We start from the raw sequence: 114,100 nt of genomic DNA on the forward strand, positions 1-114,100 counted from the left end.
TCCCCGGGCGGCTGCGCGGCACGATCAAGGCCGCCGAGCAGATCCTGGAGCGCACCAAGGCCGACTGCGTCGTCGGCTTCGGCGGCTACGTGGCGCTGCCCGGCTACCTGGCCGCCAAGCGGCTCGGGGTGCCGATCGTGGTCCACGAGGCCAACGCACGGCCCGGCCTCGCCAACAAGATCGGTTCGCGGTACGCGGCCTCGGTGGCCGTCGCCACCCCGGACAGCAAGCTGCGCAACTCCCGCTACATCGGCATCCCGCTGCGCTACTCGATCGCGACGCTCGACCGGGCCCGGGTCCGCCCCGAGGCGCGGGCCGCGTTCGGGCTCGACCCGGGGCTGCCGACGCTGCTCGTCTCCGGCGGCTCGCAGGGCGCCCGCCGTCTGAACGAGGTGATCCAGCAGATCGCGCCGGTGCTCCAGCGCTCCGGAATCCAGATCCTGCACGCGGTCGGCCCGAAGAACGAACTGCCGCGTGTCGACAACATGCCCGGGATGCCCCCGTACGTCCCGGTACCGTACGTGGACCGGATGGATCTCGCGTACGCCGCGGCCGACATGATGCTCTGCCGCGCGGGCGCGATGACCGTCGCCGAACTCTCCGCCGTCGGGCTGCCCGCCGCCTACGTACCGCTGCCGATCGGCAACGGCGAACAGCGGCTGAACGCCCAGCCGGTGGTCAAGGCCGGTGGCGGACTCCTCGTCGACGACGCCGAACTCACTCCCGAGTGGGTGCAGAGCAACGTCCTTCCGGTGCTCGCCGACCCGCACCGGCTGTACGAGATGTCGCGCTCCGCCGCCGAGTTCGGGCGGCGCGACGCCGACCAACTCCTCGTGCAGATGGTGTACGAGGCCATCGCAGGACGCTGATCAACTGACGGAAGGCAGGGACCGTGGCCGGACAGGCGACCGCTCAGCGCGGTGGCGGAAAGACCGACAGGTCGGCGAAATCCGCGAAGTCCGGCCGGCCCGGCCCCCGCCCCCGGTCGGGCCGCCGCCTCCGGCTGCCCCGCGGGCGCGGCCTGATCGTCCTCGGCTTCGCCGCCGTCCTGCTCGGAGCCGGCGTCATCTGGGTGCTGTACGGCTCGACCTGGCTCCGCGTCGAACACGTGAAGACCACCGGGACCCGGATTCTGACGCCCGGTGAGGTCGAGGCGGCCGCCGCGGTACCGATCGGATCGCCCCTGATTTCCGTCGACACAGGCGGGATTGAGGCCCGATTGCGCCAGAAGCTGCCGCGCATCGACTCCGTCGAGGTCATTCGCTCATGGCCGCACGGGATCGGTCTCCAAGTGACCGAACGCGAGCCGGCCCTGGTCATGAAGAACGGTGCGAAGTTCGACGAAGTGGACGCCAAGGGTGTGCGTTTCGCCACCATCCCGCAGCCGTTGAAGGGCGTTCCGCTGCTCGAATTGGTCCCCTCGCAGTCGCCGAGTCAGCGCCGCTTCGGCACCGACCGGCTGGTCCTCGAAGCGGTCCGCATCACGGGTGAACTCCCGTCGGCCGTCGCCAAGGAGACCCGTTCCGTCCGGATTTCCTCGTACGACTCCGTCACGCTGGAGCTGACCGGGGGGCGGAGCGTGCTGTGGGGCAGCGATGAGGACGGTGAGCTGAAGGGACGTACCCTCAGTGCACTGATGAAAGCCCGGCCGAAGTCGACCCGCTTCGATGTGAGCGCCCCCACCGCCCCTGCGGTATCGGGTAGTTGACGGACATATGCGCTGGCCAGCACCCTGGTTGGTCAGCGACACGGGTGATCACATAGGGTGAAAAGAAAAACGGGAGGTTCGGCGTGTTCGTTGAACGTGCGCCACTTGTCGACTTAGTGTCCTGTTCGGAAGAGTCCAGCGAACAGACACACTGGTAACCCTAAACTTCAACGTTAGGGTTCGGGTCGGCGATACGGACCGTCCCAATCGGCATTCGTCGTCACCTTGCGCCACCCGCGAAGTGACGACCCGTAACTCGAGGCGAGAGGCCTTCGACGTGGCAGCACCGCAGAACTACCTCGCAGTCATCAAGGTCATCGGTGTCGGCGGCGGTGGTGTCAATGCCATCAACCGAATGATCGAGGTCGGTCTCAAGGGCGTCGAGTTCATCGCGATCAACACGGACGCGCAAGCACTGTTGATGAGCGACGCCGACGTCAAGCTCGACGTCGGCCGTGAACTCACCCGCGGCCTCGGGGCCGGAGCCAACCCGGCAGTCGGACGCAAGGCGGCAGAGGACCACCGTGAGGAGATCGAGGAGGTCCTCAAGGGGGCCGACATGGTCTTCGTCACCGCCGGCGAGGGCGGCGGCACCGGCACCGGCGGCGCCCCCGTCGTCGCCAACATCGCGCGCTCGCTCGGCGCCCTGACGATCGGTGTGGTCACCCGCCCGTTCACCTTCGAGGGCCGGCGCCGGGCGAACCAGGCGGAGGACGGCATCGCCGAGCTCCGCGAAGAGGTCGACACCCTCATCGTCATTCCCAACGACCGGCTGCTGTCCATCTCGGACCGCCAGGTCTCGGTCCTGGACGCCTTCAAGTCGGCCGACCAGGTCCTGCTCTCCGGTGTCCAGGGCATCACGGACCTGATCACCACGCCGGGGCTCATCAACCTTGACTTCGCCGACGTCAAGTCGGTCATGTCCGAGGCCGGTTCGGCGCTCATGGGCATCGGCTCGGCACGCGGCGACGACCGCGCGGTGGCCGCCGCCGAGATGGCGATCTCCTCGCCGCTGCTCGAAGCCTCCATCGACGGCGCCCGCGGGGTGCTGCTCTCCATCTCCGGCGGCTCGGACCTCGGCCTCTTCGAGATCAACGAGGCGGCCCAGCTGGTCAGCGAGGCCGCCCACCCCGAGGCCAACATCATCTTCGGCGCGGTCATCGACGACGCCCTCGGCGACGAGGTGCGCGTCACGGTCATCGCGGCCGGCTTCGACGGCGGACAGCCGCCGGCCCGGCGGGACAACGTGCTGGGCAGCACCTCCAACAAGCGCGAGGAGCCCACTCCTTCGCGCCCCGCCGAGGTGTCCCGGCCGCTCGGCGGACTCGGCACGGTCAGCACCCGCGAGGAGCCCCCGGTGGCGCCCGCCCCGGTCGAGCCGGCCCCGGTCAACGAGGCCCCGGCCCCCTCGGCCATCCCCACGGCCCGTCCGTACCCGGACAGCCAGGCCGAGGAGCTGGACGTCCCGGACTTCCTCAAGTGACTGAAGTGACGTTTCGAAGCGATCTCTTGAAGTGATACGAGAGCAGGGCACTGTGAGCGGCGCGCACTTCGCCTTCACCGACCGGTGGGGCGGGGTGAGCGCCGTTCCGTACGAGGAGCTCAACCTCGGCGGCGCGGTCGGCGACGACCCCGCCGCCGTCCGGGCCAACCGTGAGCGCGCCGCCGCCTCGCTCGGGCTCGACCCGGGCCGGGTGGTCTGGATGAACCAGGTGCACGGCCGCGAGGTCGCCGTCGTCGACGGCCCCTTCGCCCCGGACGACACGACCGCCGTGGACGCGGTGGTGACGGGCCGTCGGGGCACGGCGCTCGCCGTGCTCACCGCGGACTGCACCCCGGTCCTGCTCGCCGATCCGGTGGCGGGGGTCGCGGGCGCGGCCCACGCGGGGCGGCCCGGAATGGTCGCGGGCGTGGTGCCCGCCGCCGTCGAGGCGATGGTCTCGCTCGGCGCCGACCCGGCCAGGATCGTCGCGCGCACCGGCCCGGCCGTCTGCGGACGCTGCTACGAGGTGCCCGAGCGGATGCGGGCCGAGGTCGCCGAGGCCGAGCCCGCCGCCTGGTCCGAGACCAGCTGGGGCACGCCCGCCGTGGACGTCACCGCGGGAGTGCACGCGCAACTGACCGCCCTGGGCGTCACCGACCTCCAGGCCTCGCCGGTCTGCACGCTCGAATCCCTGGACCACTTCTCGTACCGTCGCGACCGCACCACGGGGCGGCTCGCCGGATATGTCTGGCTGGACTGAGGACTCATGACGGATCGCAAGACCGAACTCGCCGAGAACCTGGCCCGGGTGGAGGAACGTATCGCTTCCGCCTGCGCCGCGGCCGGGCGCCGACGGGACGAGGTGACCCTCATCGTGGTCACCAAGACCTACCCGGCGAGCGATGTGCGCCTGCTGCACGAGCTGGGCGTACGCCATGTCGCGGAGAACCGCGACCAGGACGCGGCCCCCAAGGCGGCGGCCTGCGCGGACCTCGATCTCACCTGGCACTTCGTGGGTCAGTTGCAGACGAACAAGGTTCGTTCTGTTGCGGGTTATGCCGATATGGTGCAGTCGGTCGACCGGTCCAAGCTGATCGGCTCGCTCTCCGCCGCGGCGGTCCGGGCCGAGCGCGAGCTGGGCTGTCTCATCCAGGTCGCGCTGGACGCGGAGTCCGGTGCGCGGGGCGAGCGCGGAGGCGTGGCCCCGGACGGAATCGAGGAGTTGGCGGCCCTGGTCGCCGAGGCGCCCGGGCTCCGGCTCGACGGTCTGATGACGGTGGCGCCGCTGGCCGGTGAGTACGCCGGACGGCAACGGGCCGCGTTCGAGCGGCTGGTGGAATTCTCATCCCGCCTGCGCGCGGACCATCCGGCTGCGAACATGGTGTCAGCAGGGATGAGTGCGGACCTCGAAGAGGCCGTTGCGGCCGGAGCGACACATGTACGCGTCGGAACGGCGGTACTCGGAGTCCGACCCCGGCTCGGGTAACGTCGCGAAGCAAGTCGGACCACAGCAGAAAATATGGTCATTCCCACTCTTCGGTGGGCAGACCGCGTGGATCGTGGGCCCTTGGTGACGCTGCCAGTTGGCGACAGGAGCGATCCACCACAGAGCGGAGGAATCTGAGCATGGCCGGCGCGATGCGCAAGATGGCGGTCTACCTCGGCCTCGTGGAGGACGATGGGTACGACGGCCGGGGGTTCGACCCCGACGACGATTTCGAACCCGAGCCCGAACCGGAGCGCGACCGTCGGCGGCATCAGCCTCCGCACCAGTCCACACTCCAGGACGAACGGGACGAACCGGTACGAGTAACTCAGCCTCCAGCGCCGAGAGAACCGGTTCAGCTATCGGTAGAAAGCGGACGTCCGGCGCGAATTGCACCCGTGGCATCCATCACACCTGAACGTCCGAGCCTGGAGAAGAACGCACCGGTGATCATGCCCAAGGTCGTGTCCGAGCGGGAGCCGTACCGCATCACCACGCTGCACCCGCGGACCTACAACGAGGCCCGTACCATCGGGGAACACTTCCGCGAGGGCACTCCGGTGATCATGAATCTCACCGAGATGGACGACACCGACGCGAAGCGACTTGTCGACTTTGCCGCCGGACTCGTCTTCGGCCTGCACGGCAGCATTGAACGGGTGACGCAGAAGGTGTTCCTGCTGTCTCCTGCTAACGTCGATGTCACGGCGGAGGACAAGGCCCGCATCGCAGAGGGCGGTTTCTTCAACCAGAGCTGAGAACACGACACCGGGAACGAACCGGCCAGGACAAGGCCGGAGCTTTGAGGCAAGGGGAGAGGGAAGCGCGAGATGGGCGTCGCACTACAGGTGGTCTACATCGCGCTGATGTGCTTCCTCATCGTGCTGATCTTCCGGCTCGTCATGGACTACGTCTTCCAGTTCGCCCGTTCATGGCAACCCGGCAAGGCGATGGTGGTCATTCTTGAGGCCACCTACACTGTCACCGATCCACCGCTCAAGCTTCTGCGGCGGTTCATTCCGCCGCTGCGTCTCGGGGGCGTGGCACTCGACCTGTCCTTCTTCGTTCTGATGATCATCGTCTACATCCTGATCAGCATCGTGGTCAGGTTGTGAACGATACGGTCCTGCCGACTGCCGACGACTACGTAGAGGTGAAGAAGAGATGCCGCTGACCCCCGAGGACGTGCGGAACAAGCAGTTCACGACCGTCCGCCTCCGAGAAGGCTATGACGAGGACGAGGTCGATGCCTTCCTCGACGAGGTCGAGTCCGAGTTGACGCGACTGCTCCGTGAGAACGAGGACCTGCGCGCCAAGCTGGCTGCCGCCACCCGCGCCGCCGCGCAGAACCAGCAGCAGCAGGGCATGCGCAAGCCGGAGCCGCAGGACGGCCGAGGCCCGGGCGCGCCCGTACCCGCCGCCATATCCGGTCCGCCGCAGGTCCAGCAGCAGCAGCCGCAGATGGGTCCGCCCCAGCTGCCCAGCGGTGCGCCGCAGCTGCCCGCGGGACCTGGCGGCCACGGCCCGCAGGGCCAGCACGGCCAGGGCCAGATGGGTCAGGGCCAGATGGGCCAGGGCCCCATGGGCCAGGGTCCGATGGGCCAGAACCAGCTGGGTCAGGGCCCCATGGGTCAGAACCAGCTCGGCCAGGGCCCCATGGGCCAGCCGATGGGCGGCCCCATGGGCGGCCACGGTCCGCAGATGGGACAGCCGGCCCAGGCTCCCGGTGGCGACAGCGCCGCCCGGGTGCTCTCCCTCGCGCAGCAGACCGCCGACCAGGCGATCGCGGAGGCCCGTTCCGAGGCCAACAAGATCGTCGGTGAGGCCCGGTCCCGCGCCGAGGGCCTCGAGCGCGACGCCCGTGCCAAGGCCGACGCCCTGGAGCGGGACGCGCAGGAGAAGCACCGCGTCGCGATGGGCTCCCTGGAGTCCGCCCGCGCCACGCTGGAGCGCAAGGTCGAGGACCTGCGCGGCTTCGAGCGCGAGTACCGTACGCGCCTGAAGTCCTACCTGGAGTCCCAGCTGCGTCAGCTGGAGACCCAGGCCGACGACTCGCTCGCGCCGCCGCGCACCCCGGCGACCGCGTCGCTGCCGCCGGCCCCGCAGATGAGCGGGTCCATGGCGTCGGCCGGTGCCGGTGCGATGGGGCACCCCATGGGTGGCCAGCAGTCCATGGGCGGTCAGCAGTCCATGCCCAGCGCGCCGTCCTACGGTGGCCAGCAGCAGATGTCGCCGGCGATGACCCAGCCGATGGCGCCGGTGCGGCCGCAGGGCCCGTCGCCGATGCAGCAGGCTCCGTCGCCGATGCGGGGCTTCCTGATCGACGAGGACGACAACTGACGGGTCTGCGCGCGTGATCCGCGCGTAGCCGTCGGCAGACTGCGAGGGCCGGGCCCCTGGATTTCCAGGGGCCCGGCCCTTTTGCGCGCTCCGGCCCCGCGCCCTCGGCCCGGCGGGTCCGGTCCGCTGCGGCCGGTTGCCCCTGGCGGGGCGGGTCTTCTCCGGCGGCTGCGCCGGCCCGGAGTCCGGCCCGGGGCCGGAGGCCGCCTTTTTGCGTGCGGGTGCGTGCGCGGCTGGTCGCGCAGTTCCCCGCGCCCCTGGAAACCCGCCTTCTTCCGCGGACCGTGGTCGCTTCTCGCGCAGTTCCCCGCGCCCCTGGCTGCGCGGTGCCGGCCAGTGCAGGACACCTCAGGGGGAACGCCCCCCGGGGGGTACGGCTCGGCGGCCCGCCCCCGCGTGGGGGTGGGCCGCCGGTAGGGGGCTGCTACGCCTTGCGGAGGCGGAACGTCAGGGAGAGGCCCTCGTCGGTGAAGGGCTCGCCGTACCCCGAGGGCGCCTCGCCGGACGCGTAGTCCGTCGCCAGGACCTCGTCCGCGATCAGGTCCGCGTGGGCCGTCAGCGCCGAGGCGACCTCCGGATCCGTGGCGACCCAGCGCACCGCGATCCGGTCCGCCACGTCGAGCCCGCTGTTCTTGCGCGCCTCCTGGATCAGCCGGATCGCGTCCCGGGCCAGGCCCGCGAGACGCAGCTCCGGGGTGATCTCCAGGTCGAGGGCGACCGTGGCGCCGGAGTCCGAGGCCACCGACCAGCCCTCGCGCGGGGTCTCGGTGATGATGACCTCGTCCGGGGCCAGCGAGACCTGCTCGCCGTTGACCTCGACGGACGCCGTGCCCGTGTCGCGCAGCGAGGCGGACAGGGCCGCCGCGTCGGCCGCGGCCACGGCCTTCGCCACGTCCTGCACGCCCTTGCCGAACCGCTTGCCGAGCGCGCGGAAGTTGGCCTTCGCCGTGGTGTCGACCAGCGAGCCGCCCACCTCGGCGAGGGAGGCCAGGGACGTCACGTTCAGCTCTTCGGTGATCTGCGCGTGCAGCTCCGGGGAGAGCGTCTCGAAGCCCGTCACCGCGACCAGGGCCCGCGACAGCGGCTGGCGCGTCTTGACGCCCGACTCCGCGCGGGTGGCCCGGCCGAGCTCGACCAGGCGGCGTACCAGCGCCATCTGGGTGGAGAGGGCCGGGTCGATCGCCGCCGGGTCGGCCTTCGGCCACGACGACAGGTGGACGGACTCCGGGGCGTCCGGGGTCACCGGCACCACCATGTCCAGCCAGACGCGCTCGGTGATGAACGGCGTCAGCGGGGCCATCAGGCGGGTGACGGTCTCCACGACGTCGTGCAGCGTGCGCAGCGCCGCCTTGTCGCCCTGCCAGAAGCGGCGGCGGGAGCGGCGCACGTACCAGTTGGAGAGGTCGTCGACGAAGGAGGACAGGAGCTTGCCCGCCTTCTGGGTGTCGTAGGACTCCAGGGCCGAAGTGACGCCCTCGACCAGGGAGCTGAGCTCGCTCAGCAGCCACCGGTCCAGGACCGTGCGGTCGGCCGGGGCCGGGTCCGCCGCGCTGGGTGCCCAATTGGAGGTGCGGGCGTACAGGGCCTGGAAGGCGACCGTGTTCCAGTAGGTCAGCAGGGTCTTGCGCACGACCTCCTGGATGGTGCCGTGGCCCACCCGGCGGGCCGCCCACGGCGAGCCGCCGGCCGCCATGAACCAGCGCACCGCGTCGGCGCCGTGCTGGTCCATCAGCGGGATCGGGTCCAGGGTGTTGCCCAGGTGCTTGGACATCTTGCGGCCGTCCTCGGCGAGGATGTGGCCGAGGCACACCACGTTCTCGTACGACGACTTGTCGAAGACCAGGGTGCCGACCGCCATCAGCGTGTAGAACCAGCCGCGGGTCTGGTCGATGGCCTCGGAGATGAACTGCGCCGGGTAGCGGGACTCGAACAGTTCCTTGTTCCGGTGCGGGTAGCCGTACTGCGCGAACGGCATCGAGCCCGAGTCGTACCAGGCGTCGATGACCTCCGGCACGCGGACGGCCTCCAGGGAGCAGCCCTCGGCGGTGCAGGTGAACGTCACGTCGTCGATGTACGGGCGGTGCGGGTCGAGCGCGGACTGGTCCGTGCCGGTCAGCCCGGTCAGCTCGGCGCGGGACCCGACACAGGTGAGGTGGCCCTCCTCGCAGCGCCAGATGGGCAGCGGGGTGCCCCAGTAGCGGTTGCGGGACAGCGCCCAGTCGATGTTGTTCTTCAGCCAGTCGCCGAAGCGGCCCTCCTTGACCGACTCGGGGAACCAGTTGGTCTTCTCGTTCTCCCGCAGCAGCGCGTCCTTGACGGCGGTGGTGCGGATGTACCAGGACGGCTGTGCGTAGTAGAGCAGCGCGGTGTGGCAGCGCCAGCAGTGCGGGTAGCTGTGCTCGTACGGGACGTGGCGGAAGAGGAGGCCGCGCTCCTTGAGGTCCTCCGTGAGCCTCTCGTCGGCCTTCTTGAAGAAGACGCCGCCGACCAGCGGCACGTCCTCCTCGAAGGTGCCGTCGGGGCGGACCGGGTTCACCACCGGAAGGCCGTACGCCTTGCAGACCAGGAGGTCGTCGGCGCCGAAGGCGGGGGACTGGTGGACCAGACCCGTACCGTCCTCGGTCGTGACGTACTCCGCGTTCACGACATAGTGCGCGGGCTCCGGGAACTCGACCAGCTCGAAGGGGCGCTGGTAGGTCCAGCGCTCCATCTCGGCGCCGGTGAAGCTCTGGCCGGTGGTCTCCCAGCCCTCGCCGAGCGCCTTCTCCAGGAGGGGCTGGGCGACGACGAGCTTCTCCTCGCCGTTCGTGGCCACGACGTAGGTGACCTCGGGGTGGGCCGCGACCGCCGTGTTGGACACCAGCGTCCACGGGGTCGTCGTCCACACCAGGAGGGCCGCCTCGCCCGCGAGCGGGCCGCCGGTGAGCGGGAAGCGGACGAAGACCGAGGGGTCCACGACCGTCTCGTAGCCCTGCGCCAGCTCGTGGTCCGAGAGGCCGGTGCCGCAGCGCGGGCACCAGGGGGCGACGCGGTGGTCCTGGGTGAGCAGGCCCTTGTTGAAGATCTCCTTCAGGGACCACCACACGGACTCGACGTACTGCGGGTCCATGGTGCGGTAGGCGTCGTCCAGGTCGACCCAGTAGCCCATCCGGGTCGTGAGGTCGGCGAAGGCGTCGGTGTGGCGGGTCACGGACTCGCGGCACTTGGCGTTGAACTCGGCGATGCCGTACGCCTCGATGTCCTTCTTGCCGTTGAAGCCGAGCTCCTTCTCGACCGCCAGCTCGACGGGCAGGCCGTGGCAGTCCCAGCCGGCCTTGCGGGCCACGTGGTAGCCCTGCATCGTGCGGAAGCGGGGGAAGACGTCCTTGAAGACGCGGGCCTCGATGTGGTGGGCGCCCGGCATGCCGTTGGCGGTGGGCGGGCCCTCGTAGAAGACCCACTCGGGGCGGCCCTCGGACTGTTCGAGGCTCTTGGCGAAGACCTTGGACTGCTCCCAGAAGTCGAGCACGGCGTGCTCAAGGGCAGGCAGGTCGACCTGGGCGGGCACCTGGCGGTACTGCGACATCCGTTCATCCTCCGGCGGATCGTCGTGCGGTTCCGTCGGAGGGACGAGAGCCTGCCCTCGTGGGGCGCTCCCGCGGTACCACCCTCCTTGGCGGTGTGCGGAACACCGCCCCCTCATTGGGGTCGCGAAGCCGGTTCTACCGGACCCCGTCGAACCCGGGGTCTTTCTTCCGGCGGCTCGGGGGTGATCTTCACCGCGCGCTCACCTCCGGGCTCACACCGTCCCCGGATCGCTCTTGGCTGCGTACGCCGCTACTCGTCCCGTCCACGCCTCTCGCTGCGGCCAGTGTACGGGGCCCGGCGCAGGGCGGCCGACCGGATTTCGGCGGACCGGGCCGGGGCTGCGTCCGTGACCCGAATGGGCATACGGCCTCCGGCGGAGTCCGGCTCCGCCCGTCCGGCGGATTACCGGGCCGGGAGCTGGGCACAACCGATGCAGGTTCGTCTTGCCGCCGGTCCGGGGCGGGGCGAACCGGCGGCGTGCCCCGTTGCCGCGGGCCTGGGGTCGATTTATCGTCCCAGCACGATTCGCGAGCAAGATCACAATATGTGAAGGGGCCGCGGCCATGGTGGCGAAGAAGACCGCCGTAGAGACCACAACGGCGTCCAAGAGAGCCAGTGCCACAAGTGCTGCCGCAGGTGCCACCACGGGCTCGGCGGCCAAGGACACGAACGGCGGGAAGAGCACCGCCGCCAAGAAGACGGCGGCCAGGAAGACCACGTCGGGCAAGACCACGTCGGGCAAGACCGCTTCGAACAAGGCAGCCCAGGCCAAGACCGCTTCGAGCAGGGCGACCGCGGCCAGGACCGCTTCCGGCGAGGCCGCTCCATCCGGGAAGACGACCGCCGGGAAGAGGACCGCGGGGAAGGCGACCGCGGGCAGGTCGGCCGCGGCCAAGGAGGCGGAGCCCGCCAAGAAGACGGCGCCGAAGAAGACCACCGCCAAGAAGACCGCGGCCGGCAAGGCAACCGGGACGGCGCGGGCCGCGTCCGACAAGGCGACCGACAAGACGGCGCCGGTGAAGTCGGCCGGGGCGGGCGCCAAGAAGGCCGCGACCGCGGCCCAGGGGGCGGCTTCGGCCGCGGAACAGACGGGAGCCAACAAGGTGGTTGCGAAGAAGACTGCGGGAGGGGCAACGGCGGCCAGGACCGCCGCGGCGTCGGCGGTGCCGGCGGCCCGTGCGGTCGCCACGACCGCCCCGGGGGAGCTTCCGGTCCGGCCGGGCGAGGACCCGTGGACCCCGGAGGAGGTCTCCGAGGCCCGCAACGAGCTGTCCAGCGAGGTGCTGCGGCTGCGCAGCGAGATCGAGGCCTCGGAGGCGGCGCTGGCCGGGCTGATGCGCGACTCCGGGGACGGCGCGGGCGACGACGACGCCGACACCGGCACCAAGAACATCACCCGCGAGCACGAGATGGCGCTGGCCGCCAACGCCCGCGAGACCCTCGAACAGACCGAGCACGCCCTGGAGCGGCTCGACGCGGGGACGTACGGCTACTGCGAGGTCTGCGGGAACCCGATCGGCAAGGCCCGGATGCAGGCGTTCCCGCGCGCCACGCTCTGCGTGGAGGACAAGCAGAAGCAGGAACGGCGGGGCTGACTCCGCACAGGTGTGCCGTACCCTCGTGCTCAGTCAGCACCTAGTCGGTTGAGGGACTCACGTGGCAGAGGCGGAGCGCATCATCGGTACGCCGGATGTGGAAGGGGCCGACGAGCAGGCGGCCCCTGCCGAGCAGCCGAAGGGCAAGCGGAAGATCGCCGTGCTGTTCGCGGTGGCGGTCTTCGCCTTCCTTCTCGACCTCGGCAGCAAGATGCTCGTGGTGGCCAGGCTGGAGCACCACGAGCCGATCAAGGTCATCGGTGATCTGCTCGAACTGAACGCGATCCGCAACGCGGGCGCCGCCTTCGGCATCGGCGAGGCGTTCACGGTGATCTTCACGATCATCGCGGCCACCGTGATCGTGGTGATCGCCCGGCTCGCGCGCAAGCTCTACAGCCTGCCGTGGGCGATCGCGCTCGGCCTGCTGCTCGGTGGCGCGCTCGGCAACCTCACCGACCGGATCTTCCGGTCGCCCGGGATCTTCGAGGGCGCCGTCGTCGACTTCATCGCGCCCAAGGGCTTCGCGGTCTTCAACCTCGCCGACTCGGCCATCGTGTGCGGCGGCATCCTGATCGTGATCCTGTCGTTCCGCGGGCTCGACCCGGACGGCACCGTCCACAACGACTGAGCGCCCGGGTCCGCCCGTCGGACGCTGCGGCGGGGGATGTCGGTGGGGCAAGGCATACTCGACGGGTGAGCACGATTCCCGAGATCCGCACCCTGCCCGTTCCCGACGGCCTCGAAGGCGAGCGCGTCGACGCCGCCATCTCCCGCATGTTCGGGTTTTCCCGTACCAAGGCGGCCGAGCTGGCCGCGGCGGGGAAGGTCCAGGTCGACGGCGCCGTGGTCGGCAAGTCCGAGCGGGTGCACGGCGGGGCCTGGCTCGAGGTCGAGATGCCGCAGGCGCCCGCCCCCGTGCAGATCGTCGCCGAGCCCGTCGAGGGCATGGAGATCGTCCACGACGACGACGACATTGTCGTGATCATGAAGCCGGTGGGCGTCGCCGCCCACCCGAGCCCGGGCTGGACCGGCACCACGGTCATCGGCGGCCTCGCCGCGGCCGGTTACCGCATCTCCACCTCCGGCGCCGCCGAGCGCCAGGGCATCGTGCACCGCCTCGACGTGGGCACCTCCGGCCTGATGGTCGTCGCCAAGTCCGAGCGGGCGTACACCTCGCTCAAGGCGCAGTTCCGCGAGCGGGTCGTCGACAAGCGCTACCACGCGCTGGTCCAGGGCCACCCGGACCCGATGAGCGGCACCATCGACGCCCCGATCGGCCGCCACCCCAACCACGACTACAAGTGGGCCGTGACCGCCGAGGGCAAGCCGTCGGTCACGCACTACGACCTGATCGAGGCCTTCCGCGCCGCCTCCCTGCTCGACATCAAGCTGGAGACGGGCCGCACGCACCAGATCCGCGTCCACATGTCGGCCCACCGCCACCCCTGCGTCGGCGACCTCACCTACGGCGCCGACCCGACCATCGCCAAGCGCCTCAAGCTGACGCGCCAGTGGCTGCACGCGGTGCGCCTCGGCTTCGAGCACCCCTCGGACGGCCAGTGGGTCGAGTTCGCGAGCGAGTACCCGGCGGACCTCCAGTTCGCGCTCGACACCATCCGGGCCGAGAGCGAGTGACGGGCTTCGAGGTCCGCGTCGCCGAGGACGCGGCCGACCGCGAGGCCTGCTTCGCCGTGCGCAGGCAGGTCTTCGTGGCCGAGCAGGAGGTCCCCGAGGAGCTGGAGTACGACGCGTACGACGCGGTCGCCCTGCACGTCCTCGCGCTGGGCGCCGAAGGCCCGCTCGGCACCGGGCGGCTCCTGCACGGCCCCGAGGCGCTGGAGAAGACCGGCGGCGCGGACATCGGCTCGCTCGGCCGGCTCGCGGTGACCTCCGCCGCGCGCGGCCTCGGCGTCGGCGCGGCCCTGGTGCGCGCTATCGAGGAGGCCGCCCGCGAGCGCGGCCTCACCGCGGTCGACCTGCACGCGCAGACCCACGCCCTGGGCTTCTACGAGCGGCTCGGGTACGAGGCGTACGGTCCGGAGTTCCTGGACGCCGGGATCGCGCACCGGGCCATGCGGCGGGTCCTGGTCTAGCGGTTCCGAGCGCACCGTATGCCCCCGATGGGCGGTTCGGGCCGGTTGCGTGGCACGCTGTAGGTCTTGATCGTCAAGGCCGTTCAGGCCCGCACCGCCCGGGAGGGCATCCGTGGATCAGCTGGCCCTGCTGCTCGTGCTCCTGCTCGGCGCGGTGGTGACGGTCCCCCTCGGGGAGCGCCTCGGCCTGCCCGCTCCGGTGCTCATGACGCTCGGCGGGATCGCCATGGCGCTGCTTCCGTTCGTGCCGAACGTGGACATCGACCCGGAGTTCATCCTCCCGCTCGTGCTGCCGCCGCTGCTCTACGCCTCCGTGCAGCGCACCTCCTGGCGGCAGTTCACGGCCAACGTCCGGCCCATCTTCCTGCTCGCCGTGGCGCTCGTCTTCGTGACCACGGCGGCCGTCGCCGCCGTCGCCAACTCCATCGTGCCCGGCCTGCCGATCGCCGCCGCCGTCGCGCTCGGCGCGCTGGTCGCCCCGCCCGACCCGGTCGCGGCGACCGCGGTGGCGGGCTCGCTCGGCCTGCCCCGCCGCCTGGTGTCGATCCTGGAGGGCGAGGGCCTGTTCAACGACGTGACCGCGATCGTGCTCTACCACGTGGCGATCACGGCGACCGTGACCGGGAGCTTCTCCTGGGCGTCGGCCGCCGGTGAGCTGGTGCTGTCCGCCGTGGTCGCGGTCGCCGTGGGGCTCGCGCTCGGCTGGGCCGCCAACAAGCTGATGAGTCTGCTGGACGACCCCACCCTCCAGATCGGCCTCACCCTCCTGGTCCCGTTCGTCGGCTACGTGCTGGCCGAGGAGTTCGGCGGCTCCGGTGTCCTGGCCGTGCTGACGGTCGCGCTGTTCCTCGCCGAGCACACGATGGACGCCGACGACGTGCAGGGCCGCCTCGCCGGTGCCACCTTCTGGCAGATCGTCGACACCCTGGTCACCGGCGTCGCGTTCGGCCTCATCGGGCTCGAACTCCACAACGTGTTCGGCACCGCGACCGGCCGCGAACTGCACATGTTCGGCTGGGCCGCGGCCGTGGTGGGCGTCGTCGTGGGCGTACGCCTGCTGTGGCTGCTCCCGGCGACCTGGCTCGCCAAGCGGCTGCACACCCTGCGCGACTACGACGAGGAGATCCCCACCTCCTGGCGGGAGACCATCGTCATGTGGTGGGCCGGGATGCGCGGGGTCGCCTCGGTGGCCCTGGCGCTCGCCATTCCGCTGAAGACCGACGACGGCGCGCCCTTCCCCGGACGTGACGAGATCGTCTTCATCGCCTTCGCCGTGATCATGACGACGCTGGTCTTCCAGGGGCTGACCCTGCCCTGGCTGGTCAAGCGGCTGGGCGTCCGGGCCGACACGGACGCCGAGCGGCAGCTGGAGCGGGACCTGGCGGTGCGGGCCGCGAAGGCCGCGAAACGGCGCCTGAAGGAGATCGAGGACGTCGAGGAGCTGCCCGAGGACGTCATGGAGCAGCTGCACCGCCGGGCCTACGACGTGGGCGCGCGGATCAGCCCCGACATGGTCGACGAGGAGCGCCGCGAGGCGTACGCGAAGCGGGTCGAGCGGATCCGGGCGGTGCAGCGCATCCAGCGCGAGATGATGTCGGCCGCCCGGCACGAGGTGCTCTCCGCGCGCAGCGAGCCCGGCGCCGACCCGGAGATCGTGGACCGGGTGCTGCGGCAGCTGGACGTCCGCAGCCTGCGCTGACCCGGCCCGGGACCCGCCCGCCCCTCAGGGCCGCTCGTCCTCGATCGCCCGGCGGGCCGCGGGCCGGGCCTCGCCCGTGGTGATCCTCGGCAGGGCGTAGGGGTGCTCGGCGTACAGCCACGCCACCAGCTGCTCGCGGACGGTGACCCGGACCGTCCAGATGTCGTCGGCGTCCTTGGCGGTGACGACCGCGCGGACCTGGATCGTGGACGGCGTGGTGTCCGTCACCGCGAGCGAGAAGTCCCGCCCGTCCCAGGCCGGGCACTCCTTGAGGATCAGGGCGAGCCGCTCGCGCATCAGGGGCAGCGGCGCCGAGTGGTCGAGGTGGAAGAAGACCGTGCCGGTCATCTGGGCGCCGCCGCGCGACCAGTTCTGGAACGGCTTGCTGGTGAAGTACGACACCGGCATGGTCAGGCGCCGCTCGTCCCAGGTGCGCACCGCGAGGAAGGTCAGCGTGATCTCCTCGACGACGCCCCACTCCCCGTCGACCACCACCGTGTCGCCGATCCGCACCATGTCCCCGAAGGCGATCTGGAGCCCCGCGAAGAGGTTGCCGAGGGTGGACTGCGCCGCGACACCGGCGACGATGCCCAGGATGCCCGCCGAGGCCAGCAGCGAGGTGCCCGCCGTGCGCATCGCGGGGAAGGTGAGCAGCATCGAGGCGACGGCCACCACGGCGACGATCGCGCTGACCACCCGCTGGATGAGGGTGACCTGCGTACGGACCCGGCGGACCCGGGCCGGGTCGCGGGTCGAGGTCGCGTACCGGCTGAACGAGGACTCCACGACCGCCGTCGCGATCCGCACCACCAGCCAGGCGCTCGCGCCGATGAGGACCAGCGTCAGGATCTGGCCAAGGCCGGCCTTGTGCTCCTGGACCGGGCCCCACTTGATCGCGGCGTAGGAGCCGCGCAGGATCGCGGTGAGCAGGACCAGGCGCAGCGGTATGCGGCAGCGGCGCAGCAGTCCCCACAGCGGTGTCTCGTGGTGCCGCGCGTCGACCCGGCGCAGCAGCCGGTCGGCCAGCCAGCCCACCACCAGTGTGAGGACGACCGAGCCGCCGATGACGATCAGCGGACGCAGCACGTTCTCCATGCCTTCGACCGTAACTGGCACGATGGCCCCATGAACATCATGCTTTTCCATTCGGTCTACGGTCCGCGTCCCGCCGTACAGGAGGCGGCCGGGCGACTGCGGGCCGCGGGCCACGAGGTGCACGTGCCCGACCTGTACGAGGGCCGCACCGTCGAGACCGTCGAGGAGGGCAGGGACGTCAAGGACGAGATCGGCAAGGACGAGCTCCTGAAGCGGGCCATTCTCGCGGCCGCCCCGTACTCGGAGCGCGGGCTCGTCTACGCCGGGTTCTCGCTCGGCGCGTCCATCGCGCAGACCCTGGCGCTCGGCGACGACAAGGCGCGCGGGCTGCTGCTGTTCCACGGCACCTCGGACATGGCCGAGAACACGGTCGTGGACGAGCTGCCCGTGCAGCTCCACGTCGCCGACCCGGACCCGTTCGAGTCCGGCGACTGGCTCAACTCCTGGTACCTGCAGATGCGGCGGGCCGGCGCGGACGTGGAGATCTACCGCTACCCGGGCGCCGGCCACCTCTACACCGACCCGGGGCTGCCGGACTACGACGAGGCGGCGGCCGAGCAGACCTGGCGCACGGCGCTCGGCTTCCTCGACGACCTCGCGGCCGAGGCGTAGGAACGCCGAACGGGCAGTCCGCGACAGCGAGTGCGGACTGCCCGTTCGTCAGGGGCGGGGATCAGCCCTTGAGCGCCTTGTCGATCGCGGCCGTGAAGGAGGCCGGGTCGGAGGGCGCGTTGTCCGAGCCCTCCGCGGTGATCTTCTTGCCGTCCATCTTCAGCGTCGGCGTGCCCTGGACGCCGCTGCTGTCGAACTTGTCCGACATGGTCAGCGCCCACTTGTCGTAGGTGCCGTCCTTGACCGCCTTGGCGAAGGCCGCGTTCCCCTTGAGCGCCGGGACGGTGTCCGCGATCTCGATCAGGTAGTCGCGGCTCTTGAACTTGTCGGTGGTCTCCTCGGGGTGGTACTTCGCCGAGTAGAGCGCCGACTTGTACTCCAGGAACGCCTCGGGGCTGACGTTCAGCGCCGCGCCGAGCGCGCTCAGCGCGGTCTTGGAGCCGGTGCCCGGGCTGCCCTTGTCGATGAACGTGGCGCCGATGAACTGGATCTTGTACTTGCCCGCGTCGACGTCCTTCTTGATCGTCGGGCCGACGGCCTGCTCGAACTGCGAGCAGATCGGGCAGCGCGGGTCCTCGTACATTTCGAGGGTCTTCTTCGCGTCGGGCTTGCCGATGACGACGGTGGTGCCGTCGCTGCCCGAGTTGGCGGGCTTCACCAGGGCCTTGTCCTTGGCGGCGTCCCACGCGCTGGGCTTCATGGCCTGCATGATCGCGTAGCTGGCACCGCCCGCGACGGCGAGGACGCCGACGACGGACACGGCCACGATGATCTGCCGACGCGTCTTGGCCTTCTTGGCCTCGCGCTCGCGCTCCGCTCGCAGCCGCTCGCGGGCGGCAGCCTTGTTGGCCTGGCTGTTGCGGGAACTCATGATCTTTTTCTCCGGATGGCAGGTGAGGAAAGTGACGGGGAACCGCTGGGCTCGGGGCTCGGCCTCAGACGAGGACGAGCGACCGGCTCGGCGGCCCCCTGCGTGCCACGGAGTGCACCAGGAGCCGGGTGCGCGAGGGAACGGACCCGTGGCGCACCGCGGGTGCGAGCGGGCGCGGTGTGCCACGGGCGGCGCGCACCACGGCGGCCGCCACGAGCAGCGGCCGGAAGGCGAAGGCGGCGACCGCCCGCAGCAGCCGGGCCAGCGCCGCCTCGCCGCGGCGCAGCCACAGGGCGGCGAGCAGGCCGACGGTCAGGTGGGCCGCGAGCAGCAGCCAGGGCACGGCCGGGCCCGGGTGGGTCAGCAGGGCGGCCGCGTTCGCCGGAGCGTGCACCGCGCCCAGCGTGCCGCCGCCGCACAGCACGTCGAAGCCGACCGCGCGCAGGGCGCCCGCCACGGGGCCGCCGGCCGGGCCGTAACAGACGTGCTGGCCGGTGGTGAACAGGGTGTCGGCGGCCAGCTCCAGCGGGACCACGGCCCCCGCGATCGCCCAGTAGCCGCGCTCGCGGCCGGCCAGCGCGTACGCGATGGCGAACACCGCTCCGGCCGCGGCGGCCACCAGCGAGAGCGGCAGCGGGACCTGGGAGAGCAGCACGTGGGACGCGGTCGAGAGCGTCACGACGAGCGCCGTGAAAAGCGCCGCGCGTGCCGCTCTGAGCTGCGTCCCTGATATGTCCATCGCGGGTGAGTGTGCCATGTCCGGCCGTAGGTCGTGCCTAAGAGTTCGGTGAGACTGCGGGCCCCGGGCCGATCATGGCCGGGGACCGCCCCCTAGAGACCCGGTATCCGGCCGTTGCGGAAGAGGTCGACGAAGATCTGGTGGTCGGCCCGCGCCCGCGCCCCGTAGGAGTGCGCGAAGTCCACGAGCAGGTCCGCGAAGCCGTCCTCGTCGGCGGCGATGGCCGCGTCGATGGCGCGCTCGGTGGAGAACGGCACGAGCTCCGAGTGACCGCTCTCGTCGTCCGCCGCCGCGTGCATCGTGGCCGTGGCCCTGCCGAGGTCGGCGACGACCGCCGCGATCTCGTCGGGGTCGTCGATGTCCGACCAGTCCAGGTCCACCGCGTACGGCGAGACCTCGGCGACCAGCTGGCCGGCGCCGTCCAGCTCGGTCCAGCCCAGCCACGGGTCGGCGGCGGCCTGGAGCGCGCGCTGCGAGATGACCGTGCGGTGCCCCTCGTGCTCGAAGTAGCCGCGCACCGCCGGGTCCGTGATGTGCCGGGAGACCGCCGGGGTCTGCGCCTGCTTGATGTAGATCACCACATCGTTCTCCAGGGCGTCGCTGTGCCCTTCGAGCAGGATGTTGTACGAGGGCAGGCCGGCCGAGCCGATCCCGATGCCGCGGCGCCCCACGACGTCCTTCACGCGGTAGGAGTCCGGGCGCACCAGGCTCTCCTCGGGCAGCGTCTCCAGGTAGCCGTCGAAGGCCGCGAGCACCTTGTAGCGCGTCGCCGCGTCCAGCTCGATCGATCCGTCGCCCTCGGTGAACCGGCGCTCGTACTCCCGGATCTCGGTCATCGAGTCGAGCAGCGCGAACCGGGTGCGGGCGCGGGCGTCGCGCAGGGCGCCGAGCAGCGGGCCCTCGGCCGTGTCCAGGGTGAAGGGCGGCACCTCGTCCTCCTTGGCGCCGGACGACAGGGCGTGGATGCGCTCGCGGTAGGCGGCCGCGTACGTGCGCACCAGGGAGGTGATCTGCTCGTCGCTGAACGCCTTGGTGTAGCCGATCAGCGCCAGCGAGGCGGCGAGCCGCTTCAGGTCCCAGGTGAAGGGGCCCACGTACGCCTCGTCGAAGTCGTTGACGTTGAAGATCAGGCGGCCGTTGGCGTCCATGTAGGTGCCGAAGTTCTCGGCGTGCAGGTCGCCGTGGATCCAGACCCGGCCGGTGCGCTCGTCCAGGTAGGGGCCGCCGTGCCGCTCCTTCTCCAGGTCGGAGTAGAACAGGCAGGCCGTGCCCCGGTAGAAGGCGAAGGCCGAGGCCGCCATCTTGCGGAACTTGACCCGGAACGCGGCCGGGTCGGCGGCCAGGAGCTCGCCGAACGCGGTCTCGAAAACGGCGAGTATCTCTTCGCCGCGCGTCTCAGCGCTGAGCTGCGGGACCGACATCGCTGGGTGCCTCCTGGTGCGTACTGCCTGCGTCACGTTCGGACGGGGTGTGCCCCTTCCAACGCGCGACCGTACCCCGGAGTGCCCGTCGGCCGCCCGGTCGGCGCCCCTCGTGGAGGTGCTCCGCGCCGCGGTTCCCCCTCGGCTGTCAGTGGGGCGACGTAGACTCCGAGGCTGTCCCCTCGCTCCGCGAACCCCCCTGCCGTTGGAGGCTCCAACCGTGACTGGCACGTCCAAGACACCGTTCACGCACCTTCACGTCCACACCCAGTACTCGCTGCTGGACGGTGCCGCGCGGCTCAAGGACATGTTCGAAGCCTGCAACGAGATGGGCATGACGCACATCGCCATGTCCGACCACGGCAACCTCCACGGTGCCTACGACTTCTTCCATTCGGCGAAGAAGGCGGGCGTCACGCCGATCATCGGCATCGAGGCGTACGTGGCCCCCGAGTCGCGGCGCAACAAGCGCAAGATCCAGTGGGGCCAGCCGCACCAGAAGCGGGACGACGTGTCCGGTTCGGGTGGTTACACGCACAAGACGATCTGGGCGCACAACAAGACGGGCCTGCACAACCTCTTCCGCCTCTCCTCGGACGCGTACGCGGAGGGCTGGCTGCAGAAGTGGCCCCGGATGGACAAGGAGACGATCTCGCAGTGGTCGGAGGGGCTCATCGCCTCCACCGGCTGCCCCTCCGGCGAGGTCCAGACCCGGCTGCGGCTCGGTCAGTTCGACGAGGCGGTGCAGGCGGCCTCCGACTACAAGGACATCTTCGGCGAGGGCAAGTACTTCCTGGAGCTGATGGACCACGGCATCGAGATCGAGCGCCGGGTCCGCGACGGGCTCCTGGAGATCGGCAAGAAGCTCGGCATCCCGCCGCTGGTCACCAACGACTCGCACTACACGTACGCGCACGAGGCGACCGCGCACGACGCCCTGCTCTGCATCCAGACCGGCAAGAACCTCTCGGACCCGGACCGCTTCCGCTTCGACGGCACGGGCTACTACCTCAAGTCGACCGACGAGATGTACGCGATCGACTCCTCGGACGCCTGGCAGGAGGGCTGCCGCAACACCCTCCTGGTGGCCGAACAGATCGACACGACCGGCATGTTCGAGGCCAAGAACCTCATGCCGAAGTTCGAGATCCCCGAGGGCTACACCGAGGTCACCTGGTTCCAGGAGGAGGTCCGGGCGGGCATGGAGCGCCGCTACCCGGGAGGTGTCCCCGAGGACCGCCAGAAGCAGGCGGAGTACGAGATGGACATCATCATCCAGATGGGCTTCCCGGGGTACTTCCTGGTCGTGGCCGACTTCATCATGTGGGCCAAGAACAACGGCATCGCGGTCGGCCCCGGCCGAGGATCGGCGGCCGGTTCGATCGTCGCGTACGCCATGGGCATCACCGACCTCGACCCGATCACGCACGGCCTGATCTTCGAGCGGTTCCTCAACCCCGAGCGCGTCTCCATGCCCGATGTCGACATCGACTTCGACGAGCGCAGGCGCGTCGAGGTGATCCGGTACGTGACGGAGAAGTACGGCTCCGACAAGGTCGCCATGATCGGCACCTACGGAAAGATCAAGGCGAAGAACGCCATCAAGGACTCCGCGCGCGTCCTCGGCTACCCGTACGCGATGGGCGACCGGCTCACCAAGGCGATGCCCGCCGACGTCCTCGGCAAGGGCATCGACCTCTCCGGCATCACCGACCCCAAGCACCCGCGCTACAGCGAGGCGGGCGAGATCCGGGGGATGTACGAGAACGAGCCGGACGTGAAGAAGGTCATCGACACCGCCAAGGGCGTCGAGGGCCTGGTCCGCCAGATGGGTGTGCACGCGGCCGGCGTGATCATGTCCAGCGAGCCGATCGTCGACCACGCGCCGATCTGGGTGCGGCACACCGACGGCGTGACCATCACGCAGTGGGACTACCCGCAGTGCGAGTCGCTCGGCCTGCTGAAGATGGACTTCCTGGGCCTGCGCAACCTGACCATCATGGACGACGCCGTCAAGATGGTGAAGGCCAACAAGGGCATCGACCTGGAGATGCTCTCCCTCCCGCTGGACGACCCCAAGACCTTCGAACTGCTCTGCCGCGGCGACACCCTCGGCGTCTTCCAGTTCGACGGCGGCCCCATGCGCTCGCTGCTGCGCCAGATGCAGCCCGACAACTTCGAGGACATTTCCGCCGTCTCGGCCCTGTACCGGCCGGGCCCGATGGGCATGAACTCGCACACGAACTACGCCGAGCGCAAGAACGGCCGCCAGGAGATCACCCCGATCCACCCGGAGCTGGAGGAGCCTCTCAAGGAGACCCTCGGCCTCACCTACGGCCTCATCGTGTACCAGGAGCAGGTGCAGAAGGCCGCCCAGATCGTCGCCGGGTACTCGCTCGGCGAGGCCGACATCCTGCGCCGCGTGATGGGCAAGAAGAAGCCCGAGGAACTGGCCAAGAACTTCGTGCTCTTCCAGGCCGGTGCCCGCAAGAACGGCTACTCGGACGCCGCCATCCAGGCGCTGTGGGACGTCCTGGTCCCGTTCGCCGGATACGCCTTCAACAAGGCGCACTCCTCGGCGTACGGCCTGGTCACCTACTGGACCGCCTATCTGAAGGCGAACTACCCGGCCGAGTACATGGCGGCGCTGCTCACCTCGGTGAAGGACGACAAGGACAAGTCGGCCATCTACCTCAACGAGTGCCGCCGCATGGGCATCAAGGTGCTGCCGCCGAACGTCAACGAGTCGGTGCACAACTTCGCCGCCCAGGGTGACGACGTGATCCTGTTCGGCCTGGAGGCCGTCCGCAACGTCGGCACCAACGTGGTGGACTCGATCATCCGCTCGCGCAAGGCGAAGGGGAAGTTCTCCTCCTTCCCCGACTACCTGGACAAGGTCGAGGCCGCCGCCTGCAACAAGCGCACCACGGAGTCGCTCATCAAGGCGGGCGCCTTCGACACCATGGGGCACACCCGCAAGGGCCTGACCGCCCAGTTCGAGCCCATGATCGACAACGTGGTGCAGGTCAAGCGCAAGGAGGCCGAGGGGCAGTTCGACCTCTTCGGCGGCATGGACGAGGACAGCAGCGAGCCGGGCTTCGGCCTCGACGTCGAGTTCGGCGACGTGGAGTGGGAGAAGTCCTACCTGCTGGCCCAGGAGCGCGAGATGCTCGGCCTGTACGTCTCCGACCACCCGCTCTTCGGCCTGGAGCACGTCCTGTCCGACAAGGCGGACGCGGGCATCGGCCAGCTCACCGGCGGGGACTACGCGGACGGTTCGATCGTCACCATCGGCGGCATCATCTCGGGCCTCCAGCGCAAGATGACCAAGCAGGGCAACGCCTGGGCGATCGCCACGGTCGAGGACCTGGCGGGCTCCATCGAGTGCATGTTCTTCCCGGCGACGTACCAGCTGGTGTCGACCCAACTCGTCGAGGACGCCGTGGTGTTCGTCAAGGGACGCCTCGACAAGCGGGAGGACATCCCGCGTCTGGTCGCGATGGAGCTGATGGTCCCCGACCTGTCGTCGGCGGGCACCAACGCGCCGGTCGTCCTGACGATCCCCACCGTGAAGGTCACCCCGCCGATGGTCTCCAGACTCGGCGAGATCCTGGGGCACCACAGGGGCAACACCGAGGTGCGGATCAGGCTCCAGGGGCCGCGCAAGACCACCGTGCTGCGGCTCGACCGGCACCGGGTCCAGCCGGATCCGGCCCTTTTCGGTGACCTGAAGGTGCTGCTCGGCCCGTCCTGCCTGGCCGGCTGAGCGGGCAGGCACGTTTTTGGCCGGGATTCCCCGGCACGAGGAAGGGGTGCACCCACCGGGTGCGCCCCTTCCTCGCGCGATGACGGCTAGTTGTGACCGAAGCGGCGCTGGTGCTTACGGGCAACATCCGCCGGGCTGCCCTGGGCCTGTGCCTGCGGCATCGCCTGGGACTCGTAGGCAGAGGACTTCGCCTGCTCCTGGCCGCGCTCGGCGGCGCTGGAGCGGTCCTGCTGACCGCCCGACTTGCGGTTCTTGTTCTTGGCCATGGTGCTGCCTCCTGTGGGGGAACTCGGGGCCAGGGCCGCTGTCAGACTCACACAGAAGAACAAAGGCCGCATTTCGGATCATTACCGTGCGTGACGGCGCCGTGACGCCCCAATCCGCCACGCCGATGATCGAGTTCCGGTGCTCAACCCTTGCGCGGTCGGGCAGACTCGAAGGAACCCCGAAGTTCATTCGGTGATCTCCCGCACCCCGCTTCTGATTTCTTTTTCTTCGGCTTTTCCGTTCCCGAAAGAGGGTGGAACGCATGGACCGCTGCGTCGTCCTGGTGGATGCCGGCTACCTGCTCGGTGCCGCCGCGAGTCTGCTCGCCGGAGAACCGGCCCGTTCCCGCATCACCGTCGACCACGCCGCCCTGATCCAGGGGCTCCGCGAGCGCGCCGAGGCGGACACCCAGCAGCCGCTGCTGCGCATCTACTGGTTCGACGGCGCCCCCGACCGCGTGCCGCAGCCCGAGCACCGCCGGCTGCGCGTGATGCCCAGGGTGACGGTCCGGCTCGGCGCGCTGACCCGCAGCGACGGCCGCTGGGCGCAGAAGGGCGTGGACGCCGCGATGCACGCCGAGCTGACCGAACTGGCCCGCAACCGCGCCTGCTCGGACGTGGTCCTGGTGACCGGCGACGGCGATCTGCTGCCCGGCCTGATGTCCGCCAAGGAGCACGGCGTCGCCGTGCACCTGTGGGCCGTGCAGGCCGCCGACGGCGACTACAACCAGTCCGAGGACCTGGTCGCCGAGGCCGACGAGCGCCGGGTGCTCGACCGCGCCTGGATCACCCAGGCCGTCCGGGCCAGGGACCTCACCGGGATCTGCGCCCCGGCCCCCGCGCCCCGCCCCGAGATCGCCGCCATCCTCTCCGCGCCACTGCCCGAGTCGGCCCTCGCGGCCTCCGCCGAGCGGGCCGCCGAGGCCCAGGCGGCGGCCGTGCGCAACGGCACGGCGCCGGCCGAGGCCCGCAGCGAGAACGGCGCTTCGGTGCCCGCCCCGAGCGGCGTCAAGGGCGTACCGACACCGAAGGACCTCGCCTCCCTGCGCGGGCCCGGCACCGCCCCCGCCACGCCCCCGCCCGCCTCGGCGACCCTGCGCTGGTCCTCCGACAAGGGCTGGGTGGAGCGGCCCGGCTCGGCGCTCGGCGAGTCCCCCGAGACGGCCTCCCTGCCGACGCTGGCCCAGCTCACCAGCGCCGAGCAGCGCTGGGCCGACCGCGAGGAGGACATCACCACCGTCGGCGGCGACCCCTACGAAGTGGGCCAGGTCTTCGCGCGGCGCTGGATGGAACGCCTCCCCGAGCCCTCGCACGTACAGAAGCTGTCCACCATGTACCCGCGCATCCCGCACCGCATCGACGGTGAACTCCTGCGCTACGCCGCCCGGTTCGGGCTCCTCGCGCACAAGGACGACCAGATCGACGAGCACGACCGGTACGCGATCCGGGCCGGCTTCTGGCGCGAGATCGACGTCCGGGCGGCCGCCGAGCGCCAGCCGGCCGGGGAGTAGCACCCCCGCCGGGGGCGGCCCGGCACCGCCCCCGGGGTCGGAAGGGTCCTTCGACCCCTTAGGCTCGTTCCCCGTGAGTACCGGCACAGCAGCGGCGCGGGCCGGCACCGTTTGCACGGTGCGGGGCCTGGTCAAGACGTACCCCGCGACGCGGGGCAGGCGCGGTGCGCCCGGTACGCCCGAGGTCCGGGCCACCGACAACATCAGCCTCGACGTGAACCGCGGCGAGATCTTCGGGCTGCTCGGCCCCAACGGCGCCGGCAAGTCCACCCTCGTGCGCCAGCTGACCGGGCTCATGCGGCCCGACTCCGGCTCCGTCGACGTGCTCGGGCACGACCTGGTGCGCCACCCCGAGCGTGCCGCCCGCCTCATCGCTTACCTCGGCCAGGAGTCCACCGCGCTCGACGAGCTGACCGTGGCGCTGGCCGCCGAGACCACCGGCCGGCTGCGCGGACTCACCCTGCGCGGCGCCCGCGCCGAACGCGACGCCGTCCTCGCCGAGCTGGGCCTCGACGAGATCGCCGGGCGGCCCCTCAAGAAGCTCTCCGGCGGCCAGCGGCGCCTGGCCTGCTTCGCCGCCACCCTCGTCGGCGAGCGCCCCGTCCTGGTCCTGGACGAGCCCACCACCGGCATGGACCCGGTGGCCCGCCGGGCCGTGTGGGCCGCCGTCGACCGGCGCCGGGCCGAGCGCGGCGCGACCGTGCTCCTCGTCACCCACAACGTCATCGAGGCCGAGACCGTGCTCGACCGGGTCGCCGTGATCGAACGCGGCCGGGTCATCGCCTGCGACACCCCGGCGGGGCTCAAGGCCCGGGTCGCCGACGAGGTGCGGGTCGAGCTCGTCTGGCGCGACCGCGCCCCCGTCGAGGTCCCCGAGGTCGCCGCGCTGCGCGCCGCGGCCCAGGAGTCGGGACGGCGCTGGACCCTGCGGCTCAGCCCCGAGCGGGCCCGCGCCGCCGTCGCCACCGTCACCGGCGGCCCCGCCTTCGCCGCCCTCGACGACTTCACCCTGGCCACGCCGAGCCTCGAAGACGTCTACCTCGCCCTCGGCGGCCGCACGGAAGGGCTGGTGAAGGCGTGAGCGCCATTCCTCTGGAGAGCAGCGTGGAGGCCGTGGGCGGCCGCGCCCCGGCGAGCGGGACCGCCGAACGGCCCGAGCCCGCCCACGCCGCGCCCCTCGCCCCCCGCGCCCGGCTGCTGCCCGCGCTCGCCGCCGTCTACCGCGCCCAGCTCTCGCGGGCCCGGGTGGCCCGCATCCCGCTGCTCTTCGTCGCGACCTTCCAGTCCGTCGGCATCATGATCCTGATGCGGGGCGTGGTGGACGGGGGGAGCGAGGCGCGGGCCGTGGTCGCCGGATCCAGCGTGCTCGTCGTCGCCTTCGTCGCGCTCAACCTGCTCGCCCAGTACTTCGGCCAGCTGCGAGCGGGCGGCGGACTCGACCACTACGCGACGCTGCCCGTGCCGCCCGCCTCGGTGGTGCTCGGCACGGCCGCCGCGTACGCCTCCTTCACCGTGCCCGGCACCGCCGTCACCGCGCTGTTCGGCTGCGTCCTGTTCGGGCTCCCGATGGCGCACCTGTGGATCCTCGCGGCGGTCGTCCCGCTCGCCGGAGCCGCGCTCTCCGGGCTCGGCGCGGCGCTCGGGCTGCTCGCCCCGCGCCAGGAACTCGCCACGCTCTTCGGTCAGTTGGGGATGTCGGCGGCGCTGCTGCTCGGCGTGCTCCCGGCCGGCCGGCTGCCCGGCCCCATCGCGTACGCACGTGATCTGCTGCCCTCCACCTACGGCGTGGAGGCCTTCGCGCGGGCCTTCGACGCGCACCCCGACTGGGGCGTCGTGGGGCTCGATCTGGGGGTGTGCGCGGCCGTCGGCGTCGTCTCGCTGGCCGTGGCGGCGTGGGCCTACCGTCGGGCGGCGATCCGGTGAGGCAGCGCACAGACACGCCTGGCACGATGTCAGGGTGACCGCACCTCTGACACCGCCCCATCAGCAGCCCCCGGGCGACGACCCGCTGCAGACGCACTCCGGGGGCTCCCACCCCGGGCCCGTCGAGGAGGCGCCCGCCATGAAGAAGGACCTGCGGGACGCGGTGCTCGTCGCCCTCGTGGTGACCCTGGCCGGGGTGGCGCTCGGACTGCTGTGGCTGTGGCTGGCGCCGAGGGTGCCGCTCGTCGCCGACGACAAGGCCGTCTTCCTCAAGGACACCGAGGGGGAGGAGGCGATCGGTGGTGACGGAACGTTCATCTTGATCGCGCTCGGACTCGGCGTGGTCAGCGCCGCCGCGGTCTTCCTCTTCCGCAAGCAGGGCGGCATCGCCCTGGTCGTCGGCCTCGCGGTCGGCGCGCTGCTCGGCTCGGTCCTGGCCTGGCGGCTGGGCATCTGGCTCGGCCCGAACCAGGACGTGGTGGCCGCGGCGAAGGCGGCCGGCAAGGGCGTCACCTTCGACGCGCCTTTGAAGCTCGACGCGAAGGGCGCGCTGCTGGCCTGGCCGATCGCCGCCATGGCCGTCCACCTGGGCCTCACGGCGCTGTTCGGCCCCCGCGACCCGGATCCGGTGTGGCACATGCCGCCGCTGGACCCGGGACCGGGAGAGCCGGACTCGGCCGACCGCTGACCGACGATCAGGCCGGGTGCCTCCCGTGGTTGGCCCGGCCCTTCCTGACGCGCCACTTCCGCTTGCGGGTCCGCTTCGACATGGGCGTACCTCCCGCCCTCGGGTTCTAGTCGAGGACGAGAGGTACGTCGAGACCCTAAACGCGCCCGATGGGGGCGAGCAGGGCCCCGGTGAGGGCCGCCAGGTCGGCGGGGGACAGCTCGACCTCCAGGCCGCGGCGCCCCGCCGAGACGCAGATCGTGGCGTGCGCGGACGCCGAGTCGTCCAGGACCGTGCGCAGCTTCTTGCGCTGGCCCAGCGGGGAGATGCCGCCGCGCACATAGCCGGTGGTGCGCTCCGCCGCGGCCGGGTCGGCCATTGCCGCGCGCTTGCCGCCGACGGCCGAGGCCAGCGCCTTGAGGTCGAGCGAGCCGGCCACCGGCACCACGGCCACCGTCAGCTCGCCGTCGACGTCGGCGACCAGCGTCTTGAACACGCGGTCCGGGCTCACCCCGAGGGCCTCGGCCGCCTCCTCCCCGTACGAGGCCGAGGCCGGGTCGTGCTCGTAGGCGTGCACGGTGAACGCGGTGCCCGCCGCGGTCAGGGCCACCGTGGCCGGGGTGCCCCCGTTCTGCTGCTTCTTCTTGGCCAACTCGGCTCTCCGCTCGGTCAGTTGGGGCTGGTCGGGGCGCGCGTCAGGTCCACCGCGGGGAGCGAGGGCAGATGGCGGATGACCGCGGTCTCGGCGCGCAGCAGCTGGAGCTCCTCGCGCAGCCGGGTCGCCGTGTCGGGCGCCTGGAGCAGGCGCTGCTTGGCCGGGACGTCCAGGACGGCGGCCGCGGCGACCAGGTAGGAGACCACCGACGGCTCGTCCGGGAGGTCGGCGGTGCCGGCCAGGGAGCGCTCCCTGGCCCCCGCGAGCCGCTTCTGGTACGAGCGGAAGGCCCGCAGCACACCCTCGGCGAGCGCGCCCGCCTCCTCCCCGGGCTCCTCGGGGATCTCCTCGTACTCGGCCGTCAGATACGGCCCGCTCGCGTCGACCGACAGGATGCGGATCCGGGTGGTGCCGGTGGCCAGCACCTCGAAGCTGCCGTCCGGGCGTTCCCGGATGGTGGCCGCGTCCGCGATGCAGCCGACCCGGTGGAAGGCCTGGACCGGGTCCGGGCCGAAGCCGGCCGCCGGGCCCTTCTCGGGCTGCGCGGTCTGGTCGGGCAGCCCGGGGGCGGTCGGGGCGACCTCCCGGCCGTCCCGGATCGCCACGACGGCGAAACGGCGCGGCTCGTCACCGGCCTCGCCGCCGGTTCCGGTGGGGCCGGAGGCGTCGGTGCCGGTCTTCAGCAGATCGCGCATCATGGCGCGAGAACGCTCCTCGAAGATGTTCAGCGGCAGGACGAGGCCGGGGAACAGGACCGAGTTGAGCGGGAAGAGTGGGAGGCGTGCGGTGGTCACAACGCTCAAGCGTAATGGCCGCCGGACCGGGCGCGTCCGGCCTTCTGGCGGTCCCGCCCCCACGGCATGCCCGCGGCGACCTCGGTTCGTACGAACTCGCGCAGTTCGAGGAACTGCCCCAGCGGGTCGGCGGCGAGATGCAGCCACGGAAAAGACGTGGCACACGGCCCGATACGCCGGAATTCCTCCAGTGCCTCCGGCCAGCGCCGGCGGACCACCAGGACGTAGGCGAGCAGGTTGCGGACCTCGGCCGGCCAGGGGTCGCCCGGCTCGTAGGCGGCGGACAGCTCGATGCCGAGGTCGGCCGCCGCGTCGATCCGCTCGTACGGGATGGTGTGGCCGCCTCCGCCCACCAGGTAGGCGAAGGCCGCGCGGGCCGGGAGCGCGCGGATCAGGGAGCCCGGCAGGGAGTCCTCGGCGGCCCGCTCGGCGAAGTCGAAGCACTCGCGGTGCGAGCCGTACCACTGGGCGGAGAGGTACTGGAGCGCCGCCACATGGCAGCCGTAGTGGTGCGAGGAACGGCGTATGGCCTCGCCCCACAGTTCCTCGAAGACGGTGTGGGACGCATGGGTGCCCCGGGCGTGGTCGAGCGCGATCCGCCACGGCACCGGGTCCGACGGGTCGCCCTCGGCCGCCGAGTGGATCAGCGGCGCCACCTCGCGCAGCCGCTCGGCCCGGGCCGGCGAGCCCCAGGCCCGGACGATCGCGAGCTCCGCCTTGACCAGCAGCGCGTCCGGGTCGCGGGGCGCGTGCGCCAGCCAGTTGGCGAGCCAGTCCGGTCTGCAGACCGCGAAGGCCGCGAGCCGCACCGTGTAGCGGTCGCGGTTCTCCCACTCGGCCAGCTCGCGGGTGGTGGCGAGGAGTTTCGCCGCCGCCTCGTACTCGCCGAGCGCGGCCGAGACCAGCGCGGGAGCCAGCCGGGCGTCGGGGGCATCCAGCAGCACTTCCCGGCCATCGGGCAGACCCGTGGCGAGAAGGGGCGTGTGCCTGGCCCGCCGTGCGGTGCGGATCAGCGCGGATACGAAAGTCATGGTGTGGACCATTGAAATCCGCAGGTGGGGGCGGCGCCAGGGGGGCCGCTGTGAAGCTTCTGTATCGGTGGTGAGGGTTGTACGGCGCGAGGTCAAGGCCCGGCAAATTCGGCCAGTGACGGCCTCGCGCGGAGCCCGTGAAGACCTCGCGCGGAGGCCGCGAAAACCCTGCGGACCGCCCCCGGTACCGCACGGGTTCACCCCCTCCGCAGCAGCCGCGAGGCGCCCGCCGCCACGGTGGTCGCGAGGATCCAGCCCAGCATGATCAGCAGGGCCGCCGCCCACTGCCAGGCGCCGGTCAGTTTCCAGTAGCCGTCCTGGCCCAGGTTGACCACCGGGATGAGCAGGTCGAGCGCGTAGAGCGCGGCATTCCACTCGGGGTGCTCGTCGGCCTTGATCGGCCGGGGGTCGTAGTGCGAGAAGGCGAGGGTGCCCGCCGCCCACAGGACCGCCATCCACAGCGCGGCCCGGCCCGGCCGGTAGCCGTACGCCACCGTGAGGTCCTGCAACACGCCCCACGCCTTCGCCGCCAGCGGCAGCGTCTCGCGGCGCCTGCGCTGCTTGGCGAGCAGCACCTCGCGCGCGTCCGCGTCCTCGCCGCTGGCCCGCAGCACGGCTGCGAGCCGCTCATAGGGCTCGGGCGCGTACTCGGGGGTCGCCGCCGTCACCCAGTCCAGCCGCTCGGCCAGGGTGAAGGTGCCGATCGGAATGAGGGTCTCGTAGGCGAAGCCGTTCATCGTGAGGTGGCCAGGACCCGGCCAGCTGTCCGCCATGTCGACCAGGTTGCCGACCCGGGCCCCGGAGAGCACCACCTTGCCGCGCTCCGAACGCTGCCCGGTGAAGCGCAGCTCCGGCGTCTGGATCCGGCGCAGCGACAGCTCCTGGGAGTCGTTCATGACGATCCGGGACTGCGCGAGGTCCACCGCGTCCCCGAACCGCCCGTCGTCCAGGCGGAGACCGCCCCGGCATTCGAACGGCTGGATCAGGGTGCCCCGCACGGGCGTGTTGGTGTAGTTCGTCCCGTACGGCGGGGTGGTGCCCGACTGGATGCCGCTCGGGTAGACGGCCGCCGACGTCAGGTACAGGGTGCGTTCGACGATCAGCTGCGGTGCGTTCAGCGCCCGCTGGCCGTCCGGGTTGATCAGCCTGCTGCCGCGCAGGCTCAGCGTCACGCCGACCTTCGCGGCGCGCAGGCTCAGCTCCCCGTACGACTCGATCAGATCGGCCTGGAGGTCCTGCGCGACCGAGAGCCCGTCGGCCGCGATGGAGCGGCCGTTGCGGTCGCCGTGCACGACGGCCTGGCTCAGGAGCAGATCGGTGCCGATGTGCGCGTCGGTCAGCCGGATGCCGCCCGCGACCCGGCAGCGCGGCAGGTGCAGATCGCCCTCGGTGGTCAGCCGGGCCGCCTCGACGCGCGGAATCGCGCAGCTCACCATGCGTACCGTGGTGAAGTGGGCCTCGGGCAGCAGGAGTTCGTTCTCGAACCGGCAGTTGTTCAGCTCGACGTACGGCGTGACGGTGCCGCCGGACAGGTTGAGCGTGCCGGTGATCTGCACCCCGGTGAGCTTCAACGCCGCGACCCGGCCGGGCAGCGCGGGCGGCCCGCTGAGCAGAAGCAGCGCCACCACGCGCGCCCGGACACTGCGCTCGGGCCCCCAGGGGCGCGCGGCGAACGGATCGTCGCGTACCGGATTGCGGGTGCGCAGATCGTAGGTACTGCCGTTGCGGAAGGCCTGCCACATGCCCAGCTCCGCCGGACTGAGCCAGTCCGGTGCCTCCCCGAGATCGGGCGCTTCGGTCAATGCCGTCCCCCTCGCCGTCCACCCTGACAGGAGGAACGCTAGTGGCCACGAGTGACAGCGGGTGACGCCCGGGTTGCGTATCAGCCACTGATACAGGCGTCCAGTGCTCCGGAGCCGTCTGAGAGAATTGGATACGTGATCTCCCGAATCGATCTGCGCGGCAACACCCTTCCCGAGGGTGGCGCCCTGCGCGACCTGCTGCCCCGTGCCGAGTTCGACGTGGAAGCCGCCCTGGAGAAGGTGCGGCCCATCTGCGAGGACGTGCATCATCGCGGCACGGCGGCGCTCATCGAGTACGCGGAGAGGTTCGACGGCGTGAAGCTGGAGCGGGTGCGGGTGCCCGCCGAGGCGCTCAAGGACGCGCTGGCGCGGCTCGACCCGCAGGTCAGGGCCGCTCTGGAGGAGTCCGTCCGACGGGCCAGGATCGTCCACCGCAGCCAGCGCCGCGACGCCCACACCACCCAGGTCGTGCCCGGCGGCTCCGTCACCGAGAAGTGGGTGCCGGTCGAGCGCGTCGGGCTGTACGCGCCCGGCGGCCGCTCGGTCTACCCCTCGTCCGTGATCATGAACGTGGTCCCGGCGCAGGAGGCGGGCGTCGGCTCCATCGCGCTCGCGTCGCCCCCGCAGAAGGAGTTCGGCGGGCTGCCGCACCCCACGATCCTGGCGGCCTGCGCGCTGCTCGGCATCGACGAGGTGTACGCGGTCGGCGGCGCCCAGGCCGTCGCGATGTTCGCCTACGGCACCTCGGGCCCCGACGGATGTGCGCCCGCGAACATGGTGACCGGCCCCGGCAACATCTGGGTGGCCGCCGCCAAGCGCTACTTCACCGGCCGCATCGGCATCGACACCGAGGCGGGCCCGACCGAGATCGCCGTCCTCGCCGACGACACCGCCGACCCGGTGCACGTGGCCGCCGACCTGATCAGCCAGGCCGAGCACGACCCGCTCGCCGCGGCCGTCCTGGTCACCGACTCCCCGGCGCTCGCCGAAGGGGTCGAGAAGGAGCTGGAGCCGCAGGTCGCCGCCACCAAGCACGTCGAGGACCGGATCAAGCCGGCGCTGGCCGGGCGCCAGTCCGCGATCGTCCTGGTCGACTCGCTCGACGACGGGCTCAAGGTCGTCGACGCGTACGGCGCCGAGCACCTGGAGATCCAGACCGCCGACGCCGCGGCCGTCGCCGACCGGGTCCGCAACGCGGGCGCGATCTTCGTCGGCCCCTGGGCCCCGGTCTCGCTCGGCGACTACTGCGCCGGCTCCAACCACGTGCTGCCGACCGGCGGCTGCGCCTGCCACTCCTCGGGCCTGTCCGTCCAGTCCTTCCTGCGCGGCATCCACATCGTCGACTACACGCGCGACGCGCTCGCCGAGGTCGCCCACCACGTGGTGACGCTCGCCGAGGCCGAGGACCTGCCCGCGCACGGGGCCGCCCTGAAGGCGCGTTTTGGCGGAGCCGAACCCAACGGGCACAGCGGATGGAAGGTGCCGCAGCAGTGACGAACATCGGCATCGACGACCTCCCCGTCCGGGACGAGCTGCGCGGCAAGTCCCCTTACGGCGCGCCCCAGTTGGACACCCCCGTCCAGCTGAACACCAACGAGAACCCCTACCCGCTGCCCGAGCCGCTCGTCGAGCGGATCGCCGAGCGGGTCCGCGAGGCGGCCAGGAACCTCAACCGCTACCCCGACCGCGACGCGGTGGAGCTGCGCACCGAGCTGGCCGGGTACCTCACCCGCACCGGCAAGCACCCGGTCGCGGTCGAGAACGTGTGGGCCGCCAACGGCTCCAACGAGGTCATCCAGCAACTGCTCCAGACCTTCGGCGGCCCCGGCCGCACGGCGATCGGCTTCGAGCCCTCGTACTCGATGCACGCGCTGATCGCCCGCGGCACCGGCACCGGCTGGATCTCGGGCCCGCGCAACGAGGACTTCACCATCGACCTCGCGGCGGCCGAGCGGGCCATCGCCGAGCACGCGCCGGACGTCGTCTTCATCACCTCGCCCAACAACCCCACGGGCACCGCGGTCGCCGCCGAGACGGTCCTCGCGCTGTACGAGGCGGCCCAGGCGGCCAAGCCGTCGATCGTGATCGTGGACGAGGCGTACGTGGAGTTCAGCCACCGCGACTCGCTGCTCCCGCTGATCGAGGGGCGCCCGAACCTGGTCGTCTCGCGGACCATGTCGAAGGCCTTCGGCGCGGCCGGGCTGCGCCTGGGCTACCTCGCGGCCCACCCCGCGGTGGTGGACGCGGTGCAGCTCGTGCGCCTGCCGTACCACCTGTCCGCCGTCACCCAGGCGACCGCGCTGGCCGCCCTGGAGCACACCGACACCCTGCTCGGCTACGTCGAGCAGCTCAAGCGGGAGCGGGACCGGCTGGTCGCGGAGCTGCGCGCGATCGGCTTCGAGGTGACCGAATCGGACGCCAACTTCGTCCAGTTCGGCCGCTTCGACGACAGTCACGCCGCCTGGCAGCGGATCCTCGACCGGGGCGTCCTGGTCCGGGACAACGGGGTACCGGGGTGGCTGCGGGTCACCGCCGGCACTCCGGCCGAGAACGACGCGTTCCTCGACGCGGTCCGTCAACTCAACAAGGAGCAGAGCGCATGAGCCGCGTTGGCAGAGTGGAACGCACCACCAAGGAGACGTCCGTCCTCGTCGAGATCGACCTCGACGGCAGCGGAAAGGTCGACGTGTCGACCGGGGTCGGCTTCTACGACCACATGCTCGACCAGCTCGGCCGGCACGGCCTGTTCGACCTCACGGTCAAGACCGACGGCGATCTGCACATCGACAGCCACCACACCATCGAGGACACCGCGCTCGCGCTCGGCGCCGCCTTCAAGCAGGCGCTCGGCGACAAGGTCGGCATCTACCGCTTCGGCAACTGCACCGTCCCGCTCGACGAGTCGCTCGCCCAGGTGACCGTCGACCTGTCGGGCCGCCCCTACCTCGTGCACACCGAGCCCGAGAACATGGCGCCGATGATCGGCGAGTACGACACGACGATGACCCGGCACATCTTCGAGTCCTTCGTCGCGCAGGCACAGGTCGCCCTGCACATTCACGTACCGTACGGGCGCAACGCGCACCACATCGTGGAGTGCCAGTTCAAGGCGCTCGCCCGCGCGCTGCGCTACGCCAGCGAGCGGGACCCGCGCGCTGCCGGAATCCTTCCTTCCACCAAGGGTGCCCTGTAAGCATGAACGGTCTCAACACCATCCTGATCGTGGTCGGCCTCTTCCTGATCGGCGGAGTCATCTCCTTCGTCAAGCAGGGGATGCCGAAGAGCCTGATCGTGCTCCTGTCCATCGGCGCCGCCATGTGCCTGGCCGCCGGCATCCTGCGACTGGACGTCTGGTCATGAGCGCATCCGCCAAGAAGGTCGTCGTCTTCGACTACGGGTTCGGCAACGTCCGCTCCGCCGAGCGGGCCCTGGCCCACGTCGGCGCCGACGTGGAGATCACCCGCGACTACGACCGGGCCATGAACGCCGACGGGCTGCTCGTGCCCGGCGTCGGCGCCTTCTCCGCCTGCATGAAGGGCCTGCGCGAGGCCCGCGGCGACTGGATCGTGGGCCGCCGCCTGTCGGGCGGGCGCCCCGTGATGGGCATCTGCGTCGGCATGCAGATCCTCTTCGAGCGCGGCATCGAGCACGGCGTGGAGAGCGAGGGCCTCGACGAGTGGCCCGGCGTGGTCGAGCCGCTGAACGCGCCGATCGTGCCCCACATGGGCTGGAACACGGTGAAGGCCCCCGAGGACAGCGAGCTGTTCGCGGGCCTGGACGCCGAGGCCCGCTTCTACTTCGTGCACTCCTACGCCGTGCGCGACTGGAGCCTGGAAGTCACCAACCCCAAGATCCGTGCGCCCAGGGTCACTTGGGCCACCCACGGCGAGCCGTTCGTCGCCGCGGTGGAGAACGGTGCGCTGTGGGCCACCCAGTTCCACCCCGAGAAGTCCGGCGACGCCGGAGCCCAGCTGCTGACCAACTGGATCGGAACCCTGTGATGGCTGCCAAGCTCGAACTCCTCCCCGCCGTCGACGTCCGCGACGGCCAGGCCGTGCGCCTGGTGCACGGCGAGTCCGGCTCCGAGACCTCCTACGGCTCGCCCCTGGAGGCGGCCCTCGCCTGGCAGCGCTCCGGCGCCGAGTGGCTGCACCTGGTCGACCTCGACGCCGCGTTCGGCACCGGCGACAACCGCGTGCTGATCGCCGAGGTCGCGGGCGCCATGGACATCAAGGTGGAGCTGTCCGGCGGCATCCGCGACGACGCCTCGCTGGCCGCCGCGCTCGCCACCGGCTGCACCCGCGTCAATCTCGGCACCGCCGCCCTGGAGACCCCCGAGTGGGTCGCCAAGGTCATCGCCGAGTTCGGCGACCGGATCGCGGTCGGCCTCGACGTGCGCGGCACCACGCTGCGCGGCCGCGGCTGGACCCGCGACGGCGGCGACCTCTACGAGACCCTGGCGCGCCTGGACGCCGAGGGCTGCGCGCGCTACGTCGTCACCGACATCGCCAAGGACGGCACGCTCCAGGGCCCGAACCTGGAGCTCCTGAAGAACGTCTGCGCCGCGACGGACAAGCCGGTCGTCGCCTCGGGCGGCGTCTCCTCGCTCGACGACCTGCGGGCCATCTCCGAACTGGTCCCGGTCGGCGTCGAGGGTGCGATCGTCGGCAAGGCCCTCTACGCGAAGGCCTTCACGCTGGAAGAGGCACTCAAGGCGGTCTCGGCATGAGCGACGAGATCCGCAAGATCTCCTCCGACGCCCCCTGGGAGGAGCGCTTCGGCTACTCCCGCGCCGTGGAGCTCCCCAACGGCCTCGTCCTGGTGGCCGGTTGCACGTCCGTGGCGGGCGGCCGCATCGACGAGGGCGGCCCGTACGAGCAGGCGGTCGCCGCGTTCGGCGTCGCCGTCAAGGCGCTGGAGTCCCTGGGCCTGGGCCGTGAGGACGTGGTCCGCACCCGTATGTACATCACCCACGCCCGGGACGTGGACGAGGTGGGCCGCGCCCACAAGGAGCTGTTCGACGACGTGCGCCCGGCGGCCTCGATGCTGATCGTGTCCGGCTTCGTCGACCCGAGCCTGGTCGTCGAGGTCGAGGTCGAGGCGTACCGGAGGACTTCGGCATCATGACGCTTGCGGTACGAGTGATCCCCTGCCTGGACGTGGACAACGGCCGGGTCGTCAAGGGCGTCAACTTCCAGAACCTGCGCGACGCGGGCGACCCGGTCGAGATGGCCAAGCTGTACGACGCCGAGGGCGCGGACGAGCTGACGTTCCTCGACATCACGGCGTCCTCGGGCAACCGGGAGACCACCTACGACGTGGTGCGCCGCACCGCCGAGCAGGTCTTCATCCCGCTGACCGTGGGCGGCGGCGTGCGCAGCGCGGACGACGTCGACAAGCTGCTGCGGGCGGGCGCGGACAAGGTGGGCGTGAACACGGCCGCCATCGCCCGCCCCGACCTGATCCGCGAGATCGCGGAGCGCTTCGGCCGCCAGGTGCTCGTCCTCTCGGTCGACGCGCGCCGCACCGAGTCCGGCTCCTTCGAGGTCACCACCCACGGCGGCCGCACGGGCACGGGCATCGACGCGGTCGAATGGGCGCACCGGGCGGCCGAGTTGGGGGCGGGGGAGATCCTGCTCAACTCGATGGACGCGGACGGCACGAAGGACGGCTACGACACGGAGATGATCGCGGCGGTCCGCCGCCACGTCACCGTCCCGGTGATCGCCTCGGGCGGCGCGGGCCGTCTCGACCACTTCCCGCCGGCGATCGAGGCGGGCGCGGACGCGGTCCTGGCCGCCTCGGTCTTCCACTTCGGTGACCTGCGCATCGCGGAGGTCAAGGACACGTTGAGGGCGGCGGGCCACCCGGTCCGCTGAACCCCGCTCCGTCAGGGGCCCGGCACGCGTCGCGCGTACGGGCCCCTTCTCCGTGCCGGATGCGCAGCGGAAGTTGCGCAACTTTTATTGCGCAATTTTTCTTTCCCATCTACGCTCGGTGCCATGGCACCCCAGGGCAACCGCCGGATCACCGACGTCGACACGCTCAAGGCGTTCGGGCACCCCCTGCGCATGAAGCTCTACCGCGCGCTCTACATCGCCCGTACGGCCACCGCGTCCCAGCTGGCCGACCAGGTCGACGAGGCGGTCTCGCTCGTCAGCTACCACCTGCGCAAGCTCGCCGACCACGGCCTCATCGAGGAGGCCGAGGCGCAGGGCAAGGACGGGCGCGAGCGGTGGTGGCGGCCCGCGTCGGACGGGATCACCTACGGCCGGGCGGACTTCCAGGACGCGCCCGAGCGGGTGGCCGTGCACAACGCGGTGACCCGGCTCCTCCTGGACCAGCGCGCCGAACTGCACCGCACCTACCTGGACACCCAGTCCGCCTGGAGCGCCGCGTGGAACGAGGCCGCTTTCAGCGGCGAGTACATGGCCTCGCTCACGGCGGCCGAACTCAAGGAGCTGGAGCAGGAGTTGGGCGCCGTTCTCGGCCGTTTCAAGGAGCGCGGCGAGGCCGCCGAGGCGGCCGGTGACACCGAGGGCCGCGAACACGTGGCGGTCCACCTCAGTGGCTTCCCCTTCCGCGTCTGAGAGGCCCGCCGTGTCCACCACGCTCATACCCGCCGCCCCCGCCCGCCCCGCCCACCGGGACGGCAACGTGCTGCGGTGGCTCGCCGCGTACACCTTCTCGCTCGTCGGCGACAGCGTGTACTACATGGCGCTGGCCTGGGCCGCGGCCCGGTCCGGGAGCCCCGGGCAGGCCGGGCTCGTGCTCGCGGTCGGAGCCGTGCCGCGGGCGCTCCTGATGCTCGGCGGGGGAGTGGTCGCCGACCGGTTCGGGCCGCGCCGGGTCGTCATCGGCAGCGACGCCGCCCGCAGCCTGATCATCCTGGGCATTGCCGCGACCCTGCTCCTGACGGGGCCCGCACTGTGGCTCCTGATCGTGCTGGCGCTGGTCTTCGGGGCCGTGGACGCGGTGCTGCTGCCCGCGATCGGCGCGCTGCCGCCCAGGATCACCGGCCCCGGCGAACTCGCCCGGGTGCAGGGGCTCAAGGGCCTCGCCGCGCGGATCGCCAACATCACCGGGGCGCCGCTCGGCGGGCTCGCCGTGGCGCTCGGGGGGACCGCGGCCACCTTCGCCGTGGCGGGCGCGCTGTTCGCCGTCTCGACCGTCCTGCTGGTGCGCGTCCGCATCGCCCGGCTCCCCGCAGACGACGGGACGGCGAAGGAGCCCCCGCTGCGGGAGCTCACCGACGGGCTCCGCCACATCCGCCGCCACGCGCTGCTCGCCCCGCTGATGCTGGTCATAGCCGTCGGCGAGCTGGGTTTCGCCGCCCCGCTCAACATCGGGCTCACCCTGCTCGCGCGCGAGCGCGGCTGGGGCGCGGCCGGCATGGGATGGATCGTCGCGGCGTTCGGGGCGGGCGCGGGAGCCGCCTCCCTGCTCCTGTCGGTACGCGGCCGGATCCCCCGCGCCGGGCTCGTCCTGCCGGTGTCGCTGCTCGGCGGCGCGACGGCCATCGCGGGGCTCGCGTACGCGCCCTCGGTGGCCCCGGCCGCCGTCGCCGGGGTCTTCATCGGGCTGCTCGCCGGGCTGAGCGGGGCCCTGTGCGGGGCGCTGATCCAGGTCGCGACGGAGCCCGCCTACCTCGGCCGGGTCACCGCGGTCGCCTCGCTGTTCACGATGGGCGTCGCGCCGCTCGGCTATCCGCTCGCGGGCGCCGCCATCGGCGCCTGGGGCACCACGCCGGTGTTCCTGGGCAGCGCGGGGGTGTGCGCGGCGGGGGCGGTCGCCGGACTGCTGTCCGGCCACCTCCGCCGCGCCGAACTTCCCTAGCGGACGGCCGCTAGATCCCGAGCTTCGCCTCCAGCGCCCGCGCCGACGCGTCCTTGTCGCCCTCGATGTCGACCTGGGCCGCGTCCTGGCGGCCGTACGCGAACAGGGTGAGCTCGCCCGGTTCGCCGGTGACCGTCACGACCGGGGTGCCCTTGTGGGCCACCGCCGTCTGGCCGTCCGGGCGGCGCAGCACGATGCCCACCGGGGACTTGCGGCCCATCATCCGGGCCGCCTTCTCCAGCCGGGACCACAGGGCGTCCGCGAACACCGGATCGAGCTCGCGCGGCGTCCAGTCCGGCTGGGCCCGGCGGACGTCCTCGGCGTGCACGTAGAACTCCACCGCGTTGGCGCCCTCGTCGACCTGCTTGAGGTTGTACGGGGAGTACTTCGGCGGGCCGGTGCGGATCAGCTGGATCAGTTCCTCGTACGGCTTCGCGGCGAATTCCGCCTGGACCCGGTCGAGGCGGTTCTTCAGGGCCGGGATCACGATCCCGCCCGCCGCGTCGAGGCGCCGCTCGCGCACCACGACATGGGCCGCGAGTTCGCGGGCCGTCCAGCCCTCGCAGAGGGTCGGTGCCTCGGGGCCCGCCGCCTCCAACAGGTCGGCGAGCAGAAGCCGTTCACGCTTGGCATGGGTCGACATGTCCGCCAGCGTACGGCCGCCCGGGTCGTCCGGACAGTGGACGCACCGCCCGGGAGTCCTCGCGGTCACGGCAGAATGGGGGCATGACCAGCAATCTCGACCCCGCCATCGCCGCCCGCCTCAAGCGCGGCGCGGATGGTCTGGTCCCGGCCATCGCCCAGCAGTACGACACCGGCGAGGTGCTCATGCTCGGGTGGATGGACGACGAGGCCCTGCACCGCACCCTGACCACCGGACGCTGCACGTACTGGTCGCGCAGCCGTCAGGAGTACTGGGTCAAGGGGGACACCTCCGGGCACGTGCAGCACGTGAAGTCGGTCGCCCTGGACTGTGACGCGGACACGGTCCTGGTCAAGGTCGACCAGGTCGGCGCCGCCTGCCACACCGGCGAGCGCACCTGCTTCGACGCCGACGTACTCGACCTCGGGAAGTAGCCGTCATGGACCTGGACACCTTCCGCAAGCTCGCCGTCGACCGCCGGGTCATCCCGGTCCACCGCCGCCTGCTCGCGGACGGCGACACCCCGGTGGGCCTCTACCGCAAGCTCGCCGCCGAGCGGCCCGGCACCTTTCTGCTCGAATCGGCCGAGAACGGCAGGTCCTGGTCGCGGTACTCCTTCGTCGGCGTGCGCTCCGCCGCGACCCTCACCGTCCGCGACGGCGAGGCCCACTGGCTCGGCACGCCGCCGGTCGGTGTCCCCACTTCGGGTGATCCTCTGGCGGCCCTGAAGGCCACCGTCGAGGCCCTGCACACGCCGCGCGACCTGGTCGCCCACATGCCGCCCTTCACCGGCGGCATGGTCGGCTACCTCGGCTACGACATCGTGCGCCGCCTGGAGCGGATCGGCGAGCACGGGGGCGACGACCTGAAGCTGCCCGAGCTGACCATGCTGCTCACCTCCGACCTCGCGGTCCTCGACCACTGGGACGGCTCGGTCCTGCTGATCGCCAACGCGATCAACCACAACGACCTCGACACCGGCGTCGACGAGGCGTACCAGGACGCCGTGGCCCGGCTCGACGCGATGCAGGCCGACCTCGCGAAGCCCGTCGAGTACGCGCCGGTCGCGCTGCCCGAGTCGGAACTGCCCGCGTACACGGCGCTGTGGGGCGGGGCGGCCTACCAGGACGCCGTCGAGGACGTCAAAGAGCGCATCCGGGCCGGCGAGGCCTTCCAGGTGGTGCCCTCGCAGCGCTTCGAAACCCCGTGCCACGCCAGCGCGTTGGACGTCTACCGGGTGCTGCGCGCGACCAACCCGTCGCCGTACATGTACCTGTTCCGCTTCGACGGCTTCGACGTCGTCGGCTCCAGCCCCGAGGCGCTCGTCAAGGTCGAGGACGGGCGGGCGATGCTCCACCCGATCGCCGGGACCCGGCCGCGCGGCGCCACCCCGCAGCGCGACCAGGCGCTTGCCGACGAGCTGCTCGGCGACCCCAAGGAGCGCGCCGAGCACCTCATGCTCGTCGACCTCGGCCGCAACGACCTGGGCCGGGTGTGCGAACCCGGTTCGGTGGAGGTCGTGGACTTCATGTCGATCGAGCGGTACTCGCACGTGATGCACATCGTGTCGACCGTGACCGGCCGGGTCGCCGAGGGACGCACCGCCTTCGACGTCCTGACGGCCTGTTTCCCGGCCGGCACGCTCTCCGGCGCCCCCAAGCCCCGTGCGATGCAGATCATCGAGGAGCTCGAACCCAGCCGCCGCGGGCTCTACGGGGGCTGTGTCGGCTACCTCGACTTCGCCGGGGACTCCGACACCGCCATCGCGATCCGCACCGCGCTGCTGCGGGACGGCACGGCGTACGTGCAGGCCGGAGCCGGCGTGGTCGCCGACTCCGACCCGGCGGCCGAGGACGCCGAGTGCCGCAACAAGGCGGCCGCCGTCCTGCGCGCCGTCAACACCGCCAACCGGCTCAGCCGGTGAACGCGGCGGTCCCGTTCGGGGTGCCGAGCCCCGACGGGCCGTCGTAGCCGCTGCTTCCCTGGCACAGGTAGGCCGGGGAGCAGCTGCCGTTGGAGCCGCTCGTCACGTCGTTGAGCGAACCGGTGTGGGCGTACGGGAACGAGGCCGGCGTGGAGCCCGAGGACGGGGCGCCCGCCAGCGCGTACACCGCGGCGATCAGGGGCGAGGAGGCGCTGGTGCCGCCGAACACCTCCCAGCCGGTGTCCTGGCCGTAGGTGTCGTAGACCGCGACCCCGGTCTGCGGGTCGGCGACCGCAGAGACGTCGGCGACGGTCCGCTTCGCGCAGCCGGTGTCCTTCTGCCAGCTCGGTTTGGCGTCGTAGCCGGAGCAGCCGGAGCCGGCGCCGCTCCACACGCTGTCGGTCCAACCGCGGCTGTTGGAGGCGGTGTTGAGCGAGGTGCCGCCGACGGCGGTGACGTAGCGGGAGGCCGCCGGGTACTCCACGCCGTACCCGCCGTCACCGGAGCTCACGGTGATGGCGACGCCCGGGTGGTTGAAGTACGTGGTGTCGTAGGAGGAGTCGGAGGACGACTCGCCGCCGCCGTAGCTGTTGGAGACGTACTTCGCGCCGAGGGACACCGCGGTGTTCACGGCGGTGCCGAGGTTGGTCATGGACGACGTGGAGGCCTCGACCAGCAGGATCTTGCAGTTGGGGCAGGCCGCGCTGACCATGTCGAGGTCGAGGGATATCTCCTCGGCCCAGCCGGCGTTGGCGCGCGGCAGCTTGGAGGTGCCGCTCTGGCCGACCTTCCGGAAGCAGCCGTTGGCCGTGGTGCAGGCCGCGAGCCCGTACTGGGCGCGGTAGGTCGCGAGGTCGGACTCGGCGTTGGGATCGTCGTAGGCGTCGACGATGGCCACGGTCCGGCCCGAACCGGCCGTAGCCGACGGCAGTTTGTAGGCGGCCTGGAGCGAGGCGGGGCCGTAGCCGGAGGGCGCGGCGGCGGTCAGCGCGCGCTCGGCGTCGGCGGACGCGACCTTGCCGCCGGTCACCTTGAGCGCCTTGCACGCCATGTCGTCCACGCGCGTGGGGGCCGCGCAGGAGCGGGCGGTGGTGACGTGCGCCGGGGACGACGGGGTGGCCGCCTGGGCGAGGGGAGCCGCCAGGGCGAGCGCCGTCGCGGCCAGGATCGCGGTCGGGGCGGTGGGGGAGAGGGATCTGCGCAACGTACTGCCTCCGTGTGGTGGGTGAACCAGGAGTCGTGGGGGGTGCGCGGTGCGGGCCGTACCGCGTGGTGTGCGGCACGGACCGGCGGTGAACCTAGGGGTGATGCGGGCATGCCAACAAGACACCGGCCGGAATCTCTATCGCCGCTTTGCCTTCGAGACCCGTTGGGGGAGGGTTCACGGGCGGTTCGGGGACAGGCGATGGCCGTTCGATTGCCCGCTCTTGGTTCCCCGTGGGCCGCCGCCGTGGCAAGGACGCGGGCCCCGGGTGAGGCTCCGGGCCGCGCGCAGGCGATAGTGGAGTACGTGAGTGCCGCATCCGTACCCCAGCCCCGTGCCGAAGCAGCCGCGCCGTCCGCCCGCGGCGGCGGCCGCCGCAGCCTGGCCGCCGCAGTGCTCGCCGGCGCCGTCGGCGCCGCCGTCGTCCTGATGGCCTCCGGGCAGACCTGGGCGCGCGGCAACGCGGCCGTCGGCGGCGGCGCGCTGCCGCTGAAGGCCTCCGGCGGCGACATCACCGGCGTCCCCTCCGCCCTCGCGATCGTCGGCCTGGCCGCCCTGGTGGCCGTCTTCGCCGTGCGCGGCGCGGGCCGCGTCCTGGTCGCCGTGCTGCTCACGCTCAGCGGTGCCGGGGCCGCCGTGACCGCCTGGCTCGGCGTCGGCGACAGCGCGGCCCTGGACGAGAAGGCGGCCAAGGCCAGCGGCGACGCCGCCGCCACGGTCGGCGCCCTCACCCACACCGGCTGGCCCTACGTCGCCGTCGCGGGCGGCGTGCTGCTCCTGCTCGCCGGGCTCCTCGCGCTCCGCTTCGGCGCGGCGTGGCCCGCGATGGGCGGCCGCTACGAGCGCGACGGCACCCCCCGCCCGCGCAAGGCGCGCACCGCGCCCGACCCGGAGCGCCCCGAGGAACTCTGGAAGGCGCTGGACCGCGGCGAGGACCCGACGCGCGAGAGCTGACCCCCGCACTCGGGCATCGCCCGCGGTGCGGGACAATGGCAACGAGCGTCGGGTTCGGCGACAGCGCCAGAGCCACGACAGCGCCGACCACCAGCGCCGACCACGACGACGACAACACGGAAACACCTACGAGGAGCAACCCCCATGGCGAAGAGCGGCCACGGCCACACCCCGGCAGCCTGGACCGGTGTCATCATTGCCTTCATCGGATTCTGCGTGACCTGCGTCTTCATAGTGGCCGCCAACCCGGTGGGCTTCTGGGCCGGCATCGCGCTCCTCGGCATCGCCGCCGTCGTCGGCGGCGTCATGAAGATGGCCGGCCTCGGCACCCCCAAGGACACGCCCGAGATCGCCCGCATGCGCGAGGACGCCGCCGCCAAGGTGCGCGCCCGTCTCGAGGCCCAGGCCGGCTGAGTCCGACCGCCACCGCGCGAGGCGCAGCCCCGAGGGGCTGCGCCTTTCCATGTGAACGGGGACAATCACCCAGTGGACGCAGCCCAGCCGAACCCCGCCCAGGCCCGCCCGGCGGACACCCCGGCCCGCAGGCTCCTCGTGCCGCTGGGCACGCTCGGCGCGGTGGCCTCGGCCTTCGCGTACGTGGGCCTGGTCGACCCGAACCAGCCGGGCCACTACCCCATCTGCCCGCTCTTCCGGCTCACCGGCGTGTACTGCCCGGGCTGCGGCGGGCTGCGCAGCGCGCACGACTTCATCACCGGGCACTTCGCGGCGGCCGTGCACTCCAACGCGCTGGCCGTCATCGGCTACCTGCTCTTCGCCGTCGGCTGGGTCCTGTGGGCCGTCCGCTCGGCCCGGGGGCTGCCCCTGCGCTTCGCGCCGAGCGACCGCCAGTGGTGGCTGATCGGATCGGTCGTGGTGGTGTTCTCGGTGGTCCGGAACCTGCCGTTCGGCTCCGCGCTCGCGCCCTGACGCAGTCGGCGAATCCGCAGGTGACGTCCCAATTGCTGGGACGCCGGTCAACCGGATGCGACCCGTTCGCCCCGGTGCGGATACCATCGTCATGGCTGATCGTGACCGCTCGTGCGCGTCACCCTCGTCCTGACCGACATCACCGTCCCGGAAGGGGGCCGCTCGCGTGAGTGTGCTCGACGAGATCATCGAAGGCGTCCGCGCCGACCTCGCAGAGCGGCAGGCGCGTGTCAGCCTCGACGAGCTCAAGGAGCGCGCCGCCAAGGCGCCCGCGGCCCGTGACGGCGTCGCGGCCCTGCGTGGCGACGGCGTGAAGGTCATCTGCGAGGTCAAGCGCTCCAGCCCCTCCAAGGGCGCGCTCGCCGCCATCGCGGACCCGGCAGCGCTCGCCGCCGACTACGAGGCGGGCGGCGCGTCCGTCATCTCCGTCCTGACCGAGCAGCGCCGCTTCGGCGGCTCCCTCGCCGACCTGGAGGCCGTCCGCGCCAAGGTCGACATCCCGGTCCTGCGCAAGGACTTCATCGTAACGGCCTACCAGCTGTGGGAGGCCCGCGCGCACGGCGCCGACCTCGCGCTGCTCATCGTGGCCGCCCTGGACCAGCCGGCCCTGGTGTCGCTGATCGAGCGCGCCGAGTCGATCGGGCTGACCCCGCTGGTCGAGGTGCACGACGAGGACGAGGTCGAGCGGGCCGTCGACGCGGGCGCCAGGATCATCGGCGTCAACGCGCGCAATCTGAAGGACCTCAAGGTCGACCGGACCACCTTCGAGCGGGTCGCCCCGGAGATCCCGAACCACATCGTCAAGATCGCCGAGTCCGGTGTCCGCGGCCCGCACGACCTCATCGCGTACGCCAACGCGGGCGCCGACGCCGTGCTGGTCGGCGAGTCCCTGGTCACCGGCAAGGACCCGCGCGCGGCCGTCGCCGACCTGGTCGCCGCGGGCGCCCACCCGGCCCTGCGCCACGGGCGGAGCTGACCCGTGTCCCTCGCCGTCCGCCTCGCACCCGGTTGCCGCCCCCGCGGCTGCCGCGCTCCGGCGCGCCGGGTGCACGGACGGCGCGTGCGGTACGTGATCGGCTCGGAGCCGGGCCAGGTCAACGGCATGCGATGGCGACGCGGCTGAGCTGAGCGCCCCCTCAGGGGCGCGGGGAAGTGCGCGACCGGCCGATACGCGGGCGGACGCACGACCACGCGCACCCGCCGCGGCGTTCCGCCCACCCGTGCCCATCAGCCGACCCAGGACCCGGGGCCGCGACGCCCCGCGAGGTATCCGCATGTCCCACGAGAACGAGTTCTTCGTACCCGACCCACAGGGTCAAGTCCCCAGCCCCCAGGGCTACTTCGGCGCGTATGGCGGCAAGTTCATCCCCGAGGCGCTGGTCGCCGCGGTCGACGAGGTGGCCGTCGAGTACGACAAGGCCAAGCACGACCCCGCCTTCGCGGCCGAGCTCAACGACCTCATGGTCAACTACACCGGCCGCCCCAGCGCGCTGACCGAGGTGCCCCGGTTCGCCGAGCACGCGGGCGGCGCCCGGGTCTTCCTCAAGCGCGAGGACCTGAACCACACCGGCTCGCACAAGATCAACAACGTGCTCGGCCAGGCGCTGCTCACCAAGCGCATGGGCAAGACCCGGGTCATCGCGGAGACGGGAGCGGGCCAGCACGGCGTCGCCACCGCCACCGCCTGCGCCCTGTTCGGTCTCGAGTGCACCATCTACATGGGCGAGATCGACACCCAGCGCCAGGCGCTCAACGTCGCCCGGATGCGCATGCTGGGCGCCGAGGTCGTGCCGGTCGCCTCCGGCAGCCGCACCCTCAAGGACGCCATCAACGAGGCGTTCCGCGACTGGGTCGCCAACGTCGACCGCACCCACTACCTGTTCGGCACGGTCGCGGGACCGCACCCCTTCCCCGCGATGGTGCGCGACTTCCACCGCGTGATCGGCGTCGAGGCCCGTCGCCAGCTCCTGGAGCGCGCCGGACGCCTGCCCGACGCGGCGGTGGCCTGCGTGGGCGGCGGCTCCAACGCGATCGGCCTGTTCCACGCCTTCATCCCGGACGCCTCCGTACGCCTCATCGGCTGCGAGCCGGCCGGCCACGGCGTGGAGACCGGCGAGCACGCGGCCACCCTGACCGCGGGCGAGCCCGGCATCCTGCACGGCTCGCGGTCCTACGTCCTCCAGGACGAGGAGGGCCAGATCACCGAGCCCTACTCGATCTCGGCGGGCCTGGACTACCCGGGCATCGGCCCCGAGCACTCCTACCTCAAGGACATCGGCCGCGGCGAGTACCGCGCGGTCACCGACGACGCGGCGATGCAGGCCCTGCGGCTGCTCTCGCGCACCGAGGGCATCATCCCGGCGATCGAGTCGGCGCACGCGCTCGCGGGCGCGCTCGACGTGGGCAAGGAGCTCGGCAAGGACGGTCTGATCGTGATCAACCTGTCCGGCCGCGGCGACAAGGACATGGACACCGCCGCGCGCTACTTCGGCCTGTACGGCACCGACGCCGAGGTGGCCGCCGACGCCGCGGGCCTCGCCGAGATCGAGGGAGACGCGAAGTGAGCGGGAACGTAAGGCTGCTCGACGACACCCTCGCCCGGGCGAAGGCGGAGAACCGGGCCGCGCTCATCGCCTATCTGCCGGCCGGCTTCCCGACCGTCGACGGCGGCATCGAGGCGGTCAAGGCGGTCTTCGACGGCGGCGCCGACGTGGTCGAGGTCGGCCTCCCGCACAGCGACCCGGTCCTGGACGGCCCCGTCATCCAGACCGCCGACGACATCGCCCTCAAGGGCGGTGTGAAGATCGCCGACGTGCTGCGCACGGTCCGCGAGGCCCACGCCGCCACCGGCAAGCCGGTCCTGGTCATGACGTACTGGAACCCGGTCGACCGCTACGGCGTCGAGCGCTTCACCGCCGAGCTCGCCGAGGCGGGCGGCGCGGGCTGCATCCTGCCCGACCTGCCGGTCGAGGAGGCGGGCCTGTGGCGCGAGCACGCCGAGAAGCACGGCCTCGGCACGGTCTTCGTGGTCGCCCCGAGCAGTCGGGACGAGCGCCTCGCCACCATCACGGCGGCCGGTTCCGGCTTCGTGTACGCGGCCTCCCTGATGGGCGTCACGGGCACCCGCGCGTCGGTCGGCGCCTCGGCCGAGGACCTGGTGCGCCGCACCCGGGCCACCACCGAACTCCCGGTCTGCGTGGGCCTCGGCGTCTCGAACGCGGTCCAGGCCAAGGAGGTCGCGTCCTTCGCGGACGGCGTGATCGTGGGCTCGGCCTTCGTCAAGCTCATGCTGGACGCGCCCGACCACGCGGCGGGCCTCACCGCCGTACGGGAACTGGCGGCCGAGCTCGCCGAGGGCGTTCGCCGGGTGTCGTAGCGCGCTCGTCGCACACCTCATCCTTACGGGTGGAAGTGGGACCGGGGAGGCACGGGCGTGCCTCCCCGGTTCGTTGCTGCGGGTGTGAGTGACAACCGTGAAGCGAAGCGGGCCGCGCGAGACCGGCTCATCAAAGAACGCGAGCAGCAGAAGGCGGGCGAGCGCCGCCGACGGCAGCTGATCGTGGCCGGGGCCGTGGTCTGCGTGCTCGGCCTGGCCGCCGTGATCGGTGTGATCGCCGCCAACACGGGCGGCGGCGACGGCGCCAAGAGCGCGAGCACCAGCGGCCCGGTGGTGGCGCCCACCGGCGCCGACGACAAGGACAACCTGGCCATCCCGGTCGGCGCCGCCGACGCCCCCTCCACGCTCACGGTGTGGGAGGACTTCCGCTGCCCGGCCTGCGCGGCGTTCGAGAACGGCTTCAGGTCCACCATTCACGAGCTGGAGAACAGCGGCCAGATCCGCGTCCAGTACCACCTGGCCACCCTCATCGACGACAAGACCCGCGGCAGGGGCTCGCTCCACGCGGCCAACGCGGCGGGCTGCGCCCAGGACGCGGGGAAGTTCTCCGCGTACCACGACGTCCTCTACACCAACCAGCCCGACGAGACGGACGACGCGTACGCCGACAACAACAAGCTGCTCGATCTGGCCAAGAAGGTCCCGGGCCTGGACACGCCGGCCTTCCGCTCCTGCGTCGAGAACGGCACGCACAGCAGCTGGGTCGTGAAGTCCAACGAGGCGTTCCAGGCGGGCAAGTTCAACGGCACGCCGACCGTGCAGCTCAACGGCGAATCGATCTTCCCGACCAAGGGCAGCGAGCAGATCAGCCCGGCCAACCTGAAGAAGTGGGTGGCCGCGGCCAACAAGGGCAAGCCGGCCGGGAAGGCGACCCCGGCCTCCTGAGCCGCCGGGGCTCTCGTTACTCATAAGTTGCCGGGCGGGTTGCCGCCGCGCCCGCCCGGCACGGTAGCGTCGACCCTGCCATGGAACTTGCCTACATCCCCAGCCCGTCGACCGGCGTGATCCACCTCGGACCGATCCCGCTGCGCGGCTACGCCTTCTGCATCATCATCGGTGTCTTCGTCGCCGTCTGGTACGGCAACAAGCGGTGGATCGCCCGCGGCGGCCGCTCGGGCACCGTCGCCGACATCGCCGTCTGGGCGGTGCCCTTCGGACTCGTGGGCGGCCGGCTCTACCACGTCATCACCGACTACCAGCTGTACTTCAGCGACGGTGAGGACTGGGTCGGCGCCTTCAAGATCTGGGAGGGCGGCCTCGGCATCTGGGGCGCGGTCGCGCTCGGCGCGGTCGGCGCCTGGATCGGCTGCCGCCGCCGCGGCATCCCGCTGCCCGCCTGGGCCGACGCGCTGGCCCCCGGCCTCGCCTTCGCCCAGGCGATCGGCCGCTGGGGCAACTGGTTCAACCAGGAGCTGTACGGCCGCCCCACCGACGTGCCCTGGGCCCTGAAGATCAGCGAGGGCCCGAACCGGATCGCGGGCACCTACCACCCGACCTTCCTGTACGAGTCGCTGTGGTGCGTCGGCGTCGGCTTCCTGGTCATCTGGGCCGACCGCCGCTTCAAGCTGGGCCACGGCCGGGCGTTCGCGGTGTACGTCGCCGCGTACTGCGCGGGCCGGTTCTGGATCGAGGCCATGCGGGTCGACGAGGCCCACCACTTCCTGGGCGTGCGCCTCAACGACTGGACGGCCGGCGTCATCTTCGTGCTCGCGATCGCGTACATCGTGATCTCGACGAAGCTGCGGCCCGGCCGCGAGGAGATCGTCGAGCCCGGCGCCCAGGACGACGCGCCGTCCTCCGCGCAGGCCGGCGAGGTCTCCCTGGAGAAGAAGCCCGGCGAGGACGCCGAGCCCACCGATGAGCCGACCGACGAGCCGAGGGCGGAGTCGGTGTCCTCGGAGCCGGAGCCGAAGAAGGCCTGAGCGGAGGGGCCGCGCACTGAGCCCCTCCGGTGTCCGAGGAGCGGGCCCGGGGTACTGGGCGGCACCACCCGTTCCGGCCCGCCCCTGACATCGGCCCGCCCCCGCCCGGAGGGCCTACGCGTCGATCTCCGTGCGGTACGGCATCGAGGTCGCGGCCCCCGGTCGCTGCACCGACAGCGCGGCCGCGGTGGACGCCCAGGTGAGTGCGTCGGTCATCGTGCGGCCCTCGGCCAGCGCCACGGCGAGCGCGCCCACGAAGGTGTCACCGGCGCCGGTGGTGTCCACGGCGGTGACCGGCGGGGCGAGCACCGCCACCGGCTCCCGCTGCGACCTGGCCGCGTACAGACAGCCCCGGGCGCCCAGCGTGATCACGACCTCGGGGACGTGGGCGAGGAGCGCCCGCGCGGCCCGTTCCGGGTCGCCGGAGATGCCCGTGAGGGTGGCCGCCTCGTGCTCGTTGGGCACCAACAGGTCGGTGACGGCGAGGAGTTCGGCGGGCAGCGGCCGGGCGGGCGAGGGCGTCAGGATCGTCCGGACGCCGTTGCGCCGGGCGGTCTCGGCTCCCGCCACGACCGCGCTCATCGGCAGTTCCAGCTGGAGCAGCAGCGACCGGGCCTCGGCGATCACCGCCCGGTCCGCGTGGCTGAGCGAGGTGACCGAGCCGTTGGCGCCGGGGATGACGACGATCGCGTTGGCGCCGTCGCGGTCGACCACGATGTGGGCGGTGCCCGATGCGCCCTCGGTGGTGCGCAGCAGGTCGACGTCGACGCCGGAGTGTTCGAGCGCGGCACGCAGCCGGTCGCCGAACTCGTCCGTGCCGACCGCGCCGATGATCGACACCTCCGCTCCGGCGCGGGCGGCGGCGATGGCCTGGTTGGCGCCCTTGCCGCCGGGGACGGTGCGGAACTCGTGGCCGGTGACGGTCTCGCCGCTGCGGGGCGCGGTGGTGACGTACGCGACGAGGTCCATGTTGGTGCTGCCGAGCACGGTGATGCGGGTCATGCCGGGATTGTCCACCCTGGGCGGCCGGTTCCGTGGGTCCGGGGGGTCCGGCGCGTTCCGCGAGGGCCGCGCGAAGGGGATTCCGCGGGCCCTCTGACCACCTCAGCAAGGCCTTGCTTACTGAGCCCAACCTCACTAAGTAAGGCCTTACTTGCTGGCGCGGCCCTTACATCGCGCGTATTTTCGACGGTGTTGAGGGGGCGCGGGACGCGAACGGTGCCCGCGGCTGAAAGCAAGGGGATAGCTGTGTCCATCATCGATACCGAAGCGACGCTGCACGAGGCGCACCGCGACAACCACACCCACCGCGACGTCAACGGTGGCTGGCTGCGCCCGGCGGTGTTCGGCGCGATGGACGGACTGGTCTCCAACCTCGCCCTGATGACCGGTGTCGCGGGTGGCGCGGTGGCGCACCAGACCATCGTCATCACCGGCCTCGCCGGCCTCGCGGCGGGCGCCTTCTCGATGGCGGCGGGCGAGTACACCTCGGTCGCCTCGCAGCGTGAGCTCGTCGAGGCCGAACTCGACATCGAGCGGCGGGAGTTGCGCAAGCACCCGGCCGACGAGGAGCGCGAGCTCGCCGAGCTGTACGTGTCGCGCGGAGTCGAGCCGGGGCTCGCCCGCGAGGTCGCCCGGCAGCTGTCGCGCGACCCCGAGCAGGCGCTGGAGATCCACGCCCGCGAGGAGCTCGGCATCGACCCCTCCGACCTGCCCTCGCCCGCCGTGGCCGCGGTGTCCTCCTTCGCCTCCTTCGCGCTCGGCGCGCTGCTGCCCCTGCTGCCGTACCTGCTCGGCGCGACCGCGCTGTGGCCCGCGGTGCTGCTCGCGCTGATCGGCCTGTTCGGCTGCGGCGCGGTGGTCGCCAAGGTGACGGCCCGCTCGTGGTGGTTCAGCGGCCTGCGCCAGCTGGCGCTCGGCGGTCTGGCCGCCGCCCTGACCTTCGGGCTCGGCTCCTTCTTCGGGACCGCCATCGGCTGACCGGGGCGTACGCGAGTCCTCACACGGGGCGGTGCCGTTCGGCGCCGCCCCGTGTGACGTACGTCCTGCGCGCTTGACGGCCACGCGCCGTAGAATGGCGGAGTATGCAAGCGGCCACATAAATAATCGTTACTCGGCGGTTTCGGATCTTTTACCGCCGGGCATAGGCCGTACACACCCGAGAACCGCACTCCCGTGCGTCCCCCTGGGCAATGAAGCCCCTGGTCGGGTGTCCGCATGTTGGAATGCGCTATCCGGTTCCCGAGATTCACTCCATCATGTAACCTGCACGAAATTTCGCAGAGGGCCAACGTCGTCCCTCGGCACGCTCCCCTGAATCTCGACCGCGATCGAGCCCGGGGAGGCCACATTCGCCAAGACGACGACGGGAGAGCCGATGCGTTCCGACGCCTGGTCGCCCATGGACGGTCGCCCCGCCCAGCAGGGGATGTACGACCCCCGTAACGAGCACGACGCCTGCGGTGTCGGGTTCGTGGCCACCCTCACCGGTGTTGCCAGCCATGAGCTGGTCGAGCAGGCCCTGACCGTACTGCGCAATCTGGAACACCGCGGTGCCACCGGCTCCGAGCCGGACTCCGGCGACGGCGCCGGCATCCTGTTCCAGGTGCCGGGCGCGTTCCTGCGCGAGGTCACGGACTTCGAGCTGCCCGAGGCGGGCTCGTACGCCGTCGGTATCGCCTTCCTGCCCCTGGAGGACACCAGCGAGGCCGTCTCGAAGATCGAGACGATCGCCGGTGAGGAGGGGCTCACCGTGCTGGGCTGGCGCGAGGTCCCCGTCACCCCCGAACTGCTCGGCAACGGCGCCCGCGCCACCATGCCCGCCTTCCGCCAGCTGTTCGTCGCCGACGGCGACTCGGCCGGGATCGCGCTGGACCGCAAGGCCTTCGTGCTGCGCAAGCGCGCCGAGCGGGAGGCCGGTGTCTACTTCCCGTCGCTCTCCGCCCGGACCATCGTCTACAAGGGCATGCTGACCACCGGCCAGCTGGAGCCGTTCTTCCCGGACCTCTCCGACCGCCGCTGCGCCACCGCCGTCGCCCTCGTGCACTCGCGGTTCTCCACGAACACCTTCCCGAGCTGGCCGCTGGCCCACCCGTACCGCTTCGTCGCGCACAACGGCGAGATCAACACGGTCAAGGGCAACCGCAACTGGATGGTGGCCCGCGAGTCCCAGCTCGCGTCGAACCTCTTCAACTCCGGCGCCGGGAAGCTCGACCGCATCTTCCCCGTCTGCACGCCGGACGCCTCCGACTCCGCCTCCTTCGACGAGGTGCTCGAACTCCTCCACCTCGGCGGGCGTTCGCTGCCCCACTCGGTCCTGATGATGGTCCCCGAGGCGTGGGAGAACCACGAGTCGATGGACCCGGCACGCCGCGCCTTCTACCAGTTCCACTCCACGATGATGGAGCCCTGGGACGGCCCGGCCTGCATCACCTTCACCGACGGCACCCAGGTCGGCGCCGTCCTCGACCGCAACGGTCTGCGCCCGGGCCGGTACTGGGTCACCGACGACGGCCTCGTGGTCCTGTCCTCCGAGGTCGGCGTGCTCGACATCGACCCGGCGAAGGTCGTCCGCAAGGGCCGCCTGCAGCCCGGCAGGATGTTCCTCGTCGACACCGCCGAGCACCGCATCATCGAGGACGACGAGATCAAGGCGTCCCTTGCCGCCGAGAACCCGTACAAGGAGTGGCTGGAAGCCGGCGAGATCGAGCTGGAGGACCTGCCCGAGCGTGAGCACATCGTGCACACCCACGCCTCGGTCACCCGCCGCCAGCAGACCTTCGGCTACACCGAGGAAGAGCTCCGCGTCATCCTCGCGCCGATGGCCCGCACCGCCGGAGAGCCGCTCGGCTCCATGGGCACGGACTCGCCGATCGCCGCGCTCTCCGAGCGCCCCCGGCTGCTCTTCGACTACTTCACCCAGCTGTTCGCGCAGGTCACCAACCCGCCGCTGGACGCGATCCGCGAAGAGCTGGTGACCAGCCTGCGCTCCACGCTCGGCCCGCAGGGCAACCTCCTGGAGCCGACCGCCGCCTCGTGCCGCAGCGTCACGCTGCCCTTCCCGGTCATCGACAACGACGAGCTGGCGAAGCTGATCCACATCAACGCCGACGGCGACATGCCCGGCATGAAGGCCGCCACGCTCTCCGGTCTCTACCGCGTCTCCGGCGGCGGCGACGCGCTCGCCGCCCGCATCGAGGCCATCTGCCAGGAGACCGACGCCGCGATCGAGGGCGGCGCCCGCCTGATCGTGCTCTCCGACCGGCACTCCGACGCCGAGCACGCGCCGATCCCCTCGCTGCTGCTCACCGCCGCCGTCCACCACCACCTCATCCGCACGAAGCAGCGCACCCAGGTGGGGCTGCTCGTCGAGGCCGGTGACGTCCGCGAGGTGCACCATGTCGCCCTGCTCATCGGGTACGGCGCCGCGGCGGTCAACCCGTACCTCGCGATGGAGTCCGTCGAGGACCTGGTCCGGGCCGGCACCTTCATCGAGGGCCTGGAGCCCGAGCAGGCCATCCGCAACCTGATCTACGCGCTCGGCAAGGGCGTCCTCAAGGTCATGTCCAAGATGGGCATCTCCACGGTCGCCTCCTACCGGGGCGCCCAGGTCTTCGAGGCCGTCGGTCTCGACGAGGCCTTCGTGCAGAAGTACTTCATCGGCACCGCCACCAAGATCGGCGGCGCCGGTCTCGACGTCGTCGCCAAGGAGGTCGCCGCCCGCCACGCCAAGGCGTACCCCGCCTCCGGCGTCCCCTCCGCGCACCGCGCGCTGGAGATCGGCGGCGAGTACCAGTGGCGCCGCGAGGGCGAGCCGCACCTGTTCGACCCGGAGACGGTCTTCCGCCTCCAGCACGCCACCCGCACCAAGCGCTACGACATCTTCAAGAAGTACACCGACCGCGTGAACGAGCAGTCCGAGCGGCTCATGACGCTGCGCGGCCTCTTCGGCTTCAACTCCGACCGCCCGTCGATCCCCCTCGACGAGGTCGAGCCGGTCTCCGAGATCGTCAAGCGCTTCTCGACCGGCGCCATGTCGTACGGCTCCATCTCGCGCGAGGCGCACGAGACGCTCGCCATCGCCATGAACCAACTGGGCGGCAAGTCCAACACCGGTGAGGGCGGCGAGGACGCGGACCGCCTCTACGACCCGGCGCGCCGCTCGTCCATCAAGCAGGTCGCCTCCGGCCGCTTCGGTGTCACCAGCGAGTACCTGGTCAACGCGGACGACATCCAGATCAAGATGGCGCAGGGCGCCAAGCCCGGCGAGGGCGGCCAGCTGCCCGGCCACAAGGTCTACCCGTGGGTCGCCAAGACGCGTCACTCGACGCCGGGCGTCGGCCTCATCTCGCCGCCGCCGCACCACGACATCTACTCCATCGAGGATCTGGCCCAGCTGATCCACGACCTCAAGAACGCCAACCCGGCCGCGCGCATCCACGTGAAGCTCGTGTCCGAGGTCGGCGTCGGGACGGTCGCCGCCGGTGTCTCCAAGGCACACGCGGACGTCGTCCTCATCTCCGGCCACGACGGCGGAACCGGCGCCTCCCCGCTGACCTCGCTCAAGCACGCGGGCGGCCCCTGGGAGCTCGGCCTCGCCGAGACCCAGCAGACCCTGCTGCTCAACGGCCTGCGCGACCGCATCGTGGTGCAGACCGACGGCCAGCTCAAGACCGGCCGCGACGTGATCATCGCCGCGCTGCTCGGCGCCGAGGAGTTCGGTTTCGCGACCGCGCCGCTCGTCGTCTCCGGCTGCGTCATGATGCGCGTCTGCCACCTGGACACCTGCCCGGTCGGCATCGCCACCCAGAACCCGGTCCTGCGCGACCGCTTCTCCGGCAAGCCCGAATTCGTGGTGAACTTCTTCGAGTTCATCGCCGAAGAGGTCCGCGAGATCCTGGCCGAGCTCGGCTTCCGTACGATCGAGGAGGCCGTCGGTCACGCCGAACTCCTCGACACCGACCGGGCCGTGACGCACTGGAAGGCCCAGGGCCTCGACCTGGAGCCGCTGTTCTACGTGCCCGAGCTGCCCGAGGGCGCCGTGCGCCACGCGGCGGTCGAGCAGGACCACGGCCTGGAGAAGGCGCTGGACAACGAGCTCATCAAGCTCGCCGCCGACGCCCTGGAGGCCGAGTCCGCGGAGGCCGCGCAGCCGGTCCGCGCGCAGATCGCGATCCGGAACATCAACCGGACCGTGGGCACCATGCTCGGCCACGAGGTGACGAAGAAGTTCGGTGGCGCGGGCCTGCCCGACGACACCATCGACATCACCTTCACCGGCTCGGCGGGCCAGTCCTTCGGCGCCTTCGTGCCGCGCGGCGTGACCCTGCGCCTGGAGGGCGACGCCAACGACTACGTCGGCAAGGGCCTCTCCGGCGGCCGCGTCATCGTCCGCCCGGACCGGGGCGCCGAGCACCTCGCCGAGTACTCGACGATCGCGGGCAACACCATCGCGTACGGCGCGACCGGCGGCGAGCTGTTCCTGCGCGGCCGCACCGGCGAGCGCTTCTGCGTCCGCAACTCGGGCGCGACCGTCGTCTCGGAGGGCGTGGGCGACCACGGCTGCGAGTACATGACCGGCGGCCACGCGGTCGTCCTCGGCGAGACCGGGCGCAACTTCGCGGCCGGCATGTCCGGCGGCATCGCCTACGTCATCGACCTCGACCGGGACAACGTCAACTCCGGGAACCTGAACGCCATCGAGGGCCTGAGCGACACGGACGAGCAGTGGCTGCACGACGTCGTGCGCCGCCACTTCGAGGAGACCGGCTCGACGGTCGCCGAGAAGCTGCTCGCCGACTGGTCCGTGAACGTGGGCCGCTTCAGCAAGATCATCCCGACCACGTACAAGGCCGTGCTCGCCGCCAAGGACGCCGCTGAGCTCGCCGGTCTCTCCGAGCAGGAGACCACCGAGAAGATGATGGAGGCGGCGACCAATGGCTGACCCCAAGGGCTTCCTGACCACCGGGCGCGAGGTCGCCAAGACCCGCCCGGTGGGCGAGCGCGTCAAGGACTGGAACGAGGTCTACGTTCCCGGTTCGCTGCTGCCGATCATCAGCAAGCAGGCCGGGCGCTGCATGGACTGCGGCATCCCGTTCTGCCACAACGGCTGTCCGCTGGGGAACCTCATCCCCGAGTGGAACGACTACGCCTACCGCGAGGACTGGCAGGCCGCCTCCGAGCGCCTGCACGCCACCAACAACTTCCCGGAGTTCACCGGGCGGCTGTGCCCGGCGCCCTGCGAGTCGGCGTGCGTGCTCGGCATCAACCAGCCCGCCGTCACCATCAAGAACGTCGAAGTCTCGATCATCGACAAGGCGTGGGACACGGGCGACGTCAAGCCGCAGGCGCCCGAGCGGCTGTCCGGCAAGACCGTCGCGGTCATCGGCTCGGGCCCCGCGGGCCTGGCCGCCGCCCAGCAGCTGACCCGGGCCGGCCACACGGTCGCCGTGTACGAGCGCGCCGACCGCATCGGCGGCCTGCTGCGCTACGGCATCCCCGAGTTCAAGATGGAGAAGGTGCACATCAACCGCCGCATCGAGCAGATGCGCGCGGAGGGCACCAAGTTCCGCACCGAGGTCGAGATCGGCCGCGACATCGACGCCGCGAAGCTGCGCAAGCGCTACGACGCCGTCGTCATCGCCGCCGGTGCCACGGTCTCCCGCGACCTGCCGGTCCCGGGCCGCGAGCTGAACGGCATCCACTTCGCGATGGAGTACCTGCCGCTCGCGAACAAGGTCCAGGAGGGCGACTTCGTGGCCCCGCCCATCACGGCCGAGGGCAAGCACGTGGTCGTGATCGGCGGCGGCGACACCGGCGCGGACTGCGTGGGCACCGCCCACCGCCAGGGCGCGGCCTCCGTCACCCAGCTGGAGATCATGCCGCGGCCGGGCGACGAGCGGAACCCGGGCCAGCCCTGGCCGACGTTCCCCATGCTCTACAAGGTGACCTCCGCGCACGAGGAGGGCGGCGAGCGCGTCTACTCGGTCTCGACCACCCACTTCGAGGGCGACGAGGACGGGAACGTGCAGTCCCTGCACCTGACCGAGGTCGAGTTCGTGGACGGCAAGCTCACCCCGAAGCCGGGCACCGAGCGGAGCATCCCCGCCCAGCTGGTCACCCTCGCCATGGGCTTCACCGGCACCGACCAGGCCAACGGCCTGGTGGCCCAGTTCGGCCTGGAGCTCGACGAGCGCGGCAACGTCGCGCGCGACGCGGACTTCGCGACCAACGTCGACGGCGTGTTCGTCGCCGGTGACGCGGGCCGCGGCCAGTCCCTGATCGTCTGGGCGATCGCCGAGGGCCGTTCGGCGGCCCGTGGCGTCGACCGCTATCTGACCGGTGCGAGCGACCTGCCCGCCCCGATCCGCCCCACGGACCGCGCCCTGACGGTCTGACCCCTCATCGTCCCGCACAACGACGTGCGGAACTGACCGGCGCCCGCCCCACTGTCCCCGACCGGACGACTGGGCGGGCGCCGCGGCGTGTCCGGGCGGGCCGATGCCGCCGCCGCGATGTATTGACTAATAGTCAATAACGCTCCACCCTTTCGGGACGAACAGCCGTCCGCCACCGGGAGGTCCCGTGAGCAACGAAGCGCTGGCGCACCTGAGTACGGAGCTGGGGGCCGAGCCCCCGAACTCGCTGGGCGGGCTGACGAGCAGTCAACTGACGCTTCTGGCCGACGCGTTGCGCACGGAGCGCGAGCGTCGCGCGGCCGGTCTCGGCGAGGCCGCCGAAGCGGCCCTGGGGCTCGTGCCCGCCCTCGCCCGCGGCCCCGTCCGCCGCATCCTCTTCAAGTGAGGCCGGTGACCGCCATGGACAGCCGCGACAAGCTCCGCAACCGCGCCGAGACCGAGAAGCTCGCCGCCCTGCTCGACGAGCGCCCCGAACGCCTCGCCTTCCTCGCCGGCCTGCCCGCCGAGGACCTGAGGAAGCTCCGCGAACAGGCGGTGGCCGCCCTCTTCGACGGCATGCCGGACATGCTCGACCGCATCGCCGGGGCCACCAAGCTCGTCCCCGCCGGGGTGGCCGCCGCCATCTCGCAGAAGGCCCTCGGCCCGCGCCTCGCCGCCGCCGTCGCGGGCCGCCTCGAACCCGCCCGGGCCGCCGACATCATCGAGAAGCTCCCCGTCGCGTTCACCGCCGCGTCCTGCGCCCACCTCGACCCGCGCCGCATCGCGGGCATCGTGGACCGCCTCGACGAGAACCTGCTGATCCGCATCTCGGTCACGCTCGCCGAACGCGGCGACCACCTCACCATGGGCCGGTTCGTCGGCCATCTGCGCGACTCGGCGCTCACCCGCATCCTGCCGCAGGTCGACGACGCGGTGGTGCTGCGCACCGGCTTCGCCGTGGACCAGCCCCAACGCATCGCCCGCATCGTCGAGTTGATGGGCGAGGAGCGCCTCGCCCAGGTCATCGCCTCGGCCGCCGACGGGCTGTGGCCCGAGGCGCTCGCGGTCGCCTCGATGGTGACCGGCGAGCAGCGCGCCAGGATCGCCGCCCTGGCCGCGCGCCAGCCCCAGGAGCGGCTCGACACGCTGGTACGGACGGTGGCCGAGCAGGACCTGTGGGAGTCGCTGCTCCCGCTGGTCGCCCTACTGAGCGAGGAGGACCGCCGCTCCGTCGCCGTACTGCCCTCCCTCACGGACCCCGCGGTCCTCGCGGGAGTCGTTCCGGCGGTGGTGGCCACGGCCCTGTGGGCGGAGTTCCTCCCCCTGGTCGAGCTGCTGCCGGAACCGTCCCGCAAGGTCGTGGCCGACGCGGCGGCCGCCCTGACGGACGAGGACCTGGACGCCCTGGCCCGAGAGGTGGACAAGCAGGACCTGTGGGACCTGGTCCTGCCCCTGGTGGAACTGATGGAAGACGCCCCCAAACAACGCATCTTCACCCTTCCCGCCTTCCAGGACACCCCCTGACAGGCCATCACGACCCTGCCAAGGGCGCGGCGCTGTGACACGTGCGGCTCCGCCGCGCGGGCGCGACGCGGGCCAGGGCAACCCGCCAGGGGCGCGAGGAACTGCGCGACAAGCCACGCACGGTCGGAACCGGACGTGCCACCTCCGCCGGGCGGAGCCGGGCGCGCCCGGACCCGGCCCACCGGCACCGCGCCCCGCATCACGTACCCTCGGCACCCCACCACGGGAAAAGCCGAGGGAACGGGGAGGGCAAGGGTGAAGACGCTGCGGGCCGCCGCCAGAGGGGCCGTGCCGTGGAAGAACGGCGGCGGGGTGACCCGGAACATCGCCGCCCACCCCGAGGGCGCCGGGACAGCGGACTTCGAGTGGCGCGTCAGCCTCGCGGAGGTGGGCGCGGACGGCCCCTTCTCCGGCTTCCCGGGCGTGGACCGCGTCCTCACCGTCGTCGAGGGCGCCGGAATGGACCTCACCGTGGGCGGCCAACGGCGCCTGGTGGACGAGCGGTTCGTGCCGCAGCACTTCCCCGGCGACGCCGCCACCGACTGCCGCCTCCTGGCGGGCCCCGTCGTCAACTTCAACGTGATGTTCCGCAGAGGCGGCCCCGCCCCGGCGGTCGCCGTGGTGCGCGGGACCCTCACGGTCACCGGGCCCGCCCTGGTCGTCGCCCTGGACGCGCCCGCCCAGGTCGACGGGGTGCGCCTGGGCCGGTACGACGCGGTCCTGACCGACGAGGGCGCGGCGGTGCTGCGGGCCGAGGGGTACGCGGCCGTCGTCACCCTGCCGCCGCGCCAATCCGGACACAAGGTGTCGGGTATCTGAGGTTTCCTTGGACGCATGGCATCCAAGGAGACAGGAACCACGGCGGTCGGCTGGAGCGAGTTCCGCCGGGCGGAGGCGCGGTTCGCCGAGCGCGTCGAGGCGCGGTTCGGGAAGTACAAGCACTATGTGCTCGCGACGCTGCGCAGGGACGGCTCGCCCCGGGTCACCGGCCTGGAGGTGGAGTTCCAGGGCGGGGAGCTGTGGCTCGGCATGATGCCGAACTCGATGAAGGCGCGCGACCTGCGCCGTGACCCCCGGTTCGCGGTGCAGGCGAACCCGGGCCCGGACGCCGAGATGGCGGACGGCGACGTACGGATCAGCGGCCGCGCCGTAGAGGTCACCGACCCCGTGGTGAAGGCGTCCTTCGCCTCGAAGGTGGAGCCGCCCGAGCCGTTCCACCTCTTTCGCGCCGAGCTGACCGAGGTCGTGTTCACGGGCGTGGAGAACGACGAACTGGTCGTACGGGCCTGGCGACCGGGCGCCGCCCTGCGCACGCTGCGGCGCGGCAACGGCGAGGAGTCGGCCCGCGAGGACGCCTGAACCCCCGGGAGTTAGAGTCGCCTGGTCATCGGACGCGTGCGAGGATCCAGGGGAGTTCATGAGCAGCGAACACGACAGCGGTGCGGTCACCCTCGTCACGGGCGGGGCGAGCGGGATCGGCGCCGAGACCGTCCGGCGGCTCCTGGCCGCCGGACACCGGGTCGCGGTCACCGGCCGCGATCAGGCGAAGCTCGACGCCTTCGCGGCCGAACTGGGCGCGGGGGAGCGGGTGTTGGCGGTCGCCGCCGACACCACCGACCTCGCGTCGATCGGCGCGGCCGTCGAGGCGACCGTCAAGACCTTCGGGCGGCTCGACCACGTCGTCGCCAACGCCGGGTTCTCCACCCACGACAACCTCGCCGACGGCGACCCCGAGCACTGGCGCGAGATGCTCCTGGTGAACGTGCTCGGTCCGGCCGTCCTGGTCAAGGCAGCGCTGCCCGCGCTCACCGAGAGCGGCGGCCGCATCGTGATGGTGGGCAGCACGGCGGGGGTCAAGAACACGCCGGGCAACATGTACTCGGTCAGCAAGGGCGCGCTGACCTCGCTCGCCGAGAACACCCGCGTCCTGGTCACCGGCTCCGGCGTCGGCGTGACCCTGGTCGCGCCGGGCCGGGTGGACAGCCCGTTCTGGGAGAGCCACCCGGCGGGCGTCGTCCCGGACGGCCCCTCGATGACCCCGGACCGCGTGGCCGAGGCCATCGTGTGGGCGCTGTCCCAGCCGGCCGGGGTGGAGGTGAACACCCTGGTGGTCCGCCCGACGGGCCAGATCCACTGAGCGGGCCGCCCCGCCCGCTCAGCCGTCCAGGACGGCCGCCCGGCACTCCGACGGCGTTCCCCACGCGTCCCTGAGCGGCCGTGCCTTGCGCAGCCACAGCGACAGGTCGAGCTCCTCGGTGTAGCCGACCGCGCCGTGCAGTTGCAGCGCGGTGCGGGCGGCGGCGTACGCGGCCTCCCCGGCCGTCACCTTCGCCGCGGCCACCTCGCCGGGCGACAGCGTCAGCGCGGCTCCGTACAGCAGCGGCCGCGCGAACTCCACCGCGACCAGCGTGTCCGCGAGCCGGTGCTTGACCGCCTGGAAGGAGCCGACGGGCGCACCGAACTGGGTGCGCTGCTTGACGTACGCCACGGTCCGGGCCAGCAACGCCTCGGCGACCCCGAGGCACTGCCCGGCCGCCGCGAGCCGCGCCCAGGTGGTCGCGTAGCGGACCGCGTCGGTCAACTGCGGTCCGTGTGCGATCAGTTCACCGCCGGGCAGCGGGCGGGACAGGCGCCGTGCCGGGTCGGCCGAGCGCTGGACCGGGCCGTGGCCCGGGGCGAGCCGCACGTCCTGCTCCGTCACCGCGAGGAGCGCGTCGGCCGCGTCCGCGTCGAGCGCGTAGGGACCGGCCCCCGGGAAGTGCACGCTCGCCGCGCACGCGCCCGACACCAGGCCGGGCAGCAGCCGCTTGGCGGGGCCCTGCTCGCCCAGCTCCGCAAGCCGGGCCAGCAGGGTGCACGCCGCCACCGTCTCCACCAGCGGCCCGGGCACCGCGTGTCGTCCCAACTCCACGAAGGCGGTGGCCAGTTCGACCGGCAGGAGCCCGGCACCCTCGTACGCCTCCGGCGCGACGAGCGCGAACACCTCGGTTTCGGCGACCCGGGACCACAGGGCGCGGCCGGGTCGCGCGTCCCCCGCGCTCCAGGCCCGTACCGCCGCGGGAGTGTCGGCGGCGGCCAGCATCGCGTCCAGGGAGCGGGCGAAGGCGCGCTGCTCCGGGGTGAGCAGGAACCTCATCGGCGCCTCTTCGGCAGGCCGAGCAGGCGCTCGGCGATGATGTCGCGCTGGATCTCGTTCGTACCGGCGTAGATCGGCCCGGCCAGTGAGAAGACGTGTCCCTCGGCCCAACTCCCGTACGCCGGAGCCTCACTGGCCTCGTCGGAGAGTTCGCCGTACGGGCCGAGCAGATCCAGCGCGCACTCGTGCAGGGCGATGTCGTAGCGCGACCAGAACACCTTGTTGAGGCTCGACTCGGCGCCGATGCTCTCGCCCGCGGCGAACCGCGAGGCGTTGGCGCAGGTGAAGAGCTGATAGGCGCGTGCCCCGATCACCGCGTCCGCGACCCGGTCGCGCAACGCGGTGTCCGCCGGGTCGCCCGCCGTGCGCCACAGCTCCACGAGGCGCGCGGCCGAGGCGAGGAAGCGGCCGGGGGAGCGCAGCATCAGGCCGCGCTCGTTGCCGGTCGTCGACATGGCGATGCGCCACCCCGCGCCCACCTCGCCGATCACGTCCTCGTCCGGCACGAAGACGTCGTCGAGGAAGAGCTCGGCGAACGCCGGCTTGCCGTCCAGACGGCCGATCGGCCGGACCGTCACGCCGGGCGCCCGCAGGTCGAACATCAGATAGGTCAGGCCCTGGTGGGGCTTGGACGCCGCCGGATCGGTGCGGAAGATACCGAAGGCGCGGTCGGCGAACGCGGCCCGCGACGACCAGGTCTTCTGCCCCGAGAGCAGCCAGCCCCCCTGCGTGCGCTCGGCCCTGGACCTGAGCGAGGCGAGGTCGGAGCCGGCCTCCGGCTCGGACCAGGCCTGCGCCCAGATCGTGGCGCCGCTCGCCATGGCGGGCAGGATCCGCGCGCGCTGCTCCGGGGTGGCGTGGTCGAACAGGGTGGGCGCGAGCAGGTTGATGCCGTTCTGGGAGACCCGTCCGGGCCCGCCCGCCGCGAAGTACTCCTCCTCGAAGACCAGCCACCGGAAGATGTCGACGCCCCGGCCCCCGTACTCCTCGGGCCACGACACCACCGACCAGCGGTCCGCGTACAGCCGGGCCTCCCACTCCCGGTGCGCGGCGAAACCGGCCTCGGTCTCCAGGGAGGGCAGCGGCGCGGTCGGCACGTGCGCCGCGAGCCAGTCGCGCGCCTCGGCCCGGAAGGCCTCCTGGTCGGGCGTGGGGTCCAGGTCCATGGGTACGGCACACCATCCTTCCCTAACAAGTGTTTGGTAGGTTAACGTGGCGCCGTGACGGACAACAAGGCTCAGTACGTGCCGGGCCACGGCCTGCTCGACGGCCGCACCGCCGTCGTCACCGCGGCGGCCGGCGCCGGGATCGGCGGCGCCACCGCCCGCAGGCTCCTCGAAGAGGGCGCCCGCGTCGTCATCGGAGACGCCCACGCCCGGCGCCTCAAGGAGACCGAGCAGGCGCTGGCCGCCGAGTTCGGCGCGCCCAGGATCGCCTCGCTGCCCTGCGACGTGACCGACGAACAGCAGGTCGCCGCCCTCTTCGCGCTGGCCGCCCGCGAACACGGCGGGCTCGACATCGTCGTCAACAACGCGGGTCTTGGCGGCACTTGCGCCCTGGTCGACATGGCCGACGACGCGTGGTCCAAGGTCCTCGATGTCACCCTGAACGGCACCTTCCGCTGCACGCGGGCGGCCCTGCGCGCCTTCAAGGAGTCCGGCCGCACCGGCGTGATCGTCAACAACGCGTCCGTCGTCGGCTGGCGCGCCCAGGCCGGCCAGGCCCACTACGCCGCCGCCAAGGCGGGCGTCATGGCGCTCACCCGGTGCGCGGCGATCGAGGCCGCGGAGTTCGGCGTCCGCGTCAACGCCGTCGCCCCCAGCCTCGCCATGCACCCCCATCTGGTGAAGGTCACCTCCGCGGAACTGCTCGAAGAGCTCACCGCCCGCGAGGCGTTCGGCCGCTACGCCGAGCCCTGGGAGGTCGCCAACGTCATCGTGTTCCTGGCCAGCGGCTACTCCTCGTACCTGACCGGCGAGGTCGTCTCCGTCAGCAGTCAGCACGCCTAGCCGGGGCAGCACAATGGACGGGTGCCGACGAACAACAAGAAGAAGACGCAGGTGACCGCCTCGCCCGAGCGGCGGCGCGAACTCCTGGCCACGGCCGCCGAGGTGTTCGCCGCCCAGGGCTACAACGCCACCACCGTCCGGAAGATCGCCGACGAGGCGGGCCTGCTCGCGGGCAGCCTCTACTACCACTTCGACTCCAAGGAGTCGATGCTCGACGAGATCCTCTCGACCTTCCTGACCGAGCTGTGGGAGGGGTACGACGCGGTGCTCGCCGCCGGGCTCGGACCCCGGGAGACCATCGAGGCCCTCGTCACCGAGTCCTTCCGGGAGATCGACCGGCACCGCGCCGCCGTCGCGATCTACCAGAAGGAGTCCAAGCACCTGGCCGCGCTGCCCCGCTTCCACTACCTGAGCGACTCGCAGCAGAAGTTCGAGAAGGCGTGGCTGGGGACGCTGGAGCGCGGGGTCGCCTCGCAGGCCTTCCGGGCCGACCTGGACATCCGCCTCACCTACCGCTTCGTGCGCGACACGGTGTGGGTGGCCGCGTCCTGGTACCGGCCCGGCGGTCGGCACAGCCCGGAGGAGATCGCCCGCCAGTACCTCTCGATGGTCCTGGACGGCATCGCCGTACGCGCGTAACTCACATAAGTGACACGGGAGTTGACATGGCCGAGGCCTACATCGTCGAAGCGGTACGCACCCCGGTGGGCCGACGCGGGGGAGGGCTCTCGGGGGTCCACCCCGCGGATCTCGGCGCCCATGTCCTGAAGGCGCTCGTCGAGCGCGCCGGCATCGACCCGGCCGCCGTCGAGGACGTGGTCTTCGGCTGCCTGGACACCGTGGGCCCGCAGGCCGGCGACATCGCCCGGACGTCCTGGCTCGCGGCGGGCCTGCCGGAAGAGGTCCCCGGCGTCACCGTCGACCGCCAGTGCGGCTCCTCCCAGCAGGCCGTGCACTTCGCCGCGCAGGGCGTGCTGTCCGGCACCCAGGACCTGGTGGTGGCGGGCGGGGTGCAGAACATGTCGATGATCCCGATCGCCTTCGCCTCCCGGCAGGCCGCCGAACCGCTCGGCCTCACCGACGGCCCCTTCCTCGGCAGCGAGGGCTGGCGGGCCCGCTACGGGGACGCGCCGGTCAACCAGTTCCACGGCGCGCAGCTGATCGCCGAGAAGTGGGGGATCTCGCGCCGTGCCATGGAGGAGTTCGCGCTCGGCTCCCACCGGCGCGCGATCCGCGCCCTCGACGAGGGCCGCTTCCGGCGGGAGACCGTGGCGTACGGCGCCGTCACGGCGGACGAGGGCCCGCGCCGGGACACCACCCTGGACAAGATGGCGGCCCTGCGGCCCGTCATGGACGGCGGCACGATCACCGCGGCCTGCTCCTCCCAGGTCTCCGACGGCGCGGCCGCCCTCCTCATCGCCTCCGAGCGCGCCGTCGCCGAGCACGGACTGACCCCGCGCGCCCGCGTCCACCACCTCTCGGTACGGGGCGAGGACCCCGTCCGCATGCTGTCCGCGCCCATCCCGGCCACCGCGTACGCGCTGAAGAAGACCGGCATGAGGATCGACGACATCGACCTGGTCGAGATCAACGAGGCCTTCGCGCCGGTGGTGCTCGCCTGGCTGAAGGAGACCGGCGCCGACCCGGCCCGCGTCAACGTCAACGGCGGCGCGATCGCGCTCGGCCACCCGCTCGGCGCGACCGGCGTGAAGCTGATGACCACGCTGCTGCACGAGCTGGAGCGCACCGGCGGCCGCTACGGCCTCCAGACCATGTGCGAGGGGGGCGGCCAGGCCAACGTGACGATCATCGAGCGGCTGTAGGGGCCGGTGGCGGGGCGCGACGGGAGCGGACGGCTGTAACACGGGCCACAGGGACGCCCCGCACGGCGGCATGCTATCGTGGTGGCTGTTGCAGTTTTGGTACCCATATACTTTATGTGCGCCTGACGGGAATGATCCTCAGGCGCATTATTTGTTTCCGGGGTTTCTCCGGATGGGCTCAATGCGGCGACGAGGAATCCGTAAATCCGCGGATTTCCGGAACTGCCCCTGTCTTAGGAGAAATGACATGGCTACTGGCACCGTGAAGTGGTTCAACTCGGAAAAGGGCTTCGGCTTCATCGAGCAGGACGGCGGCGGCCCCGACGTCTTCGCCCACTACTCCAACATCGCCTCCTCCGGCTTCCGTGAGCTCCTCGAGGGCCAGAAGGTCTCCTTCGAGGTCACCCAGGGCCAGAAGGGCCTGCAGGCGGAGAACATCGTTCCCGCCTAATCGCCGACGAGGCGTATTTTGCAGCCGCGCACGCCGCGGCTCGCGAATTTCGCAGCCGGGGCCCGCACCCTCAGGTGCGGGTCCCGGCTTGTGCTGTCTTGTCCCAGGAAGGCAAATTCGTATGACGCGCATGACCAGCAAGCGCTCCGGTGCCGCTTCCGGTGCCGGTACCGGCTCCCGTTCCGGTTCCGGTTCCAGTTCCGGCGCCCGCAGGGGCACCGGCCGGCCCGCCGCCAAGTCCACGAAGTCCGTCAAGGGCAGGACGATGGCGCCGCAGGGCGAATTCACACTGCCGGAGACCCTCACCCCCGCGCTGCCGGCCGTCGAGGCGTTCGCCGACCTGGACATGCCCGCGGCGCTGCTCAAGACGCTCGACGCGCAGGGCGTGACCGAGCCGTTCCCGATCCAGGGCGCCACCCTGCCGAACTCGCTCGCAGGCCGCGACATCCTCGGCCGCGGCCGCACCGGCTCCGGCAAGACCCTCGCCTTCGGCCTCGCCCTGCTCGCCCGCACCGCGGGCCGGCGCGCCGAGCCCAAGGCGCCGCTCGCCATGGTCCTCGTACCGACGCGTGAGCTCGCCCAGCAGGTCACCGACGCGCTCACGCCGTACGCCACGGCCGTGAACCTGCGCCTCACCACCGTCGTCGGCGGCCTCTCCATCACCAAGCAGGCGGGCGCGCTGCGCCGCGGCGCCGAGGTCATGGTCGCCACCCCGGGCCGGCTCAAGGACCTCATAGAGCGGGGTGACTGCTCGCTGGAGAACGTGGCCATCACCGTCCTCGACGAGGCCGACCAGATGGCCGACATGGGCTTCATGCCGCAGGTCACCGCGCTGCTCAAGCAGGTCGAGCCGGACGGCCAGCGGATGCTGTTCTCGGCGACCCTGGACGCCAACATCGACCGCCTGGTCCGGATGTTCCTCACCGACCCGGTCGTGCACTCCGTCGACCCGTCGGCCGGCGCGGTCACCACGATGGAGCACCACGTCCTGTACGTGCTCGATGAGACCGACAAGAAGGCCGTCACCACCCGTATCGCGGCCCGCGACGGCCGCGTGATCATGTTCCTGGACACCAAGCGCTCCGTGGACCGGCTGGTCAAGCGGCTGCTCGCGAGCGGCGTCCGGGCGGCCGGACTGCACGGCGGACGCTCCCAGCCGCAGCGCAACCGCACGCTCGACCAGTTCAAGAACGGCCAGGTCACGGCGCTCATCGCGACGAACGTCGCGGCGCGCGGCATCCACGTGGACGACCTGGACCTCGTGGTGAACGTCGACCCGCCGACGGACCACAAGGACTACCTCCACCGCGGCGGCCGCACCGCGCGCGCGGGCGAGTCGGGCAGCGTCGTCACGCTCGTCCTGCCCGACGAGAAGCGCGAGATGACCAAGCTCATGTCGTTCGCGGGCATCCGGCCGCGCACCGCCGAGATCAAGTCGAGCTCCGAGGAGCTCGTACGGGTCACGGGCGCGCGGGAGCCGTCCGGCGTGCCGGTGGTCATCGAGATCCCGGCCCAGCCGGAACCCAAGCGCCCCGCCTCGGGCCGCAGCCGCGGCCGCCGAGGCGGCCAGGGGACCCGCGCCCAGGGCTCGACCTCGACGACCCGCTCCCAGGGCTCCCGCGCGCAGGGTTCGTCCTCCCGCACCCAGGGAGCCCGCACCCAGGGCACGCCCCAGTCCGCGACCCCGCGCACCCAGGGCGCCCCGTCCCGTACCCAGGGCGGCCGCGGCCGAGCCCAGGGCGCCGGAGGCCGAGGCCGAACCGGGAGCTGACCCTCCCGGCGCGAGCGGCCCCCTGCGGCGGGGCCTGGTTCCGAACTCGGCTGTGCCTGAAGGAAGTTCGCGCGAGCTTCCTTCAGGCCGGGCCGCCGTTCGTCAAGGCGCAAGCATCGCCCTGGGGCTCGCCGCTTCGGCATCGTGGCTGGTCAAGGCGTTTTGCGGGCTCCAGGCCCCGGGTTAGGGTGCCAGCGCACGTACGTCGTTTCGGGAGACCGCACGGCTGACGAAGGCCCCTCCCGCCGACAGCTACGCCGATCCACTCACCGTACGGCCCCTTCAGCCGAACCTGGTTCAGCCTTCCCCCTTCCTGAAGCCGTCCCCCCAGGCCGGTCCGCATCAGGACGGCGAGCGCTTGAAGATCGAGCCGTCGATCCTCAACAAGGCCGCGGGCAGCGCGGACGAGATCCATACCGCCTTCACCGAGCCCGCCGCGGCGCTCGAATACTCGATTTCCGAGGGAGGCAAGGTCGGGGCTCTGAAGAAGCTGATCACGACGGACATCCCGGCCATCGTGACCGACGATCCGAAGCATCTCGGAGAGGCGTTCGTCGGCTCCTACTCGTTGGATTACGACGTGCGGGGGCAGGACCCCGACGGTTCCCTGGTCGTGCAGTACAAGTTGAAGAACGCCACCAGTAATGAATCGTTCCTGCACTTCATCGGCTACTACGACTGGCTCAAGAGCACGAACCGGGACGAGGGCGTCCTCTCCACCGTTCGCCAGGAGATCACCTGGACCGAACGCATTCCCGCCGGAGGGAAGTAGCCCCATGATCCGTCGCCCGCGCGCGTGCGCCATGGCCGTCGTCCTCGCCGCGATTCTGCTCGGGCCCACGGGATGCGGGAGTTCCGGAGCGCTCGACCGCTGTATTCCGGCCCAGGCCACGGCCGTGGTCGGCAGTGAGGTCGCCGGGACGTACCGGGGGAGATACGACGCGGAAGGCGTCGGCCTCACGCTCTCGTTCGCTCCCGGTCGCAACGGAGGCGGCCTCACGGCGGAGAACTGGCCGACCGGCACCTACTACCGTGCGGAGCTGGGCAAGTCCTTCAGCGGGTCGGGGACCTGGGAGGTGCAGAGCCGCTCGGGGCCCCAGGGTCACCCGCTGATCCTTCTCCACTTCACCCAGCCGCATGACTGGATGCCGGGCGACACCGTCGACCGGCTCTCGGTCGCCACGGACGCGACCCGGACCGTCCTGTACGAGAACTCCGACCCGGACACGTGCCCGGACTTCCGGCTCGATCTCACCAAGGGAAAGTAGCGCGCCCGGCTCCCCGGCGGCCCCCGGCCCCCGCTCAGCCCACCAGTCTCTCCCGTAGCCCGGCCAGGTCGGGGAGGGTCAGGCCCAGGCCCTGGGTCAGGTAGGTGTAGAAGTCGCCGTACTGCGCGGTCAGTTGGGTCAGGGCCGTGTTCAGGTAGTCCGGGCGCACCTCCTGGAGGGGGATCAGGAGGTCCGGGTTCCGCATCGTGCCCGACTGTTTCAGGGCCGCTCGCAGGGCCGCGTCGGACGCTGCCCGGAAGGTGTTGGATGCCAGGTAGTCCTGGGTCGCCGTCGCCGCCGGTACGCCCAGGGCGCGCAGGAGCACGTAACTCTCCCAGCCCGTGCGGTCCTTGCCCGAGGTGCAGTGGAACAGGAGGGGGCCGCGGCCTGCGGCCAGGTCCTTGAGGGTCGCGCCGAAGGCGGCGCGGGCCGACGGGTCGGTGACGAAGGCCCGGTACACGGTCCGCATGAGGGCCTCCGCCTTGCCGTGGCCCAGCATCTCGTCCTGCTTCGCCGGGTCCCTGGATCCGATCGCCGCCAGCGTCTGCGCGTACAGGCCGCTGTCGGGGACGGGGCGGTAGAGCGGGGCGAGCCCGGCGGGTAGGTGGTCGGGGCCGTCGTACTGGAGCTCCAGGGGCAGCCGGAAGTCGACCACCTCGCGCAGGCCGAGGCCCGCGAGGGTCGCGACGTCCGCGTCGGTCGCCCGGTTCAGCGCGTCGGCGCGGTAGGCGAGGCCGTACCGGACCCGTGCGCCGTCGTAGGTGCGGTAGCCGCCCAGGTCGCGCACGTTCACCGCGCCCTGGAGCACGACCTGGTGGATGGGTGCGTCGGCTTGCACCTGTGCGGCACCCGGGGGCGCCGGGGTCGCCGCCGACGCGGCGGCGCTCACCATGCCCACGGCCAGGGCCGCGGTCACCGCGGCGGTCGTCAGCCGTGCACGTGTCACCTTGCGGATGGAGCGGCTCACGCGATCAACTCCCTTGCAGGGGTGGGGTGTTCACTCGGCTTTCGGCAGTGCGGCCAGCACCTGCGCGGCCTCCGTCATCACGCGGGTGATGAGCTCCTCACAGCTGGGAAGGTCCTCGATCAGACCGGCGACCTGGCCGGAGGCCATGACTCCGAGGTCCGTCCGGCCCTCGACCATGGACGCGCGCAGCAGCATCGGGGTGTTGGCGGCGAGCAGCGTCTGACTCCACGTCAGGTCCTTGCCGTGCCGCAGCGCCAGGCCGTCCCGGACCAGTCCGGGCCAGCTCCGGCCGGAGAGCCTGCGGAAGGCGGAGGCGCGGCGGAGGGCCTGGGCCAGGGCGCGTGCGCGGCCCGCCCCTTCGAGGGACGCGACGAGATCCGTGCGCAGCATGCGGTGCGGCAGGCCGTCCACGGCGGTGGTCACGGTGACGTCCTTGACCGTCGCTGCCAGGTACTGCGCCTTCACCGCGGCCGGGACCGTCGAGTCGGAGGTGAGCAGGAAGCGGGTGCCCATCGCCACGCCCGCCGCGCCGTACGCGAGCGCCGCCACCAGGCCGCGGCCGTCGTGGAAGCCGCCCGCCGCGATCACCGGGATGTCCACCGCGTCGACGACCTGGGGGAGCAGCACGGTGGTCGCCACCTCGCCGGTGTGCCCGCCGCCCTCGCCGCCCTGCACGATGACCGCGTCCGCGCCCCACGCCGCGACCTTCTCGGCGTGCCGGCGCGCCCCGATGGAGGGGATCACCACGACGCCCGCGTCCTTCAGCTCGGCGATGAGCTCACGGGAGGGGGCCAGCGCGAACGACGCCACCCGTACGCCCTCGTCGATGATGATCCGCACCCGCTCGCGGGCATCGGCGGCATCGGCCCGCAGGTTGACCCCGAACGGCTCCCCTGTGCGGGAGCCGACCTCCCGCACGGCCCGCCTCAGCTCGGCCGTCGTCATCGTGGCGGAGGCCAGGATGCCGAGGCCGCCCGCCCGCGCGGTGGCCGAGACCAGGCGGGGGCCCGCCACCCAGCCCATGCCGGTCTGCACGACGGGGTGCCGGACGCCCACGAGTTCGGTGAGGGCGGTCGCGATGCGGGGAGCGGTCACGGCCGGACCTCGCGCTCGCGCAGTCCGTCCGGGTCGATGACCTCGCGAACGAGGCGCAGCTCCTCGGGCGTGGGCTCCCGGGTGTACGCCGCCTCGTCGGTTCCCCGCAGCTCGAACGCCGTCGCCCGGCGCACCTCGTCGAGCGTGACCCCGGGGTGCAGCGACACCAGCCGCATCGAGTGGTCCGGCGTCGCGAAGTCGAAGACGCCCAGGTCGCTCACGACCCGCGGGATGCGGTGGTAGCGCGTCGCCGAGGGGCCCGCCGCGGCGGCGCTGTCGTAGCCGACCCCGCTGATCATGTCGACCTTCGGGACGAAGACCCGGGCCGAGTGCTTGGGCACCCAGTAACTCACCTGGTGGTTCAGGGTGTTGACGGGCGCGCCGCGCACGCCGAGGAGCTGGCGGGCGGGCCTCGACCAGTCCCCGATGCAGGAGATGTTCTGGTTGCCGAACCGGTCGATCTGGCTCGCGCCCATCATGACGTGCCGCCGGCCGCCGGTGGCCAGCGCGAGGTGCTGCCGGTAGGGCAGCCAGCCCTCGGGCTCGCCCGCGGGGCCGATGAGCAGGGCCTCGCCGTCGGTGAGCAGGAGGTCGGGCGAGAAGGTGCGCCGGGCGAGCCGGGCGCCCACCGAGGGGATCAGGCCCATCGGGCTCGCCAGGACCTCCCCGTTGTCGCGCCAGGCCTCGGCACAGGCGATCACGCAGTACTCGGCGCGGGTCACCCGCGCGGTGCTCGTCGTCACTGCCGCTCCTCGTGCCAGCTCTGCACGGCCGACTGGTAGGACTTCTCGTCCGGCCCGGACAGGAAGCGGTCGGCGAACTCGGCCCAGGGCGTGGTCGCGTACAGCTTCTGGAACGGCTCGTCGCGGCCGTAGTCGGGGGCGCAGGAGGTGAAGTGGGCTCCGTTCGGGGTCTCCACGACGCCGGTGACCGCGTAGCGCTTGACCAGCAGGGTCTGCGGCACGGCGGCCCCGAAGCCGTCCACGATCCGCTCGCAGGAGACGTACGCGCTGTCGGCGGCCTCGCAGAACAGGTCGTCGAAGTACGGGTCGGGGCCCAGGTACTGGCCGTTGCCGGACCGGTCGGCGCGGTTCAGGTGGACGAGCGCCGCGTCCATGCGCAGGGCGGGCATCGCGACGAAGGTCTCGCCGTCCTCGTACGGGGAAGTCACCGTGCGCAGAGCCGGGTTGACCCGCATCACGTCGGAGCCGAGCCCCGCGCGGACCGGCAGGAAGGGCAGCCGGTTGGCGGCCGCGTGCAGCCCCCACATGAACATCGCCTCGTCGACCTCCGTCAGCTCGATGGCGCCCTCCTGCCGTGCCGCGCGGAAGTGCGGCTCCAGGGGGATCGAGTCGAGCGTGGCGAACGGCGCGACCAGCCTGCGGATCCGGCCAGCGGCGGCGAGCAGGCCGACGTCGGGGCCGCCGTAGGAGATCACCGTGAGGTCGGTGACGGGGGAGCGGAGCAGGGCCCGCACCAGCGCCATCGGTTTGCGGCGCGAGCCCCAGCCGCCGATGCCGAGGGTCATGCCGCTGCTCAGGCGCGCGACGACGTCCTCGGGCGTCATGGTCTTGTCCGTCACGGCTGTGCCTCCTCGGTGGCCGGGGCGCGGGATGGGGCGGCCGCCCCGAACGTGTCGCGGACGCGGTCGGCGACGCCGCTGAGGTTGGCCTCGAAGGTGAAGCCCTGCTCGAAGCGGTAGCTGCGGCGCACGTCCACCGGGTCGATGCCGTTGATGGCGGCCTTGGCGAGGCGGATGAGGGTGCCGTCCTTGCGGGCGATCTCGCGCGCCAACTCCAGTGCCGCTGCGGCCAGTTCGGCGCGCGGGACGACCTTCCACACCGAGCCGTGGGCGTGCAGCTCCTGTGCGGTCGCCGTACGCGAGGTGTAGTACAGGGCCCGCATGAGGTGCTGGGGGACGAGGCGGGCGAGGTGGGTGGCGGCGCCGAGCGCGCCCCGGTCCAGCTCGGGCAGGCCGAAGACGGCGTCGTCGCTCGCCACGATCGCGTCCGCGTTGCCCACCAGGCCGATGCCGCCGCCGAGGCAGAACCCGCCGACGGCCGCCACGACCGGCACCTCGCACTCGTACACGGCGGCGAACGCCTCGTAGCAGCCCCGGTTCGCGCCGATGAGGGCGCCGTGGCCGCGGTCGCGCTGCATCTCCTTGATGTCGACCCCGGCGTTGAAGCCCCGCCCCTCGGCGGCGAGCACCACGCAGCGGTTGGCGGGGTCGCGCCCGGCCGCGCGGACCGCGTCGGCCAGCTCGTACCAGCCGCGCACGGGCAGGGCGTTGACGGGCGGGAAGTCGACCGTGACGAGGCGGATGCCCTTCTCGGGGCTTGCGGTGGAGACACCCATGGGCGGATCAGCTACCTTTCCACCAAACATTTGTTAGGTGAGGAAGGTAGCAGCGGATGGAGCTGGCCGGGAAGGCGGTCGTCGTCACCGGTGGCACCCGGGGCGTCGGCGCGGGGATCGCGAAGGCGTTCCTCGGCGCGGGAGCGGACGTCGTCGTGTGCGCGCGCAGACCGCCCGACGCACCCGTGCGGCGCGGCGGCCGCGAAGCCGAGTTCCGGCCGCTCGACCTGCGCGACCCGGAGGCCGTACGCGGCTTCTTCGCCGCGGTCGCCGCGGACCACGGGCGGCTGGACGTGCTGGTCAACAACGCGGGCGGGACCCCCTACCGGCTGCTCGACGAGGGCGAGGCGGAGCGCCACGCGCGGGTCGTCGAGTTGAACCTCGTCGCCCCCCTGACGGCCTCGCTCGCGGCCCGGCCGTACCTGCGGGCCTCGCGCGGGTCGGTGGTGATGATCGGCAGCGTGAGCGGGGTGCGGCCCTCGCCGGGGACGGCCGCGTACGGCGCGGCGAAGGCGGGCCTGGAAGGGCTCGCGCGGTCGATGGCCGTCGAATGGGCGCCCGAGGTCCGGGTGAACACGCTGGTCCTCGGGATGGTCCGCACCGAACTCAGCGCGCTGCACTACGGCGACGCGGAAGGCGCCGCCCGGGTGGGCGCGACGGTGCCGCTCGGCCGGCTCGCCGAGCCCGAGGAGGTGGGGGCGGCCGCGGTCTTCCTCGCCTCGCCCGGCGCGTCCTACATCAGCGGCGCCTCCCTGCTCGTGCACGGCGGCGGCGAACGCCCCGCCTTCCTGGACGCCGCCCAGGGCGGCCCACGTGATCGACAAACCTGAAGAGGACGGAAGATGAGCGGGTTGTGCGAGGGCCGGGTCGTGGTCGTGACCGGCGCGGGACGGGGGCTCGGCCGCGCGCACGCGCTGGCGTTCGCCGAGCAGGGAGCCCGGGTCGTCGTCAACGACCTGGGGGTCGGGCTCGACGGGGCGGGCGGCTCTCGCGGCCCCGCGCAGGCGGTGGTGGACGAGATCCGGGCGGCCGGGGGCGAGGCGGTGGCGCACGGCGGCGACATCGCCACGACCGACGGCGCCGCCTCGCTCGTCACCGCGGCCCTGGAGTCGTTCGGGGCGCTGCACACCCTGGTCAACAACGCCGGGTTCCTTCGCGACCGGATGCTGGTCAACCTGGACGAGGACGACTGGGACGCGGTCATGCGCGTCCATCTGAAGGGCCACTTCCTGCCGCTGAAGCACGCGGCCGCGCACTGGCGCGCCGAGGCGAAGGCGGGCCGCCCGGTCGCGGCCCGGGTGGTCAACACCAGCTCGGGGGCAGGGTTGTTGGGCTCGGTGGGGCAGGGGAACTACAGCGCCGCGAAGGCCGGGATCGTGGGACTGACGCTGGTCGCGGCGGCCGAACTGGGGCCCTACGGCGTCCAGGTCAACGCGATCGCCCCCGCGGCCCGGACCCGGATGACCGAGGCGGCCTTCGCGGACACGATGGCGGCGCCGGACCGCGCGGGAGCCTTCGACGCGATGGCCCCGGAGAACGTCTCGCCCCTCGTGGTGTGGCTCGGCTCGGCCGCGAGCGAGGGCGTCACCGGGCGGGTCTTCGAGGCGGAGGCGGGCCGCATCACCGTCATGGAGGGCTGGCGGCCCGGCCCGACCAGCGACAAGGGGGCCCGCCGCACCCCGCGCGAAGCGGGTGAGGCGGCGCTGGAGCTCCTGGCCCGGGCCGAGGCTCCGGGGACGGTGTACGGGGCGCGGCCGGGGAGTCGATGACCTCAGGTTGCCTGTGACTTAACCTCCCGTGACGGCTTCCTTACGCGGATGACCGCCTCGGTTAACAGGTAGAAAAATCAACGGTGTTGGCGTTGACGGCCGCCGCTCTACGCGCGTCATCATGGTGCACATGACAATCCCCCCACGCATCGCAGCCCTGGGCGGCGCCTTCGCCGTAGCCGCCGCCCTCCTCGCCGGCCCGGTTGCCGGGGCCGCCTCGGCGGCGCCCGCCACCGCCTCCGTCTCGCTGAAGTCGGTCGGCAGCGTCTGCTACTCCGCGCTGCCCTCGCAGGCGCACGACACCATCACCCTCATCGACCAGGGCGGCCCCTTCCCGTACCCCCGGGACGGCATCGTCTTCGACAACCGCGAGCACGCGCTGCCCAGCCAGGCCAGCGGCTACTACCACGAGTACACCGTGATCACCCCGGGCGCGCCGACGCGCGGCACCCGCCGGATCATCACCGGCAAGCGGACCCACGAGGACTACTACACCGCGGACCACTACGCCACGTTCCGCCTGGTCAACTTCGGCTGCTGAACCGGAAGCCGGGACACGACGAGGCCCGCCCCACCCCCGCGAGGGGGTGGGGCGGGCCTCGTCGCGGTCACTCCTCGCCGAGCCGTCTGCCAAGAGCGCCCGCCGCCGTCGAGTTGTGCACCGTGAACGCCACCGTCCCCGGCAGATAGCGGTCCTCGGACCACTCCACGGGCGACCCCGCCGGATCGGTGGAGCGGCGCCGCTCGCGCAGCAGCGCGTGCCCGGCCCGGCAGCCGAGCAGTTCCGCGTCGTCGGCGTCCGCGAGGACCACGTCGATGGTGTGCTGCGCGTCCGTGAACAGGACGCCGTGCAGCTCCAGTTGGTGCGAGTGCGACACCTCGTCCACCGCCATCGCGGCCACCAGCTCGCCGATCCGCTCCGGGTAGGTCGAACGCTCCACCATCACCGGCGCGCCCGACAGGGTACGCACCCGACGCACCCGGAACACCCTTGTACCGGCCGGGAGTTGGAGGTGGTGGGCCTCCTCCTCGGTCGCCGCGGCGGGCTCGACGGCCACGGTCCGCCCACCCGGCTCCTCGCCGAGCGAACGGGCCCAGCGCGCGAAGGAACGCAGCTCCGCGAAGCTCTGCAACCGGGCCGCCCCGCCGAGCACCACCCGGCGCGCCCCCCGCCGCGACGTCACGAGACCGTCCGCGCGCAGCGACGCCAGAGCCTGGCGGACCGTGCCCCGGGACACGCCGTAGCGGCGGGCGAGCTCGTCCTCGGCGGGCAGCCGCGCGCCCGAACCGTACTCGCCCGCCGCTATCGCGGTCCGCAGATCCCCGGCCACTTTCCGGTAGAGCGGCGACTTGCTGGACACCCCGGTCCCCCTCAACTGCCGATCAGTGAGCGGAGCAAGGTGAGGTCCGCCTCCTCCAGACTAGTCAGCACCGTGCGGCCCGCGGCGGGCGCTATCGGCTCCACCGACGGCACCGCGAGCACCGCGCAGCCCGCGGCCTCCGCCGAGGCGACGCCCGTCGCGGTGTCCTCGACCGCGACACAGCGCGCCGGGTCCGCGCCGAGCGCCGCGGCCGCCGCGAGATAGGGATCGGGGGCGGGCTTGGTGCGCACGGTGTCCTCGGCTCCGTACACCGCGTCGAAGCGGTGCCCGTCGAGCGAGGCCGCCACCCGCCGCACGATCGCCCTCGGCGACGCCGACACCAGCGCCGTCAGCGTGCCCGACTCCCGCAGCGCGCGCAGCAGTTGGAGCGCGCCGGGCCGGGGCTCGGCGCCGTCCGCGAGGCGCGCGGTGAAGTCCGCCCCCAGCTCGGCCGCCAGCTCCGCGCGCGAGGCGCCCAGCGCGCTGTGCAGCAACTCGGCGGTGTCCTCCACCGAGCGCCCGTACACCGAGCGGCGCTCCTCGCCCGCCAGCGCGTGCCCGTGCCGGGCCGCGACCTGCTCCACCACCTCGACCCACGCCTCCTCGGTGTCGACGAGGGTGCCGTCCATGTCGAACAGGACCGCCCGCAGCCCGCTCACGCCGCCTCCCCCGCCGCGAGCACCGGACGCGGCTGCGGCCGTACGGTGACGCGCGCGCCCGCGCCGAAGGAACCGGCGGCGTGCGAGGGAAGGTCGGCCTTGACCTCGGTGCCGTCCGCCAGGCGCACGGTCAGCCGGGTGCTGGCGCCGTGGAAGGAGCTGCCGGTCACCGTGTCGGGCCCGCCGTCCGTCACCTCCAGGGCCTCCGGGCGCAGCAGGAACACCGAGCCCGTCGCCGGGCCGTCCACCGGCAGCGGCACGCCGAGCACCTCGGCGAGGCCGTCGGAGGTGATCCTGCCGGGGACGCGGTTCATCGTCCCGATGAAGGACGCCACGAACGCGGTCGCCGGACGGTCGTACAACTCGGCCGGGGCGGCGCACTGTTCGAGCCGCCCGCCCCGCATCACCGCGACCTTGTCGGCCATCGACAGGGCCTCCTCCTGGTCGTGCGTGACGAAGGCGGTCGTGATGCCGAGCTCCAGCTGGAGGCGGCGGATCTCCTCGCGCAGCTGCACGCGGACCTTGGCGTCCAGCGCCGAGAGCGGCTCGTCCAGGAGCAGCAGGCGCGGCTGGAGGGCGAGCGCGCGGGCCAGCGCCACGCGCTGCTGCTGGCCGCCGGACAGCTGGTGCGGGAAACGGCCGCCGTGCTCGGGCAGCCCGACGAGCTCCAGCAACTCGGCCGCGCGGGCGCGGCGTTGAGGCGCCGGGACCTTGCGCATTTTCATGCCGAACGCCACGTTGTCGGCCGCGCTCAGATGCGGGAAGAGGCTGTAGGACTGGAAGACCATGCCGGTGTCGCGCCGGTTGGCGGGCACCGGCACGATGTCCTCGCCGTCGAGCAGCACCTCGCCCGCGTCGGGGCGCTCGAATCCCGCGAGGACCCGCAGGGCGGTGGTCTTCCCGCAGCCGGACGGGCCGAGCAGCGCGAGCAGTTCACCCGGCGCGGCCTCCAGGTCGAGCCCGTCGAGGGCCACGGCCGACCCGAAGCTGCGGCGCAGCCCCCGGATCGTCAGGGCGGTGCCGGTGCGCGGCGGAGCGGTGGTCATCAGACGGCTTCCTTCTTACGAGTCGTACGGGTGCCCCGGGTGCGGGCGAGGCCGGTGAGGACGAGCAGCAGCCCCCACGTGAGCAGCAGGCTGAGCAGCGAGACCGCCACCGACAGCTGGGCGTTGTCGCCGGAGGCCTGCACGATCCACACCGCGAACGGCTGGAACCCGAGCAGCGAGGCCACGGTGAACTCGCCGAGCACCAGGGCGAGCGCGAGGAACGAGGCGTTCAGGAGCGCGGTGCGCAGGTTGGGCAGCACGACCGCGACCAGCGCCCGCGGCCAGGACGCCCCCAGATCGCGGGCCGCCTCCACCAGGGTGCGCACATCGACGGCCCGCAGCCCCGCGTCCAGCGAGCGGTAGGCGAACGGCAGCGCCATCACCACGTACGCGAAGACCAGGACCAGCGGGAACGACGGGTTCTGGACCGCGACGAAGGTCTGGTACAGCGGGGTCGTGGCGAGATGGTCCGGGCCCCACTTGAGGACCGTGCCCAGACCCGCGACGAGGGCCACCGGCGGCACCACCAGCGGCAGCGTGCACACCACTTCGAGCACCGCCCGCAGCCGCCCCGACCCGGACAGCCGCACCGCGAGCGCGGCCGGCAGCGTCAGGACCAGCGCGAGCGCGACCGTGGCGAGCGCGAGCCCGACCGACCGGAGCAGCGCGGCGCCGAACCCGTCGGCCGTGAAGATCTGGGTGTACGAGGACAGGGTGAGGCCCTGCCCGGGCACGTCCACGGTGAACACCAGCGACGCGAGCAGCGGCACCAGGAAGTAGACCCCCGCGACCAGCAGGACCGCGCCGCGCCACGGGCGCAGGGGATGCGTCAGGCGAGCCATCGGGCGCTCCTTCGCTGAAGCGGCAGGTGCACGGCCATCACCAGGAGCGCGACGATCACCATGTCGAGGCTGAGGGCGAGCGCCACGTTCTCCTGGCCGACCAGCACGTTGCCGGACAGCGCGTCCGCGATCTGCATGGTGACCAGCGGCACCGAACTGCCCACCATGGAAGCGGCCGTGGCGTACGCGGCGAACGCGCTGCCGAACAGCAGGACGAAGCCGCCGAGCAGGGTGGGCAGCAGCACCGGGATGCCGACGTGGCGCCAGTACTGCCAGGCGCCCGCCCCGTTGTTGAGGGCGGCCTCCCGCCACTGCGGACGCAGCCCGTCCAGGGCCGGGGCCACGGTGAGCACCATCAGCGGGACGAGGAAGTACAGATAGGTCAGGGCCAGTCCCCAGAAGCTGTAGAGGCTCCAGCCGCGCTCGGCCAGGCCGAGCCTGGTGGTGAGGACGCCCGCGTTGCCCAGGGTCGCCACGAAGGCGAAGGCGAGCGGGACGCCGCCGAAGTTGGCGAGCACTCCCGAAGCGGTGAGCACGGCCTCGCGCAGCGCCGTGCCGCGCGAGGTGACGACGGCCTGCGCGAGCAGCAGCCCGAGCACGGCGGCGAGGGCGGCGGTGGTGGCCGCGAGCTTCACGCTGCCGAGCAGGGCGGTCCAGTACGCGCCGTGCACGGACTGGCTCAGGTTGCCGAGCCCGTACGAGCCGTCGACGGACAGCGCGCCGTTCAGCATGGCCAGCGCGGGCAGCCCGAAGGCGAGCGCGACGAAGGCGAGCAGGGGCACCGCGGCGAGCCAGGCGCCGGGGCGCCTGTGGCCCCGGCGCGGCTCGGGACGCTCAACCGCGGATACGGCGACCGGAGTTGAGGTGGTGGTGAGGGTCATGGAGTGATCAGCCCGAGATCGCCTTGGCCCAGCCGCCCGCGAGCACCGTCTTCGCCTGGGTGTTCTGCGCCTCGGTGGGGAAGGTGGGGGTGCCGGAGACCTGCGGGAGCTTGGCCGCGGCGGCCTTGTCGAGCGTGCCGTCCTTGTCCATGGCGGCCATCAGCGCCGGGCGGGCGTACCCCTTGAGCCACAGGTTCTGGCCCTCGGTGGAGTACAGGTACTCCTGCCACAGGCGGGCGGCCGCCGGGTGCGGGGCGTCCTTGTTCACGGCCTGCGAGTAGTACTGCGCGTAGACGCCGTCGGAGGGCACGGCGACCTTCCAGTCCAGGCCCTTGGTCCTGAACTCGTCCGCGTAGCCCGCGTTCAGGTAGTCCCAGTCGATGGAGATCGGGGTCTCGTCCTTCTCCACCGTCGCCGGGGTCGACTCCACCGGGTTGTAGTTGCCCGCCTTCTTCAGCTTGGCGAAGAAGGCGAGGCCCGGCTGGATGTTGTCGAGCGAACCGCCGTTGGCGAGGGAGGCCGCGTAGACCCCGGCGAAGGCGGAACCGGACTTGGTGGGGTTGCCGTTGAGGGCCACCTGCCCCTTGTACTGCGGCTTGAGGAGATCGGCGAAGGTGGTCGGGCACTCCTTGACGCGCTTGGCGTCGCAGCCGATGGAGACGTAGCCGCCGTAGTCGTTGAACCAGCGGCCCTGCGCGTCCTTCTGGGCCGCGGGGATCTTGTCGAAGCCCTCCACCTCGTACGGGGCGGTCAGGCCCTGCGCGCCCGCGGACTGCGCGAACGAGGCGCCGAGGTCGAGGACGTCGGGGGCGCGGTCCTGGCCCTTGCGGGTCTTGACCGCGTTGATCTCGTCGGCGCTGGTGCCGTCCGGGTTCTCGACGGCCACCTTGATGCCGTACTTCTTGGTGAAGCCGTCGATGAGCGCCCCGTAGTTCGCCCAGTCGCGCGGGATGGCGATCGCGTTGAGCGTGCCCTCCTTCTTCGCGGCGGCGATCAGCGCGTCCATGCCGCCCGCGTCCTTCGCGGAGGTGGCGGCCGCGGGGCTCTTGCCGCCCTTGCCCGCGTCGGCGGCGCTGGTCGAGGCGTCGGACTTGGCGCCGCAGGCGGCGAGGGCGAACGCGGAGGCGGCCAGGGTCACGGCGAGGCCTGCGGTGCGTATACGGGGGGCGATCACGGGAGCTCCAAGTTGTACGGACAACTGTTGTACAGACAACTCCATTACGAAGGGGGCGGGTGTCCCGTCGGTGAACGCCGGGCGAAGCGCGCGATGCGGTTGGCGGGCGGATCCGGTCACTCGATTTCGGCCACCGGGGCAGGGCAGGGCAGGGCGAGGCGCCGCCCGACCGGTGCGGCGGACGGCGGCTCGGGGCCGGGGTGGATTCAGGCGGCCGGGTCGTCCGGGTGGCGCTCGCTGCCGCCGCGCCGCAGCAGCCCGTACGCCCAGCGCTCGTTGAGGCCCGCGAGGAAGCCGATCGTGCCCCAGAAGAAGAACGCCTTGATCAGCGCCTCGTGGTCGGCGAGGGACAGCGGGCCCGCGCCGCACAGACCCGCCGGGGTGGCGGGCGGCGCGAAGATGGTGAGGACGCCGCCGTTGATGAGCAGGAACAGCGAGGTCGCCAGGAACCAGCCCACCACGACCCGGTACCAGCCCTCCTGCCGCATGACCTGGGCGAGTTGGCGCGGATCGGCGGGTATGCTCTGCACCCCGGCGCGGCCCGGCGCCCGGTGCATCAGCTGGTAGGCGTTGCGCAGCCGGACGATCACGCTGAACACCGCCCCCAGCGCCCCGCCCGCGAAACAGACCAGGGCGTGCATCAGGCTCAGCTGCTCCGGACAGGCGAGCGTGCCGTGGAACAGCGTGGGCACCGCCTCGCCCACCGCGAAGGCCAGGACCAGCACCACGGGGCTGAGCACCATGCCGAAGGCCAGACCGGTGTTGAGCCCGCGGCTGCTGGCCAGCGCCGCGTCCGCGTCCAGCCGCCGGGCCGCCGCGTCGGCCTCGTCCTTCAGGCGCTCGGCGGCCGCGGCCCGCGTCTCGGCGTGCTCCACCGCCGCCATGCGCACCCCGCCCCGCACCGCGTGCTCCAGAGTCCGGCACACGTCCTCACGGGTGCGCCGCTCGAAGGCCCGCTGCGCGGCGGCGTACAGCTGCTCGATGCGGTCGAGCTGCTGCGGCTGCCACCGCCACAGGCGCTGCAGATCCGGCGCGTTCTCGGCGAGGCCGAGCGCGTCGGACAGCGTCCTCGTCTCGGGCGCGGGCGCCCCCGTCAGCCACTCGCCGATCCGCCGCACCCGCCGCACCCTCTGCCCACCCACAAGCACCCCTGCCCCTCGTCCCCCGGGGCAGCCCACCCCTCACAAACCCCGTACACCAAACCTTAGTTGGCCCCCGCACCACCCCCCGCCCCAGGGCACCCCTCGGAAATACGGCCTGCCCCACCACACGACTCCCCCACATGAGCGCCCCGGCCTTGAGGGGCACGGAAAACGGCGCGCCGGACCGACGACGTCCCGCAGCCGAACCGATAAGGGGCGCGGGGAACTGCGCGACCGGCCGACGACGTCCCGCAGCCGAGCCGATAGGGGGCGCGGGGAACGGCGCGACCGGCCGACGGCGGCCCGCAGCCGAGCCGATAAGGGGCGCGGGGAACTGCGCGACCAGCCCACGACGGCCCGCAGTCGAAACCAATAGGGGCGCGGGGAACTGCGCAAAACCACGACGGCCCGCAGTCGAACCGATAAGGGGCGCGGGGAACTGCGCAAAACCACGACGGCCCGCACCCAGAACACCCACCCCCCCCCGCGGAGCGCTACGTGTCGCAGGACAGCACCGCCCCGCACACCCCGCACCGCGCCCGAACCCGCCCCCGCACCGCCACCCGGATCCGCTGGCAGCAGGTCGGGCAGGCGAAGCGGACGCGCAATCCGTCCGGGCCGGGCTCGAAGGAGTAGGGGGTCCCGGGCCCGGTCGAGGCGCCGTGCTCCTGGGCGTACCGGCGGTCCTTGGCGTAGCGCCGCCGCCCCGCCCAGCCCGCCGCCACGAGAGGGGGCTGCTGGGCGTCCCGGCGCGCCAGGGCCGCGCCCGCCGTGTACGCGGGATACGCCTGCGGGCTGGTGAACCAGGGTGAGGGGTCCTCGCCGAACAGCTCGGCCCGCTTGGCCAGGACGTACCCGAACTCCTCCGGGGTCAGATAGCCGAGCTTCTGGCTGGAGAGCTGGTCCTCGCGGAAGGCGTCGAGCAGCAGCCAGCCCGCGCCGAGGTAGGTGGTCGCGGTGTCGGTGAGGATCTCGTTGTCGCGGGTGCCCGGGAACGTGAGGTCCAGGCGGTGGAGCAGCACATGGGTGATCTCGTGCGCGAGCGCGGCCCCGATGTCCCGGCGATGCGTCCGGAAGCGGTCGTTCAGCTCGATGAAGTACTCGGGTCCCGCGGCCAGTTCGACGCTGGCCGCGTGCCGCATCTCGCGGAACCCGACGATCATCCGGGCCTCGGGCAGACGCAGGTGCTGGACGAGGGCGCGGGCCACCCGCTGGGCCCCCAGGTGCAGGTCGTCGTGGTCGGCGAAGGCCACGTCGGCGGGGAGCACGCTGACCGCGTACCCCCGCAGGCCCTCGAAGGACAGCCGCCGGTGCAGCGCGGTGATGGCCGCGCGCACCGTGGCGAGGTGCGGATACCCGTGCACGACGGGGCTCTCGGCGCCCACCCTGCCACCCCCGTTCCCGACCGCGGAGAGGATTCCACTGTACGGGGACGGGGCCCGGCGGCCCCCCGTGCGGACACGCCGTCCGCCTCCCGCCGGGACGCGTGGTCCGGCGGGCGCCCCGAATTTGCGGGAATCCGGCCGAACCTGCTCATATAGGGGCATGTCGATCACAGTGGTCATCGCGGACGACCAGGAAATGGTCCGGACCGGGTTCCGCATGATCCTGGAGAGCAGGTCCGACATCGAGGTCCTCGCCGATGTCGTCGACGGGCACGCCGCCCTCGAAGCCGTCGAACGCCTGCGCCCCGACGTGCTGCTCCTCGACATCCGGATGCCCGGTCTGGACGGGCTCGAAGTCACCCGGCGCCTGGCCGGCCGCGACCGGCCCCGCATCGTCATCTGCACCACCTTCGACCTCGACGAGTACGTCCACGCGGCGCTGCACGGCGGAGCCTCCGGCTTCCTCCTCAAGGACGCCAGCCCCGAGATGCTCGTCGAGGCGGTCCGCGCGGCCGCGGCCGGGGACTCCCTCGTCTCGCCCGCGATCACCGTGCGGCTCCTGAAGGAGCTCGCCGAGGCCCGTCCCGCCGGAGGCGTGCGCGCGCCCTCGGAGCCGCTCACCGAACGCGAACGCGACGTCGTGCGCTGTCTGGCCCGCGGCGCCACCAACGCCGAGATCGCGGGCGAGCTGTACGTGTCGCTGTCCACCGTCAAGACCCACCTCGCCAACGTCCAGGGCAAACTCGGCGCCCGCAACCGGGTGGAGATCGCCGCCTGGGCCTGGGAGAGCGGACTCGCCACGAGCGCCGCGTGAGCCGCCCGTGAGTCCCGTACGCAGCTGGCTGGGCCGCCATCCGCGCGCCGCCGCCACCGCCCGGCCGGTGCTCGCCGCCGTCCTCGTCGCCCTCGTCACCTACGAAGGCGTGGCGCTCGCCCGCCAGCCCACCCGCCCCCACGCCATCGTGTGGAGCGCCGGGATCATGGTGTGTGTCTGCGCGGTGCCCTGGGCGAGGATCCCGCTCGTCCCGCGCGCCTGGACCGCGGCCGTCGTCAGCTGGACCGCCACCGCGCTGCTCTTCACCGGCCGCCCCGAGATCGTCTGGGGCATGGGCGAGGCGATCGCGCTCCTGGTGCTGCTCTCCTCCGTCCTCCTGTACGCCCCCGCCCGCACCGCCGCCGTCCTCGGCCCGGCGCTCGGCCTCGGCTGCATGGCGGCGCCGGTACGCGACGCCCAGCCCGGACGCTTCACTTTGCTGTTCGCGGTGCTCGCCGTCGTGGTGAGCGCGTACTCGCTCCTGCTGCGCGCCCAGTCGGGCCAGCGGATCCGTGACCTCGAAGCCGTGCGGACCGCCGAGCGCCTCGAACTCGCCCGGGAACTGCACGACTTGATCGCCCACCATGTCACCGGCATCGTCGTGCAGGCCCAGGCCGCACGCTTCACCGCCGTCTCCGGCGAACGCGCCGCCGAGTCCTTCGCCCGCATCGAGGAGGCGGGCGGCGAGGCGCTCGGCGCGATGCGGCGCCTGGTGCGGGTGCTGCGCGAGGGCGATCCGGAGACCGAGCCGGTGGCCGGGATCGCCCAGGTCCGCGAACTCGCCGCCCGCTTCTCGCGGGCCGGACCCCCGGCCGTGCTCTACGTGGAGAGCGGCCTGGACGAGCGGCTGCCCGGCGACGCCGCGGCCCTCGCCCACCGGGTGGTCCGCGAGGCGCTGACCAACGTGCGCAAACACGCCGCCGACGCCACGGCCGTACGCATCGGCATCCGCACCACCTCCCACGGACTCGAAGTGCGGGTCGCCGACGACGGCTCCGGCGCGGCCGAGCTCGCCGAACAGGCGCGCGGCGGCGGCTTCGGCCTGGCGGGCCTCGCCGAACGGGTCGCGGCGATGGGCGGCGAGCTCGCCGCGGGCCCCGCCCCGGAAGGCGGCTGGCAGCTCACCGCCGTCGTCCCGCTCGACGAACCGGACCGGGAGCGGCGGGCCTGACGGGAACAGGGGGGCGGGCCCGGTGGGCCGGGGCGACCGGGCCCCCGGGTCCGCCCCGGCCCCGGCTGCCGATGCGGAGGCGGCCGGGGGGTTCGGGGGCCCAGTGGGAGACGGGCAGGCAGGGGGGCACGCATGCGGTCCGGCATCCCGCGGATGGTCAGCTCCGCGGATCGCCCGCTCGACGACGTCCTCCGCGCCCCCTCTCGGTGTCGAGGAAGACCGGGCCGCTGATCTCCGGCATCGGTGGCCGGGTGACGTCGGCTCGCTGCTGCCTGCCGATCGGTGGATGATCCGGCGACCCGGCCGGGCCGCTCTCGCGCGCGCCACGTGTCAATGGAGCGGCGGCCCGCATGCCGGTCAATTCCGGCGGAACCCACGGGGCCGAATGCCGGGACCTACGAGTCCGGGATTACCGACGCTCTCACGGCCGAAAGTCCGGACCATTGCCGTCCGGGTCGCCGGGAATGCGGATCCGTCGGCATCTGTCCGTGCTGAAAAGACCGGCCCGCCCCGATGTTCCGATTCTGCGCCACCGGTCCGTACGGCGTTCGCCAACTCCGTACCACCGCCCGGCGCACCGGGCGATTCCCCCGTCCCTGCTGTTCCGCTTCACCCGCACCATCGGCTTTTCCCCCTTGTGCTCCCCGAAGGGCGAAGTCCTCCACGTCCGGTGGGCCGAGGCCCCCGGCCAGCCGCGCAGCGACCCCGTCCGCGCCGCGGATTCGATCACGGCCCGCGCTCGCAGGAACAACAGTAGGGGCTCACATTCGGTGGTCGAACCGTTCCGGAGGGTCTGACCGAAAAGAAGTAAGCGGACTTTCGCCGCCGCGCGCGCCTTTCGGGCAGCGGGGATTCCGCGAGGCCCGCGAGAGCGCGACGGGCAACAGGAGTTCCTTCCCTCGGCATAGACCAGGGGCAGATCCTTTGTGCCGATTCAACCGCCCCCGCCTGCCGCCCCGGCGACCGGTAAACGCCCACCGGGCGGCGCCGGCCCGAAGTCCCACCCGCCACCGGAACCCGTTAGTCCAACACCCTTCCCTCCTTTGTCCATGGGCGCGGCCGCCCCCGGCGGCACATCGTGGCCCGCACCGGAAGCCGTCACGAGAAGGAGCGAGCGTGAACGCCGAACACCACGGGCCGAAGCGGAGAACGGTCGTCGCCGCCACCGCCCTCGCGGGCGCCGGAGCCGCCCTGGGCATCCCCTCGACGGCGCGCGCCGCCGGACCGGCGGCGGGAGAGACGGTGGTGCGCTCCGCCGCACTCGACGTCCGCGTCGCCACCGGATTCCCGCGCATCGTCTCGTACACCGACCGCGCCCGCGGCGCCGTCCTGCACGGCCAGGAGGACACCGTCACCGACGTCCTCATCGACGGCGTCCCCCACACCCCCCGCGTCACCGCCCGCCCGGGCCCGGACCGCGTCGCCTACACGCTCGCCTTCGACGGCGGCACCCGGATCGGCGTCGAGATCCGCGTGCGGGACTGGTGCGTCGACTGGCGCGTCACCCGCATCGACGACACCGCCGCCCTGCGCGTCGGCACCCTCCAGATCCCCGGCCTCGCCCTGCTCTCCGTACGCAGCGAGCAGCCCGGCGCCCAACTCCTGGCCGCCAAGGTCCAGTTGGACAAGGCCAAGAGCGGCGACACCCTCGTCACCCCCACCGCCGACACCGCCCCCGACGCCCAGCCCACCGGCTGCGCCTACGCCGTCCTCGCCCACCACGCCCTCGGCGGCGCCATCGAGACCAACACCGTCTACGACAAGCCCGACAGCGCCGCCGGCACCACCTGGGAGAACGGCCGACTGTGGCGCCAGACCCTCAAACGGGACGGCTACACCAAGACGCAGCTCACCCCCGGCCAGTGGACCCACCGCGCCGCGACCTCACCCGCCGGCGCCACCGAACCCCTCCCGTACGCCACCGTCATCGTCACCCGCGACCGGGGCGGCGACGGCGTCGTCGACTGGCAGGACGCCGCCATCGCCTTCCGCGACATCATGGTCAACCCGCTCGGCGCCGACGAACAGCACCTCAGGGTCGTCCCGCACATCCCGTTCAACTTCGCCTCGCAGGCCACCAACCCGTTCCTGACCACCCTCGACAACGTCAAGCGGATCTCCCTGGCCACCGACGGGCTGCGCCAGTACACCCTGCTCAAGGGCTACCAGTCCGAAGGCCACGACTCCGCCCACCCCGACTACGCGGGCAACCACAACAAGCGGGCGGGCGGCCTCGCCGACCTCAACTCCCTGGTGCGGGAGGGCAAGAAGTGGAACAGCGACTTCGCCGTCCACGTCAACGCCACCGAGTCCTACCCGGTCGCCCACGCCTTCTCCGAGACCCTCGTCGACAAGACCAACCGGCAGTGGGACTGGCTCGACCAGTCCTACCGCATCGACCAGCGCCGCGACCTCGTCTCCGGCGACATCATCCAGCGCTTCGCCGACCTGCGCCACGAAGCCGACCCGGCACTGAACGCCATCTACCTCGACGTCTTCCGCGAATCGGGCTGGACCTCCGACCGCCTTCAGCGCGCGCTGCGCGACCAGGGCTGGATCGTCGCCTCCGAATGGGGCCACGGACTGGAACGCTCCTCGCTGTGGTCCCACTGGGCGAACGAGACCGACTACGGCCCCGACACCTCGCGCGGCATCAACTCCCAGCTCATCCGCTTCATCCGGCACCACCAGAAGGACGTCTTCGCCAACAAGTGGCCCACCCTGCTCGGCCACGCCCACATGGGCAACTTCGAGGGCTGGACCGGCAAGACCGACTGGAAGGCGTTCTACGACCTCATCTGGACCGAATCGCTGCCCGCCAAATACCTCCAGGCCCACCCCGTGCAGCGCTGGACCGACCACGAGATCACCTTCGCGGGCCCCACCCGCACCTCCGTCTCCGACGCCTCGGGCACCCGCCGCATCACCACCGACGACCGCCTCGTCTACGACGGCGGGACCTACCTCCTGCCCTGGGAGCCCCGCGACGCCACCGACCCGGCGAAGCTCTACCACTACAACCCGGCCGGCGGCAGCAGCAGTTGGCGCCTGCCGCGCGGCTGGACGGGGCTGCGCACCGCGTACCTGTACCGGCTGACCGACCAGGGCCGGGTGTACGTCCGCGACCTCCCGGTCCGTGCCGGAACCGTCACCATCCAGGACGCCGCCCCCGGCCAGCCCTACGTCGTCCACCGGCGGCCCGCCCGCGCCCAGCAGGACCCGGGCTGGGGCCAGTTCACGCCCGTTCCCGACCCCGGATTCAACTCCGGCACACTGCGGGGCTGGCAGGTCACCGGCGCCGCGCGGGTCACCGCGAGCGCGCTGGGCGACTACGAACTCGTCCTGCCGGCCGGGGGAGCGGCCACCCTCAGCCGCCGCCTGGCCCGCCTGGCACCCGGCACCTACTCCGCCTCCGTCCAGGTCGAGGTCGGCGAGAGCCCGGGGGAGCGGCGCCGGGCGGCGCTCGAACTGCGCACCGCCGACGGGGTCACCGCCACCAACTGGACCGACGCCTCCACCGCGGGCAACTACGTCGCCGCCGACCGCAAGCACGGCACCCGCTTCCAGCGCATGTCCGTCCCCTTCACCGTCCCCTCGGGAGGCGGGCCCGTCACCCTCACCCTGCGCGCCGACGCGGGTGCGGCCCGGATCCGCTTCGACAACCTCCGCGTCGTGGCCGCCGCGCCCACCGCCAAGCCGGGCACGATCGCGTACGAGGACTTCCAGAACGTCCCCTCCGGCTGGGGCGTCTTCGTCAAGGGCGACGCGGGCGGCGCCACCGACCCGCGCACCCACATCGCCCAGCGGCACGCCCCGTTCACCCAGCGCGGCTGGAACGGCAAGGCGATCGACGACGTCGTCGACGGCACGGAGTCCCTGAAGTCCCGGGGCGAGAACGACGGCCTGGTCTACCGCACCGTCGACCACACCGTCCGCTTCCTGCCGGGCCGCCGCTACCGGGTCTCCTTCCGGTACGAGAACGAGAAGGCCGGGCAGTACGCCTGGGTCACGGCGGTCGACGAACCGGCCCCGCGCGAGCTGACCCGGGTCGCGCTGCCGGTCGCCACGCAACCCACCCTGTTCTCCTACGAGTTCACCGCCCCGGCGGCGGGGGCGGCCTGGGTGGGCCTGCGGAAGGTCGGGGACGACGGGTTGGCGGAGTTCGTACTGGACGCGTTCGAAGCGGCGCAGATCTAACGCGGGGTGCCCCCGGCCCCCGGGGGAGTTCTCCCACCCACCCGCCCGTGCAAGGGGTTGAATGGTCCCGCCCCTGGGGGCTTGCGCCCCCAGACCCCCCGGTGGGGGCTGCGCCCCCACCCCCATCCGGGGCTCCGCCCCGGCCCCCGCCCGCGCCTGAACGGCGCTCGTCCTCAAACGCCGGACAGGCTGGCTATGCCCATACCGGCCCCCCGGAGCCAGGAACGGCCCACACCCCGCCAAGGCCAACCCTGCCAGGGGCGCGGGGAACTGCGCGATCAGCGACGCACGGTCCGCAGCCGAACGTGGGCGGGCGGGAGCGGGCGTCGCCCAGCATGCGGCCAAGGGGCAACCCTGGTGGGGGCGCGGGGAACTGCGCGACGAGCGACGCACGGTCCGCAGGCGACCGCGAGTGGGGCGGGGGCACGCGTCGCCCCGCATGCGGCCAGCGCCCACCCCGCTAGGGGCGCGGGGAACTGCGCGACGAGCGACGCACGGTCCGCAGCCGAACGTGGGTGGGCGGGAGCGGGCGTCGGCCCGCATGCGGCCAAGGGGCAACCCTGCCAGGGGCGCGGGGAACTGCGCGATCAGCGGCGCACGGTCCGCGGGCGAACGGCGGGCCGCGGGAGCACGCTTAGGCGGTCGGAGACACCCGCGCGCGCCGTCACACCCCCGGAGGGTCTCGGGAAGGGGCGGGGTGGGGAAGACTCAGCCACCCAGCGCCACCACCTCACCCGCCCCCTCCAGCTCAAGCACCCACACCTCGTTCACCCCACCCCGCAACACCGGCCCCGGCACATGCAGAGCCCCCTGCGGCCCCACCCCCCAATACCGCCCCACACAGAACCCGTTCACCCACACGAACCCCCGCCCCCACCCCGGCAACCGAAGCCGCGCGAACGAGGCCGCGGACGCCTCGGACGGCAGGTCGGGGCGGGCCCGGTACAGCCCCGGAGCCCCCGCACCCGACGGCTCCCGGAAGGGCACCTTCGCCACCGCCTCCGCCGAGTCGAACGCGTCCAGCCGCAGCCCCCGCGCCCGCACCCCGTGCAGATACTGCCGCTCGTGCAGCACCCCGCCCGTGATCCCCTTCGACTCCCCGCTGTACGGCCCGTAGTTGACCCGGCCCAGCGACTCCACCCACAGCTCGACCGCCGCGCCCCCCGGCACGGGCTCGGGCAGCGTGGCGTCCTCGGCGTCCAGGACCCCGGCGCGCACCCCGTCGACGTACACCGTCGCCAGGTCGCGCAGGCCGAGCACCCCGAGCGGATACGGCTGCCGGGGCCCGGGCACGTCCAGGCGGTAGCGGACCAGGCCCCGGTCCACGTCCAGCTCCTCGAACGTCGGCGGGACCGGAGCCTCGTGCTCCTCGCCGCCCAGGACATCGAGGACGTCGTCCAGCGACGCCCAGCCGTCCGGACCGATACGGAAGGAGCCCGTCAACTCCTCGGCGAGCGGCGGAAGTTCGGGGAGCGACGCGCCGTCGCCCTGGTACGCCGCCAGCACCTCGCGGAACAGCCAGAACTTCTCCGTCGGCCGGCCCGCCTCGTCGATCGGCGCGTCGTAGTCGTACGACGTCGCCGTCGGCTCCAGCGCCCCCACGTGCAGCTCACCCGCCCGGTTCGCCCCCGACCAGCCCGCGAAGTTGGTGCCGCCGTGCGCCATGTAGATGTTGACCGACGCCCCGCACTCCAGGATCTCGCGCAGCGTGGCCGCCGCGTCCGCCGCGTCCCGCACGACGTGCTCCGCCCCCCAGTGGTCGAACCACCCGCACCAGAACTCCATGCACATCAGCGGCCCCGACGGCTGGTGCGAGCGCAGCACCGCGAAGGCCTCGCGCGCCCCGCTGCCGAAGTTCGCCGTCGCCAGCACCCCCGGCAGCGAGCCACCGGTCAGCATGTGGTCCTCGGGGCCGTCGGACGTGAACAGCGGCACCGTGATCCCGCACTCGTGCAGCAGATCGGCGAGGTGGCGCAGATAGCCCCGGTCACTGCCGTAACTGCCGTACTCGTTCTCCACCTGCACCATGAGCACCGGCCCGCCCCGGTCGACCTGCCGCTCGGCGACCTGGGGGAGCAGGGCGCGGAACCAGCGGTTCACCTGCACCAGGTACTCCGCGTCGTCGGTCCGCACCCGCCGCCCGAGCCGGCCCGACAGCCAGTGCGGAAGCCCGCCGTTCTCCCACTCGGCGCAGATGTAGGGCCCGGGACGGACAATCGCCCACAGCCCCGCCTCGTGGGCCGCGTCCAGGAAGCGGCCCAGCGCCCCCACGTCCTCGTACCGCCCCAGGAACGGCTCGTGCAGATTCCACGGAACGTACGTCTCGACGCAGTTCAGGCCCATCGCCCGCAGCATCGCGAGCCGGTGCCCCCACTGCGCCTCGTGCACCCGGAAATAGTGCAGCGCACCCGACAGCAGGCGCACCGGCCGCCCGTCGAGCAGAAAATCCTCGTCCCCCACGGTGAAGTCGCCCACCGGCCGGCCCGCCCATCTCTCTCGGTCACTACGCCAGGCCACTCTTGCCCCTGGCGCGCCGCCGGTCCATGGACAAAGATCGGCGCTGATTGGACACAAGGGGGAACCGGCAGAGAGCGGAAACCGGCATGTATCACACCTGGATGCGGTATTTCACCCCGAGCCCGGCCCACCACCGGCTCGGCCTGGTCTGCCTCGGGGTGGGACTCCAGCACGGCACACTGCCCACCGTCGGACCCCGCACCCTCGACCACCACGTCGCCGTCGTGATCGGCGCCGGCAGTGGCTGGTTCCGCGGCGCCGACGGCCGGCGCGTCCCCGTCACCGCACCCGCCCTGATCTGGCTCACCCCCGGCGTACCCCACCACTACGGACCCGACCCCGCCACCGGCTGGGACGAATCCTTCGTCGACTTCACCGGCCCGGCCACCGCCACCTACACCGAACTCGGCTACATCGAACCCGACCGCCCCGTCGTACCGCTCGGCGACACCGTCGGCGCCCGCGCCGCCGTCGGCCGCATCGCCCGGGCCGCCCGGCGCGGCAACCCCCTCCTCGAGGTCGAGACCGCGGCCGCCGTCCACGAACTGCTCGTCGCGCTGCGCCGCGCCCGCGCGGACGTCGCCCCCGACGGCGACCCCGTCCTCGACGCCCTGGCCCGCGACGCCTTCCGGCCGCTGTCGGTGGCCGAACACGCCTCCCGGCACGGCATGACCCCCGCCGAACTGCGCACCGCGGTGCGCCGCGCGGCCGGCTGCAGCCCCAAGGACTACCTCCTCGGCATCCGCCTCGGCCGCGCCAAGGAACTGCTCGCCGCCACGGAACTGCCGGTCGCGGCCGTGGCCCGCCGCGTCGGCTACGACGACCCCGCCTACTTCTCCCGCCTGTTCACCCGCCGCGTCGGCATCGCCCCCGTCCGCTTCCGCGAACAGCAGGGCCGGGCCGTGCCGGGCGGCTGGAGCCACCAGATCCCGGATCCTGAACACCCGCCCACCATCGCGGGCCACGCCACGTAAGCTCGACGACCATGACCACGATCGACCCCTCCGTGCAGGCCGAGCTGAACCGGCTCCGCGACAGCATCGACAACATCGACGCGGCCGTCGTGCACATGCTGGCCGAGCGTTTCAAATGCACCCAGCAGGTCGGCCACCTCAAGGCCGAACACAGGCTGCCCCCGGCCGACCCCACGCGCGAAGCCGAACAGATCGCCCGGCTGCGCCGCCTCGCCGAGAACGCCAAACTCGACCCGGCCTTCGCCGAGAAGCTCCTGAACTTCATCATCGCCGAGGTCATCCGGCACCACGAGACCATCGCCAAGTCCGCCTGACCCCCCGCCCCACGCAGGCGCAGGTCGGCGGCATGCCCGACCGCGAGCCGCGTCTCGCCCACTCCCGCCGGACCGGTGACCGGCACCGCACCGCCCCCGGGCGAGACCCGCGGTGCCCACCCGCGGCACGAAAGCGCGACGCCGCACCCGGCCCACCCCCGCCACCCGGACCCGGCCCGCCACCCCCACCGCGACAGCACCTCAGCCCCTGTGCGGACCCGCCCGTTTCAGGCAGCATGGCCCCCATGTCCGTACTGACGCGCGACGAAGCGCAGACCCGAGCCCAGCTCCTCGACGTACAGCGGTACCGCATCGAGCTCGACCTGACCACCGGCGAGGACACCTTCACGTCCCGCACCGCCATCCACTTCACCGCACGCACGGCCGGGGACACCTTCGTCGAGCTCAAGCCCGCGACGCTCCACTCGGTCACCCTCGACGGCACCCCCCTGGACCCCGAGGCCCTCACCGAGAACCGGCTCGCGCTGACCGCCCTCACCGCGGGCCCCCACGAACTGCACATCGACGCGGTCATGCACTACTCCCGCACCGGCGAAGGCCTCCACCGCTTCACCGACCCCGCCGACGGCGAGACCTACACCTACACCCAGCTCTTCATGGAAGACGTCCAGCGCGTCTTCGCCGCCTTCGACCAGCCCGACCTGAAGGCCGCCTTCGACCTCACCGTCACCGCTCCCGACGGCTGGAAGGTCCTCGCCAACGGCATCACCACCCAGCAGGACGACGGACGGTGGAAAGCCGCCACCACCCCCCTCATCTCCACCTACCTCGTCGCACTCGCCGCAGGCCCCTGGCACTCGGTGACCACCGAACACGCCGGCCTCCCCTTCGGCCTGCACTGCCGGCGCTCCCTCGCCCCCCACCTCGACGCCGACACCGACGAACTCTTCGAGATCACCCGGCAGTGCTACGACCGCTACCACGAGAAGTTCGCCGAGCCCTACCCCTTCGACTCCTACGACCAGGCCTTCGTCCCCGAATTCAACGCCGGCGCCATGGAGAACCCCGGACTCGTCACCTTCCGCGACGAATTCATCTACCGCTCCGCCGTCACCGACACCGAACGCCAGACCCGCGCCATGGTCATCGCCCACGAAATGGCCCACATGTGGTTCGGCGACCTCGTCACCCTGCGCTGGTGGGACGACATCTGGCTCAACGAGTCCTTCGCCGAATACATGGGCTACCAGACCCTCACCGAAGCCACCCGCTTCACCGACACCTGGGTCGACTTCGGCATCGTCCGCAAGGCCTGGGGCTACGACGCCGACCAGCGCCCCTCCACCCACCCCGTCGCCCCCGCCCCCGAAGCCGTCCCCGACACCGCGTCCGCCATGCTCAACTTCGACGGCATCTCCTACGCCAAGGGCGCCTCGGCACTGCGCCAACTCGTCGCCTGGCTCGGCGAGAAGGACTTCCTCACCGGCATCAACACCCACTTCGCCCGGCACAAGTTCGCCAACGCCACCCTCGCCGACTTCATCGAATCCCTCGCCTCAGCCACCGACCGCGACGTCCACGCCTGGGCCCGGCAATGGCTCGGCACCACCGGAGTCGACACCCTCACCCCCACCGTCCACGAAGCCGACGGCTCCTGGCACCTCACCGTCACCCGGCACGGCGAACGCCCCCACCGCCTCACCGTCGGCGCCTACGACCGCGACCTCGGCGACGGCCGCGACCTCGTCCTGCGCGAACACCTCGACATCGACGTCCCCCAGGGCGAATCCGCCACCGTACGCCCCGGACGCCGCCCCGCCCTCCTCGTCCTCAACGACCAAGACCTCACCTACGCCAAGGTCCGCCTCGACGACACCTCCGCCGACACCGCCCTGCGCTCCCTGTCCGGCGTACCCGACGCCCTCACCCGCGCCGTCCTGTGGAACACCCTGCGCGACATGGTCCGCGACGGCGAACTCGAACCCGCCGCCTACCTGGAGACCGCCCGCGCCCACCTCACCGAGGAAGCCGACCTCGCCGTCGTCCAAGGCGTCCTCACCTTCGCCGCCGGCCAGATCACCGACCGCTACCTCACCCCTACCGAACGCCCCGCCGCCCTCACCCTGCTCACCGACCTCACCCGCGACCTCCTGCGCCGCACCGAGGACGGCAGCAACCCCGGCCTGCGCCTCACCGCCGTACGCCACTTCATCGACGCCGCCACCCAGCCCGACACCCTGCGCGGCTGGCTGGAGGACGGCAGCGTCCCCGGCGGCCCCGAACTCGACCCCGAACTGCGCTGGCGCATCCTCACCCGCCTCGCCGTCCTCGGCGCCACCGACGACACCGAGATCGCCGCCCACCTCACCGCCGACCCCAGCGCCACCGGCGAGGAAGGCGCCGCCCGCTGCCGCGCGGCCCTGCCCGCCACCCACGCCAAGGAAGCCGCCTGGACCGCCATGTTCCACGGCGACACCCTGTCCAACTACCTCTTCACCGCCACCGCACAAGGCTTCTGGCAACCCGAACAGGCCGACCTGCTCCAGCCCTACGTCGCCCGCTACTACCAGGACGTCGTCCCCCTCGCCGCCCGCCGCGGCCCCGCCATCGCCGACGCCGCGGGCCGCTACGCCTTCCCCACCCCCGCCGTCGACGAGCACGCCCTGCGCCTCGGCGAAACCTGCCTCGCCCAGGACGACCTGCTGCCCGCCCTGCGCCGCAAACTCATCGACCAGATCGACGACCTGCGCCGCGCGCTCGGCATCCGCCGCTGACCCCCGCCCCGGCCCCGCACCTGACAGGGCCATACCAGGACTCACCCTCTCCAACTCGCCCCCACCGCAAGGCAGTACCACTTTCGGGTTGAGATCGTTGTGCACAGCGGCTCCACCGGCCGACACCGGACCACGCTGGAGGAGCCGCTGCTCGCACACCCGAAGGAACCCCATGCACCCCCCGCCCCTCGCCGGAGGCACCACAGGACCCGGGGCCCTGCGCCCCCTCCTCGACGTCGTCCTCGACGCCCTCGCCCAAGGGGCGAAGACCCGCGGCGGCCCGCTGCCCGGCGGCGGCCCCCACACCGTCGCCCAGCGCGTCCACGACGCCGCCCGCGACCTCCTCCCCACCCACGGCACCGGCGCCGAAGAAGCCCTCACCACCCTCGTGAGCGCCCTCACCGAAGGCGCCGCCGACCCCGCCGAACCCCACTGCGCCGCCCACCTCCACACCCCGCCCCTCGCCCTCGCGGCCGCCGCCGACCTCGCCGCCAGCGCCCTCAACCCCTCCCTGGACTCCTGGGACCAGGCCCCCGCCGCCTCCGCCCTCGAAGCCCTCCTCACCCGCACCCTCGCCCAGGAGATCTGGCCCCACGGCGACGCCCTCATCACCACCGGCGGCACCGAGTCCAACCAGCTCGCCCTCCTCCTCGCCCGCGAACACCACGGCCCGCCCCGCATCGTGTGCGGCGCCCACACCCACCACTCCATCCACCGCGCCGCCTGGCTCCTGGGCCTGCCCGACCCCGTCGTCGTACCCGCCCCCACCGGCACCACCGACCTCGCCGCCCTCCGAGCCGCCCTCACCGACCTCCACCACCACCCCCTCCTCGTCGTCGCCACCGCCGGCACCACCGACACCGGCGCCATCGACCCGCTCCCCGCCATCGCCAACCTGTGCGCCACCCACCACGCCGCACTCCACGTCGACGCCGCCTACGGCGGACCCCTCCTTTTCAGCGACCGCCACCGCCACCAACTGAACGGCCTCGAACGCGCCGACACCGTCAGCCTCGACCTGCACAAACTCGGCTGGCAACCCGCCGCCGCAGGCCTCCTCGCCGTCGCCGACCCCCACCGCCTCACCCCCCTCACCCACACCGCCGACTACCTCAACGCCGACGACGACACCGACGCAGGACTGCCCGACCTGCTCGGCCGCTCCCTGCGCACCACCCGCCGCGCCGACGCCCTCAAAATCGCCGTCACCCTGCGCGCCCTCGGCCGCACCGGCCTCGCCGACCTCATCGACCGCGTCTGCGCCAGCGCCCGCTACCTCGCCCAACTCATCGACCAGCACGACCAGTTGGAGCTCTACCAACAGCCCGCCATCTCCACCGTCCTCTTCCGCCCCCACCACGCCGACGACCACACCGTCGCCCACATCCGCCGCACCCTGCTCACCCACGGCACCGCCACCCTCGGCAGAGCCCGCGCCGACGGCCGCCTCTGGCTCAAAGCAACCCTCCTCAACCCCCACCTCACCCCCCACGACCTGCACACCCTCATCGACACCACCCTCAGCGCCACCACCCCCAGCACCACCACGGAAGGCACCCCCCGATGACGCCCCAACCCCCCACCACCCAAGACCACCCCCACGACCTCGTCGGCATCGGCATCGGCCCCTTCAACCTCTCCCTGGCCGCCCTCGCCCACGGCGTACCCGGCGGACTCGACACCGCCTTCTACGAACAGCGCCCCGCCTTCCACTGGCACCCCGGCCTCCTCATCGAAGGCACCACCCTCCAAGTCCCCTTCCTCGCCGACCTCGTCACCCTCGCCGACCCCGCCAGCCCCTGGACCTTCCTCAACTACCTCAAGCACCGCGAACGGCTCTTCCCGTTCTACTTCGCCGAGAAATTCCACATCCAGCGCACCGAATACGACGCCTACTGCCGCTGGGTCAGCGAAAACCTCACCGACCTCCACTTCTCCCACCAGGTCGACGCCGTCCGCTGGAACCCCGAACGCGCCCTGTTCGAGATCGACTTCACCCACCTCGACCCCCACGGCGAAGCCCAGGCACTCGGCCGCTCCCACGCCCGCAACCTCGCCCTCGGCATCGGCACCGAACCCCACATCCCCGAACCCCTCAAACCCCTCGCCGAAGCCCCCACCGTCCCCGTCCTCCACAGCGCCGACTACCTCGACCACCGCGCACGACTCCTCGCCGCCGAACACATCACCGTCATCGGCTCGGGCCAGTCCGGCGCCGAAGTCTTCCTCGACCTCCTGCGCCACCGCCCCGTCGGCGCCGAAAAGATCACCTGGCTCGCCCGCACCGAAGCGTTCGCCCCCATGGAGTACTCCAAGCTCGGCCTCGAACACTTCACCCCCGACTACACCCGCTACTTCCACGCCCTCACCGAACCCGTACGCGACCAGCTGCTGCCCCGCCAATGGCAGCTCCACCAAGGCATCGACGCCGACACCATGGCCGCCATCCACGACGAGCTCTACCGCCGCACCCAGCACGGCGGCTGGCCCGACGTCACCATGACCCCCGGCGTCACCGTCCGCACCGCCGGCCGCGTCGCCACCACCAAAGTCGAACTCCACCTCGAACACACCCAGCAAGGCGTACGCGACCGCATCACCACCGACGCCGTCGTCCTCGCCACCGGCTACCGCGAACGCCCCCTCGGCCCCCTGCTCGCCGGACTCGACCCCTACATGCGCTACGACAACGCCGCCCGGCCCCGCGTCGACACCGACTACAAACTCGTCCTCGACGCCTCCGTCACCGGCCACGTCTACGTCCAGAACGCCGAACAGCACACCCACGGCGTCGGCGCCCCCGACCTCGGCCTCGCCGCCTGGCGCAGCGCCACCATCCTCAACTCCCTCACCGGCAAAGAGCCCTACCCCCTGCCCACCCGCACCGCCTTCACCACCTTCGGCCTCACCAAAACGAGCCAGGCCCGCCCGGCACAACAGCCAGGGGGCCTGGTACCGCTCATCGAACAGCGGTGACGCACCACGAAGGAACGACTCAGAACACGGGCACACCGTTCTGCGTCAGCTTCCAGTCCACCGAAGCGAACTCCGCCGGATCGATGACACCCTTCGCCTTCACCCACGCGATCATCGTGTTACGGATCTCGTCGGAGTTCGCCCACAGCTGCTTGGCCGTCGCCACCCCCGGGAAGTTGCCGCCCCCATTGGCCCGGTAGTTGTTCACCGCCAGCACGAACTGCGCCGCATCGTCCAGCGGCTTCCCGCCGAACATCACCTTCGACACCCGCGAACCCGCCGGCTTCGCGATGTCCACCTCGTACGAGACACCCCTCACCACGTCGTAGTTGTAATCCGGCGTGTTGTTCGCGTTGGTGATCTTCGCCGGGTCCACCGCACCCGTCGTCTGCACGTAGTAGTTCGCCGAGAACTCCAGGTACGCCTTCACCTGCGCACCCGTCAGAAGACGCGCCTCCAGCGTGTTCTCGTACACATACAGACCCGCCACGTCCCTGATCGTCACCTTCCCCGCCGGTATCACCGCCGAGCGCGAGAAACAGGCAGCCTGCGACAGCACCGGCAACGACGCGTACGCCGTCGAAGCGAGCGCACTCTTCACCGTCTCCGCCTGAATGTGATTGATCAAGTCAATGATCGGCACATCCTTGAACGGCGCCTCGGTCGACCGCATCTCCGCCTTGTTCGTGCCCACCACCTGGTTCACATACGCCACGACCTTGGCGTGCTCCGCCTTCACCAGACGCGACACCACCGGATCCTCCGCCACCGCGTTCGCGTTGCGCACACTCGCCGTCACCGACGTCACATGCCAGCGGCCCTTCGAGAACTCCAGCGCGAAATCGAAGACACTCAGCCGCATCCCCCACATGTACGGCTCCGACAGCACCACCGGCTTGCCGGTCTCCTTGTTCACCACCGTCCGCGACGCCACCTCCTTGTGGGTGTGACCCACCAGAATCGCGTCGATACCCGGCACCTGCTCCGCCACCAACGACGACGCGTTCTCCGGATACGGCAACGCGTCCCCGTACGACGTACTCCCGTCGAGCCCCGAATGATCCGTACAGATCACCACGTCACAACCCAGCGCCCGCAACTTCGGCACATAGATCTTCGCCTGCTCCACCAGACCCGGGAACGTCATCTTCCCCTGCACGTTCGCCTTGTCCCAGATCGCGATCCCCGGATTCGTCAACCCCAGGATCCCCACCTTCACATCCGGACCGTGCGGCACCCGCAACCGGCGCACCGTGTACGGAGGAAACGCCGGCTTCAACGTCTTCGCGTCCAGCGCGTTCGCACCCAGCAGCGGGAAGTCCAACTGCTCCTGGAACGCCCGCAGCGTCGGAATCCCGTAATTGAACTCGTGATTGCCCAGCGCCGCCGCGTCATACCGCATGTGGTTCATCGCCAGCGCCATCGGATGCTTGGGACCCCGCTTGCCCCCCGAACCCGTGATCGGCTCCACCCGCGCGTAGTAGTACGACAACTGCGTGCCCTGGATGATGTCACCCGCGTCGATCAACAGCGTGTTGTGACGGCCCTTCTCCTTGCGGACCTGATCCACCAACGTCGAGATCTTCGCCAGACCCACGTCGTTGTGCGCCGCGTCGTCGTACTCCTTGTCCGTGAAGTAGTCCCAGTTGAAGACGTGGCCGTGCAGATCCGTCGTACCCATCACAGAGAACGCGTACCGCTTCGGCGGACGTCCGTGCCCGTGCTCCCCACCCATGTCCCGGGTCTCGGCCTCGGCGGGCAGCGCCGTACCCCCGGCGACGGCGACACCGGCCCCCGCGGCGGCCGTAGTGCCCAGGAACGTCCTGCGGTTCAGCGGCATGGTCTCTCCCTGAAGTCGTGTGACGCGCGTAGAAGTTGCACCAGACGGCAACGCGCGTAGACGCACGGATTCTGGCGCACAACCAACCACCCGCAACACCCCCCGCAGGTTTCGATCTGATGACCAGCACCTGACACAACCCAATGCCACAGTGAAGCCATGACCCACACCCAGCCCTACGGAACCCCCGACCAACCCCGCCTCGCCGTCACCGGCGAAGCCCACCTCGACGTCGACCCCGAAATCGCCCGCATCACCATCACCCTCACCAGCCGAGGCCCCGACCGCCACACCACCCTCGACGACCTCACCCGCCGCAACAACCACACCCTCGACCTCATCAAAAGCTACGGCGACACCATCGAAAAACTCGAAACCAGCGCCCTCACCCTCACCCCCGAACTCACCAAACACGGCCGCACCGAACGCATCCGCACCCACCACGGCACCGTCCACATCACCACCGAACTCAACGACTTCACCACCCTCGGCGAACTCACCACCCGCCTCGCCGACCTCGAACACACCCGCATCGACGGCCCCTGGTGGAGCCTGCGCCCCACCTCACCCGCCCACAGCGAAGTACGCCGCCAAGCCGTCCACCAAGCCGTCACACGCGCCCACGAATACGCCCACGCCCTCGGCACCACCCTCGCCGCCCTCCTCGAACTCTCCGACCCCGGCGCCGACCAACCCACCCCCGCCTACGGACACCCCACCGGCGCCGGCCTGGCCTTCCGCACCGCCACCCCCGGCACCCCCGAACCCACCCCCACCCTCGACCTCCAACCCCAACGCCAAACCGTCCACGCCCGCGTCAACGCCCGCTTCACCATGCACCCACCCACCCTGTAACCCCCCACCACCCCCACACGCCGGGCGCCCCGAAATGCTCATCGGAGCGCCCCCGCGCACAATTCAACCCTTGTCAACCACCCTTCACGCAAAGGACGTTGAGCAGTAACCCACACCCAAATCCCTACCCACCGGTAAGCCCTAGGCTCGAACCATGCGCCGAGCCAAAATCGTCTGCACCCTAGGACCAGCCACCACCACATACGACCAGATCAAAACCCTGGTCGAAGCCGGAATGGACGTCGCCCGCCTCAACCTCAGCCACGGCACCTACACCGAACACGAAGAGCGCTACCGCCACGTCCGCAAAGCCGCCGACGAAACCGGCCACAACGTCGGCATCCTCGCCGACCTTCAAGGCCCGAAGATCCGCCTCGGACACTTCACCGAAGGCCCCGTACTCCTTGAACGCGGCGACGAATTCACCATCACCACCGAACCCCACACCCCAGGCGACCGCCACCGCTGCGGCACCACCTACCCCGGCCTCGCCGCCGACGTCACCACCGGCGAACGCATCCTCGTCGACGACGGCAAAGTCGCCCTCCAAGTCACCCGCATCGACGGACCCCACGTCCACACCCTCGTCGTCGAAGGCGGCATGGTCTCCGACCACAAAGGCCTCAACCTCCCCGGAGTCGCCGTCTCCGTCCCCGCCCTCTCCGACAAGGACCAGGACGACCTCCGCTGGGCCCTGCGCACCGGCGCCGACATCATCGCCCTCTCCTTCGTCCGCACCGGACGCGACATCCAAGACGTCCACCGCATCATGAACGAAGAAGGCCGCCACCTCCCCGTCATCGCCAAAATCGAAAAACCCCAAGCCGTCGACAACATCGACGACATCGTCGCCGCCTTCGACGGCATCATGATCGCCCGCGGCGACCTCGGCGTCGAAATGCCCCTCGAACAAGTCCCCATCGTTCAAAAACGAGCCATCAAACTCGCCAAACGCAACGCCAAACCCGTCATCGTCGCCACCCAAATGCTCGACTCGATGATCGACAACTCCCGCCCCACCAGGGCCGAAGCCAGCGACGTCGCCAACGCCATCATCGACGGCACCGACGCCGTCATGCTCTCCGGCGAAACCAGCATCGGCAAACACCCCATCGAAACCGTCAAAACGATGAGCCGCATCGTCGAAGCAGCCGAGGAAGACGTCCTCGCCAAAGGCCTCCCACCCCTGACCGAACGCAACAAACCCCGCACCCAAGGCGGCGCCGTCGCCCGAGCCGCCGCCGAAATGGGCGACTTCCTCGGCGCCAAATTCCTCGTCGCCTTCACCCAATCCGGCGACACGGTCAAGCGGCTGTCCCGCTACCGCTCCCCGATCCCCCTGCTGGCCTTCACCCCCGTACCCGCAACCCGCTCCCAGCTCAACCTCACCTGGGGCGTCGAGACCTTCCTCGGCCCCCACGTCGAATCCACCGACGAAATGGTGGCCCAGGTCGACGAAATGCTGCTGAAGGTCGGCCGCTGCCAGAAGGGCGACGTGGTCGTCATCACGGCGGGCTCCCCACCGGGGGTCCCCGGCTCCACGAACCTCGTCCGCGTCCACCACATCGGCGAGGACGACAGCCCCAAGTAACCCTGGACCACGGCCCCTTGCCCCACCCCACGCAGGGGGCCCCGCCGTCCCTTCAGTACTTGGGGCCTATGTGCTGGTCCATGAGGGCGACGGATGCCTTGCGGGCGACCGAGATGTTCTGGGCGCGCCCGCCCCGGCGCGCGGAACGCCAGTCCACACCGACGCGGTCGAGGGCATCGGTGAAGAGGCCCAAAATGTCGGTTGACGTGTTGGTGAAGAAGTACCGGACGTACTCGTAGCGCTTCCGCTCGCCGCCGATGAGCTTCTCGGTCCAGTTGGTGATCCGCGAGCCGTCGGAGTGGATGAGGCCGCGAATGAACTCCCAGGGGTGTGCGCCGACGATGGCCTGCTGCCAGGGTTCGAGCGTGATGCGTCGCTCGTGCTTCTTTCCGGGGCCGTGCTGAGGGAACAGGCAGGGCCAATGCCGGTCGTAACTGGTCACGGACACGTACCCCTGTCTCTGCAGGTCGTACACGCCGCTCTCCGGCCGGACCGCCTTGATCGCATCCCGGCACAGCTCCATCAGGCCGGGCCACGCGTCGGCGCACGCGATGCGCAAGTAATGACCGACCCCGCGCGGATGTGCGCTGATGCAGCCGTCGCCGAGGTAGAGGCCGAGCAGGTACGCATACGCGGCTGTGTCCTCGGGTGCGCCCGACACGGGGCGGCATCTGGGGCAAGGGTTGGCGCTTGCGAGCAAGCGGGGGAGCGGTTCGATACGGATCTGCCAGGACCGGATCGCCGAGCGGGATATCCCGGTCTGCTTGCTGACGGAGTTCAAGCTGCGGCCTTGGGCCAGGAGCGTCAGGGCGTGTCTGCGCTGTGCGATGTCGTACATGGTTGCGAGATTTGCAACGCCCGTGCCCTATGGCGGCGATTCGACCACACGTTCACCGGGTCGAGTGAAGATCCCCAACCACCTGTTGAACCTTGAATTCGAAGGAGAAGTGCCCCGAGTCGGATTCGAACCGACGCTGGATGGGTTTTGAATCCATGGCCTCTACCGCTGGGCTACCGGGGCCCCTTCGAAACGAAGGATACCGGAGACCCCTCGTATCTCAAACATACAGGAGCTAGGTAGGCTCAGGTAGCAGCACCTGCCTTAACCAAGGAGCCCCCGTGACCGCCCCCGAGTCGCCCCAGCCCATCGCAGACGACGACGATGCGACGCACGTCCCCCCGTTGACGACCCGCGTCGTCATCGCCGAGGACGAGGCCCTCATCCGGCTCGACCTCAAAGAGATGCTCGAAGAAGAGGGCTACGCGGTCGTGGGCGAGGCCGGTGACGGGCAGAGGGCCGTCGAGCTCGCCCGGGAGCACCAGCCGGACCTGGTGATCCTGGATGTGAAGATGCCGGTCTTGGACGGGATCTCCGCGGCGGAGCTGATCGCGAAGGAGTCGATCGCCCCGGTGCTGATGTTGACCGCGTTCTCGCAGCGGGATCTGGTGGAGCGGGCGCGGGACGCCGGTGCTATGGCGTATCTCGTGAAGCCGTTCTCGAAGAGTGATGTGGTGCCGGCGATCGAGATGGCGGTGTCGCGGTTCACGGAGTTGAAGGCGCTGGAGCAGGAGGTCGCGGACCTTTCGCAGCGTTTGGAGACGCGGAAGTTGGTGGATCGGGCGAAGTCGGTTCTTCAGACGCAGTACGGGTTGTCGGAGCCGGCGGCGTTCCGGTGGATTCAGAAGACGTCGATGGATCGGCGGATGTCGATGCAGCAGGTGGCCGAGGCGGTTATTGAGGACGCCGAGGAGAAGAAGGCGGCGAAGGGGCAGTAGTCCTGGCGCACGGAGCAGAGTGGCCCGCATCCGGGATTCCGGGTGCGGGCCACTTTCGTGTGGACCCAGTACTCAGTCTTCGCCGAGGTAGGCCTTGCGGACGGATTCGTCGTGGAGGAGGTCTTGTCCTGTTCCGGAGAGGACGATTTTGCCGATTTCCATGACGTGTCCTTGGTCGGCGAGGGAGAGCGCGGCTTGGGCGTTCTGTTCGACGAGGAGGATGGTGGTTCCTTGGGCTTTGAGTTCGCTGATGGTGGCCATGATTTTCTGCATCATGATCGGCGAGAGGCCCATGGAGGGTTCGTCCAGCATCAGCAGTTTCGGCTGGGACATGAGGGCGCGGCCCATGGCGAGCATTTGTTGTTCGCCGCCGGAGAGGGTGCCTGCGGCTTGTTTGCGGCGTTCCCCGAGGATGGGGAAGAGGTCGTAGGCGCGTTGGATGTCTTTTTCGATGCCGGCTTTGTCGTCGCGGAGGTAGGCGCCGAGGCGGAGGTTGTCCTCGATGGTCATGCGGGGGAAGATGTGGCGGCCTTCGGGGGAGTGGGCCATTCCGAGGGCGACGATTTTGTGTGCGGGGACGTTTTTGAGGGGTTTGCCGTCGAATTTGATTTGTCCGGCGAGGGGTTCAAGGAGGCCGGAGAGGGTGCGCAGGGTGGTGGTTTTTCCGGCGCCGTTGGTGCCGATGAGGGTGACGACTTGTCCTGCTTCGACGCTGAAGGAGATGCCTTTGACGGCTTCGATTTTGCCGTAGGCGACCCGGAGGTCCTCGACTTCGAGGAGTGCGGTCACGGGGTGTCTCCTTCGGTGCTGGTGGTGCTCTGCGCCGTTTCGGCGGCTTCTACTTCGGCGAGTTCTTCGTCTCCGGGGGCGCCTTCGAAGGGGGTGCCGAGGTAGGCGGCGATGACGCGTTCGTCGGCTTGGACGATGTCGGGGGTGCCTTCGACGAGTTTTTCGCCTTGGACGAGGACGGAGACGCGGTCGCAGAGGTTCATGATGAAGCGCATGTCGTGCTCGATGACGAGGACGGCGATGCCTTGGTCGCGGATGGCGAAGATGAGTTCTTCGGCGGCGCGGGTTTCTTGGGGGTTCATGCCGGCGGTGGGCTCGTCGAGGAGGAGGAGTCCGGGTTCGCTGGCGAGGGCGCGGGCGATTTCGAGTTTGCGTTGTTCGCCGTAGGGGAGGTTGCGTGAGAGGTGGTCGGCTTTTGCGGCGAGGCCGGTGAATTCGAGGAGTTCCATGGCTCGTTCGCGGGATGCGTCTTCGGCTTTTTTGAATCCGGGGAGGCGCAGGAGTGCGGACCAGAGGCCTTCTTTGGTGCGGGTGTGGCGGCCGACGAGGACGTTTTCCAGGACGGTCATGTTGGGGAAGAGGCGGATGTTCTGGAAGGTGCGGGCGACGCCGGCTTGGGTGACGAGGTGGGGTTTGGGGGGGAGGGTGGTGCCTTTGTAGGTGACTTTGCCTTCGGTGGGGACGTAGAGGCCGGTGAGGCAGTTGAAGAAGGTGGTTTTGCCTGCGCCGTTGGGTCCGATGAGGCCGATGATTTCGCCGCTGTTGACGGTGAGGTCGACGTTGCGGACGGCGGTGAGGCCGCCGAATCGCATGGTGACGCCGCTGGCGTGGAGGACGGTGTCGGTCGTGGTGGTCATGCTGGTCACGCCCCCGCCTTGGTGACGCCGACGGGTGTGTCGGTGAGGGTGGTGTCGGGTACGTCGAGTTGGCCGGTTTCGTGGAATTCGAGCTTTTTCCTGCGGTCGGCGACGATGCCTTCGGGGCGCAGGCGCATGAGGACGATGAGGGCGACTCCGAAGAGGAGGAGCTGGTAGTCCTGCATGAATTGGAGTTTGGCCGGGATGAGGTAGAGCAGTGAGGCGCCGATGAGGGGTCCGCTCATGGTTCCCATGCCGCCGAGGATGACGGCGGCGAGGAGGAAGGCGGAGTTGGGGGGTACGGAGCCGGCGAATTGGTACTGCTCGGGGGTGACGGTGCTGGTGAGGTGGCCTTGGACGGTTCCGGCGAGTCCGGCGAGGGTGGCGCCGAGTGCGAAGGCGATGAGTTTGACGCGGAAGCCGTTGATGCCCATGGCGGTGGCGGCGGTTTCGTCTTCGCGGATGGCGACCCAGGCGCGGCCGATGCGGCTGTCGGCGCTGCGGCGGAAGACGGTGACGACGACGAGGGTGACGAGGAGCATCAGGAGGTAGTAGTTGCCGGGTTTGCCGAGGGTGAAGCCGGCGATGTCGTGGCTGATGCCGAGGTCGTATCCGAAGATGGTGATGTCGGGGATGGCGGGGATGCCGCGGGAGCCGTTGGTGACGTTGGGTCCGCTGTTCCCGTTGAGGTTGTTCATGGTGATGCGGAAGATTTCGCCGAAGCCGAGGGTGACGATGGCGAGGTAGTCGCCGCGTAGGCGCAGGGTGGGGGCGCCGATGAGGACGCCGAAGATGAGGGATGCGCCGGCGCCGACGAGGATGGCGGCCCAGAACGGGAAGTGGACGCCGAGGCTGGATTGGCTTGCGCCGGAGACGAGGGCTGCGGCGTAGGCGCCGACGCCGAGGAAGGCGACGTAGCCGAGGTCGAGGAGTCCGGCGAGGCCGACGACGACGTTGAGGCCGAGGGCGACGGTGGCGAAGATGAGGATGTTGGCGCCGATGAGGGCGTATTCGTCGCTGTTTTGGGTGAAGGGGAAGCAGATGGCGGCGACGAAGGCGGCGCTGAGGGTGACGGTGCGGTGTTGTGCGGTGAGTGCGGAGAGGCGGGCGAGGAGGCCTGCCTGGGTGATCGCGGCGAACGTGAACGCGGCGGTGATGAGGAAGCCGATGAACAGTTCGGTGTATTCGGTGTCGATGCCGTAGGCGAAGACGTAGAGGCCGATGGCGAAGGCGGCGACGATGATGAGGATGCCGGCCCAGTCGGGGATGGGCCGGGCGGGGCGGGGGCTGGGGGCGGCGAGGGTGTGGCGGAGTCGTTGCCAGGGGTTTTCGCCGGTGGTGTCGGTGCCGGGGGTGTCGCCGGGGAGGGCGAAGGCGGCGATGGTGGCGATGAGGGCGCCGGTGCCGGAGATGTAGGCGCCGGGTTCGAGGTTGACGATGCCGCCGAGTTCGCTGGAGATGGCGCCGAGGGTGTAGCCGGTGGTGCCGAGGGTGGCGAGGGCGAGGAGGCGCAGGGGTGCGTTGGTGGCGGCGGGGGTGAGCCAGCGCAGTCCCTTGACGCCGTATGCGGATAGGGCGAAGAGGAGGGTGAGCAGCGCGCCGGTGAGGGTGAGGAGTTGGAGGCCGCCGGGGTAGCCGTCGACGGTGAGGTCGCCGGGGAAGTCGCTGGTCCAGGTCCAGGCCATGAAGGTGCCGATGAGGGCGATGGCGGCGCCGGCGGTGACGGTGTGCCGGGCGAGGCTGGTGGGCAGCGGGATGAGCGGGGTGCCGCTGTCGCGGTGGGTGGTGTTGGTGGTCATGGTGATCACGCCCTGTCCGCGACGCGTTCGCCGAGGAGGCCTTGGGGTCGCACGAGGAGGACGACGATGAGGAGGACGAAGGCCCATACGTCCTTCCAGGCGCCGCCGCCGAAGAGTTCCATGCTGGGGATGTTGCCGATGTAGCCGACGGCGAGGGATTCGGCGAGGCCGAGGACGATGCCGCCGAGCATGGCGCCGTAGATGTTGCCGATGCCGCCGAGGACGGCTGCGGTGAAGGCTTTGAGGCCCATGATGAAGCCCATGCGGAAGCCGACTTGGCCGTTGTGGAGGCCGTAGCCGACGGCGGCGACGGCGGCGAACGCGGCGCCGATGGCGAAGGCCATGACGATGATGCGGTCGGTGTTGATGCCCATGAGTTTGGCGGTGTCGGGGTCTTGGGCGGTGGCTTGCATGCCGCGGCCGGTGCGGGTCTTGGTGACGTAGAACCCGAGGGCGATCATGCAGACGGGGGCGGCGATGAGGATGAAGAGGTCGCCGCGTTGGATGTTGGCGCCGAGGATGTGGAAGGGGGTGCCGTCGAACTGGGGGAAGGAGCGGTCCTTCTTGGCGTCGGGGTACCACTTCCATACGGCTTGCTGGAGGGCGAGGGAGAGGCCGATCGCGGTGATGAGGGGGGCGAGTCGGGGTGCGCCGCGCAGGGGCCGGTAGGCGAAGCGTTCGGCTGCGGTGGCGACGAGGACGGAGACGATGACTCCGCCGATGATCATGAGGGGTATGGCGGCGAGGAGGGAGAAGCCGGTGGGGAGTGCGAGGAAGACGGTGAGAGCCCCGAAGCCCCCGACCATGAATATCTCGCCGTGGGCGAAGTTGATGAGCTGGACAATGCCGTAGACCATCGTGTAGCCGATCGCGATCAGTCCGTACATCGCGCCGAGGATGAGTCCATTGGCCAGCTGTTGCGGCAGTTCGTGCACCGCGGGGCCTCCGTGAAGTGATCGGATATGGCGCCGCGCGGGAGCGCTGGTGGCGCTCCCGCGCGGTCCTTTTCAGTGCTGGGGCGGGATTCGCCGGGTTACGGCTTGTAGGCCTCGCTGAGCTCGGGCTTCCAGGCGCCGTCGGTGACCTTGTAGGCGGTCATCATGGTGTTGGTGGTGTCGCCGTACTGGTCGAAGGAGACGGGGCCGGTGACGCCGTCGAACTTGACCTTGCCGACGGCGTCGAGGACCTTGGCGCGGAGGTCGCCGCTGGGGACCTTGCCGTTGTTGGCGGCGACGACGTCCTTGACGGCTTCGATGATGGCCCAGGTGGCGTCGTAGGTGCCGCCCCCGTAGGCCTCGTAGGCGTCCTTGTAGCCGGCTGCCTTGTAGTTGGCGATGAAGCTCTTGGCGGAGTCGAGTTGTTCGACGGGCTTGCCGACGGAGGTGGCGAGGTCGCCGCTGGCCTTCTTGTTGAGCTTGATGAAGTCGGCGCTGTAGATGCCGTCGCCGCCCATGAGCGGGATGTTGGTGCCGCTGTCCTTGAGCTGCTGGCTGAGGGGGCCGGCGGCGGGGTATTCGCCGCCGTAGTAGAGGGCCTTGGCGCCGGTGTTCTTGACCTTGGCGACGATGGCGTTGAAGTCGCGGTCGTCGGGGTTGATGTGGTCGCTTCCGACGATCTTGCCGCCGAGCTTGGTGAAGGTGTCCTTGAAGGACGCGGCGAGGCCGGCGCCGTAGGTCTTCTGGTCGTCGATGAGGTAGACCGAGTCGAGCTTGGCGTTGTTGAACAGGTACTTGGCGGCGAAGGCGCCCTGGACCTGGTCGGTGGTGGCGGTGCGGAAGAAGGTCTTGTAGGGGCGGACCTTGTTTCCGGTCTTCCAGCCGTCGCCCTGGGTCAGTTCGGTGCCGGTGTTGGCGGGGGAGATCTGGGTGAGGCCGGCGTCGTTGAGCGGCTTTTGCATGGACTGCGAG

105 protein-coding genes and 1 tRNA gene (2 of these 106 running past the window's edge) are annotated in these 114,100 nt (G+C 71.5%); 69 read left to right on the plus strand and 37 right to left on the minus strand.

What is annotated here, in order from left to right:
- The 8 genes from murG to AC07F3_RS27600 all read left to right on the plus strand — a co-directional run.
- Window positions 1–869 carry the 3' portion of an undecaprenyldiphospho-muramoylpentapeptide beta-N-acetylglucosaminyltransferase gene (gene murG / locus AC07F3_RS27565; RefSeq protein ID WP_469833600.1) on the plus strand. Its footprint begins 217 nt before the window's first position, so 869 of the gene's 1,086 nt are visible here — the last part of the coding sequence; the start codon falls outside the window, past its left edge; it ends in the stop codon at window positions 867–869.
- Window positions 870–892: 23 nt separating this feature from the next.
- Window positions 893–1,708, plus strand: coding sequence for a cell division protein FtsQ/DivIB (locus tag AC07F3_RS27570; RefSeq protein ID WP_479117122.1), 816 nt, complete (start codon window positions 893–895; stop codon window positions 1,706–1,708).
- A gap of 277 nt (window positions 1,709–1,985) precedes the next feature.
- Window positions 1,986–3,191, plus strand: a complete 1,206-nt coding sequence (ftsZ, locus tag AC07F3_RS27575; protein WP_479117123.1) for a cell division protein FtsZ — start codon at window positions 1,986–1,988, stop codon at window positions 3,189–3,191.
- A 52-nt stretch (window positions 3,192–3,243) separates the two neighbouring features.
- Window positions 3,244–3,951, plus strand: a complete 708-nt coding sequence (gene pgeF, locus AC07F3_RS27580; protein ID WP_479117124.1) for a peptidoglycan editing factor PgeF — start codon at window positions 3,244–3,246, stop codon at window positions 3,949–3,951.
- A 6-nt stretch (window positions 3,952–3,957) separates the two neighbouring features.
- On the plus strand, window positions 3,958–4,677 hold the full coding sequence (locus AC07F3_RS27585; protein ID WP_479117125.1) for a YggS family pyridoxal phosphate-dependent enzyme: 720 nt from the start codon (window positions 3,958–3,960) through the stop codon (window positions 4,675–4,677).
- A gap of 140 nt (window positions 4,678–4,817) precedes the next feature.
- Window positions 4,818–5,435: a cell division protein SepF gene (locus AC07F3_RS27590; protein WP_114035727.1), complete on the plus strand. Its 618-nt coding sequence runs from the start codon at window positions 4,818–4,820 to the stop codon at window positions 5,433–5,435.
- Between the two features lie 72 nt (window positions 5,436–5,507).
- The gene (locus AC07F3_RS27595; protein WP_053727781.1) at window positions 5,508–5,792 is read left to right on the plus strand and encodes a YggT family protein; all 285 of its coding nucleotides are present in this window, start codon (window positions 5,508–5,510) and stop codon (window positions 5,790–5,792) included.
- A 49-nt stretch (window positions 5,793–5,841) separates the two neighbouring features.
- The gene (locus AC07F3_RS27600) at window positions 5,842–7,017 is read left to right on the plus strand and encodes a DivIVA domain-containing protein (protein WP_479117126.1); all 1,176 of its coding nucleotides are present in this window, start codon (window positions 5,842–5,844) and stop codon (window positions 7,015–7,017) included.
- A 424-nt stretch (window positions 7,018–7,441) separates the two neighbouring features.
- On the opposite strand, the gene ileS is transcribed toward AC07F3_RS27600, so the two are convergent.
- The gene (gene ileS, locus AC07F3_RS27605) at window positions 7,442–10,582 is read right to left on the minus strand and encodes an isoleucine--tRNA ligase (protein ID WP_479117127.1); all 3,141 of its coding nucleotides are present in this window, start codon (window positions 10,580–10,582) and stop codon (window positions 7,442–7,444) included.
- Window positions 10,583–11,147: 565 nt separating this feature from the next.
- Between ileS and AC07F3_RS27610 the strand changes: the two genes are divergently transcribed.
- The 5 genes from AC07F3_RS27610 (at window position 11,148) to AC07F3_RS27630 (ending at window position 15,971) form a co-directional block, all read left to right on the plus strand.
- Window positions 11,148–12,179, plus strand: coding sequence for a TraR/DksA family transcriptional regulator (locus AC07F3_RS27610; protein WP_479117128.1), 1,032 nt, complete (start codon window positions 11,148–11,150; stop codon window positions 12,177–12,179).
- A 61-nt stretch (window positions 12,180–12,240) separates the two neighbouring features.
- Complete coding sequence (gene lspA / locus AC07F3_RS27615) at window positions 12,241–12,807, plus strand: signal peptidase II (RefSeq protein WP_479117129.1); 567 nt, start codon at window positions 12,241–12,243, stop codon at window positions 12,805–12,807.
- Window positions 12,808–12,872: 65 nt separating this feature from the next.
- Window positions 12,873–13,814: an RluA family pseudouridine synthase gene (locus AC07F3_RS27620; RefSeq protein ID WP_479117130.1), complete on the plus strand. Its 942-nt coding sequence runs from the start codon at window positions 12,873–12,875 to the stop codon at window positions 13,812–13,814.
- A complete protein-coding gene (locus AC07F3_RS27625; RefSeq protein WP_479117131.1) occupies window positions 13,811–14,272 on the plus strand; it encodes a GNAT family N-acetyltransferase in 462 nt (153 codons plus the stop codon). The genes AC07F3_RS27620 and AC07F3_RS27625 overlap by 4 nt, the downstream gene beginning before the upstream one ends.
- Window positions 14,273–14,384: 112 nt before the next feature.
- On the plus strand, window positions 14,385–15,971 hold the full coding sequence (locus AC07F3_RS27630) for a Na+/H+ antiporter (RefSeq protein WP_479117132.1): 1,587 nt from the start codon (window positions 14,385–14,387) through the stop codon (window positions 15,969–15,971).
- A gap of 24 nt (window positions 15,972–15,995) precedes the next feature.
- Here the strand turns inward: AC07F3_RS27630 and AC07F3_RS27635 are convergent, their stop codons facing one another.
- Window positions 15,996–17,066, minus strand: coding sequence for a mechanosensitive ion channel family protein (locus tag AC07F3_RS27635; protein WP_479117133.1), 1,071 nt, complete (start codon window positions 17,064–17,066; stop codon window positions 15,996–15,998).
- Between the two features lie 30 nt (window positions 17,067–17,096).
- On the opposite strand from AC07F3_RS27635, the gene AC07F3_RS27640 reads away from it, so the two are divergent.
- On the plus strand, window positions 17,097–17,678 hold the full coding sequence (locus AC07F3_RS27640) for a dienelactone hydrolase family protein (protein ID WP_479117134.1): 582 nt from the start codon (window positions 17,097–17,099) through the stop codon (window positions 17,676–17,678).
- Between the two features lie 61 nt (window positions 17,679–17,739).
- Here the strand turns inward: AC07F3_RS27640 and AC07F3_RS27645 are convergent, their stop codons facing one another.
- From AC07F3_RS27645 to AC07F3_RS27655, 3 genes are all read right to left on the minus strand, one after another.
- Window positions 17,740–18,549 (minus strand): DsbA family protein, encoded by an 810-nt coding sequence (locus AC07F3_RS27645; RefSeq protein ID WP_479117135.1) that lies wholly within the window; start codon window positions 18,547–18,549, stop codon window positions 17,740–17,742.
- Between the two features lie 64 nt (window positions 18,550–18,613).
- A complete protein-coding gene (locus tag AC07F3_RS27650; protein ID WP_479117136.1) occupies window positions 18,614–19,288 on the minus strand; it encodes a hypothetical protein in 675 nt (224 codons plus the stop codon).
- A gap of 92 nt (window positions 19,289–19,380) precedes the next feature.
- Window positions 19,381–20,709, minus strand: a complete 1,329-nt coding sequence (locus tag AC07F3_RS27655; protein WP_479117137.1) for a DUF2252 domain-containing protein — start codon at window positions 20,707–20,709, stop codon at window positions 19,381–19,383.
- A gap of 220 nt (window positions 20,710–20,929) precedes the next feature.
- Here AC07F3_RS27655 and dnaE point away from each other — a divergent pair, with 220 nt between their 5' ends.
- Window positions 20,930–24,475, plus strand: a complete 3,546-nt coding sequence (gene dnaE, locus AC07F3_RS27660) for a DNA polymerase III subunit alpha (RefSeq protein WP_479117138.1) — start codon at window positions 20,930–20,932, stop codon at window positions 24,473–24,475.
- 86 nt (window positions 24,476–24,561) lie between these two features.
- On the opposite strand, the gene AC07F3_RS27665 is transcribed toward dnaE, so the two are convergent.
- The gene (locus tag AC07F3_RS27665; RefSeq protein WP_114035742.1) at window positions 24,562–24,741 is read right to left on the minus strand and encodes a hypothetical protein; all 180 of its coding nucleotides are present in this window, start codon (window positions 24,739–24,741) and stop codon (window positions 24,562–24,564) included.
- 263 nt (window positions 24,742–25,004) lie between these two features.
- On the opposite strand from AC07F3_RS27665, the gene AC07F3_RS27670 reads away from it, so the two are divergent.
- The 4 genes from AC07F3_RS27670 (at window position 25,005) to AC07F3_RS27685 (ending at window position 28,863) form a co-directional block, all read left to right on the plus strand.
- Window positions 25,005–26,252, plus strand: a complete 1,248-nt coding sequence (locus tag AC07F3_RS27670; RefSeq protein WP_479117139.1) for an NYN domain-containing protein — start codon at window positions 25,005–25,007, stop codon at window positions 26,250–26,252.
- 73 nt (window positions 26,253–26,325) lie between these two features.
- On the plus strand, window positions 26,326–27,333 hold the full coding sequence (locus AC07F3_RS27675) for an ABC transporter ATP-binding protein (protein WP_479117140.1): 1,008 nt from the start codon (window positions 26,326–26,328) through the stop codon (window positions 27,331–27,333).
- A gap of 32 nt (window positions 27,334–27,365) precedes the next feature.
- Window positions 27,366–28,175, plus strand: a complete 810-nt coding sequence (locus tag AC07F3_RS27680; protein WP_479117373.1) for an ABC transporter permease — start codon at window positions 27,366–27,368, stop codon at window positions 28,173–28,175.
- A 34-nt stretch (window positions 28,176–28,209) separates the two neighbouring features.
- Complete coding sequence (locus tag AC07F3_RS27685; RefSeq protein WP_479117141.1) at window positions 28,210–28,863, plus strand: ABC transporter permease; 654 nt, start codon at window positions 28,210–28,212, stop codon at window positions 28,861–28,863.
- Between the two features lie 136 nt (window positions 28,864–28,999).
- On the opposite strand, the gene ybaK is transcribed toward AC07F3_RS27685, so the two are convergent.
- The 4 genes from ybaK to AC07F3_RS27705 all read right to left on the minus strand — a co-directional run bounded on the left by ybaK (window position 29,000) and on the right by AC07F3_RS27705 (window position 33,124).
- Entirely contained in the window at window positions 29,000–29,494 is a 495-nt protein-coding gene (gene ybaK / locus AC07F3_RS27690) for a Cys-tRNA(Pro) deacylase (RefSeq protein WP_479117142.1), read from the minus strand.
- A gap of 17 nt (window positions 29,495–29,511) precedes the next feature.
- The gene (locus AC07F3_RS27695) at window positions 29,512–30,291 is read right to left on the minus strand and encodes an LON peptidase substrate-binding domain-containing protein (RefSeq protein ID WP_479117143.1); all 780 of its coding nucleotides are present in this window, start codon (window positions 30,289–30,291) and stop codon (window positions 29,512–29,514) included.
- Between the two features lie 5 nt (window positions 30,292–30,296).
- Window positions 30,297–31,334: a hypothetical protein gene (locus AC07F3_RS27700; protein WP_479117144.1), complete on the minus strand. Its 1,038-nt coding sequence runs from the start codon at window positions 31,332–31,334 to the stop codon at window positions 30,297–30,299.
- A 185-nt stretch (window positions 31,335–31,519) separates the two neighbouring features.
- On the minus strand, window positions 31,520–33,124 hold the full coding sequence (locus tag AC07F3_RS27705; protein ID WP_479117145.1) for an oxidoreductase: 1,605 nt from the start codon (window positions 33,122–33,124) through the stop codon (window positions 31,520–31,522).
- Window positions 33,125–33,259: 135 nt separating this feature from the next.
- Between AC07F3_RS27705 and hisD the strand changes: the two genes are divergently transcribed.
- The 10 genes from hisD to AC07F3_RS27755 all read left to right on the plus strand — a co-directional run bounded on the left by hisD (window position 33,260) and on the right by AC07F3_RS27755 (window position 40,960).
- On the plus strand, window positions 33,260–34,618 hold the full coding sequence (gene hisD, locus AC07F3_RS27710; protein WP_479117146.1) for a histidinol dehydrogenase: 1,359 nt from the start codon (window positions 33,260–33,262) through the stop codon (window positions 34,616–34,618).
- A complete protein-coding gene (locus tag AC07F3_RS27715) occupies window positions 34,615–35,727 on the plus strand; it encodes a histidinol-phosphate transaminase (protein WP_479117147.1) in 1,113 nt (370 codons plus the stop codon). Before hisD ends, AC07F3_RS27715 begins: the two co-directional genes overlap by 4 nt.
- Window positions 35,724–36,317: an imidazoleglycerol-phosphate dehydratase HisB gene (gene hisB, locus AC07F3_RS27720; RefSeq protein ID WP_114035753.1), complete on the plus strand. Its 594-nt coding sequence runs from the start codon at window positions 35,724–35,726 to the stop codon at window positions 36,315–36,317. Before AC07F3_RS27715 ends, hisB begins: the two co-directional genes overlap by 4 nt.
- Window positions 36,318–36,319: 2 nt before the next feature.
- A complete protein-coding gene (locus tag AC07F3_RS27725; protein ID WP_189389242.1) occupies window positions 36,320–36,484 on the plus strand; it encodes a hypothetical protein in 165 nt (54 codons plus the stop codon).
- Window positions 36,481–37,125 (plus strand): imidazole glycerol phosphate synthase subunit HisH, encoded by a 645-nt coding sequence (hisH, locus tag AC07F3_RS27730; protein WP_479117148.1) that lies wholly within the window; start codon window positions 36,481–36,483, stop codon window positions 37,123–37,125. The genes AC07F3_RS27725 and hisH overlap by 4 nt, the downstream gene beginning before the upstream one ends.
- Window positions 37,125–37,853 (plus strand): bifunctional 1-(5-phosphoribosyl)-5-((5-phosphoribosylamino)methylideneamino)imidazole-4-carboxamide isomerase/phosphoribosylanthranilate isomerase PriA, encoded by a 729-nt coding sequence (priA, locus tag AC07F3_RS27735; protein WP_479117149.1) that lies wholly within the window; start codon window positions 37,125–37,127, stop codon window positions 37,851–37,853. The genes hisH and priA overlap by 1 nt, the downstream gene beginning before the upstream one ends.
- Window positions 37,850–38,251: a RidA family protein gene (locus AC07F3_RS27740; RefSeq protein WP_479117150.1), complete on the plus strand. Its 402-nt coding sequence runs from the start codon at window positions 37,850–37,852 to the stop codon at window positions 38,249–38,251. The genes priA and AC07F3_RS27740 overlap by 4 nt, the downstream gene beginning before the upstream one ends.
- Window positions 38,248–39,003, plus strand: coding sequence for an imidazole glycerol phosphate synthase subunit HisF (gene hisF, locus AC07F3_RS27745; RefSeq protein ID WP_388975579.1), 756 nt, complete (start codon window positions 38,248–38,250; stop codon window positions 39,001–39,003). The genes AC07F3_RS27740 and hisF overlap by 4 nt, the downstream gene beginning before the upstream one ends.
- A gap of 123 nt (window positions 39,004–39,126) precedes the next feature.
- Window positions 39,127–39,714 carry an ArsR/SmtB family transcription factor gene (locus tag AC07F3_RS27750; RefSeq protein WP_479117151.1) on the plus strand — a complete coding sequence of 196 codons (588 nt, stop codon included), beginning with the start codon at window positions 39,127–39,129 and terminating at the stop codon, window positions 39,712–39,714.
- A 10-nt stretch (window positions 39,715–39,724) separates the two neighbouring features.
- A complete protein-coding gene (locus AC07F3_RS27755; RefSeq protein WP_479117152.1) occupies window positions 39,725–40,960 on the plus strand; it encodes an MFS transporter in 1,236 nt (411 codons plus the stop codon).
- Window positions 40,961–40,970: 10 nt separating this feature from the next.
- Here the strand turns inward: AC07F3_RS27755 and AC07F3_RS27760 are convergent, their stop codons facing one another.
- Window positions 40,971–41,603, minus strand: a complete 633-nt coding sequence (locus tag AC07F3_RS27760) for a TIGR03085 family metal-binding protein (protein WP_479117153.1) — start codon at window positions 41,601–41,603, stop codon at window positions 40,971–40,973.
- 83 nt (window positions 41,604–41,686) lie between these two features.
- On the opposite strand from AC07F3_RS27760, the gene hisI reads away from it, so the two are divergent.
- Together hisI and AC07F3_RS27770 are read left to right on the plus strand one after the other, a co-directional pair.
- A complete protein-coding gene (hisI, locus tag AC07F3_RS27765) occupies window positions 41,687–42,037 on the plus strand; it encodes a phosphoribosyl-AMP cyclohydrolase (RefSeq protein ID WP_114035761.1) in 351 nt (116 codons plus the stop codon).
- A gap of 5 nt (window positions 42,038–42,042) precedes the next feature.
- A complete protein-coding gene (locus tag AC07F3_RS27770) occupies window positions 42,043–43,527 on the plus strand; it encodes an anthranilate synthase component I (protein ID WP_479117154.1) in 1,485 nt (494 codons plus the stop codon).
- On the opposite strand, the gene AC07F3_RS27775 is transcribed toward AC07F3_RS27770, so the two are convergent.
- Complete coding sequence (locus tag AC07F3_RS27775; RefSeq protein ID WP_479117155.1) at window positions 43,517–44,731, minus strand: S53 family peptidase; 1,215 nt, start codon at window positions 44,729–44,731, stop codon at window positions 43,517–43,519. The two genes, AC07F3_RS27770 and AC07F3_RS27775, sit on opposite strands and share 11 nt — an antisense overlap.
- A gap of 297 nt (window positions 44,732–45,028) precedes the next feature.
- Here AC07F3_RS27775 and AC07F3_RS27780 point away from each other — a divergent pair, with 297 nt between their 5' ends.
- The 9 genes from AC07F3_RS27780 (at window position 45,029) to lgt (ending at window position 51,931) form a co-directional block, all read left to right on the plus strand.
- The gene (locus AC07F3_RS27780) at window positions 45,029–45,685 is read left to right on the plus strand and encodes a TIGR02234 family membrane protein (protein WP_479117156.1); all 657 of its coding nucleotides are present in this window, start codon (window positions 45,029–45,031) and stop codon (window positions 45,683–45,685) included.
- Between the two features lie 144 nt (window positions 45,686–45,829).
- Window positions 45,830–46,099, plus strand: a complete 270-nt coding sequence (locus tag AC07F3_RS27785) for an HGxxPAAW family protein (protein ID WP_344380344.1) — start codon at window positions 45,830–45,832, stop codon at window positions 46,097–46,099.
- 72 nt (window positions 46,100–46,171) lie between these two features.
- Window positions 46,172–46,612 (plus strand): DUF2752 domain-containing protein, encoded by a 441-nt coding sequence (locus AC07F3_RS27790; protein WP_479117157.1) that lies wholly within the window; start codon window positions 46,172–46,174, stop codon window positions 46,610–46,612.
- Window positions 46,613–46,778: 166 nt separating this feature from the next.
- Window positions 46,779–47,588 carry an indole-3-glycerol phosphate synthase TrpC gene (gene trpC / locus AC07F3_RS27795; RefSeq protein ID WP_479117158.1) on the plus strand — a complete coding sequence of 270 codons (810 nt, stop codon included), beginning with the start codon at window positions 46,779–46,781 and terminating at the stop codon, window positions 47,586–47,588.
- Window positions 47,589–47,657: 69 nt separating this feature from the next.
- Entirely contained in the window at window positions 47,658–47,735 is a 78-nt protein-coding gene (gene trpM / locus AC07F3_RS27800) for a tryptophan biosynthesis modulator TrpM (protein WP_479117374.1), read from the plus strand.
- A gap of 151 nt (window positions 47,736–47,886) precedes the next feature.
- Window positions 47,887–49,176: a tryptophan synthase subunit beta gene (trpB, locus tag AC07F3_RS27805; RefSeq protein ID WP_479117159.1), complete on the plus strand. Its 1,290-nt coding sequence runs from the start codon at window positions 47,887–47,889 to the stop codon at window positions 49,174–49,176.
- Window positions 49,173–49,988 carry a tryptophan synthase subunit alpha gene (gene trpA, locus AC07F3_RS27810; RefSeq protein ID WP_479117160.1) on the plus strand — a complete coding sequence of 272 codons (816 nt, stop codon included), beginning with the start codon at window positions 49,173–49,175 and terminating at the stop codon, window positions 49,986–49,988. Before trpB ends, trpA begins: the two co-directional genes overlap by 4 nt.
- An 84-nt stretch (window positions 49,989–50,072) precedes the next feature.
- Window positions 50,073–50,894: a DsbA family protein gene (locus AC07F3_RS27815; RefSeq protein WP_479117161.1), complete on the plus strand. Its 822-nt coding sequence runs from the start codon at window positions 50,073–50,075 to the stop codon at window positions 50,892–50,894.
- A gap of 80 nt (window positions 50,895–50,974) precedes the next feature.
- Window positions 50,975–51,931, plus strand: a complete 957-nt coding sequence (gene lgt, locus AC07F3_RS27820; protein WP_479117162.1) for a prolipoprotein diacylglyceryl transferase — start codon at window positions 50,975–50,977, stop codon at window positions 51,929–51,931.
- Between the two features lie 114 nt (window positions 51,932–52,045).
- Here lgt and rbsK read toward each other — a convergent pair whose 3' ends face one another.
- Window positions 52,046–52,933 carry a ribokinase gene (gene rbsK / locus AC07F3_RS27825; protein ID WP_479117163.1) on the minus strand — a complete coding sequence of 296 codons (888 nt, stop codon included), beginning with the start codon at window positions 52,931–52,933 and terminating at the stop codon, window positions 52,046–52,048.
- A gap of 246 nt (window positions 52,934–53,179) precedes the next feature.
- Here rbsK and AC07F3_RS27830 point away from each other — a divergent pair, with 246 nt between their 5' ends.
- The 8 genes from AC07F3_RS27830 (at window position 53,180) to AC07F3_RS27865 (ending at window position 63,988) form a co-directional block, all read left to right on the plus strand.
- Window positions 53,180–53,911 carry a VIT1/CCC1 transporter family protein gene (locus AC07F3_RS27830; protein ID WP_479117164.1) on the plus strand — a complete coding sequence of 244 codons (732 nt, stop codon included), beginning with the start codon at window positions 53,180–53,182 and terminating at the stop codon, window positions 53,909–53,911.
- A gap of 397 nt (window positions 53,912–54,308) precedes the next feature.
- The gene (gene gltB, locus AC07F3_RS27835) at window positions 54,309–58,874 is read left to right on the plus strand and encodes a glutamate synthase large subunit (protein WP_479117165.1); all 4,566 of its coding nucleotides are present in this window, start codon (window positions 54,309–54,311) and stop codon (window positions 58,872–58,874) included.
- A complete protein-coding gene (locus AC07F3_RS27840) occupies window positions 58,867–60,327 on the plus strand; it encodes a glutamate synthase subunit beta (protein ID WP_479117166.1) in 1,461 nt (486 codons plus the stop codon). The genes gltB and AC07F3_RS27840 overlap by 8 nt, the downstream gene beginning before the upstream one ends.
- Window positions 60,328–60,514: 187 nt before the next feature.
- Complete coding sequence (locus tag AC07F3_RS27845) at window positions 60,515–60,733, plus strand: hypothetical protein (protein WP_479117167.1); 219 nt, start codon at window positions 60,515–60,517, stop codon at window positions 60,731–60,733.
- Complete coding sequence (locus tag AC07F3_RS27850) at window positions 60,730–61,851, plus strand: hypothetical protein (protein WP_479117168.1); 1,122 nt, start codon at window positions 60,730–60,732, stop codon at window positions 61,849–61,851. The genes AC07F3_RS27845 and AC07F3_RS27850 overlap by 4 nt, the downstream gene beginning before the upstream one ends.
- Before the next feature lie 255 nt (window positions 61,852–62,106).
- Complete coding sequence (locus AC07F3_RS27855; RefSeq protein ID WP_479117169.1) at window positions 62,107–62,670, plus strand: HutD/Ves family protein; 564 nt, start codon at window positions 62,107–62,109, stop codon at window positions 62,668–62,670.
- Between the two features lie 15 nt (window positions 62,671–62,685).
- Window positions 62,686–63,210 (plus strand): pyridoxamine 5'-phosphate oxidase family protein, encoded by a 525-nt coding sequence (locus AC07F3_RS27860; RefSeq protein WP_479117170.1) that lies wholly within the window; start codon window positions 62,686–62,688, stop codon window positions 63,208–63,210.
- Window positions 63,211–63,268: 58 nt separating this feature from the next.
- Complete coding sequence (locus tag AC07F3_RS27865; protein ID WP_479117171.1) at window positions 63,269–63,988, plus strand: SDR family oxidoreductase; 720 nt, start codon at window positions 63,269–63,271, stop codon at window positions 63,986–63,988.
- Window positions 63,989–64,006: 18 nt separating this feature from the next.
- On the opposite strand, the gene AC07F3_RS27870 is transcribed toward AC07F3_RS27865, so the two are convergent.
- Together AC07F3_RS27870 and AC07F3_RS27875 are read right to left on the minus strand one after the other, a co-directional pair.
- The gene (locus AC07F3_RS27870; protein WP_479117172.1) at window positions 64,007–64,987 is read right to left on the minus strand and encodes an acyl-CoA dehydrogenase family protein; all 981 of its coding nucleotides are present in this window, start codon (window positions 64,985–64,987) and stop codon (window positions 64,007–64,009) included.
- Window positions 64,984–66,153 (minus strand): acyl-CoA dehydrogenase family protein, encoded by a 1,170-nt coding sequence (locus tag AC07F3_RS27875; RefSeq protein WP_479117173.1) that lies wholly within the window; start codon window positions 66,151–66,153, stop codon window positions 64,984–64,986. The genes AC07F3_RS27870 and AC07F3_RS27875 overlap by 4 nt, the downstream gene beginning before the upstream one ends.
- A gap of 54 nt (window positions 66,154–66,207) precedes the next feature.
- On the opposite strand from AC07F3_RS27875, the gene AC07F3_RS27880 reads away from it, so the two are divergent.
- The 7 genes from AC07F3_RS27880 to AC07F3_RS27910 all read left to right on the plus strand — a co-directional run bounded on the left by AC07F3_RS27880 (window position 66,208) and on the right by AC07F3_RS27910 (window position 72,309).
- Complete coding sequence (locus tag AC07F3_RS27880) at window positions 66,208–66,996, plus strand: SDR family oxidoreductase (RefSeq protein ID WP_479117174.1); 789 nt, start codon at window positions 66,208–66,210, stop codon at window positions 66,994–66,996.
- A 21-nt stretch (window positions 66,997–67,017) separates the two neighbouring features.
- Window positions 67,018–67,635, plus strand: coding sequence for a TetR/AcrR family transcriptional regulator (locus AC07F3_RS27885; protein ID WP_479117175.1), 618 nt, complete (start codon window positions 67,018–67,020; stop codon window positions 67,633–67,635).
- A gap of 26 nt (window positions 67,636–67,661) precedes the next feature.
- Window positions 67,662–68,819, plus strand: coding sequence for an acetyl-CoA C-acetyltransferase (locus tag AC07F3_RS27890; RefSeq protein ID WP_479117176.1), 1,158 nt, complete (start codon window positions 67,662–67,664; stop codon window positions 68,817–68,819).
- A 247-nt stretch (window positions 68,820–69,066) separates the two neighbouring features.
- On the plus strand, window positions 69,067–69,270 hold the full coding sequence (locus AC07F3_RS27895) for a cold-shock protein (RefSeq protein ID WP_030362889.1): 204 nt from the start codon (window positions 69,067–69,069) through the stop codon (window positions 69,268–69,270).
- A gap of 121 nt (window positions 69,271–69,391) precedes the next feature.
- A complete protein-coding gene (locus AC07F3_RS27900; protein ID WP_479117177.1) occupies window positions 69,392–71,041 on the plus strand; it encodes a DEAD/DEAH box helicase in 1,650 nt (549 codons plus the stop codon).
- A gap of 358 nt (window positions 71,042–71,399) precedes the next feature.
- On the plus strand, window positions 71,400–71,813 hold the full coding sequence (locus AC07F3_RS27905; protein ID WP_479117178.1) for a hypothetical protein: 414 nt from the start codon (window positions 71,400–71,402) through the stop codon (window positions 71,811–71,813).
- 4 nt (window positions 71,814–71,817) lie between these two features.
- Window positions 71,818–72,309 (plus strand): hypothetical protein, encoded by a 492-nt coding sequence (locus AC07F3_RS27910; RefSeq protein ID WP_479117179.1) that lies wholly within the window; start codon window positions 71,818–71,820, stop codon window positions 72,307–72,309.
- A gap of 34 nt (window positions 72,310–72,343) precedes the next feature.
- Here AC07F3_RS27910 and AC07F3_RS27915 read toward each other — a convergent pair whose 3' ends face one another.
- The 5 genes from AC07F3_RS27915 to AC07F3_RS27935 are packed head-to-tail and all read right to left on the minus strand — an operon-like array spanning window position 72,344 to window position 76,729.
- Window positions 72,344–73,276, minus strand: a complete 933-nt coding sequence (locus AC07F3_RS27915) for a tyrosine-protein phosphatase (protein ID WP_479117180.1) — start codon at window positions 73,274–73,276, stop codon at window positions 72,344–72,346.
- A 30-nt stretch (window positions 73,277–73,306) separates the two neighbouring features.
- Complete coding sequence (locus AC07F3_RS27920) at window positions 73,307–74,356, minus strand: NAD(P)H-dependent flavin oxidoreductase (protein ID WP_479117375.1); 1,050 nt, start codon at window positions 74,354–74,356, stop codon at window positions 73,307–73,309.
- An 11-nt stretch (window positions 74,357–74,367) separates the two neighbouring features.
- Window positions 74,368–75,114, minus strand: coding sequence for a CoA-transferase subunit beta (locus tag AC07F3_RS27925; protein ID WP_479117181.1), 747 nt, complete (start codon window positions 75,112–75,114; stop codon window positions 74,368–74,370).
- A complete protein-coding gene (locus AC07F3_RS27930; RefSeq protein WP_479117182.1) occupies window positions 75,111–75,953 on the minus strand; it encodes a CoA transferase subunit A in 843 nt (280 codons plus the stop codon). Before AC07F3_RS27930 ends, AC07F3_RS27925 begins: the two co-directional genes overlap by 4 nt.
- Complete coding sequence (locus AC07F3_RS27935; protein WP_479117183.1) at window positions 75,950–76,729, minus strand: enoyl-CoA hydratase family protein; 780 nt, start codon at window positions 76,727–76,729, stop codon at window positions 75,950–75,952. Before AC07F3_RS27935 ends, AC07F3_RS27930 begins: the two co-directional genes overlap by 4 nt.
- Window positions 76,730–76,785: 56 nt before the next feature.
- On the opposite strand from AC07F3_RS27935, the gene AC07F3_RS27940 reads away from it, so the two are divergent.
- From AC07F3_RS27940 to AC07F3_RS27950, 3 genes are all read left to right on the plus strand, one after another.
- Window positions 76,786–77,559: an SDR family oxidoreductase gene (locus AC07F3_RS27940; RefSeq protein WP_479117184.1), complete on the plus strand. Its 774-nt coding sequence runs from the start codon at window positions 76,786–76,788 to the stop codon at window positions 77,557–77,559.
- A gap of 12 nt (window positions 77,560–77,571) precedes the next feature.
- A complete protein-coding gene (locus AC07F3_RS27945; RefSeq protein WP_479117185.1) occupies window positions 77,572–78,498 on the plus strand; it encodes an SDR family oxidoreductase in 927 nt (308 codons plus the stop codon).
- Between the two features lie 130 nt (window positions 78,499–78,628).
- Window positions 78,629–79,039, plus strand: coding sequence for a guanyl-specific ribonuclease (locus tag AC07F3_RS27950; protein ID WP_479117186.1), 411 nt, complete (start codon window positions 78,629–78,631; stop codon window positions 79,037–79,039).
- Window positions 79,040–79,106: 67 nt separating this feature from the next.
- Here the strand turns inward: AC07F3_RS27950 and AC07F3_RS27955 are convergent, their stop codons facing one another.
- From AC07F3_RS27955 to AC07F3_RS27990, 8 genes are all read right to left on the minus strand, one after another.
- Window positions 79,107–79,859, minus strand: coding sequence for a GntR family transcriptional regulator (locus AC07F3_RS27955; RefSeq protein WP_479117187.1), 753 nt, complete (start codon window positions 79,857–79,859; stop codon window positions 79,107–79,109).
- 11 nt (window positions 79,860–79,870) lie between these two features.
- The gene (locus AC07F3_RS27960) at window positions 79,871–80,518 is read right to left on the minus strand and encodes an HAD family hydrolase (protein ID WP_479117188.1); all 648 of its coding nucleotides are present in this window, start codon (window positions 80,516–80,518) and stop codon (window positions 79,871–79,873) included.
- Window positions 80,515–81,564: an ABC transporter ATP-binding protein gene (locus AC07F3_RS27965; RefSeq protein ID WP_479117189.1), complete on the minus strand. Its 1,050-nt coding sequence runs from the start codon at window positions 81,562–81,564 to the stop codon at window positions 80,515–80,517. Before AC07F3_RS27965 ends, AC07F3_RS27960 begins: the two co-directional genes overlap by 4 nt.
- Window positions 81,564–82,406, minus strand: a complete 843-nt coding sequence (locus AC07F3_RS27970; RefSeq protein ID WP_479117190.1) for an ABC transporter permease — start codon at window positions 82,404–82,406, stop codon at window positions 81,564–81,566. The genes AC07F3_RS27965 and AC07F3_RS27970 overlap by 1 nt, the downstream gene beginning before the upstream one ends.
- Window positions 82,394–83,287 (minus strand): ABC transporter permease, encoded by an 894-nt coding sequence (locus AC07F3_RS27975; RefSeq protein WP_479117191.1) that lies wholly within the window; start codon window positions 83,285–83,287, stop codon window positions 82,394–82,396. Before AC07F3_RS27975 ends, AC07F3_RS27970 begins: the two co-directional genes overlap by 13 nt.
- Before the next feature lie 7 nt (window positions 83,288–83,294).
- The gene (locus AC07F3_RS27980; protein ID WP_479117192.1) at window positions 83,295–84,506 is read right to left on the minus strand and encodes an ABC transporter substrate-binding protein; all 1,212 of its coding nucleotides are present in this window, start codon (window positions 84,504–84,506) and stop codon (window positions 83,295–83,297) included.
- Between the two features lie 161 nt (window positions 84,507–84,667).
- Window positions 84,668–85,603: a hypothetical protein gene (locus AC07F3_RS27985; RefSeq protein WP_479117193.1), complete on the minus strand. Its 936-nt coding sequence runs from the start codon at window positions 85,601–85,603 to the stop codon at window positions 84,668–84,670.
- A 494-nt stretch (window positions 85,604–86,097) separates the two neighbouring features.
- Window positions 86,098–86,988, minus strand: coding sequence for a hypothetical protein (locus AC07F3_RS27990; protein ID WP_479117194.1), 891 nt, complete (start codon window positions 86,986–86,988; stop codon window positions 86,098–86,100).
- Between the two features lie 160 nt (window positions 86,989–87,148).
- On the opposite strand from AC07F3_RS27990, the gene AC07F3_RS27995 reads away from it, so the two are divergent.
- From AC07F3_RS27995 to AC07F3_RS28005, 3 genes are all read left to right on the plus strand, one after another.
- Window positions 87,149–87,802: a response regulator gene (locus AC07F3_RS27995; RefSeq protein ID WP_479117195.1), complete on the plus strand. Its 654-nt coding sequence runs from the start codon at window positions 87,149–87,151 to the stop codon at window positions 87,800–87,802.
- A gap of 7 nt (window positions 87,803–87,809) precedes the next feature.
- The gene (locus tag AC07F3_RS28000; RefSeq protein WP_479117196.1) at window positions 87,810–88,973 is read left to right on the plus strand and encodes a sensor histidine kinase; all 1,164 of its coding nucleotides are present in this window, start codon (window positions 87,810–87,812) and stop codon (window positions 88,971–88,973) included.
- A 1,116-nt stretch (window positions 88,974–90,089) separates the two neighbouring features.
- On the plus strand, window positions 90,090–93,170 hold the full coding sequence (locus AC07F3_RS28005) for an endo-alpha-N-acetylgalactosaminidase family protein (RefSeq protein ID WP_479117197.1): 3,081 nt from the start codon (window positions 90,090–90,092) through the stop codon (window positions 93,168–93,170).
- A 708-nt stretch (window positions 93,171–93,878) separates the two neighbouring features.
- Here AC07F3_RS28005 and AC07F3_RS28010 read toward each other — a convergent pair.
- Entirely contained in the window at window positions 93,879–95,645 is a 1,767-nt protein-coding gene (locus AC07F3_RS28010) for a glycoside hydrolase family 35 protein (RefSeq protein WP_479117198.1), read from the minus strand.
- A gap of 128 nt (window positions 95,646–95,773) precedes the next feature.
- Between AC07F3_RS28010 and AC07F3_RS28015 the strand changes: the two genes are divergently transcribed.
- From AC07F3_RS28015 to AC07F3_RS28035, 5 genes are all read left to right on the plus strand, one after another.
- Window positions 95,774–96,661, plus strand: a complete 888-nt coding sequence (locus AC07F3_RS28015; RefSeq protein WP_479117199.1) for a helix-turn-helix domain-containing protein — start codon at window positions 95,774–95,776, stop codon at window positions 96,659–96,661.
- Between the two features lie 11 nt (window positions 96,662–96,672).
- Window positions 96,673–96,975 carry a chorismate mutase gene (locus AC07F3_RS28020; RefSeq protein ID WP_479117200.1) on the plus strand — a complete coding sequence of 101 codons (303 nt, stop codon included), beginning with the start codon at window positions 96,673–96,675 and terminating at the stop codon, window positions 96,973–96,975.
- A 245-nt stretch (window positions 96,976–97,220) separates the two neighbouring features.
- Entirely contained in the window at window positions 97,221–99,710 is a 2,490-nt protein-coding gene (pepN, locus tag AC07F3_RS28025; RefSeq protein ID WP_479117201.1) for an aminopeptidase N, read from the plus strand.
- A 172-nt stretch (window positions 99,711–99,882) separates the two neighbouring features.
- Window positions 99,883–101,277, plus strand: coding sequence for a pyridoxal phosphate-dependent decarboxylase family protein (locus tag AC07F3_RS28030; protein ID WP_479117202.1), 1,395 nt, complete (start codon window positions 99,883–99,885; stop codon window positions 101,275–101,277).
- Window positions 101,274–102,686 (plus strand): lysine N(6)-hydroxylase/L-ornithine N(5)-oxygenase family protein, encoded by a 1,413-nt coding sequence (locus AC07F3_RS28035; protein ID WP_479117203.1) that lies wholly within the window; start codon window positions 101,274–101,276, stop codon window positions 102,684–102,686. Before AC07F3_RS28030 ends, AC07F3_RS28035 begins: the two co-directional genes overlap by 4 nt.
- 19 nt (window positions 102,687–102,705) lie before the next feature.
- Here AC07F3_RS28035 and AC07F3_RS28040 read toward each other — a convergent pair whose 3' ends face one another.
- Entirely contained in the window at window positions 102,706–104,526 is a 1,821-nt protein-coding gene (locus tag AC07F3_RS28040) for a bifunctional metallophosphatase/5'-nucleotidase (protein ID WP_479117204.1), read from the minus strand.
- Between the two features lie 159 nt (window positions 104,527–104,685).
- On the opposite strand from AC07F3_RS28040, the gene AC07F3_RS28045 reads away from it, so the two are divergent.
- Window positions 104,686–105,381 carry an SIMPL domain-containing protein gene (locus tag AC07F3_RS28045; RefSeq protein WP_479117205.1) on the plus strand — a complete coding sequence of 232 codons (696 nt, stop codon included), beginning with the start codon at window positions 104,686–104,688 and terminating at the stop codon, window positions 105,379–105,381.
- 154 nt (window positions 105,382–105,535) lie between these two features.
- Window positions 105,536–106,972: a pyruvate kinase gene (pyk, locus tag AC07F3_RS28050; RefSeq protein WP_479117206.1), complete on the plus strand. Its 1,437-nt coding sequence runs from the start codon at window positions 105,536–105,538 to the stop codon at window positions 106,970–106,972.
- A 52-nt stretch (window positions 106,973–107,024) separates the two neighbouring features.
- On the opposite strand, the gene AC07F3_RS28055 is transcribed toward pyk, so the two are convergent.
- On the minus strand, window positions 107,025–107,810 hold the full coding sequence (locus AC07F3_RS28055; protein WP_479117207.1) for a helix-turn-helix domain-containing protein: 786 nt from the start codon (window positions 107,808–107,810) through the stop codon (window positions 107,025–107,027).
- A 110-nt stretch (window positions 107,811–107,920) separates the two neighbouring features.
- Window positions 107,921–107,993, minus strand: a tRNA-Leu gene (locus AC07F3_RS28060).
- Window positions 107,994–108,091: 98 nt separating this feature from the next.
- On the opposite strand from AC07F3_RS28060, the gene AC07F3_RS28065 reads away from it, so the two are divergent.
- Window positions 108,092–108,748, plus strand: coding sequence for an ANTAR domain-containing response regulator (locus tag AC07F3_RS28065; protein WP_479117208.1), 657 nt, complete (start codon window positions 108,092–108,094; stop codon window positions 108,746–108,748).
- A 72-nt stretch (window positions 108,749–108,820) separates the two neighbouring features.
- Here the strand turns inward: AC07F3_RS28065 and AC07F3_RS28070 are convergent, their stop codons facing one another.
- The 5 genes from AC07F3_RS28070 to AC07F3_RS28090 all read right to left on the minus strand — a co-directional run.
- Window positions 108,821–109,537: an ABC transporter ATP-binding protein gene (locus AC07F3_RS28070; RefSeq protein ID WP_189961203.1), complete on the minus strand. Its 717-nt coding sequence runs from the start codon at window positions 109,535–109,537 to the stop codon at window positions 108,821–108,823.
- Complete coding sequence (locus tag AC07F3_RS28075; RefSeq protein WP_479117376.1) at window positions 109,534–110,394, minus strand: ABC transporter ATP-binding protein; 861 nt, start codon at window positions 110,392–110,394, stop codon at window positions 109,534–109,536. Before AC07F3_RS28075 ends, AC07F3_RS28070 begins: the two co-directional genes overlap by 4 nt.
- Window positions 110,395–110,399: 5 nt before the next feature.
- On the minus strand, window positions 110,400–112,193 hold the full coding sequence (locus tag AC07F3_RS28080) for a branched-chain amino acid ABC transporter permease (protein WP_479117209.1): 1,794 nt from the start codon (window positions 112,191–112,193) through the stop codon (window positions 110,400–110,402).
- 5 nt (window positions 112,194–112,198) lie between these two features.
- The gene (locus AC07F3_RS28085; RefSeq protein WP_479117210.1) at window positions 112,199–113,128 is read right to left on the minus strand and encodes a branched-chain amino acid ABC transporter permease; all 930 of its coding nucleotides are present in this window, start codon (window positions 113,126–113,128) and stop codon (window positions 112,199–112,201) included.
- A gap of 98 nt (window positions 113,129–113,226) precedes the next feature.
- Window positions 113,227–114,100 carry the 3' portion of a branched-chain amino acid ABC transporter substrate-binding protein gene (locus tag AC07F3_RS28090; RefSeq protein WP_479117377.1) on the minus strand. Its footprint extends 341 nt past the window's final position, so only the last 874 of its 1,215 coding nucleotides appear in the window; its start codon lies beyond the right edge, outside the window; it ends in the stop codon at window positions 113,227–113,229.

Source organism: Streptomyces sp. NPDC045846 (assembly GCF_056431605.1).

Excerpts from the sequence above, each read along its gene's own strand:
- AC07F3_RS27910 (WP_479117179.1), top strand. The coding sequence starts at position 71,818 with ATGATCCGTCGCCCGCGCGCGTGCGCCATGGCCGTCGTCCTCGCCGCG.
- AC07F3_RS27950 (WP_479117186.1), top strand. The coding sequence starts at position 78,629 with ATGACAATCCCCCCACGCATCGCAGCCCTGGGCGGCGCCTTCGCCGTA.
- AC07F3_RS27975 (WP_479117191.1), bottom strand. The coding sequence starts at position 83,287 with ATGACCCTCACCACCACCTCAACTCCGGTCGCCGTATCCGCGGTTGAG.
- AC07F3_RS28035 (WP_479117203.1), top strand. The coding sequence starts at position 101,274 with ATGACGCCCCAACCCCCCACCACCCAAGACCACCCCCACGACCTCGTC.
- AC07F3_RS27700 (WP_479117144.1), bottom strand. The coding sequence starts at position 31,334 with ATGGTCCACACCATGACTTTCGTATCCGCGCTGATCCGCACCGCACGG.
- AC07F3_RS27750 (WP_479117151.1), top strand. The coding sequence starts at position 39,127 with ATGGCACCCCAGGGCAACCGCCGGATCACCGACGTCGACACGCTCAAG.
- AC07F3_RS27940 (WP_479117184.1), top strand. The coding sequence starts at position 76,786 with ATGGAGCTGGCCGGGAAGGCGGTCGTCGTCACCGGTGGCACCCGGGGC.
- AC07F3_RS27725 (WP_189389242.1), top strand. The coding sequence starts at position 36,320 with ATGAACGGTCTCAACACCATCCTGATCGTGGTCGGCCTCTTCCTGATC.
- AC07F3_RS27945 (WP_479117185.1), top strand. The coding sequence starts at position 77,572 with ATGAGCGGGTTGTGCGAGGGCCGGGTCGTGGTCGTGACCGGCGCGGGA.
- AC07F3_RS28080 (WP_479117209.1), bottom strand. The coding sequence starts at position 112,193 with ATGACCACCAACACCACCCACCGCGACAGCGGCACCCCGCTCATCCCG.
- AC07F3_RS27840 (WP_479117166.1), top strand. The coding sequence starts at position 58,867 with ATGGCTGACCCCAAGGGCTTCCTGACCACCGGGCGCGAGGTCGCCAAG.
- AC07F3_RS28055 (WP_479117207.1), bottom strand. The coding sequence starts at position 107,810 with ATGTACGACATCGCACAGCGCAGACACGCCCTGACGCTCCTGGCCCAA.
- AC07F3_RS27865 (WP_479117171.1), top strand. The coding sequence starts at position 63,269 with ATGAGCAGCGAACACGACAGCGGTGCGGTCACCCTCGTCACGGGCGGG.
- trpB (WP_479117159.1), top strand. The coding sequence starts at position 47,887 with ATGTCCCACGAGAACGAGTTCTTCGTACCCGACCCACAGGGTCAAGTC.
- AC07F3_RS27585 (WP_479117125.1), top strand. The coding sequence starts at position 3,958 with ATGACGGATCGCAAGACCGAACTCGCCGAGAACCTGGCCCGGGTGGAG.
- AC07F3_RS27785 (WP_344380344.1), top strand. The coding sequence starts at position 45,830 with ATGGCGAAGAGCGGCCACGGCCACACCCCGGCAGCCTGGACCGGTGTC.
- hisF (WP_388975579.1), top strand. The coding sequence starts at position 38,248 with ATGACGCTTGCGGTACGAGTGATCCCCTGCCTGGACGTGGACAACGGC.
- lgt (WP_479117162.1), top strand. The coding sequence starts at position 50,975 with ATGGAACTTGCCTACATCCCCAGCCCGTCGACCGGCGTGATCCACCTC.
- AC07F3_RS27590 (WP_114035727.1), top strand. The coding sequence starts at position 4,818 with ATGGCCGGCGCGATGCGCAAGATGGCGGTCTACCTCGGCCTCGTGGAG.
- AC07F3_RS27655 (WP_479117137.1), bottom strand. The coding sequence starts at position 20,709 with ATGTCGGTCCCGCAGCTCAGCGCTGAGACGCGCGGCGAAGAGATACTC.
- AC07F3_RS27895 (WP_030362889.1), top strand. The coding sequence starts at position 69,067 with ATGGCTACTGGCACCGTGAAGTGGTTCAACTCGGAAAAGGGCTTCGGC.
- AC07F3_RS27760 (WP_479117153.1), bottom strand. The coding sequence starts at position 41,603 with ATGTCGACCCATGCCAAGCGTGAACGGCTTCTGCTCGCCGACCTGTTG.
- AC07F3_RS27860 (WP_479117170.1), top strand. The coding sequence starts at position 62,686 with ATGGCATCCAAGGAGACAGGAACCACGGCGGTCGGCTGGAGCGAGTTC.
- hisB (WP_114035753.1), top strand. The coding sequence starts at position 35,724 with ATGAGCCGCGTTGGCAGAGTGGAACGCACCACCAAGGAGACGTCCGTC.
- hisH (WP_479117148.1), top strand. The coding sequence starts at position 36,481 with ATGAGCGCATCCGCCAAGAAGGTCGTCGTCTTCGACTACGGGTTCGGC.
- AC07F3_RS27995 (WP_479117195.1), top strand. The coding sequence starts at position 87,149 with ATGTCGATCACAGTGGTCATCGCGGACGACCAGGAAATGGTCCGGACC.
- AC07F3_RS28015 (WP_479117199.1), top strand. The coding sequence starts at position 95,774 with ATGTATCACACCTGGATGCGGTATTTCACCCCGAGCCCGGCCCACCAC.
- pepN (WP_479117201.1), top strand. The coding sequence starts at position 97,221 with ATGTCCGTACTGACGCGCGACGAAGCGCAGACCCGAGCCCAGCTCCTC.
- AC07F3_RS28030 (WP_479117202.1), top strand. The coding sequence starts at position 99,883 with ATGCACCCCCCGCCCCTCGCCGGAGGCACCACAGGACCCGGGGCCCTG.
- AC07F3_RS27595 (WP_053727781.1), top strand. The coding sequence starts at position 5,508 with ATGGGCGTCGCACTACAGGTGGTCTACATCGCGCTGATGTGCTTCCTC.
- ileS (WP_479117127.1), bottom strand. The coding sequence starts at position 10,582 with ATGTCGCAGTACCGCCAGGTGCCCGCCCAGGTCGACCTGCCTGCCCTT.
- AC07F3_RS27650 (WP_479117136.1), bottom strand. The coding sequence starts at position 19,288 with ATGGACATATCAGGGACGCAGCTCAGAGCGGCACGCGCGGCGCTTTTC.
- AC07F3_RS27770 (WP_479117154.1), top strand. The coding sequence starts at position 42,043 with ATGGACCTGGACACCTTCCGCAAGCTCGCCGTCGACCGCCGGGTCATC.
- AC07F3_RS27965 (WP_479117189.1), bottom strand. The coding sequence starts at position 81,564 with ATGACCACCGCTCCGCCGCGCACCGGCACCGCCCTGACGATCCGGGGG.
- AC07F3_RS27935 (WP_479117183.1), bottom strand. The coding sequence starts at position 76,729 with ATGGGTGTCTCCACCGCAAGCCCCGAGAAGGGCATCCGCCTCGTCACG.
- AC07F3_RS27600 (WP_479117126.1), top strand. The coding sequence starts at position 5,842 with ATGCCGCTGACCCCCGAGGACGTGCGGAACAAGCAGTTCACGACCGTC.
- AC07F3_RS27640 (WP_479117134.1), top strand. The coding sequence starts at position 17,097 with ATGAACATCATGCTTTTCCATTCGGTCTACGGTCCGCGTCCCGCCGTA.
- AC07F3_RS27610 (WP_479117128.1), top strand. The coding sequence starts at position 11,148 with ATGGTGGCGAAGAAGACCGCCGTAGAGACCACAACGGCGTCCAAGAGA.
- AC07F3_RS28045 (WP_479117205.1), top strand. The coding sequence starts at position 104,686 with ATGACCCACACCCAGCCCTACGGAACCCCCGACCAACCCCGCCTCGCC.
- AC07F3_RS27875 (WP_479117173.1), bottom strand. The coding sequence starts at position 66,153 with ATGGACCTGGACCCCACGCCCGACCAGGAGGCCTTCCGGGCCGAGGCG.
- AC07F3_RS27890 (WP_479117176.1), top strand. The coding sequence starts at position 67,662 with ATGGCCGAGGCCTACATCGTCGAAGCGGTACGCACCCCGGTGGGCCGA.
- pyk (WP_479117206.1), top strand. The coding sequence starts at position 105,536 with ATGCGCCGAGCCAAAATCGTCTGCACCCTAGGACCAGCCACCACCACA.
- AC07F3_RS27900 (WP_479117177.1), top strand. The coding sequence starts at position 69,392 with ATGACGCGCATGACCAGCAAGCGCTCCGGTGCCGCTTCCGGTGCCGGT.
- AC07F3_RS27740 (WP_479117150.1), top strand. The coding sequence starts at position 37,850 with ATGAGCGACGAGATCCGCAAGATCTCCTCCGACGCCCCCTGGGAGGAG.
- AC07F3_RS28020 (WP_479117200.1), top strand. The coding sequence starts at position 96,673 with ATGACCACGATCGACCCCTCCGTGCAGGCCGAGCTGAACCGGCTCCGC.
- AC07F3_RS27970 (WP_479117190.1), bottom strand. The coding sequence starts at position 82,406 with ATGGCTCGCCTGACGCATCCCCTGCGCCCGTGGCGCGGCGCGGTCCTG.
- rbsK (WP_479117163.1), bottom strand. The coding sequence starts at position 52,933 with ATGACCCGCATCACCGTGCTCGGCAGCACCAACATGGACCTCGTCGCG.
- priA (WP_479117149.1), top strand. The coding sequence starts at position 37,125 with ATGGCTGCCAAGCTCGAACTCCTCCCCGCCGTCGACGTCCGCGACGGC.
- AC07F3_RS28075 (WP_479117376.1), bottom strand. The coding sequence starts at position 110,394 with ATGACCACCACGACCGACACCGTCCTCCACGCCAGCGGCGTCACCATG.
- AC07F3_RS27980 (WP_479117192.1), bottom strand. The coding sequence starts at position 84,506 with ATGGAGTTGTCTGTACAACAGTTGTCCGTACAACTTGGAGCTCCCGTG.
- gltB (WP_479117165.1), top strand. The coding sequence starts at position 54,309 with ATGCGTTCCGACGCCTGGTCGCCCATGGACGGTCGCCCCGCCCAGCAG.
- AC07F3_RS28040 (WP_479117204.1), bottom strand. The coding sequence starts at position 104,526 with ATGCCGCTGAACCGCAGGACGTTCCTGGGCACTACGGCCGCCGCGGGG.
- AC07F3_RS27665 (WP_114035742.1), bottom strand. The coding sequence starts at position 24,741 with ATGGCCAAGAACAAGAACCGCAAGTCGGGCGGTCAGCAGGACCGCTCC.
- AC07F3_RS27635 (WP_479117133.1), bottom strand. The coding sequence starts at position 17,066 with ATGGAGAACGTGCTGCGTCCGCTGATCGTCATCGGCGGCTCGGTCGTC.
- AC07F3_RS27870 (WP_479117172.1), bottom strand. The coding sequence starts at position 64,987 with ATGAGGTTCCTGCTCACCCCGGAGCAGCGCGCCTTCGCCCGCTCCCTG.
- AC07F3_RS27645 (WP_479117135.1), bottom strand. The coding sequence starts at position 18,549 with ATGAGTTCCCGCAACAGCCAGGCCAACAAGGCTGCCGCCCGCGAGCGG.
- hisI (WP_114035761.1), top strand. The coding sequence starts at position 41,687 with ATGACCAGCAATCTCGACCCCGCCATCGCCGCCCGCCTCAAGCGCGGC.
- AC07F3_RS27670 (WP_479117139.1), top strand. The coding sequence starts at position 25,005 with ATGGACCGCTGCGTCGTCCTGGTGGATGCCGGCTACCTGCTCGGTGCC.